Origin of the sequence: Chryseobacterium sp. C3, assembly GCF_014218905.1 — a bacterium.
GTDB classification, from domain to species: domain Bacteria; phylum Bacteroidota; class Bacteroidia; order Flavobacteriales; family Weeksellaceae; genus Chryseobacterium; species Chryseobacterium mucoviscidosis.
In genome coordinates this window covers 403,700-519,042 of the sequence record NZ_JACLCU010000003.1, presented here as the reverse complement: position 1 = coordinate 519,042, position 115,343 = coordinate 403,700, and the positions used below count along the sequence as shown (strand labels likewise).

At 36.1% G+C, this 115,343-nt stretch carries 108 protein-coding genes, 1 pseudogene and 1 riboswitch (2 of these 110 running past the window's edge); of the genes and pseudogenes, 50 read left to right on the top strand and 59 right to left on the bottom strand.

What is annotated here, in order from left to right; all coding sequences use genetic code 11:
• From H6W53_RS09500 to H6W53_RS09485, 4 genes and pseudogenes are all read right to left on the bottom strand, one after another.
• Window positions 1-922, bottom strand: partial view of a DUF6263 family protein gene (locus H6W53_RS09500; RefSeq protein WP_185206376.1) — the 5' portion only. It extends 131 nt beyond the left edge of the window; the window shows 922 of its 1,053 coding nt (coding positions 1-922); it begins with the start codon at window positions 920-922; its stop codon lies beyond the left edge, outside the window.
• 25 nt (window positions 923-947) lie between these two features.
• The gene (gene rlmB / locus H6W53_RS09495; RefSeq protein WP_076392298.1) at window positions 948-1,691 is read right to left on the bottom strand and encodes a 23S rRNA (guanosine(2251)-2'-O)-methyltransferase RlmB; all 744 of its coding nucleotides are present in this window, start codon (window positions 1,689-1,691) and stop codon (window positions 948-950) included.
• A gap of 98 nt (window positions 1,692-1,789) precedes the next feature.
• Window positions 1,790-2,183, bottom strand: a pseudogene (locus H6W53_RS09490) (four helix bundle protein).
• A 51-nt stretch (window positions 2,184-2,234) separates the two neighbouring features.
• Complete coding sequence (locus H6W53_RS09485) at window positions 2,235-2,705, bottom strand: DinB family protein (RefSeq protein WP_076392302.1); 471 nt, start codon at window positions 2,703-2,705, stop codon at window positions 2,235-2,237.
• A 251-nt stretch (window positions 2,706-2,956) separates the two neighbouring features.
• Between H6W53_RS09485 and H6W53_RS09480 the strand changes: the two genes are divergently transcribed.
• The 10 genes from H6W53_RS09480 to H6W53_RS09435 all read left to right on the top strand — a co-directional run bounded on the left by H6W53_RS09480 (window position 2,957) and on the right by H6W53_RS09435 (window position 11,787).
• A complete protein-coding gene (locus H6W53_RS09480) occupies window positions 2,957-3,961 on the top strand; it encodes an AAA family ATPase (RefSeq protein ID WP_076392594.1) in 1,005 nt (334 codons plus the stop codon).
• A complete protein-coding gene (locus tag H6W53_RS09475) occupies window positions 3,961-4,416 on the top strand; it encodes a GNAT family N-acetyltransferase (protein WP_185206373.1) in 456 nt (151 codons plus the stop codon). The genes H6W53_RS09480 and H6W53_RS09475 overlap by 1 nt, the downstream gene beginning before the upstream one ends.
• An 86-nt stretch (window positions 4,417-4,502) precedes the next feature.
• Entirely contained in the window at window positions 4,503-5,366 is an 864-nt protein-coding gene (locus tag H6W53_RS09470) for a DUF58 domain-containing protein (protein WP_185206370.1), read from the top strand.
• A 109-nt stretch (window positions 5,367-5,475) separates the two neighbouring features.
• Window positions 5,476-6,372 (top strand): BatD family protein, encoded by an 897-nt coding sequence (locus H6W53_RS09465; RefSeq protein ID WP_194304458.1) that lies wholly within the window; start codon window positions 5,476-5,478, stop codon window positions 6,370-6,372.
• Window positions 6,365-7,357 carry a vWA domain-containing protein gene (locus H6W53_RS09460; protein WP_185206368.1) on the top strand — a complete coding sequence of 331 codons (993 nt, stop codon included), beginning with the start codon at window positions 6,365-6,367 and terminating at the stop codon, window positions 7,355-7,357. Before H6W53_RS09465 ends, H6W53_RS09460 begins: the two co-directional genes overlap by 8 nt.
• The gene (locus H6W53_RS09455) at window positions 7,357-8,364 is read left to right on the top strand and encodes a vWA domain-containing protein (RefSeq protein ID WP_185206366.1); all 1,008 of its coding nucleotides are present in this window, start codon (window positions 7,357-7,359) and stop codon (window positions 8,362-8,364) included. The genes H6W53_RS09460 and H6W53_RS09455 overlap by 1 nt, the downstream gene beginning before the upstream one ends.
• Before the next feature lie 99 nt (window positions 8,365-8,463).
• Complete coding sequence (locus H6W53_RS09450; RefSeq protein WP_185206364.1) at window positions 8,464-9,201, top strand: tetratricopeptide repeat protein; 738 nt, start codon at window positions 8,464-8,466, stop codon at window positions 9,199-9,201.
• On the top strand, window positions 9,201-10,940 hold the full coding sequence (locus H6W53_RS09445) for a BatD family protein (protein WP_185206362.1): 1,740 nt from the start codon (window positions 9,201-9,203) through the stop codon (window positions 10,938-10,940). The genes H6W53_RS09450 and H6W53_RS09445 overlap by 1 nt, the downstream gene beginning before the upstream one ends.
• Window positions 10,941-10,984: 44 nt before the next feature.
• Window positions 10,985-11,587 carry a MarC family protein gene (locus tag H6W53_RS09440; RefSeq protein WP_087709463.1) on the top strand — a complete coding sequence of 201 codons (603 nt, stop codon included), beginning with the start codon at window positions 10,985-10,987 and terminating at the stop codon, window positions 11,585-11,587.
• 5 nt (window positions 11,588-11,592) lie between these two features.
• Window positions 11,593-11,787, top strand: a complete 195-nt coding sequence (locus H6W53_RS09435) for a hypothetical protein (protein ID WP_076392320.1) — start codon at window positions 11,593-11,595, stop codon at window positions 11,785-11,787.
• A 349-nt stretch (window positions 11,788-12,136) separates the two neighbouring features.
• On the opposite strand, the gene H6W53_RS09430 is transcribed toward H6W53_RS09435, so the two are convergent.
• The 8 genes from H6W53_RS09430 to H6W53_RS09395 all read right to left on the bottom strand — a co-directional run bounded on the left by H6W53_RS09430 (window position 12,137) and on the right by H6W53_RS09395 (window position 20,483).
• Window positions 12,137-13,108, bottom strand: a complete 972-nt coding sequence (locus H6W53_RS09430; RefSeq protein ID WP_185206360.1) for a chorismate-binding protein — start codon at window positions 13,106-13,108, stop codon at window positions 12,137-12,139.
• Between the two features lie 21 nt (window positions 13,109-13,129).
• On the bottom strand, window positions 13,130-14,023 hold the full coding sequence (locus H6W53_RS09425; protein WP_185206357.1) for an outer membrane beta-barrel protein: 894 nt from the start codon (window positions 14,021-14,023) through the stop codon (window positions 13,130-13,132).
• A 15-nt stretch (window positions 14,024-14,038) separates the two neighbouring features.
• Window positions 14,039-15,154 carry an RNA polymerase sigma factor gene (locus H6W53_RS09420; RefSeq protein WP_185206354.1) on the bottom strand — a complete coding sequence of 372 codons (1,116 nt, stop codon included), beginning with the start codon at window positions 15,152-15,154 and terminating at the stop codon, window positions 14,039-14,041.
• A gap of 236 nt (window positions 15,155-15,390) precedes the next feature.
• Window positions 15,391-15,825 carry a PaaI family thioesterase gene (locus H6W53_RS09415; protein WP_194304457.1) on the bottom strand — a complete coding sequence of 145 codons (435 nt, stop codon included), beginning with the start codon at window positions 15,823-15,825 and terminating at the stop codon, window positions 15,391-15,393.
• Window positions 15,826-15,954: 129 nt separating this feature from the next.
• Window positions 15,955-16,551, bottom strand: a complete 597-nt coding sequence (locus H6W53_RS09410; protein WP_185206352.1) for a 1-acyl-sn-glycerol-3-phosphate acyltransferase — start codon at window positions 16,549-16,551, stop codon at window positions 15,955-15,957.
• 317 nt (window positions 16,552-16,868) lie between these two features.
• Window positions 16,869-18,590 (bottom strand): PspC domain-containing protein, encoded by a 1,722-nt coding sequence (locus H6W53_RS09405; protein WP_185206350.1) that lies wholly within the window; start codon window positions 18,588-18,590, stop codon window positions 16,869-16,871.
• 10 nt (window positions 18,591-18,600) lie between these two features.
• A complete protein-coding gene (locus H6W53_RS09400) occupies window positions 18,601-18,930 on the bottom strand; it encodes a PadR family transcriptional regulator (protein ID WP_072952756.1) in 330 nt (109 codons plus the stop codon).
• Window positions 18,931-19,142: 212 nt separating this feature from the next.
• Window positions 19,143-20,483 (bottom strand): cytochrome P450, encoded by a 1,341-nt coding sequence (locus tag H6W53_RS09395; RefSeq protein WP_185206348.1) that lies wholly within the window; start codon window positions 20,481-20,483, stop codon window positions 19,143-19,145.
• A 302-nt stretch (window positions 20,484-20,785) separates the two neighbouring features.
• Here H6W53_RS09395 and H6W53_RS09390 point away from each other — a divergent pair, with 302 nt between their 5' ends.
• Window positions 20,786-21,376, top strand: a complete 591-nt coding sequence (locus H6W53_RS09390) for an HD domain-containing protein (protein ID WP_087709479.1) — start codon at window positions 20,786-20,788, stop codon at window positions 21,374-21,376.
• An 89-nt stretch (window positions 21,377-21,465) separates the two neighbouring features.
• Here H6W53_RS09390 and H6W53_RS09385 read toward each other — a convergent pair whose 3' ends face one another.
• The 3 genes from H6W53_RS09385 to H6W53_RS09375 form a co-directional block, all read right to left on the bottom strand.
• Window positions 21,466-21,849 (bottom strand): acyl-CoA thioesterase, encoded by a 384-nt coding sequence (locus H6W53_RS09385; RefSeq protein ID WP_076392338.1) that lies wholly within the window; start codon window positions 21,847-21,849, stop codon window positions 21,466-21,468.
• A gap of 108 nt (window positions 21,850-21,957) precedes the next feature.
• Window positions 21,958-22,138, bottom strand: a riboswitch (cobalamin riboswitch).
• 60 nt (window positions 22,139-22,198) lie between these two features.
• A complete protein-coding gene (locus H6W53_RS09380) occupies window positions 22,199-22,999 on the bottom strand; it encodes a hypothetical protein (RefSeq protein WP_116097875.1) in 801 nt (266 codons plus the stop codon).
• 93 nt (window positions 23,000-23,092) lie between these two features.
• Window positions 23,093-24,055, bottom strand: a complete 963-nt coding sequence (locus H6W53_RS09375; RefSeq protein ID WP_185206346.1) for a helix-turn-helix domain-containing protein — start codon at window positions 24,053-24,055, stop codon at window positions 23,093-23,095.
• 229 nt (window positions 24,056-24,284) lie between these two features.
• On the opposite strand from H6W53_RS09375, the gene H6W53_RS09370 reads away from it, so the two are divergent.
• Genes H6W53_RS09370 through H6W53_RS09360 form a run of 3 tightly spaced genes read left to right on the top strand, consistent with a single transcriptional unit; the run spans window position 24,285 to window position 26,426 of the window.
• The gene (locus tag H6W53_RS09370; RefSeq protein WP_185206344.1) at window positions 24,285-25,670 is read left to right on the top strand and encodes a hypothetical protein; all 1,386 of its coding nucleotides are present in this window, start codon (window positions 24,285-24,287) and stop codon (window positions 25,668-25,670) included.
• A gap of 25 nt (window positions 25,671-25,695) precedes the next feature.
• On the top strand, window positions 25,696-26,124 hold the full coding sequence (locus H6W53_RS09365) for a transposase (RefSeq protein WP_185206342.1): 429 nt from the start codon (window positions 25,696-25,698) through the stop codon (window positions 26,122-26,124).
• Window positions 26,100-26,426 (top strand): transposase, encoded by a 327-nt coding sequence (locus H6W53_RS09360; protein WP_087709489.1) that lies wholly within the window; start codon window positions 26,100-26,102, stop codon window positions 26,424-26,426. Before H6W53_RS09365 ends, H6W53_RS09360 begins: the two co-directional genes overlap by 25 nt.
• Window position 26,427: 1 nt before the next feature.
• On the opposite strand, the gene H6W53_RS09355 is transcribed toward H6W53_RS09360, so the two are convergent.
• From H6W53_RS09355 to H6W53_RS09335, 5 genes are all read right to left on the bottom strand, one after another.
• Window positions 26,428-27,096 (bottom strand): ATP-binding cassette domain-containing protein, encoded by a 669-nt coding sequence (locus H6W53_RS09355; RefSeq protein ID WP_185206340.1) that lies wholly within the window; start codon window positions 27,094-27,096, stop codon window positions 26,428-26,430.
• The gene (locus H6W53_RS09350) at window positions 27,093-27,371 is read right to left on the bottom strand and encodes a hypothetical protein (protein WP_185206339.1); all 279 of its coding nucleotides are present in this window, start codon (window positions 27,369-27,371) and stop codon (window positions 27,093-27,095) included. The genes H6W53_RS09355 and H6W53_RS09350 overlap by 4 nt, the downstream gene beginning before the upstream one ends.
• A 130-nt stretch (window positions 27,372-27,501) precedes the next feature.
• Window positions 27,502-28,113 (bottom strand): hypothetical protein, encoded by a 612-nt coding sequence (locus H6W53_RS09345; RefSeq protein WP_185206338.1) that lies wholly within the window; start codon window positions 28,111-28,113, stop codon window positions 27,502-27,504.
• 85 nt (window positions 28,114-28,198) lie between these two features.
• Window positions 28,199-28,690: a YcxB family protein gene (locus H6W53_RS09340; protein ID WP_185206337.1), complete on the bottom strand. Its 492-nt coding sequence runs from the start codon at window positions 28,688-28,690 to the stop codon at window positions 28,199-28,201.
• On the bottom strand, window positions 28,691-30,838 hold the full coding sequence (locus tag H6W53_RS09335) for an endonuclease MutS2 (protein WP_185206336.1): 2,148 nt from the start codon (window positions 30,836-30,838) through the stop codon (window positions 28,691-28,693).
• 366 nt (window positions 30,839-31,204) lie between these two features.
• Between H6W53_RS09335 and H6W53_RS09330 the strand changes: the two genes are divergently transcribed.
• Together H6W53_RS09330 and H6W53_RS09325 are read left to right on the top strand one after the other, a co-directional pair.
• A complete protein-coding gene (locus H6W53_RS09330; protein WP_185206335.1) occupies window positions 31,205-31,708 on the top strand; it encodes a GNAT family N-acetyltransferase in 504 nt (167 codons plus the stop codon).
• 155 nt (window positions 31,709-31,863) lie between these two features.
• Window positions 31,864-32,505: a uracil-DNA glycosylase gene (locus H6W53_RS09325; RefSeq protein ID WP_185206334.1), complete on the top strand. Its 642-nt coding sequence runs from the start codon at window positions 31,864-31,866 to the stop codon at window positions 32,503-32,505.
• Here H6W53_RS09325 and H6W53_RS09320 read toward each other — a convergent pair.
• The 3 genes from H6W53_RS09320 to H6W53_RS09310 all read right to left on the bottom strand — a co-directional run bounded on the left by H6W53_RS09320 (window position 32,492) and on the right by H6W53_RS09310 (window position 34,736).
• On the bottom strand, window positions 32,492-32,983 hold the full coding sequence (locus H6W53_RS09320) for a hypothetical protein (protein ID WP_185206332.1): 492 nt from the start codon (window positions 32,981-32,983) through the stop codon (window positions 32,492-32,494). The two genes, H6W53_RS09325 and H6W53_RS09320, sit on opposite strands and share 14 nt — an antisense overlap.
• A gap of 7 nt (window positions 32,984-32,990) precedes the next feature.
• The gene (locus H6W53_RS09315; RefSeq protein ID WP_185206330.1) at window positions 32,991-33,482 is read right to left on the bottom strand and encodes a DUF456 domain-containing protein; all 492 of its coding nucleotides are present in this window, start codon (window positions 33,480-33,482) and stop codon (window positions 32,991-32,993) included.
• A gap of 78 nt (window positions 33,483-33,560) precedes the next feature.
• Window positions 33,561-34,736 carry a carboxypeptidase-like regulatory domain-containing protein gene (locus H6W53_RS09310; RefSeq protein ID WP_185206328.1) on the bottom strand — a complete coding sequence of 392 codons (1,176 nt, stop codon included), beginning with the start codon at window positions 34,734-34,736 and terminating at the stop codon, window positions 33,561-33,563.
• Window positions 34,737-34,902: 166 nt separating this feature from the next.
• Here H6W53_RS09310 and H6W53_RS09305 point away from each other — a divergent pair, with 166 nt between their 5' ends.
• The 10 genes from H6W53_RS09305 to H6W53_RS09260 all read left to right on the top strand — a co-directional run bounded on the left by H6W53_RS09305 (window position 34,903) and on the right by H6W53_RS09260 (window position 44,842).
• Window positions 34,903-36,171 (top strand): mechanosensitive ion channel family protein, encoded by a 1,269-nt coding sequence (locus H6W53_RS09305; protein WP_185206326.1) that lies wholly within the window; start codon window positions 34,903-34,905, stop codon window positions 36,169-36,171.
• A gap of 77 nt (window positions 36,172-36,248) precedes the next feature.
• A complete protein-coding gene (locus H6W53_RS09300) occupies window positions 36,249-36,968 on the top strand; it encodes a pyridoxine 5'-phosphate synthase (RefSeq protein ID WP_185206324.1) in 720 nt (239 codons plus the stop codon).
• Window positions 36,969-37,060: 92 nt separating this feature from the next.
• Window positions 37,061-37,840, top strand: a complete 780-nt coding sequence (locus tag H6W53_RS09295; RefSeq protein ID WP_185206322.1) for an alpha/beta fold hydrolase — start codon at window positions 37,061-37,063, stop codon at window positions 37,838-37,840.
• A gap of 116 nt (window positions 37,841-37,956) precedes the next feature.
• Entirely contained in the window at window positions 37,957-38,175 is a 219-nt protein-coding gene (locus H6W53_RS09290; protein WP_087709515.1) for a microviridin/marinostatin family tricyclic proteinase inhibitor, read from the top strand.
• 27 nt (window positions 38,176-38,202) lie between these two features.
• A complete protein-coding gene (locus H6W53_RS09285) occupies window positions 38,203-38,421 on the top strand; it encodes a microviridin/marinostatin family tricyclic proteinase inhibitor (RefSeq protein ID WP_087709517.1) in 219 nt (72 codons plus the stop codon).
• Window positions 38,422-38,504: 83 nt separating this feature from the next.
• Window positions 38,505-39,461, top strand: a complete 957-nt coding sequence (locus H6W53_RS09280) for an MvdC/MvdD family ATP grasp protein (RefSeq protein WP_185206320.1) — start codon at window positions 38,505-38,507, stop codon at window positions 39,459-39,461.
• A complete protein-coding gene (locus H6W53_RS09275) occupies window positions 39,454-40,458 on the top strand; it encodes an MvdD family ATP-grasp ribosomal peptide maturase (protein WP_185206318.1) in 1,005 nt (334 codons plus the stop codon). The genes H6W53_RS09280 and H6W53_RS09275 overlap by 8 nt, the downstream gene beginning before the upstream one ends.
• 471 nt (window positions 40,459-40,929) lie before the next feature.
• Window positions 40,930-41,943, top strand: a complete 1,014-nt coding sequence (locus H6W53_RS09270) for an NAD-dependent epimerase/dehydratase family protein (RefSeq protein WP_185206316.1) — start codon at window positions 40,930-40,932, stop codon at window positions 41,941-41,943.
• Complete coding sequence (locus H6W53_RS09265) at window positions 41,940-43,709, top strand: AMP-dependent synthetase/ligase (RefSeq protein WP_185206314.1); 1,770 nt, start codon at window positions 41,940-41,942, stop codon at window positions 43,707-43,709. The genes H6W53_RS09270 and H6W53_RS09265 overlap by 4 nt, the downstream gene beginning before the upstream one ends.
• 77 nt (window positions 43,710-43,786) lie before the next feature.
• Window positions 43,787-44,842: a diphosphomevalonate/mevalonate 3,5-bisphosphate decarboxylase family protein gene (locus tag H6W53_RS09260; protein ID WP_185206312.1), complete on the top strand. Its 1,056-nt coding sequence runs from the start codon at window positions 43,787-43,789 to the stop codon at window positions 44,840-44,842.
• A gap of 58 nt (window positions 44,843-44,900) precedes the next feature.
• Here H6W53_RS09260 and H6W53_RS09255 read toward each other — a convergent pair whose 3' ends face one another.
• On the bottom strand, window positions 44,901-45,746 hold the full coding sequence (locus H6W53_RS09255; protein ID WP_185206310.1) for a prephenate dehydrogenase: 846 nt from the start codon (window positions 45,744-45,746) through the stop codon (window positions 44,901-44,903).
• Between the two features lie 264 nt (window positions 45,747-46,010).
• Here H6W53_RS09255 and H6W53_RS09250 point away from each other — a divergent pair, with 264 nt between their 5' ends.
• Complete coding sequence (locus H6W53_RS09250) at window positions 46,011-46,484, top strand: hypothetical protein (protein WP_185206308.1); 474 nt, start codon at window positions 46,011-46,013, stop codon at window positions 46,482-46,484.
• A gap of 101 nt (window positions 46,485-46,585) precedes the next feature.
• On the opposite strand, the gene H6W53_RS09245 is transcribed toward H6W53_RS09250, so the two are convergent.
• The 6 genes from H6W53_RS09245 to tsaE all read right to left on the bottom strand — a co-directional run bounded on the left by H6W53_RS09245 (window position 46,586) and on the right by tsaE (window position 52,643).
• Complete coding sequence (locus tag H6W53_RS09245; protein WP_185206306.1) at window positions 46,586-48,862, bottom strand: cation:proton antiporter; 2,277 nt, start codon at window positions 48,860-48,862, stop codon at window positions 46,586-46,588.
• A 95-nt stretch (window positions 48,863-48,957) separates the two neighbouring features.
• Complete coding sequence (locus H6W53_RS09240) at window positions 48,958-49,668, bottom strand: LytR/AlgR family response regulator transcription factor (protein WP_185206303.1); 711 nt, start codon at window positions 49,666-49,668, stop codon at window positions 48,958-48,960.
• Window positions 49,646-50,416: a histidine kinase gene (locus H6W53_RS09235; RefSeq protein WP_185206300.1), complete on the bottom strand. Its 771-nt coding sequence runs from the start codon at window positions 50,414-50,416 to the stop codon at window positions 49,646-49,648. The genes H6W53_RS09240 and H6W53_RS09235 overlap by 23 nt, the downstream gene beginning before the upstream one ends.
• A 184-nt stretch (window positions 50,417-50,600) precedes the next feature.
• Entirely contained in the window at window positions 50,601-50,972 is a 372-nt protein-coding gene (locus H6W53_RS09230; RefSeq protein WP_185206298.1) for a hypothetical protein, read from the bottom strand.
• A complete protein-coding gene (locus H6W53_RS09225) occupies window positions 50,972-52,165 on the bottom strand; it encodes an alanine dehydrogenase (RefSeq protein WP_185206296.1) in 1,194 nt (397 codons plus the stop codon). The genes H6W53_RS09230 and H6W53_RS09225 overlap by 1 nt, the downstream gene beginning before the upstream one ends.
• Before the next feature lie 70 nt (window positions 52,166-52,235).
• Window positions 52,236-52,643: a tRNA (adenosine(37)-N6)-threonylcarbamoyltransferase complex ATPase subunit type 1 TsaE gene (gene tsaE / locus H6W53_RS09220; RefSeq protein ID WP_185206294.1), complete on the bottom strand. Its 408-nt coding sequence runs from the start codon at window positions 52,641-52,643 to the stop codon at window positions 52,236-52,238.
• 187 nt (window positions 52,644-52,830) lie between these two features.
• On the opposite strand from tsaE, the gene dnaG reads away from it, so the two are divergent.
• The 3 genes from dnaG to H6W53_RS09205 all read left to right on the top strand — a co-directional run bounded on the left by dnaG (window position 52,831) and on the right by H6W53_RS09205 (window position 56,490).
• Complete coding sequence (gene dnaG / locus H6W53_RS09215) at window positions 52,831-54,810, top strand: DNA primase (RefSeq protein ID WP_185206291.1); 1,980 nt, start codon at window positions 52,831-52,833, stop codon at window positions 54,808-54,810.
• A gap of 110 nt (window positions 54,811-54,920) precedes the next feature.
• Window positions 54,921-55,607, top strand: coding sequence for an ATP-dependent Clp endopeptidase proteolytic subunit ClpP (gene clpP, locus H6W53_RS09210; protein ID WP_076392404.1), 687 nt, complete (start codon window positions 54,921-54,923; stop codon window positions 55,605-55,607).
• 334 nt (window positions 55,608-55,941) lie between these two features.
• Window positions 55,942-56,490 (top strand): type 1 glutamine amidotransferase domain-containing protein, encoded by a 549-nt coding sequence (locus tag H6W53_RS09205; RefSeq protein ID WP_185206289.1) that lies wholly within the window; start codon window positions 55,942-55,944, stop codon window positions 56,488-56,490.
• A gap of 383 nt (window positions 56,491-56,873) precedes the next feature.
• On the opposite strand, the gene tpiA is transcribed toward H6W53_RS09205, so the two are convergent.
• The 4 genes from tpiA to H6W53_RS09185 all read right to left on the bottom strand — a co-directional run bounded on the left by tpiA (window position 56,874) and on the right by H6W53_RS09185 (window position 59,760).
• Complete coding sequence (gene tpiA / locus H6W53_RS09200) at window positions 56,874-57,632, bottom strand: triose-phosphate isomerase (RefSeq protein ID WP_076392408.1); 759 nt, start codon at window positions 57,630-57,632, stop codon at window positions 56,874-56,876.
• Window positions 57,633-57,698: 66 nt separating this feature from the next.
• Complete coding sequence (locus tag H6W53_RS09195; RefSeq protein ID WP_076392410.1) at window positions 57,699-58,052, bottom strand: TerB family tellurite resistance protein; 354 nt, start codon at window positions 58,050-58,052, stop codon at window positions 57,699-57,701.
• A gap of 27 nt (window positions 58,053-58,079) precedes the next feature.
• Window positions 58,080-59,192: a BT_3928 family protein gene (locus tag H6W53_RS09190; protein WP_185206287.1), complete on the bottom strand. Its 1,113-nt coding sequence runs from the start codon at window positions 59,190-59,192 to the stop codon at window positions 58,080-58,082.
• Between the two features lie 13 nt (window positions 59,193-59,205).
• Entirely contained in the window at window positions 59,206-59,760 is a 555-nt protein-coding gene (locus H6W53_RS09185; protein WP_185206285.1) for a DUF1599 domain-containing protein, read from the bottom strand.
• A 333-nt stretch (window positions 59,761-60,093) separates the two neighbouring features.
• Between H6W53_RS09185 and folP the strand changes: the two genes are divergently transcribed.
• Entirely contained in the window at window positions 60,094-60,861 is a 768-nt protein-coding gene (folP, locus tag H6W53_RS09180; RefSeq protein WP_185206479.1) for a dihydropteroate synthase, read from the top strand.
• Window positions 60,862-60,959: 98 nt separating this feature from the next.
• Here folP and H6W53_RS09175 read toward each other — a convergent pair whose 3' ends face one another.
• The 5 genes from H6W53_RS09175 to alaS all read right to left on the bottom strand — a co-directional run bounded on the left by H6W53_RS09175 (window position 60,960) and on the right by alaS (window position 70,495).
• Window positions 60,960-62,426, bottom strand: a complete 1,467-nt coding sequence (locus H6W53_RS09175; RefSeq protein WP_185206283.1) for a M20/M25/M40 family metallo-hydrolase — start codon at window positions 62,424-62,426, stop codon at window positions 60,960-60,962.
• Between the two features lie 113 nt (window positions 62,427-62,539).
• Window positions 62,540-62,776, bottom strand: coding sequence for a hypothetical protein (locus H6W53_RS09170; protein WP_087711343.1), 237 nt, complete (start codon window positions 62,774-62,776; stop codon window positions 62,540-62,542).
• 29 nt (window positions 62,777-62,805) lie between these two features.
• Window positions 62,806-65,004, bottom strand: coding sequence for a hypothetical protein (locus H6W53_RS09165; protein WP_185206281.1), 2,199 nt, complete (start codon window positions 65,002-65,004; stop codon window positions 62,806-62,808).
• A 280-nt stretch (window positions 65,005-65,284) separates the two neighbouring features.
• Complete coding sequence (locus H6W53_RS09160) at window positions 65,285-67,741, bottom strand: DUF5686 family protein (RefSeq protein ID WP_185206279.1); 2,457 nt, start codon at window positions 67,739-67,741, stop codon at window positions 65,285-65,287.
• 150 nt (window positions 67,742-67,891) lie between these two features.
• Window positions 67,892-70,495, bottom strand: a complete 2,604-nt coding sequence (gene alaS, locus H6W53_RS09155; protein ID WP_185206277.1) for an alanine--tRNA ligase — start codon at window positions 70,493-70,495, stop codon at window positions 67,892-67,894.
• 491 nt (window positions 70,496-70,986) lie between these two features.
• On the opposite strand from alaS, the gene H6W53_RS09150 reads away from it, so the two are divergent.
• From H6W53_RS09150 to msrB, 4 genes are all read left to right on the top strand, one after another.
• Window positions 70,987-71,541 (top strand): RNA polymerase sigma factor, encoded by a 555-nt coding sequence (locus H6W53_RS09150; RefSeq protein WP_185206275.1) that lies wholly within the window; start codon window positions 70,987-70,989, stop codon window positions 71,539-71,541.
• A gap of 11 nt (window positions 71,542-71,552) precedes the next feature.
• Window positions 71,553-71,825, top strand: coding sequence for a hypothetical protein (locus H6W53_RS09145; protein WP_185206273.1), 273 nt, complete (start codon window positions 71,553-71,555; stop codon window positions 71,823-71,825).
• A 79-nt stretch (window positions 71,826-71,904) separates the two neighbouring features.
• On the top strand, window positions 71,905-72,354 hold the full coding sequence (locus H6W53_RS09140; RefSeq protein WP_116096435.1) for a DUF417 family protein: 450 nt from the start codon (window positions 71,905-71,907) through the stop codon (window positions 72,352-72,354).
• A gap of 14 nt (window positions 72,355-72,368) precedes the next feature.
• Window positions 72,369-73,484, top strand: coding sequence for a peptide-methionine (R)-S-oxide reductase MsrB (gene msrB / locus H6W53_RS09135; protein WP_185206271.1), 1,116 nt, complete (start codon window positions 72,369-72,371; stop codon window positions 73,482-73,484).
• A 120-nt stretch (window positions 73,485-73,604) separates the two neighbouring features.
• Here msrB and H6W53_RS09130 read toward each other — a convergent pair whose 3' ends face one another.
• The 4 genes from H6W53_RS09130 to H6W53_RS09115 form a co-directional block, all read right to left on the bottom strand.
• Window positions 73,605-74,264: a hypothetical protein gene (locus H6W53_RS09130; protein WP_185206269.1), complete on the bottom strand. Its 660-nt coding sequence runs from the start codon at window positions 74,262-74,264 to the stop codon at window positions 73,605-73,607.
• Window positions 74,261-74,875 (bottom strand): hypothetical protein, encoded by a 615-nt coding sequence (locus tag H6W53_RS09125; protein WP_185206267.1) that lies wholly within the window; start codon window positions 74,873-74,875, stop codon window positions 74,261-74,263. The genes H6W53_RS09130 and H6W53_RS09125 overlap by 4 nt, the downstream gene beginning before the upstream one ends.
• Window positions 74,876-74,994: 119 nt before the next feature.
• On the bottom strand, window positions 74,995-75,840 hold the full coding sequence (locus tag H6W53_RS09120; RefSeq protein ID WP_185206265.1) for an ABC transporter permease: 846 nt from the start codon (window positions 75,838-75,840) through the stop codon (window positions 74,995-74,997).
• Window positions 75,841-75,842: 2 nt separating this feature from the next.
• Window positions 75,843-76,745, bottom strand: a complete 903-nt coding sequence (locus H6W53_RS09115; protein ID WP_185206262.1) for an ABC transporter ATP-binding protein — start codon at window positions 76,743-76,745, stop codon at window positions 75,843-75,845.
• A gap of 117 nt (window positions 76,746-76,862) precedes the next feature.
• Here H6W53_RS09115 and H6W53_RS09110 point away from each other — a divergent pair, with 117 nt between their 5' ends.
• The 3 genes from H6W53_RS09110 (at window position 76,863) to H6W53_RS09100 (ending at window position 79,963) form a co-directional block, all read left to right on the top strand.
• On the top strand, window positions 76,863-78,221 hold the full coding sequence (locus tag H6W53_RS09110; protein WP_185206260.1) for an AAA family ATPase: 1,359 nt from the start codon (window positions 76,863-76,865) through the stop codon (window positions 78,219-78,221).
• A 136-nt stretch (window positions 78,222-78,357) separates the two neighbouring features.
• Window positions 78,358-79,464, top strand: a complete 1,107-nt coding sequence (locus H6W53_RS09105) for an NAD(P)/FAD-dependent oxidoreductase (protein ID WP_185206257.1) — start codon at window positions 78,358-78,360, stop codon at window positions 79,462-79,464.
• Window positions 79,465-79,477: 13 nt separating this feature from the next.
• Complete coding sequence (locus H6W53_RS09100) at window positions 79,478-79,963, top strand: hypothetical protein (protein WP_185206255.1); 486 nt, start codon at window positions 79,478-79,480, stop codon at window positions 79,961-79,963.
• 18 nt (window positions 79,964-79,981) lie between these two features.
• On the opposite strand, the gene H6W53_RS09095 is transcribed toward H6W53_RS09100, so the two are convergent.
• Window positions 79,982-80,149 (bottom strand): hypothetical protein, encoded by a 168-nt coding sequence (locus tag H6W53_RS09095; RefSeq protein ID WP_185206253.1) that lies wholly within the window; start codon window positions 80,147-80,149, stop codon window positions 79,982-79,984.
• A gap of 215 nt (window positions 80,150-80,364) precedes the next feature.
• Between H6W53_RS09095 and prfB the strand changes: the two genes are divergently transcribed.
• Window positions 80,365-81,477: a peptide chain release factor 2 gene (prfB, locus tag H6W53_RS09090; RefSeq protein ID WP_185206251.1), complete on the top strand. Its 1,113-nt coding sequence runs from the start codon at window positions 80,365-80,367 to the stop codon at window positions 81,475-81,477.
• 84 nt (window positions 81,478-81,561) lie between these two features.
• Window positions 81,562-82,269, top strand: coding sequence for a DedA family protein (locus H6W53_RS09085; RefSeq protein WP_116547670.1), 708 nt, complete (start codon window positions 81,562-81,564; stop codon window positions 82,267-82,269).
• A 133-nt stretch (window positions 82,270-82,402) separates the two neighbouring features.
• Here the strand turns inward: H6W53_RS09085 and H6W53_RS09080 are convergent, their stop codons facing one another.
• Window positions 82,403-83,275, bottom strand: a complete 873-nt coding sequence (locus H6W53_RS09080; RefSeq protein WP_185206249.1) for an alpha/beta hydrolase — start codon at window positions 83,273-83,275, stop codon at window positions 82,403-82,405.
• Window positions 83,276-83,349: 74 nt separating this feature from the next.
• Window positions 83,350-83,787 carry a hypothetical protein gene (locus tag H6W53_RS09075; protein ID WP_185206247.1) on the bottom strand — a complete coding sequence of 146 codons (438 nt, stop codon included), beginning with the start codon at window positions 83,785-83,787 and terminating at the stop codon, window positions 83,350-83,352.
• A 243-nt stretch (window positions 83,788-84,030) separates the two neighbouring features.
• Between H6W53_RS09075 and H6W53_RS09070 the strand changes: the two genes are divergently transcribed.
• Entirely contained in the window at window positions 84,031-84,930 is a 900-nt protein-coding gene (locus tag H6W53_RS09070; protein ID WP_116547672.1) for a DUF808 domain-containing protein, read from the top strand.
• Between the two features lie 76 nt (window positions 84,931-85,006).
• On the opposite strand, the gene H6W53_RS09065 is transcribed toward H6W53_RS09070, so the two are convergent.
• From H6W53_RS09065 to proS, 6 genes are all read right to left on the bottom strand, one after another.
• Window positions 85,007-85,357 (bottom strand): prevent-host-death protein, encoded by a 351-nt coding sequence (locus H6W53_RS09065; RefSeq protein ID WP_185206245.1) that lies wholly within the window; start codon window positions 85,355-85,357, stop codon window positions 85,007-85,009.
• A gap of 100 nt (window positions 85,358-85,457) precedes the next feature.
• A complete protein-coding gene (gene dnaJ / locus H6W53_RS09060) occupies window positions 85,458-86,576 on the bottom strand; it encodes a molecular chaperone DnaJ (protein ID WP_108410030.1) in 1,119 nt (372 codons plus the stop codon).
• Between the two features lie 100 nt (window positions 86,577-86,676).
• Window positions 86,677-87,213 carry a nucleotide exchange factor GrpE gene (locus tag H6W53_RS09055; RefSeq protein ID WP_076392462.1) on the bottom strand — a complete coding sequence of 179 codons (537 nt, stop codon included), beginning with the start codon at window positions 87,211-87,213 and terminating at the stop codon, window positions 86,677-86,679.
• A gap of 565 nt (window positions 87,214-87,778) precedes the next feature.
• Window positions 87,779-89,113, bottom strand: a complete 1,335-nt coding sequence (locus tag H6W53_RS09050; protein WP_185206243.1) for an Nramp family divalent metal transporter — start codon at window positions 89,111-89,113, stop codon at window positions 87,779-87,781.
• Between the two features lie 109 nt (window positions 89,114-89,222).
• Window positions 89,223-90,530 carry an OmpA family protein gene (locus H6W53_RS09045; RefSeq protein ID WP_185206241.1) on the bottom strand — a complete coding sequence of 436 codons (1,308 nt, stop codon included), beginning with the start codon at window positions 90,528-90,530 and terminating at the stop codon, window positions 89,223-89,225.
• 127 nt (window positions 90,531-90,657) lie between these two features.
• Window positions 90,658-92,133, bottom strand: coding sequence for a proline--tRNA ligase (proS, locus tag H6W53_RS09040; protein ID WP_087709552.1), 1,476 nt, complete (start codon window positions 92,131-92,133; stop codon window positions 90,658-90,660).
• 144 nt (window positions 92,134-92,277) lie between these two features.
• On the opposite strand from proS, the gene H6W53_RS09035 reads away from it, so the two are divergent.
• Complete coding sequence (locus H6W53_RS09035) at window positions 92,278-93,333, top strand: prolyl-tRNA synthetase (protein ID WP_185206239.1); 1,056 nt, start codon at window positions 92,278-92,280, stop codon at window positions 93,331-93,333.
• 54 nt (window positions 93,334-93,387) lie between these two features.
• Window positions 93,388-94,767: an OmpP1/FadL family transporter gene (locus H6W53_RS09030; RefSeq protein WP_228457777.1), complete on the top strand. Its 1,380-nt coding sequence runs from the start codon at window positions 93,388-93,390 to the stop codon at window positions 94,765-94,767.
• A gap of 84 nt (window positions 94,768-94,851) precedes the next feature.
• Here the strand turns inward: H6W53_RS09030 and H6W53_RS09025 are convergent, their stop codons facing one another.
• Together H6W53_RS09025 and H6W53_RS09020 are read right to left on the bottom strand one after the other, a co-directional pair.
• On the bottom strand, window positions 94,852-95,565 hold the full coding sequence (locus H6W53_RS09025) for a ZIP family metal transporter (protein WP_185206477.1): 714 nt from the start codon (window positions 95,563-95,565) through the stop codon (window positions 94,852-94,854).
• Between the two features lie 2 nt (window positions 95,566-95,567).
• Window positions 95,568-96,293, bottom strand: coding sequence for an SAM-dependent methyltransferase (locus H6W53_RS09020; protein WP_185206235.1), 726 nt, complete (start codon window positions 96,291-96,293; stop codon window positions 95,568-95,570).
• Window positions 96,294-96,415: 122 nt separating this feature from the next.
• Between H6W53_RS09020 and H6W53_RS09015 the strand changes: the two genes are divergently transcribed.
• The gene (locus H6W53_RS09015; RefSeq protein ID WP_185206233.1) at window positions 96,416-97,579 is read left to right on the top strand and encodes a class I SAM-dependent RNA methyltransferase; all 1,164 of its coding nucleotides are present in this window, start codon (window positions 96,416-96,418) and stop codon (window positions 97,577-97,579) included.
• 31 nt (window positions 97,580-97,610) lie between these two features.
• On the opposite strand, the gene H6W53_RS09010 is transcribed toward H6W53_RS09015, so the two are convergent.
• Entirely contained in the window at window positions 97,611-97,979 is a 369-nt protein-coding gene (locus tag H6W53_RS09010) for a helix-turn-helix transcriptional regulator (protein WP_185206231.1), read from the bottom strand.
• 150 nt (window positions 97,980-98,129) lie between these two features.
• Between H6W53_RS09010 and H6W53_RS09005 the strand changes: the two genes are divergently transcribed.
• The 3 genes from H6W53_RS09005 (at window position 98,130) to H6W53_RS08995 (ending at window position 100,535) form a co-directional block, all read left to right on the top strand.
• Complete coding sequence (locus H6W53_RS09005; RefSeq protein ID WP_185206229.1) at window positions 98,130-98,336, top strand: hypothetical protein; 207 nt, start codon at window positions 98,130-98,132, stop codon at window positions 98,334-98,336.
• A gap of 46 nt (window positions 98,337-98,382) precedes the next feature.
• Window positions 98,383-99,171 (top strand): GLPGLI family protein, encoded by a 789-nt coding sequence (locus H6W53_RS09000; RefSeq protein ID WP_185206227.1) that lies wholly within the window; start codon window positions 98,383-98,385, stop codon window positions 99,169-99,171.
• 359 nt (window positions 99,172-99,530) lie between these two features.
• On the top strand, window positions 99,531-100,535 hold the full coding sequence (locus H6W53_RS08995) for a glycosyltransferase (RefSeq protein ID WP_185206225.1): 1,005 nt from the start codon (window positions 99,531-99,533) through the stop codon (window positions 100,533-100,535).
• 377 nt (window positions 100,536-100,912) lie between these two features.
• Here the strand turns inward: H6W53_RS08995 and H6W53_RS08990 are convergent, their stop codons facing one another.
• A complete protein-coding gene (locus H6W53_RS08990; RefSeq protein ID WP_185206223.1) occupies window positions 100,913-102,139 on the bottom strand; it encodes an aminotransferase class I/II-fold pyridoxal phosphate-dependent enzyme in 1,227 nt (408 codons plus the stop codon).
• Between the two features lie 154 nt (window positions 102,140-102,293).
• Here H6W53_RS08990 and H6W53_RS08985 point away from each other — a divergent pair, with 154 nt between their 5' ends.
• Entirely contained in the window at window positions 102,294-102,752 is a 459-nt protein-coding gene (locus H6W53_RS08985; RefSeq protein WP_185206221.1) for an Lrp/AsnC family transcriptional regulator, read from the top strand.
• A gap of 169 nt (window positions 102,753-102,921) precedes the next feature.
• On the opposite strand, the gene H6W53_RS08980 is transcribed toward H6W53_RS08985, so the two are convergent.
• The 3 genes from H6W53_RS08980 to H6W53_RS08970 form a co-directional block, all read right to left on the bottom strand.
• The gene (locus tag H6W53_RS08980; protein ID WP_185206218.1) at window positions 102,922-103,953 is read right to left on the bottom strand and encodes a bestrophin family protein; all 1,032 of its coding nucleotides are present in this window, start codon (window positions 103,951-103,953) and stop codon (window positions 102,922-102,924) included.
• A gap of 166 nt (window positions 103,954-104,119) precedes the next feature.
• On the bottom strand, window positions 104,120-106,192 hold the full coding sequence (locus H6W53_RS08975) for a thiamine pyrophosphate-dependent enzyme (protein ID WP_185206216.1): 2,073 nt from the start codon (window positions 106,190-106,192) through the stop codon (window positions 104,120-104,122).
• 83 nt (window positions 106,193-106,275) lie between these two features.
• Window positions 106,276-108,381, bottom strand: coding sequence for a S8 family peptidase (locus H6W53_RS08970; RefSeq protein ID WP_185206214.1), 2,106 nt, complete (start codon window positions 108,379-108,381; stop codon window positions 106,276-106,278).
• Window positions 108,382-108,638: 257 nt separating this feature from the next.
• On the opposite strand from H6W53_RS08970, the gene dnaE reads away from it, so the two are divergent.
• Together dnaE and H6W53_RS08960 are read left to right on the top strand one after the other, a co-directional pair.
• On the top strand, window positions 108,639-113,318 hold the full coding sequence (gene dnaE / locus H6W53_RS08965) for a DNA polymerase III subunit alpha (protein WP_185206212.1): 4,680 nt from the start codon (window positions 108,639-108,641) through the stop codon (window positions 113,316-113,318).
• A 265-nt stretch (window positions 113,319-113,583) separates the two neighbouring features.
• Window positions 113,584-115,343: the 5' end (the start) of a GEVED domain-containing protein gene (locus tag H6W53_RS08960; RefSeq protein ID WP_185206210.1), read on the top strand. 1,897 nt of this gene lie beyond the right edge of the window; the window shows 1,760 of its 3,657 coding nt (coding positions 1-1,760); its start codon is at window positions 113,584-113,586; its stop codon lies off the right edge, out of view.

Below are 115,343 nucleotides of genomic sequence, written 5' to 3'. Positions count from 1 at the left end.
TATTCTGGTCAAACGTAATCGTTCCGTTTTGTGTAAGTTCCGTGCTTAAGCTGTGCGTAACATCACCCTGATTTTCCTTATTAACTTTCTTGGGAATCCCTCCGGTTACTGAAATTTCAGCCACTCCGTTTCCTACACTTTTCAGAATATAGTTAGACGTCACTTTAATTCTTCCCTGTGCATCAGCATTTTCGCTGTTCGTCCATTTTTCGCCGATTTTCGCACCTTTTTTAGGAATAATCGTTAAATTTTTATTGAACTGATCTCTAAGAACTTTTTCGTTGAAAGATTCCTTAAGACTTGCAACAACGCTTTCTTTCTGGTTTTTATCTTTAATCAGCGATCCTACAGAATTGGCAACTTTACTGTAAACAGCATCAAAACCTGTAATTGAAATTACATTTCCTTTGGTGTCCATCTTCATGTTCAGCTTATTTCCGGTCAATGCTCTGTTGATATTCCAAATCATCTTCAGATCATCCTCTTTCGGGATCGGCAATTTGGTATCTACTACGATTGTTTTTCCCTGTGCCGTCTGAGAGCTTCTTTTTGCGATTAGATTTAAGGTAATATCGTAAACATTCCCTTTAATATCATTTACCGTAAAAGACATTTCGTCAGTAGATTCACTCGTTCCGTTCAGAGTTTTCCCTTGAGGATCAGTCATGGTTTTCGTATCTCTCTGATATGTTGTTAAAGGATAAGTTTTTCCTTTTTCCAGTTTAAAAGTCTGTGTATACACTCCTGCTGAATCTTTAATGGCAGGATTTTCCTCTACTTTCGCTACGGAATCTGCCGGAACTTCCACCGTAATCGTTTTTCCGGTTTTAGGATCTACTTTTGTAATTTTTGCCGTTTCTTTTTTGTTGCACGAAATAATTGCTATGGTTGAGATGAGCGCTAAAGCTGCTATGTTTTTCATTGTAAATTTTTAAATATTAATGGAATTAATTGGCTTTCATAAATTTCTGTCTCACTGCTTCATATAAAATCGCTCCACACGCAACAGAAACATTTAAAGACTGTGTTTTTCCTTCGATCGGAAGTTTTATTTTTTCATCAGAATGGTGAAGAACCTCTTTGGAAATTCCTGTTTCTTCATTTCCCATAACGATTGCACAAGGTTCTGTAAAATCAATATCATAAATTAATTTTTCAGCCTTTTCGCTTGCCGCAAAAACAGAAATGCCGCTTTGCTGAAGAAAATCTACCACATGAGCCAGATTCGGAGCTTTACAGATTTTCACATTATAAAGAGCTCCTGCTGAAGTTTTTATCGCATCGGAATTAATCGGCGCTGCTCCTTTTTCGGGAATAATCACCGCATCTACTCCCACACATTCTGCAGTTCGGCAGATGGCTCCGAAGTTTCTAACGTCTGTTAATCTGTCCAGAATCAATAAAAAAGGAGTTTTTCCGTCCTCAAACAATTGAGGAACCACATCTTCCACTTTATGAAAAGGAACATCCGAAATAAAAGCAACCACTCCCTGATGATTTTTTCTCGTAAAACGATTCAGCTTTTCTACCGGAACGTAATTGGGACGGATTTTATTTTTTGCCAGAATGGCTTTAAGTTCAGCATAAATAGGTCCCTGCAATGCATTCTGCACAAAAACCTTATCAATTGTTTTTCCCGCTTCTATAGCTTCAATTACGGGACGCAGCCCGAAAATAAAATCGTCTTTCATTGAATAAATTTTATGTTAAAGGTTCAAAGTTCTATGTTTAAAGTTTTGAGTTCGGTGAAAGGCTAAAAACAATAAACCTTAAACTCAAAACCAGAATTTCATGTTTTGTACTTTGTTCCTTTTAAATCTGTTATATTTAAATATTTAATAAATGAGCCAATTTTTCGGCTTAATACTTCAGTCTGTTCTCTTAATGTTTCAAATTTTTCCTCAGAGATAAAATTTCTGTCAAAAACCCGTTATAACTGTGACCTTGTTTCGCCACAAGAAGCTTTTGCTATTGCAAAGAAACTGAATAAATTCTCTGTTCCCGTTTCTTTCAAAACCTTCAGCGATATTATCCATCACTGAACCCGAAGAACTATCAATCTGATTGCAGAGTTTAAAATTATTTTTAAGATTAGTAGATTCAATTACATCATAAATATCTTTGCATAAAGCACGAGACAACTGCCAAATTTCTAAATCTTCAAATCTTTTAACACTTGCCATAATTGCTCTTAATCTACGAATCTTAAACTCAAAACAAAAAACTTTGAACAACTAATATTTTTCCCCTAAAATAGCTCTCTTCTGCGCCAAAGCATAGCCATAATGCAGACCTTCGTGCATATTGTTAAAAATAATGGCATCCTGAATGCTTTTCAGATCCAGCCCAAAACTTGTGGTGTAAGGCGTATAATCTGAAAAGAAATCGCTGTCGTAATCTTTCATCAGGATTTTTGAAGTTTCGGTTAATAAAAACTCCAGATCTTCCACTTCAGATTTCTGCACATCCAGATTCGGAAGCGTTCCTTTTTTATAAGTTTCGATCCAGTATTTATCAATTCTGAAAGGATTTCCGCTTAGGTAATAATGCAGCAACTGCTGTGTAGCAACCGTATGAGCAATGTTCCAGTAAAGATTATTATTGAAACCGTCCGGAATCAGTAAAAGATCTTCGTGAGAAGTGTTTTGCAGAATATCCAGAAGGTTTTTTCTTACTTGTCTGTGTGCTTGAAAATGATAATTCATTTTGCAAAAATTTTAATCTCCAAAAATAGTTTAATAAACTGGAAATGACAATTTTTGAACGGCGGATTAAAGCAAAATTTATATATTTTTAAGAAAAATAATATTGATTGTATTGAGTTTTAAGCCTTCATCTATTCAGGATCCTGCATCAATGCCGGAATATTTAACAAACTTTAACTCAAAAATGGCATTTTTTGTGTTGATTAATGCAAGTATTTATTGGAAATTTACCCATTATTTTAAATCAAGATATGTCAGAGATCAATCAAGCTGAAGATATCCGTCAACTGACGGAGCAGGTAAAAGAAGCAAACTACTTTTTTTCTCTTTTGAGACAGGAAATCAACAAGGTTATTATTGGACAGGAATATATGATAGACCGTCTTCTGATCGGTCTTTTGGGCAATGGTCACGTTCTTTTGGAAGGTGTTCCGGGACTGGCAAAAACTCTTGCGATAAAAACTCTTGCTGAAGCGGTTCACGGAGAATTTTCCAGAATTCAGTTTACACCTGATCTTCTTCCTGCAGATGTTGTGGGAACAATGATCTACAATGTAAAAGACAATGATTTCTCCATAAAAAAAGGGCCTGTTTTCGCAAATTTCGTTTTGGCGGATGAGATCAACCGTGCACCAGCAAAAGTACAGTCGGCTCTTTTGGAGGTGATGCAGGAAAAGCAGGTAACCATCGGAGACGAAACCATGAAACTTCCAAAACCGTTTTTGGTATTGGCAACGCAAAACCCGATCGATCAGGAAGGTACTTATCTTTTACCGGAAGCACAAAGCGACCGTTTCATGCTGAAATGCACGATTGATTATCCAAAACTGGAAGACGAAAGAACCGTAATGAGAATGGTTTCCACTTCACATCAGCCAACTGTAAAACCTGTGATTTCACTTGAACATATTGTTGCGGCGAAAGAATTGATCAATCAGATCTATCTTGATGAAAAGATTGAAAAATATATTCTGGACATGGTTTTTGCCACCCGTTTCCCTGAAGATTACGGACTGTCTGAACTTAAAAATTACATCAGTTTCGGGGCTTCTCCGAGAGCATCAATAAATCTTGCGATTGCTTCCAGAGCGTATGCTTTCTTAAAAGGAAGAGCATTTGTAATTCCGGAAGATGTAAAATCGCTGGCAAAAGATGTTCTGAGGCACAGAATCGGATTAACTTTCGAGGCTGAAGCGGAAGAAATTTCTTCAGAAGAGATCATCAACAGAATCTTAGCGAAAATTCAGGCTCCGTAATGAGTGAGGTAGTTATTAGAAAGGCAGTTCAGGAAGATTGCGCACCAATGCTGGAACTGATTAAAGAACTGGCGGATTATGAAAAGGCTTTGCATGAAGTTACCTTAACTTTAGATCAGTTTATTGAAGACGGATTTGGAAAATCTCCAGTTTGGGGAGCTTTTGTAGCAGAATTCAATGGTGAAATTGTCGGGATCTCTTTGTATTACGACAGATATTCGACCTGGAAGGGAAGAAGATTGTATCTGGAAGATCTTGTGGTGACGGAAAACCTGAGAGGAAAACAGATCGGCAAGAAATTATTTGAAGCCACCATGGAATACGGAAAATCTAACCAATACAGCGGAATGGTTTTTCAGGTGCTCAACTGGAATGAACCTGCCATTAATTTCTACAAAAAATACAGCCCGAAATTTGATGACGAATGGTTTAATGTTTCGATTGAGTTTAAATAAAATAGGATGGAAGCTGGAGGCAAGATGATGGAAGTTTTAAAAAGTCACAAGAAACTCTCATACACTAACACTCTCAAACATAGAAAATGCAGATAAAAGATATTGTAAAAAAAGTAAAGCAGATAGAAATCCGGACCCGAAAGAAGACGGAAGCTACTTTAATGGGGCAATATCACAGTGCTTTTAAAGGACAGGGAATGACGTTTTCGGAAGTTCGTCCCTATCAGTTTGGAGATGAAATCCGCAGGATCGACTGGAACAAAACGGCACGTTTCCGCGAACCTTTCGTAAAAGTAATGGAGGAGGAGCGTGAACTGACGATGATGCTGGTTGTGGATATTTCCGCTTCGATGGATTACGGAACTAAAAATCAGCTGAAAAGAGAATACGTTGCAGAAATTGCAGCAAGTTTAGGTTTTTCAGCAGCCGGAAATAATGATAAGGTAGGTTTAATTCTGTTTGCGGATAAAGTGTACAAAGTCATTCCGCCTCAAAAAGGAAGAAAACATATTTTATCGATAATCAGTACCATTTTAACAGCAGATTATGTTCCTGCCATTTCAAAAATTGATAAAGCGATGGAATACATGATGGGAATTTTCAAACGAAAATCTTTGGTCTTTCTGTTTTCGGATTTTGAAGATGAATATGACTCTAAAATGCTGAGAGTAGCTTCCAAAAAACATCAGTTGTTGGGAATGAGAGTTTATGATGAAAAAGACAATGAAATTCCGGATGTGGGCTATACCTTATTATATGATGCGGAAACCGGAAAGCAAATTTGGGTAAATACCTCAAGTGCAAGATGGAGATACAATTTTGCCGAAGCCAAAAAGCAGAAGCTGAAATCTTTAGAAGAAGATTTTGCCAACAGTTCGGCGAGTTTTATGAATATTAGTACAGGTTCGGATTATTCGAGATTACTGTATAATTATTTTCAGAAGAAATAAAAATAGACACTTTTTGTCATTGCGAGGAGGAACGACGAAGCAATCTTTTTTAATACAGATTCTTCCTTCGTCAGAATGACAAAAACGACGTTAAAATTTAATAATAAAATTGAAAAAACTATTATTTATATTTTGTTTTTTAATCTGTGCAAATGCGTTTTCACAGATCCTTTCTTCCAGTGTTGAGAAGAAAACCATTGCTTTGGGAGAAGTGAACCACATTGTGATCACCATTAATAACCTGAACAATGAAAAAGTTTCTGCAGCTCGCGAAAATGAGTTGTTGCCTTTTCATTTCGAAGAAATTAAAGACAGTATCGCGCAGACCCAGGATGTTTATTACAGAAGAATTGAATTTGCTGTTTTTGATGAAGGAAAATTTACCATTCCCGAACTGGAATTCAAAGTCAACGGAAAAGTTCTGAAAACAATTCCTTACGAAATTGATGTTATTAATACGGCTCAGAAGACTGACCAGATTAATGACATTATGAACAACAAAGAAGTAAAACTTGAAGCCACCGATTACTGGGAACTGTATAAATTTTACATATTAGCCGCCATTGCGGTCATCTGTCTCATCATTGCGATTATCATGTTCATAAAATACGGACGAAAACCAAAAGATTCGCCGGTTGTCGCCACAAATCAGACCTTGAAGGAACTGGATTCTCTCAAAAAGAAAAAATATGTGGAAAGTGGAAATTATCGTTCATTTTATGTTGAACTGATCGATATTTCCCGAAAATTCATCGCAAAACAATACCGCGTTCCGGCAGATGTTTTACTAACGGATGACCTTATTGATGTGATGAAGAAGAACAATACCATTTCTCAGGAAAATGAAAAAATAGTGGAGGAAGTATTTTTAAGAGGTGATCTGGTGAAATTTGCGAAAACATTCCCGGATCAGACCACCATGGAAAAAGATTTTGCCGACATCAGAGATTTTGTAAAAAGATCATCAAAAGATCTTGAATTTGAAAACTTGAGAAAGGATGCCTGATTTTGAATTTTACAGTCCGTGGTTTCTGTTGCTTTTCGCGCTGTTTATCCCTTTGTTATTCAGGGATGCAAGCCGACAGAGAAGAAAAGGAATAAAAGTTCCTACGGTAAAAAATATGGGGGAAAGCGGCGGAATTCATTTCATTATGTTTATCCTGAGAATATCGAAGTATATTATTCTTTCTGCACTCATAATTGCCATGGCAAGACCGAGAACTTTTACGGTTTCTCAGGACAGAGACGACACCAAAGGAATCGATATCATGCTTTCTGTGGATGTTTCCCTGAGTATGCTGGCAAAAGATTTAACGCCCGACCGTTTAACGGCTTTAAAAGATATTGCGATTAAATTCGTTAATAAAAGACCGAATGACAGAATTGGTCTGGTTGCCTATTCCGGAGAAGCATTTACCAAAGTTCCGGTAACTTCCGATCATCAGGTTGTTGTGGATGAACTCAATAATCTGAATCCTTTGGAATTACAGCCGGGAACAGCCATCGGAGAAGGACTTTCCGTTGCGGTTAACCATTTGAAAAACAGCAAGGCAAAAAGTAAAATCATCATTCTGATGACGGATGGTGTGAATACCATTGAAAATGCAATGCCTCCTGCAATTGCTGCGGAACTGGCTAAAAATAATGGAATTAAAGTATATTCCATCGGAATCGGAACGAACGGATATGCTTTAATGCCTACACAGACCGATATTTTCGGAGATCTTGTCTTTACCGAAACCGAGGTGAAAATTGATGAGCCTGTTTTAAAAGAAGTCGCACAAATGACAGGCGGAAAATATTTCAGAGCTACATCAAACAGCAGTCTTGAAGAAGTGTATGACGAAATTAACCAACTGGAAAAATCTGATGTAAAAGTTGCCAAACTTTTCAATTATCAGGAATATTTTAAAATTTTCCTGTGGATTGCTTTGGGTATGCTGTTTTTAGACGCTTTACTGAGATGGGTGTTTTATAAAATTTTAAGTTAATGGATTGGTATTTAGGAAATTATTGGTTTTTATTATTGCTGTTGCTTTTGCCGCTGTTAGCTTCCTTTTTGATCCGTTTTCTGAAATGGAAAAAAAAGAAAAGAGAAATTTTTGCAGACAGCCAGTTTCATGAGCAGTTATTCGAGAAAAAATCCGGCTTTACCAAGTTTTTTCCAGCTCTGTATCTTCTTGGAACATTGTTTTTAATATTTTCGATTATCGATTTGTTAAGCGGTTCAGAAGAAATTAAAACCAGTCAGAAATTAAATAATGTCATTTTCATGCTGGATGTTTCCAACTCGATGAATGCTGAAGATATTAATCCGAGCCGTTTAACGGAAGCAAAAAATCTGATGCTTCAGACGATGCAGAAAATGAAAAGCGATAAAGTGGGAATGGTGATTTTTGCAGGACAGGCAACTTCCATTATGCCTTTAACCACAGATTATAATTCAGCAGAAACCTATATCAGCGGAATCGAAACAAACTCCATGCAGATTCAGGGGACAGATTTTCTGAACGGGATGAAAATTGCTGCCGAAAAATTCAAAAATGTAAGCAAAGACGGAAGAAAAGTTGTTTTGCTGAGTGATGGGGAAGATAACGAAGGAAATGACGAAGCAGCGATACGACTGGCTAAAAAAGAGGGAATAATGATTACGTCCGTCGGAATAGGAACAGAAGAGGGAGCTCCGGTTCCGGAATATGTTTTCGGACAGTTAATGGGGTATAAAAGTGACATCAACGGACAGACCGTTATCTCGAAAAGACAGACGGAAGCGCTGAAAAAAATGGCTGATGCAACCGGAGGAAGCTATATTGACGGAAATAACATCAATGAAGCACCGGACAGAATTTTAGATGCTCTGAAAAAGAAAACCGGTTCATCCGAAACCATGGTGAAATCACAAAATGCCAATCATTATTACCAGTATTTTCTGGCAGTTTCTCTGTTTTTCTTCTTTCTGATTTATTTATTCAATCCCAAAAGAGATTTTAATATTTGATAATCGAATACATTGTCTCATAACCAGACTATTACTTTAACCCAATTTTAACAAATAAGACACTGTTTATTAACATTTAAAGGAATAATTTTGCACATAATGAATACTAAAATCATTTTTTTATCGTTTATAATTGCTTTCATCTTCCCGGGAAATCTTTTCGGGCAGAAAAACTACAGGACTTTAGTCTATGAAGGCAATGAAAAATTCAACGGTAAAGATTATGATGGCGCGTCTGTAAAGTATCTGGAAGCGATAAGAACCAACAGCAAAGATTTTACAGCGCACTATAATTTAGGAAACGCATTATATAAAAGCAAAAAATACGAAGAGGCAAAAGCAGAATTCGAGACGGCTCAGAAACTTTCTCAGACAATTCCTGATAAAGCAGCCGCTCTTCATAATTTGGGGAATACATACATGCAGATGAACAAGCCTGAAAAGGCAGCGGAATTTTACAGACAGTCCCTGAAACAAAATCCGTACAGCGAAGTAACAAGAAAAAATTACGAAATTGCCAAGCTGAAGGATAAAGAAAACCAACAGAAAAAACAACAGCAAAATAACTCCGGTAAAGGAGGCGGTGGTAAAGACCAACAGCAAAATGATGATCAAAAAGGAAAAGATCAAAAGCAGGATCAGGGACAAGGTCAGCAGAATAAAGGAGACGGACAGGGAAATGATCCAAACCGGAACCAGAATAATGAAGGCAAAATCCCTAAAGGTCTCGAAAATCAAATACTCAACAAAGTAAGCGACAAGGAAAAAGAAACCGCCAGAAGAATTTTAAATAAAAATTCTTATTCGATGCCCGAGAGCAACGAGAAAGATTGGTGATGCAGAACAGAATTATCTACATATTACTCTTAATGTCTTCCGTAATTTCTTACGGACAGGTAAATCTTTCTGTAACTCCGGATAAAACGACTTACAGCTCCAAAGAAATTGTCAATCTCAGCATTGTTCTTGAGGTAGAAGGCGCTGAATACAATCAGCAGACAAAACTTCGTCTTCCTGATTTTTCCAAATTCAATCTTATCGGAACAGGCTCACTGAGCAATGGATTTATAGATCCTGAAAGTAATGTTGCGGTTTCCCAAACCATCACAAGACTTGCTCTTGAGCCCAAACAGAAAGGAAAAGTAAAGATCGGATCTTTCCTGATTACCATCAACAATAAAATTTATAAGACGGAACCTTTTGACATTTTTATTAAGGATGTAGAAAAGAAACCGGTTGCAGCCAATAATGCTTCAAAAGATGTTTATCTCAATATGGAGATTGACGACCGTGAAGTGTATCAGGATCAGCCTACCATTGCCGTTCTGAAAGTCTATTCAAAAAACATGGATAACTTCAGAAGGGTAAGAAATATTCATCTTCCCGAACAGGACAATCTGGATATTTTTCCGGTAAGCTTTACAAAATCTGAGATTGATCCTTCTGACGCAGGAAATATGGCGTCGCAGATTCTGGCTGTATTCATGGTTTTCCCGAATGAAGCCGGTTATGTAGATATTCCGGGAGTTTCGGCTTCGCTGAATTCCTACGCGCACAAAAACAAACTCGTTTCCAATAAAGTAAAAATTAACGTTAAAAAACTTCCTGAAGGTTCTCCGGAATGCTTTAAAAATGCAGTAGGAAACTTCAATGTAACGGTTGCCAATACTTCAAAAGAAAAAGTTGAGGTTAAAAAACCAATGAATGTTCTTATAAAAGTAAGCGGTGAAGGGAATCTTAAAAGCATGGAGCTTCCCAAAATTGCGGAGTCTCCGGATTATGAATTTTTTGCACCCAAAATTACTTCACGTGTAACGGTGGGAACGGAAGGAATGAAAGGGGAGGTTTTGGCAAATTATCTTGTGATTCCTAAAAAAGCGGGAGAAATTACGATTAAAACAGAGCATTTCGCATTTTTCGATCCTTCGAACAAGGAATATGTAGATCTTGGAGAACAGTCTTTAGCAGTAAATGCTTTTTCTCATGATCAGATCCTTGAATCCCGCACTGCGGTTGAGAAAGTGAATGAGTATACCAATACTTTTTTAGAAACGGTAAATACGCCGGTTTTAAAAACAACTTCATTTAAAGTAAAAGAAAAAAAGAAATTTCACTGGAATGTTCTTTTCATCAATATTGCGATTTTACTTTCGTTATTCGGGATGTATCTTCTGTTTAAAACGTGGCAGAAAAAAAACAGATTATCTAAAGAAACGAAGACTCCGATGGCTTTAGGTTCTGTTGCTGAGACAGAAAATGAAATCCGTGAAAAGTTTAAAACCGACATCAACGATTATTTTGGATATTTGGAAAATCTTAAGGATAATGAAGATTATCAAAAGTTTTTTCAAACCTTCTATGAGCTTGATGAGGAAGTGAAAAGCCAATATTCTGTAAATCCGGCTGATCATTTCGCTGAGCTGCTGGAAAAAGAAAAAGGCTCTTCAATTGCCGAAGAATACAGGAATCTTATTCAAAAAGTGCAGGTTGAAAAGTATGCCCCGATAAAAACTTCCGAAGGAATGGACGAACTTTTATCAGCAATCGTTAATTTGTATTCTAAGATTAGCAAATAATTAATTTATTTTCATATTTTTGCGAAATTATTAATTGCAAGGAAATGGAAATATTTAATGATTTTTCGATTAAAGAGATTGTTACCTGTTTTATGGTTCTTTTCGCAGTAATTGATATCATTGGCTCTATCCCAATCGTGGTAAGTCTGCAGCAAAAATTCGGACAGATAGAAGCTGAAAAAGCAACGATTACCGCAGGAGCGATTATGCTTGTTTTCCTTTTCGTGGGAAACAAAATTCTGAAATTTATTGGTGTAGACGTTAATTCCTTCGCAATCGCAGGAGCTTTTGTGATTTTTATCATAGCACTGGAAATGATTCTCGGAATTGAGATCAACAAAACGTCTGAAGCAAAGGCTGCATCCATCGTTCCCATCGCGTTTCCGCTGGTGGCAGGAGCCGGAACTCTAACAACTACACTGTCTCTGAAAGCCGAGTTTCATGATATTAACATTATTTTTGGAATTATTCTCAACACAATTTTCGTATATTTGGTGCTGAAATCTGCAACGTGGCTGGAGAAGAAAATGGGCGATGCAACACTCGCTATTTTACAGAAAGTTTTCGGAATTATCCTGTTGGCGATTTCAATTAAATTATTCACCGCGAATTTTGCGCAATTGGTGCAGAATTACATTAATTTTTAAGAGTTATGCAGAAGTTTTATAAAGTATTTTTGGTACTGTTCATCGTGTTTATCGCAATTAATCTTTATGCTTTAGACTGGCAATCGGATATTTTGTCTGAGGATAACCTGAAGTTTGTTTTCTCAATAGCTTCAGCGGCAATAGGTCTTATTTTGCTTTTTGTAATGAATACATGGAGCAAGATCGGAGTAAGAAAATAATTAAATTACAATTTTATATAAAGCCTCTTTCAGTCTGAAGGAGGCTTTTTTATTTCTGCTTCTTATTGCATTTTAGCTCTCAAATAATAAAAATCTAAAGTAAAGAGTTTTGCTCCTTTAGGAGCAGAATCTGTGTAGAAATAAGAATAAATCTATTAATCAATCCGTAGGATTGATATCTATGATACGATACATTTTATAAAGATAGCGTTCCTACGGAACGCCGAACGTACGGTTAATATGATTTCTACGCAGATAAAAACTCCATAGAGTTTTCTAACATTTTACTTTAGACAAATTGTTGAATCTTTTGCCTCTTTTGCGGTCAAATAAAATTTAAAGAAGTTTATTATTTTAAAATCGCCAGATTTTTCAGAACAGCTTCAGATTTAAGTTCAGTTTCTGTCCATTCTTTTTCGGGATTGCTTTGTGCGGTAATTCCGCCGCCTACAAATAAATGAACTGCATTTTTATACAGTTTTGAACAGCGAAGATTAACAAAATACTGTACCGTTTCATCAGTCTCAATTTTTATATATCCGGCGTAGAGTTCGCGAGGAAATTTTTCAATTTTCTGAATTTCTTCTTTACAAAAATCTTTCGGAATTCCGCAAACAGCAGGAGTGGGGTGTAATTCCTGAATAATCTGATCTAAGTTTTCAGGCTTAATTTGGGCTTTAAAATCGGTTCGAAGATGCTTGATATTTCCTGAAATATGATCGTAGGTTTCAGATTCCGTTACGTTTTCAGAATACTGATTTAAAATATTTCTGATGTAGGACGTTACAGGTTTCTGTTCCTCAATTTCCTTTTCCGACCAGTTTTCAGAAACGGGAAGCGTTCCTGCGAGACTCATTGTTTCAAATTCGTGCGTTTTTTTACTGAATTTTCCTAAAACTTCTGAAAAAGCACCCATCCATGAATTTTCGTCATCGATAAAAATATATCTGAATGAATTCGGATAGGATTGACAAAGATGATTAAAGCTTTCTTTCAGATTAATTTCTTCAAAATCTGTGAAAAATTTTCTTCTTGAATAGACCAGTTTCGGAAGCTGATGTTCTTTGATAACCGCAATTACTTTTTCAAGATTTTTTAAATATTCTTCCTTCGTTTCGGCAACAAATCCGCTTTTATCCTCAGGTAAAATCTCACTTGAAATTGCTGTCTGATTAAAATTTTCAGGGTTTAATTCAATAATTTTTCCTCCAAAATCCAATCGTTCCAATCCATCAAAAGAATAAAAACTGATATGGTTTTCGCCGGAATTTTCATCTGTGGAATACAGTTTTTCGTCGAATGGAAATTTGAAATAAATCATTGTTTGAAGCTTTTTAGAAAATCAGAGTCGGGAAATAATATAAGAAATTCCAACATTGATTTTTCTTTCTGCAAAGGTATTATTAGTCTTAAAAATCTCAAAATCAAAGTCAGGGTTTTTTAAGGAAATATTTTTGATGCTGTAATGCTGATATTCCGCAGAAATGATGAAACGTCGCAGCAATCTGTACTGAAGCCCCAAAGAAAATCCGAGATTGGTCTGTGTGCTTTTAAAATCCTCCAGTTTGGTTAAAGCGTCATTTTCAGGAGTCAGAAACTGCATTTTATAAGTCTGATTATTTAGCAAAATTCCTGCAAACGGACGGAAGTTTTTCCAGTTATACATCAGTTTAAGCTGAAGTGCAAACTCAAAATGTTCATTATTAAACTTCTGAAATAGAAGCGGCTGATTATCTTCGGTAAAATAATATCCGTTCAGAAAGGTGTCTTCTTTGTTGGCATCAAGATCGAAGGATGAATTCCAGTGATACGCATTGGCAGAAACCCAGACTAAAAACTGAGAATCAAAGAAACTTTTGGAAGCCCAGATTCCGAGATTTTCCCCGAACTGCGGTTTATTTTCTAAAGACCAGTTTGCACTTTTTATGCTAAATCCGCCTTCAATTCCGTACTGAAAGGTCACCGGTTTTCGTAATCTTGCTCTTCTTGAAGCCCTCTGTTTGTCTATTTCCTGTTTGTATACATCCGTCACAAATTTCGTTTCCTGAACGATCGGTGTTTTCATCACAACATCATTCAGCCTGAATTTTAAAGGTTTCATGAGATATACGGTATCATAAACGACTACTTTTTCGTAGACGTAAACCGTATCGATTTTCCTTTTCCTGATTTTCTGTGCAAACGAAAAGTTAACACAGGCGATGAGAAAAAGAAGTATTATTTTTTGGAAGGACATATTCTGCTTTTCAATTTATTTTTCAATAAATACGGTGTCTCTTTTAATGATTTTTTTAACGACAATTATTTTCTGCGGAGTTTCTTCAATGGTGTCGTTTGCAGCCGTTTTTTTTAAAACCGGTCTGCTTTTCAATCCTGTTTCATCGTCGTTTATTTTTGTTTTTGAAGTGTTTTTCTCTTCAATTATATTTGTTGCTGACTGATTTAGAGCATTATTGACTGATTTTTCTTTTGAATCAGAATTGGTATTTACGAAGTGTTTTTTTGTCTTTTTACCTACTGTTTCATTATTATCTGTAAGAATTGGTAAAGCTGAATTCTGATTCGTTGAGAAAAAAGAATTCTTCGGATTTAAGAAAAAAACAGACAGAACAATAATGATTAAAAATGTTCCTCCAATTATTGTTTTCCTTTTCAGGCTTTTACCGGATGATGAAAATGCAGCATTATCAATTTTAAGATCGGAAGGAATCTGCAATTTTTTTGATGGCTGAATGGTAAAATCAGCAAATTTGCTTTTAAAAGTCTGCGCCCAAAGCAATCCGCCAAGTCCGAAAACAACAAGCAGTTGAGCCATTTTTTTCTTCGGAGTATTTTGATTGACAAAATTCTTCATCAGATAATTCTGAACCGCTTTTTTCGCTCTCAAAAGGTGAGATTTTGAGGTGTTTACTGTAATTCCCAATAAACCGCAAATTTCTGCATGAGAATGATTTTCAATAAAATAAAGATTGAAAACAGATTTATGATGCGGTGGAAGACTGTCGATGGAAGACAGCAGTTCTTCACTGGTAAAGTCGTAAACGAAAACGTTTTTTTCTTCTGATAAATGATGGTCCATTTCTGAATAGGTATCTGGGATTTCCGAAGGTTCTGTAGTTACAAAAGTATCTTTGCTGTGTTTGCGGATGTGTTGCAGTGCATTATTTACCACAATTTTTTTCAGCCAGGCAAAGAGAGCCTTTTCGTCATTCAACTGATCGTTTTTCTGGATTGCGGTAATAAAGCTGTCCTGCACGATGTCTTCTGCCGTGTAAATATCATCAATATATCTTCTGCATATTCCCAGAAGTTTCGGGGAATAATCGAGATAGATTTTCTGCCAGTTGAAGTTGCTGTTTTGCTTCATAATTTAATTCGCGGCAAATAGTAGGTTTTTATTTACCGGAAGTTTTATTAAAATTTTGACCTTTTCAAGATAAAGTTAAATCTTTATATAAATGAACAGGGTCGGTAAAAAATAAAATTAAAGTTTTCATGGTTATTATTTACTTATAAGATGCAGAAAAAATAAAAGGTTGCAGTAAGAAAATAAAAAAAGCTCAAATTTTTTTGAGCTTGGTATTTTTCAGTGAAAATTAAATCTTATCGGTTGATGATATTGTTCGTCATCGTGGTATGATTGATGAGCTGACCTTTTTCATCGCGGATCTCAATTTCTGAAACATGCATTGTTTTTCCTTTTCGGATAAATCTTGCAACGGCTGTTACGATTCCGTCTTTTTTGCTTCTTAAATGGTTGGAATTGATGTTGGTTCCCACTCCGAAATATTTTGTACCATCAATAAAAATATTAGACAGGCTTGAACCCATGGTTTCTGCCAATACACAGCTTGCGCCACCGTGCATAATTCCGAAAGGCTGATGAATTTTTGGTGAAACAGGCATGGTTGCAGTCAGTGTTTCATTTTCAACATCAATATCTGTGAACTTAATATCCAGAGTTTTTGCAAATGTTTCTCCGCCCCAGTTATTGATGAATTCTAATATTTCTTCCTTGCTTTTATCTTTTATGAACATATTTTTTAATAATGAATAATAAGTAATTGGTAATGAGTAATTTTGATAGCTTATAGCTTATAGCTTATAGCTTATAGCTTCTAGCCTCTGGTTTCTAACTTCCATCTTCCAGCATCTAGCTTCCATCTCCTAAACTTTCGCCTCAGAATCATTCCCCATGATATTCGGATTCCAGTTTTCCGGGATTTTAGGAACAATATCATTTTTTACATAGTAATCCTGAATTTCCTGCATAATTTCTGTAAAGGGTGCAGATGCAATTCTTTCGTAGGGAATGGTATACCCAAGATAAATGATTTTTCTTTTAAAATCTCCCGCCGCGAGAACGATAGGAACTTTAGCCGCTAAAGCCATGTGATAAAAACCTTTTCTCCATTTCGGAACCCAGCTTCTTGTTCCTTCGGGAGTGATGACCAGACTGAAATCGTCTTTTTCAAACTGTTTGGCTACGAAATTCACCAGATCATTCTTCTGGCTTCTGTCGATCCCGATTCCGCCCAGACCTTTTACAACGCTTCCGTACCAAGCTTTGGTGTGTGCATCTTTGATGATGATTTTTAATGGTTTTTTCAGAGACCAGTAGGAAAGATTTCCTAAAATATATTCCATGTTGTGCGTGTGCGGAGCGACTACAAGAATACATCTGTTCAGAACGTTTTCGTCGCCCTGAAGAACGACTTTCCAGCCCATTAATTTTAGCAGCAGTTTGCCGATCAGCTTTCTCATATAGTTTTAGATTAAAAACAAAAAAGTATAACCAAAGTGGTTATACTTTACAAATATATTGAAATATTATCGCTCTTAAAACAGACTGCTGATTAAATCAACAATTTTCATTACAATTTCTAGTGCCAGTTGTACCATGATTATTGAATTTTTATTGAGTGTTTTGGTTTTAATTTTTTACTACACAAATGTAAAGATTTTTATTGAAACAGCGAACAAAATCTTTATATTTTTTTGTTTTCAGTGAGAGAAGAAGAGTGTGAATTTCAAACGGTTGTGTTATTCATTCACACCTTCTGCCACTCTCTGCAGTTTAGTTATTTGGTTTGTATGGAAATTTCGTTTTTACCTTCGTCTACCTTGAAGTCGATGTTGGCTCCTTTCATCTTTTTGATGCTGCTTTTCATGGAGTCGATTACCTGATCTGCCTTATTGCTCGGAACTTTTTTTCCGTTAACGATAATGCTGTCTTCATCATCAGAGTTGTATTCAATCGTAGAACCGTTTACCGTGATTTTATTTTTTTCGATTTTGATGTTTCCGTCTTCGTCTCTTTCCTGATCGTCATCATTAATTCCGTCTGCGTTAAGATCCCCGTCGAAGCTGATTCCGTCTTTTTTTACAGGGATCACTACGGTTTTTAAAGGAAGTACCAGTTCATAATCTATGCTGTAATCTCTGAAACGGTGTTCGTAAGGATATTTGATGTAGTTGGGAAGAACGATTTTATTGTTTACTACTTCTACAGGAACACTTACATTTAACGGAAGGTTATAGCCTTTAGCTTCTTTTTTAATGATTAAATAAGGCGTTTTGATGTCTGCTTTTCTTGTTACATCCACATGCATCCAGTCTCTTTCGTATACAGAAACTTTGTCTGAATAAAGATCATCATCGTATCCTTTAAAGTTCTGAGGAATGGAAACCTGTTTGAAATCTACATAGATACTGTCTGATTGGGTGTTGATCGCAATTTCTTCTGTATCTTCTTTATGACCTTTCAGGAACATTTCTCTTTTCGCCATGCTGAATCCGAAATAAGTACCTAAAGTGATCAGTGCAAGGAACAAAGCTCCGATTACCCAGCCTGTATTTCTCAGTTTTGTTTTAGGCGAAATTAATTTGATGCTTAATAATCCGAATAACATGGCAGGCAATAAACTTCCTAAAGTAATCAGTGCCATAAGAATGTATTTCATATTATCGTTATCGAAATAGAAATTCATCTGGCTTACCGGAGGGAAATCGCTGTCTGCTCCCATAAAACCGAATACTACAAATACTCCGATGAGACAAGACAAAGACATGAATCCGAAAATACCTCCTAAAATATATCGTAATACATTCCAAAGCCCGCTTCCTGCGTTGTTGATGTATGGTTTGTTTTCGATATAGATTTCTCCGACCCTCTGAGTAGATTCATTGGCAAACTGTACCAATTTATTAGACTCATTCTTAAGATTGTCGAAGTTCATAGGCTTTCCCTTCATTTTCAGGAAATCTGCTGCGGTTTCTGCTTTTGGCAAAACTGCCCAAAGAATAATATAAAGTAAGAAAACCAATGTTGAAGAAACGGCCGCCGTAAAGATTCCAAGGATGAAAACGCCAAGCCAGATCGCTCTCATGGCAGTAATGTCCATTCCTACGTAATGCGCTAAACCTGCACAAACACCGGCGATTTTTTGTCTTTCAGGATCACGGAACAGTTGCTTTTTATCAGAATATTCGGTTCCTGAAGTGTTTGTTCTTTTGGTATTTTTTTCAGAATAATAAGCTTCTTCCTGTTCTTCGATTTTTTCAGGGCTTCCGATCTGTGCAATTACTCTTTCTACATCCGAGTCGTTAATTACCTCACGTTTTGCCATAGAATCTTTGAAGATTTCTACCATTCTGATTTCTATGTCATGCATTACCTCATCTGCTTCCGAAGCATCCAGAGAGCTTCTCAGAGCATTCAGGTAATCGCTAAGTTTTATGTATGCGTGTTCTTCTATGGTAAAAGAAAAACCTGCGAGTCCTATTGAGAGTGTCTTGTTCATAGCTTTGTTTTTAATTTTTTTGAGTGATTTGGTTAACTGAATTGGTTAATTCGTTCCAGGTGTTTTGAAGTTCATCTAAAAATAATTTACCTTTTTCGGTAATCTGGTAATATTTTCTCGGAGGTCCTCCTGTAGATTCTTCCCATCTGTATGAAAGAAACTCTCCATTTTTTAATCTTGTTAAAAGAGGGTAGAGTGTTCCTTCTACGACATCCAGTTTTCCTTTTTTCAGTTCATCGATTAAGTCGGAAACGTACATTTCGCGATGATTGATGAGACTTAAAATACAGAATTCCAGAATCCCTTTTCGCATTTGCGCTTTGGTATTTTCAGTATTCATCTTTAATAAGTTTGTTAATTAGTTACATAATTTTCGAAATCCGGAACCTAGCTAGTTGTACCTGTTTCGATTTTACATTACAAAGATATGTAATTAAAATGGTATTATGCAATACAAAGTAGTGAAAAAACATAAATAAATAATTTAACTAATTGATAATCAGTTTAATTATTTTTAATAAGAAATTTTATATAATGAGAATTTTATGAAAATCAGATCATATTTTTAACAATTTTACCTTTTAGGCTCAATGTTCTTAAAGTAACCAAAGCTTTTTTCTTTAATTCTTTCTGATATGATACGAAGCTGTAGTTTTTGTAGAATCTACGGACGATAAGAGCCATTTCCATCATGGCAAAGTGTTCTCCTATGCAGAGTCTAGGTCCTGCTCCGAAAGGGTAGTAGGCGAAGTTCTTGGCATTTTCATGATCAAAACGTTCAGGAATAAAAGAATCGGGATCATTCCAATACTTCGGGTTTCTGTGCAGACCCGTAATATAAAGGATTATTAAAGTTCCTTTTTTCCATGAATAGTTTTTAAAACTGTCGTCTTCCATAGCCTGCCGGTCGATTGCCCATGCCGGAGAATGCAGTCTCATTGCTTCTTTAATGATATTTGTGGTGTAAGATTTTTTCATTAAGCTTTCTGTACCAAAAGCATTTTCACCTTCTGCTGCAATTTCAGCTCTTAGTTTTTCTTCGGCTTCAGGATTTTGGCTGATCTCGAAAAAGATAAAGCTTAATGCATTGGCAGTGGTTTCGTGTCCTGCAATGAAAAGAATGAGCATTTCATCAATTAGCTGTTCATCAGACATTGGAAGCTGTGTGTCTTCATAACGTGCCTGAATAAGCATATCCAGCAAATCATTTTTTTCTTCACCTGAGCTTCTTCTTTTATCCAGAACATTTTTAATGATATTTTTCCCTTCATTATTTTTTTTCATTATTTTATCCATTATTCCAAGACTTTTTATCACTTGCGTATACAAAGGTATTCTTACTTCTTTGGCAAAGACTTCCTGAACTTCGGTAATGATTTTTCCCAGCTCTTTCACACTTTCCTCATCAATATCCGAACTGAAAAGTGTTTTCGCAACAATGTTGAAAGCCAGTGTGTGGAAAAAATCATATAAATCAGTTTCCGGCTCCTGAGGAAAATTCTGAAATGCTTTATGAATTTCATTCTCCATAATGCCGATTAAACCGGAGATTTTGATCTTACTGAATCCCGGCTGGATGATGCGTCTCTGTTTCAGCCAGTCTTTTCCGTTATTGGTAAGAAGTCCTTTCCCGAGATATTTTCCTAACACAACCGATTGTATATCAGATTTAGAATAGTTTTTATGGTTTTGTTTTAGAACATATTCAATAAATTCTTTATCCTGAGAAAAGATAAAATCAGTATTTGTTACACTGGCTTTTAGATGGAAAGTGTCTCCGGCAATGTTATGATTTCCGCTGATGACTTTTAAGGGATTATTTACACCATAAAAAAGAGAGTACAGTTTTCTTTTTCCTTTAATTTCTGTAGGATAATTGTAATTTGGAGTCATGTAAAATATTTATAATAAAAGTAATACTAATCTGTGAATTAGAATAGGTTTAAAGCTAAAAGTCTTATTTTTGTATTGCCATTTTACTCGCTTTAATTTTATGCTTTTTAAATTTTAACCATAAAGCAGCCGAAAGATTTATCATAAACTCATTATCAAAATAAATAGTATTCTCATAAGCATAAAAGTCTGGGATCTTTTTAATTGATATTTTTTTAGAAATGTGAATCTTTTAAGTGAAAAATTGTCAAAACTTTTTTTAAGTGATTGAGAAATAAATGGTCTCAAAATAATTATATACAATGAAAATACAAAAAGAAATCGATTTTATTCTGGCTGTTGATGCCCTGAAAAACGTACAAAGAAGAAATTACAATGCAGACGATTCACGAAGAGAAAATACAGCGGAACATTCATGGCAGATTATTATTCTGGCGCAGATCCTTTTCCCATATGCAAAGAACAGAGCAGATATCGATTTATTAAGAGTAATCAGAATGTTGTCTATCCATGATCTGGTAGAAATTGAAGCAGGAGATACTTTCTTATTTGATGAAGCGGCAATGGCAGGAAAATTTGAAAGAGAGAAAGTTTCAGCTCAGAAAATCTTCGGAATTTTAGATGAGCCGCTGCGTTCTGAATTTTTTAATCTTTGGCTGGAATTTGAGGAAGAGCAGACTCCTGATGCAATTTTCGCCTGCGCGATCGACCGCATTATGCCTTTTATTTTAAATTCCCACACTTCAGGAAAGAGCTGGACAGAAGCCGGCGTTACAGAAAAGCAAATCAGAAATATGTTGGAAAATGCCATTGTAAGAGCTTCCGATGAACTGGGAGAGGCTTTTCAATTACTCTTGCTGAAAAATCTGGAAACTGAAAAGGTATTGAAATAGAAAGGTTTCGGCGGGCAAAGCCCGCCGAAACCGCTTTAAAGAACATTGAAAATATTGGATTCCGGCGACCGAAGGTCGCCGGAACCTTTTTATAATATTTGAATTGGCTTCTTGAATTCATCAATCGCTACAAAAGTAAAATCTCCTACGATTGCTCTTTCTCTTTCATACGAATACATCTGTTCCGTGAAAATTTCCACATTTACTTTCATACTCGTTTTTCCGACATGAACCACTTTTCCGATTAGCTCTACAATGGTTCCGGCAGGAATAGACCTTTTAAAATCAATTTTATCGCTGCTTACGGTTACCACGCGTTTTCTTGCAAATCTGGTGGCAGCAATAAAAGCCACTTCATCCATCAGTTGCATGGCTGTACCTCCGAAAAGCGTATCGTAATGATTGGTTGTGTTCGGGAAAACCGCTTTGAAAATTCGGGTTTCAGATGCTTCAATTCTTTCTTCTGTAGTCATATATCATTATTAATTAAAGCGAAATGAAAAATAGAAGAACAATAGAAAAAGCAGAGACAGAAATCTCTGAGTGTCCATTAGATCAACAAACTTCAAATCGCGAAAGTTTTTTGTTATTAAGAAAAAGGCAGGTCTCCTGACTTGTAACATCTTTATTCCCTTCCCATGAATTACACAGTGGATTTTTTTATAAAGACTTTAGTTACTTACAGTTGCGCGACAGTTCGTGATTTTCACACGATTCCCTTTTAATCTGCAGTTAAGCAAAACCAGTTTCCTGAAAAGTCACAGCCTGGAAAAGAGCCCATACTCATGCTTTTCGGGTACAAAAATAATGATAATTAATGAATTATTCGGGAGTTTTATAAATGATCTGGCTTTCAGCTTTTCCCTGTTTGATCGTCCAGATTGTTGTATAGCGGTTTTCACCGGAGCCATTTATCATATAAAGAAAAATATGATCGTTATCAATTGCAGTTACACCCACATTATTGAAATCCATCGTTGGCTGAAACATATTTTTAATAGCATCTCTTACAAAAACAGAACCTCTTCCCGGTTGCTGAACGCGTACAGATTTTATTTCGGTTAAACCTTCAGGCAATTCCTTTCCTACGCCCCAGGCTTTTACTTTGTCAACTTTAGTAATGTTTCCATTGGCGTCTTTTTCCTGTTTCTTAATGTGTGCATAAGAAGGGTAAACGTCAATAATAACCTTTGTTCTTTGGTTTCCGGGAATTTTAGGATTGGTGTCGTCTGTAAAGATCAGAGATTTTCCGTTTTTCGATTTTGAAGGGGTAAATTTTGGTAAATTATCAACAAAAACCACGCGGTTTTTATTTACCATTCCTTCTTTGGTGATGCTGTCGTATCGTACGAAAGGTTTTTCTGTATCCTCTTTTTCAGGATATTTTATCCAGATCCATTCTGTTTCTCCCGGAGCCGGTTTTTCATAAATAAAAACATCTCCTGTTTTCATACGGATCTTATCAACGATTTTTCGGTAATCGTCTTTATGAACACGCACCATGGCATAACCTTCCTCAGCTTTTACAACACCGAAAGGAACTTTATTCTGACCTTTCGCCAATGCAAAAGAAAAAACACTGAAAACTGAAAGATAAAATGCTTTACGTAGAGACATCATCATGAAATTTTTTGACGCTTCAAATATATAAATTAAAATTTGTTTAAACTTTTCAAAGTATAAAAGTAAACTGATTAATTTAAACTTAAAATGCCGTCATGAAACCTTTGTACTGGTTTTCTGTATATATTCACTTGGAGTTACCCCTTCTATTTTTTTAAATACTTTATTAAAAGTTGACTGATTTTTAAATCCTGCTTCAGAGTAGATATGCATCAAAGTCATCGTTTTCAGTTCATCACTATGAAGTTTATTCTTTACGTATACCACACGATGTGTGTTGATGTAATGATTAAAATTATCGAATCCGTTGATTTTTATGGCTTTGGAAATATAATTGTTATTCACTTTAATTGTACTGCTGAGCTCGGAAATCGTTAAATCTGCATTTCTGAATAACTTATTACCAATAACTTCCTGATCTATTTTCTCAAAAATATTTTCTGCAAGTTGCAAATCTTTATCGGCAACAGGAGCAGCAGGCTGAGAAACCTTTTTCTCAATAATTACCTCTTTACTCTTTATATTTTGAATCAGGCTTTTATAATATGTTCCTAAAAATATCTGTATAAGGTTAACAGTAAATATAAAAGCGTCTGTGAGGTTTCCTTTCTTAAGATCATTAAAAGGATACCCGAAATAGTCGTTTCCGGCAAATATGCAGCAAAAACTTATGAGAAAAATAGCATATACCGTGAAGATAACCACTTCTTTTTTCGAAAAAAAGATATTTGCCCAAAAGGGCAGGGCTACAATCCATATTAAACTGCAGACTGAAATATTCCAGAACCTGAATACTATAAACAAGTTGTAAAGAGGCATTACAAGAATGAAAACCTTCACGACTTTAAGAAGATCATAATGATTTCCCAATATGTAAAAAGGAAGGAGTAATGAAAAAAAACCTCCGATGAGGTAGTAAACCATTATCGGATCTTTCATGTAAAATGAAAAAATCAGGATGCATGTAATAAAAGTTACAGCCAGTACATAAATATATCGGTTAGCGAGTTCTCTTTTCAGATCCAGCACTTCAATTTCAGTATTTTTTTTCCCCATAATGTTCTAATATAATAAAATTCAGAAAATCATTTATTAAATACGTTGATTATCAGTTTTTTATATTAGTTGCAATGAAAAGTCATTTATCATTTATCTCTTGTTTTCTACTCAAAAATGTGACTCTATATTTGCAATGTGTTTTTCAGTTAGCAAAATTACAATAAAAATTTAATCTTTAAATATTGATAATATAAATATCTGATAACCCCCTTTAAAAACATATATTATGACGAACAAAAAAAAATTATTTCTTCTCATGGCTGTTTCTGTTTTGGGATTTAAATCTTTCGCTCAGGTTGGTATTAATACCACAAAACCGCAAGGTGTATTCCATGTAGACGGAAAATCTTCTTCTGCCACAACCAATGATCCGGATAACGCACCAACAGCTTTACAGTCTTCCGACGACTTTGTTGTTAAGAGCAATGGAAGTGTAGGTATTGGTACAGTAACTCCAGATGGTTCTGCTATACTGGATATGAATGTGGATCAACTTTCTTCAGGAAGTAAAAAAGGACTTCTTATTCCAAGAATGGCTTTAACATCCAGAACGGATATTACAACAATTCCGAATCCGGCAACAGGATTATTGGTGTATAATTTAGGAACAAATTCAGGATTTAGCTATTCCGGGTATGTTTACTGGAACGGAAGCGAGTGGCGTCTTATGGAAGACACTTCTCCGGTAGGTGCAGTTGCTGTTTTAAACTGTAATGCTGCTGCATTGGATCCATCGCAGTTAATTGATGGAAATACGCCTACTACAATTACTTCAGGAACCGTGATGAAAATTCCATACTCCGGAGCAAACGGCGGTCAGTATAGTGGAATTACATTATATTCAGTAGGAAATCCGGGAGTTACGGCAACCATTACCGGCGGAAAGCTTGAGGTTGGATCCGGTTCTTTAGCATTTGCAGTACAGGGAACTCCTATTGCTTCGCAAACGTCACCGGTGGGAATTACATTTGATCTGACTCCTTTTATTACCGCAAATTCCGGACTTACAGGCTGTAGCTCTGTTACTGTAGGAACTCAGGTGAATGCTGATATTAAAACAGTAGCGGTTATGGATTATATGAAATTTGTAACAGATCCGGACACGGGAGTAAAAGGATTTGTAGTAGAAGCAAAGACACCGGATGGTCTTTACACAGTAAAAGTTTTTATGAGACACTCTATTCAGAATGCTACCGCTACTGCTACCAATAACACAACTTCTACTGCAAGTGGAGCAGAAAACAACGTACTGTTGCGAAATAACTCCAGTACATCCAAAACCATTATGTGGAATTACTCTACATTTTATGGAGGACAGATTACTGATGCCGGAGGAAGTTTAGTAGTTCCGTCACAAACTCCGGGTGGTGGAGACGGAAATACATGGAGATCATTATCCACTTCTAATGCAGGCGCTTGGGGAAATCCGGGGATTTATAACGCATTTAATAGCGGACCGGAATATCGATACTATTCCTGGATTGATACTTCCACAACCTCCAAAGTAGCTTACACTGCAACTGTAATGGCAGGGATGGATCCTTCGGCTACTGCAACAGAGGTAACCAAACAAAAAGTTTTTATTAAAATCGAACAGATTACAGGACAATAGTAAATATAATACACATTGATGAAAAATGAATTTCAAGGACATCCATATTGGTAAGTTTATTGAAATTAAGGTTACAGAATGTGGGATGGAAATTTCCCACATCTGTAATTATTTTAATTTGAAAGAAGAAGATATATACAAAATGTTCAGCTCGTCGCATATAGACTGTACTGTTCTGCTGAACTGGAGTAAACTTCTTAATTATGACTTCTTTAGACTTTATACTCAGCATTTAATATTTTACTCGCCTCCGTCTTCAAATCTGAAACCGCAGTCACAGACTAAACATAAAGTATTTAAATCAAACTTCAGAAAAAATATTTATACTCAGGAAATTATTGATTTTATTCTCGAATTGATGGAAGAAAAAAAACTGTCAAGACATGAAATTTACGAAAAATATAAAATTCCAAGCACAACACTATACAAATGGATATCAAAGAGAAAAAAATAAAGAAAACAACTCCGGACTATAAACAGATATATCAGGATCTTATTACAATGAAATATCCTGAAAAACTTCAGCAGTGCGAACATATACTTAGAAAAAAAGAGCTGGGTTTTCTGGATGTTTTAGAAGTTAATAATATTTTAAAACCCAATAAGGCAGATCAGAATTTAAAATCATATGATAAATCTACTATTTTAAAAATTCTGGATTATCAGAAAAAATATAATTTAAACAATACTGAACTGGCTATTAAGTTTAAAATGAGCAGAAATACGGTAGGGAAATGGAAAAAAATATTCTTCTGAATTAATCTGAATAAGAGACCGGAAGATAACCGTGCCGTTGCAATTCTTTTAAATCTTTAATCTGCCTTAAATAAGAATCAGAAAGAAGATAAATTTCATCTGAAACTTCCAACACTTCCTTATAGCGATGATCTGAGAGGATAATTCCTTTCTGTTGTGATTGTTCTTTAATTATTCTCTGAATTTCAACAATCATTTTTGGAGATAAAGCATTAAAAGGTTCATCCAGAAGAATAAACTTTGAATCGGAATATAAAATTAAAAGAACCTTAACAATTTTCTTCTCACCGCCGGAAAGACTTCCAGAAGTTTCATTTAAAAAAGGTTTTAATAAATCTGATCCAATGAGCTGATCTGCATTTTCTTTATTACAGAAAAGTGAGATCAGTTTTTTAATTTTTACACCTCTCGGAAGAAAAGAATACTGCGGTAAATAAGCAATTCTTCCTTTCCTGTCCATCTGGTTTTGAAGAACTTTATCATCCACTCTGATGAATTGAGAATCGCCTTTTTCTGTTCCGAAAATAATTTGTAGAAGAGTAGATTTTCCAGTCCCGTTTCTTCCCAATAATCCGATAATTTTTCCTGTTTCACAACCAATATAGATATCTCTCAGAATTTTTTTTTCGTTGAAAGACTTTGTAACACTGTCAATATGCAGTCGGCTCATATGAATTTTGTAATCATATTAATAGTAATTCCCGATGAAAAAGTGAAGATCCAAAGAAAAACTCTTGAAAACCCGAAATTGGCAAAGAAAAAATATTCATTCTTCAATCTTAATTCATAAATCAGATAATGAAAAGCCGGAAAAAATACCAAAAAACACAATCCGAAATGGTCAGCCGTAAAACCAAGTAGGGCATTCATCAACAAAGAAAATAGAACAGCAGGAATCAATAATTTTACATAGAAAATCCAGAGAATCCTTATATTTTTAATCATATATCTGTTTAAACTAATTTTGAATTCAACCAAAGTTAAATCAATTGATTATAAAGCTTTTACTTAAATATCTTAAGCTCTCAAAAGAATAAAAATCTGAAATTTTTTAGAAACTGATCACCAAATATCGTTAAATTTTCTCTGGATCTTTTTTTGACAAAAACAGATAAGAATAGATTCCAAAGAAAACAAAAACAACTGAAAATACAGCGGCAGCAATATAAAAAGCATCTCCGAAACTGTACGCAATATTTATTTTTCCATCCATTCCCATTCCTGTGGTATGTTCCATATCTTCCATTTTAGCTTTAAAACTCAGATAAAATCCTAAAAACCCAAGAAGTCCGGTTACAGAAAACCCAAGATGATAAAGATACTTGTTTCGTATGGTTTTCATCAGTTGCACAGCAATTCCCGCAATCGCCATTAGAAAAGAAAGAATAACAAACGGATTTGGCGAAATATCACCTTTGTCACTTTCTTCTTGAGAATCATCTGATGAAGACGGATGATCTTCCTGATTGCTTACGGAAGATGCATAAGGAGAACTTTTTTTAATGCTTTCTCTCATTCTTTCGTCCATTTTTTGCTTAGAAACTCCCGTTATCAGATCAGTTCCCTTTACAGACATTAAAGTAACGTTACCGCATTTCACAAGGAAAAAGGGAAATAAAAAACAAAGGATAATTACAGTATAGCTCGGTATCGGCAGAAAGTCGGACAGCATTTTTAAGGTCTTCATAAATTATTGTTTGGGGTAAAAATATAAAATTTAAAATAAAAGAGCGTCCTGAACAGACGCTCTCATGAGATATTTTGTAAGTACATTACTCTTTTCTGAGTTTTGCTTTTACATTATTTTCTGTAATCATTCTTCGCAATCCGGTAATCTCATCCTTCGTAAAATACTTTTTCGGAACCATATTCATCGTCTGTGCGCTTTGGTAGATCAGAAACCATTCTTTATTTTCCTTCACTTTATAAACCGTATTCCATGCAAATTCTGCATCAAAAGTTTCTCCTTCCGTACGGATTTTCTCTTCCGTAAAAATATATGTAATATGTTCCTGAATCTTTTTATTGGAACTGAAAGCAAATTTCAGCCGTAAAAAAGACCTGATCACGATAAACAGAAACATAATTCCAAGCCACATTGAAGCTGAAAGCAAAATTTCCTGTTCAGAATTGCCATCTGCAAACAGTTTTACAATAAAGAAAAGCACAATCAGCAAAGGAAAAGCAATAAGCCTTATTAAAGAACTTTTGAGATGAAACATCAGAAAATCCTTAAAACTGATATGAGTTTTTACCGTTATCATTTAAATTCTTTCCAGTTCGTCTGCGTCAATCGTCGTTTTGAAAGTTCCGTAATTCACGATCACTTTATTCCGCGAAATTTTTTCAATCGTTCCCACACTCGTACTGCCGGAAATACGGACACGTTGCCCGACTTTCATCCAAAGAGCACGGTCGGTTTTGCGTTTTTCCTCCAGTTTTTCATTGGTTTCCGTAATTTTTTCAATCACTTCTTCCTTTTTAAGCTGTTGGGTAATCTTTCTTTTTACAATCTGAAGACGTTTAGATTCATCTTTATCCGCACCCAGTTTTCTGAATTTTTCCTGCTCAAGAATTTTTACAAAATCTTTTACCACATCTTTTCTGGATTTTCCTTTTACATAGCTGTCGATAAAAGCCTCAATTTTGTTCCCGAACTGCAGTTTACGGTGCTCTTCTTCATATAATTTCTGGAAATTGAATAACTTCTGCTGGAGCTGTTCATTCAGTTTCTGAAGGTTATCGCGCTTATCTTCTACAGATTCCTTTCTTTCGGCAAGATCGGTTTTAAGCTTTTCCACTTCATATTTTTCCTGCTGAAGCTTTACAATCGTTTTATCCAGATTTACAATATCATGTTCCACCTTTTTCTTGGCAGAATGAATAATGAATCTCGGTATTTTATTCTTTTCCGCCACCTCAAAAGTAAATGAACTTCCCGCTTGTCCCACTTCCAGTTTGTACATCGGTTCCAATGTTTCTTCATTGAATAACATTGCGGCATTCTGGGCATTCGGAAGCTGTTCTACAACAAGTTTAATGTTGGTGTAGTGCGTCGTAATGATCGCAAAACTTTTTTTGTCATAGAAAAACTCAAGGAAACTTTCTGCTAACGCACCTCCCAGTTCAGGATCGGAACCTGTACCGAATTCATCAATCAGTAAAAGCGTATTCGCTTCAGCTTCACGGATGATTCCCGACATTTTCTTCAATCTTGATGAATACGTTGAAAGGTGATTTTCAATCGACTGATTATCCCCAATATCGGTCATGATCTTATCAAAGAAAAACATTTCCGATTTTGGATGGGTTGGAACCAGAATTCCGCTCTGGATCATCAGTTGAAGCAATCCTACCGTTTTCAGCGTAATGGATTTTCCTCCCGCATTCGGTCCGGAAATACAGATGATTCTGTTGTGTTCCGTTAAACTCAGCGTTTGAGGATAGATCGTTTTATTTTCCGCTTTATTCCTTAAAAATAGTAAAGGATGAAATGCTTCTCTTAATCTTAATGTTTTATGGCGGTTGATTTTTGGTAAAACACCATTAATGAGTTCTGCAAATTTAGCCTTCGCTCTCGTTAAATCAAGGTCGAAAATATACTTCTGATATCTCCAGAGCTGAGGTTGGAATTCCGCCAGTTCTGCGGTAAGCTGTCTTAAAATCTTATCAATTTCTTTTTTCTCTTCCTCCTCACTTTCACGAAGCTTGAAATAATGCTTTACTACGGAATCCGGCTGAATATAAGTAATGGAACCCGTTTTCGAAAGTCCCAAAACCCTTCCCGGAACTCTTCTTTTGAATCCCGATTTTACCGCTAAAACTCTTTGGTCATCAATAATCGTTTCGCGGATATCATCCAGAAAATCACTCTGTCCGTAAGTCGTTAACGCACGGTTAAAGTTTTCCTGAATCGCTTTTTTCGCGTGCTGAATTTCACTTCTTAATCCTTTTAAAACAGGAGAAGCTTCACTTTTTACCTCACCGAAACGGTTGAATACCTTATCAACTTTATCAATAATCTCTTTTCTGAATTCCAGAACAGAAACATCTTCCATGAGAGTAGGGAAGGTTTCCGGCATGGTCGGGAAGAACTTCTGCAGTTTCCCGATTTGCTCCGTGATGGTTTTGATTTTGATGAAAGCGCTGTTTTCCAGGCGGTAATTTTCGATCAGCATAAGCTTCAGCTCACTTTCGATATCTTCATATTCATCAAACGGAATTGCATTTGAACTTTCAAAACTCGAAAGATACTCGGAAGTTTTTTTCAATGAAAGTTCTGCCTCGTCTATTTCCATCGGACGAAGTTGAAGAATTTTTTCTCTTGTTTTCGGAGAATACGCAAAGGGAGAAATTTCCGCGAGCAATTGCGGAAACTCTAATTCGTTTAAATCTTCTTTATTTATATACACAGTGCAAAGATAATTAATTTGAAAATGAAATAATTTGAGAATTTGAAAATGATTTATTGATTTGATCTCTTTTATTAATATAAGCTTCGGCAAGTCCAGTTTGATATTTTGTAACGCTTCGATTGTATTCAGGATGTTATCTTTTTGTAAAGTTTTTCTGAAATCATTAATGTGCTGTATAATTAGATAAATGTTTGATTTTAATTTTAAAACCTAACAGGTTTCTGAAACCTGTTAGGTTTACAACTGTTTAACAGTCTCCATTGAATTTTTGGACTTTGTTCTACACTTATTTCAATAAAATTTTTGTGATTTTTGTAGCAGAAATTAGTTAGTTTAATTACTAAATTTATGTAAGTTTGAACTATGAAGCTAGAAACCGAAAGATTAATTCTGAAACCCATCAACGAAAGTTATACGGAAGACATTCTAAAGATCAGAAGCAATGAAACCATCAACCAGTTCGTACACCGGAATCCTCCTAAAAACAATTATGATGCGCTTCAGTTTATTTTAACCATTAAAGAAAATACCCGAAATCAGACATCTTTTTATTGGGGAATTTCTTTAAAAGACCAACCAAATCTGATTGGAACCATTTGTCTCTGGAATTTTTCCGAAGACCGGAAAGAGGCAGAAGTCGGTTATGAATTATTACCGGAGTATCACAGAAAAGGAATCATTTCGGAAGCTTTGGCTGCAGTCGTGGATTTTGCATTTAAAAATTTACATTTGCAGGAAATTGTTGCGATGACGCATAAACTCAATGAAAATTCAAAAGGACTTCTTTTAAAACATGATTTTGTATTGCAGGAAGATAGAAAGGATGAAGATTTTCCGGAGAATCTGGTTTTTAGTTTGAAGAAATAATTTTCTTTGTCATTTCGACGAAGGAGAAATCTTTTTTATTTTAATCATTAAATTTGCGTTAGATTCTTCATTACGCTTTGCTTCATTCAGAATGACAGTTGGCGTAAAAATTGAATTTTCAAATTAATTCATTCTCAAATTTTCAAATTTAAAAAATGACCTGGACAGAAATATTAGCCCCGATAAAAAATACAGAATACTTTACCAATTTATGGGAAAAAGTAAAGCAGGAATATGCGACAACCAAAGTTTTTCCACCAAAAAATCAGATTTTCAGAGCGTTGGAAATTACGCCTTTTGAAGATATCGAAGTGGTCATTATCGGACAGGATCCTTATCATAATGATTATCAGGCAAATGGTTTATGTTTTTCCGTTTCCGAACAGGTTGCTGCACCGCCTTCTCTGAAAAATATTTTTATTGAATTAAAAGATGATTTGGGGGTTGAAAGAACTTCAAAAGAATTGGACGATTGGGGAAAACAAGGGGTTTTACTGTTGAATGCAACATTAACTGTTCGTGCGCATTCTCCGAATTCACACAAAGATTTGGGATGGGAAAAATTTACAGATTTCATCATCAAAGAAATTTCAGATAAAAAAGAAAACGTTGTTTTTGTTCTTTGGGGCGCTTTTGCACAAAAAAAAGCCGAACTCATCGATCCGGCTAAACATTTTATCTTAAAATCTGCGCATCCTTCTCCGTTTTCTGTTTACAGGGGATTTTTTGGAAGCAAACCTTTTTCAAAAATTAATGAATATCTGGTTTCAAAAGGGAAGAAGCCTATTTCATGGTAGGATTTTCTCCTCCTTTTTTAATGGTAATTCCTATTTTGTACTTTCCGTTCAAAGCCTTTGCTCCGTCTGCCGAAGCAGGATAAGGCTGAACATCCGTTAAAGAAATAGTATATCCGTTAAATGCAGCCGACTGATGATAGTTTCTGCCTTCATTGTCCATACTGGCTAAATTCAGAATCACCGGTCGGGTTGCAGTTCCCATTACTTCAACCTGTGCCACGGCAACACCTGCCCAAATGCAGTTTACATCTTTTGGGCAACGGCTGTCTTCAGAAATTCCTTTGAAAGTTACATTCATCTGATATTCTTCAAGGAATTTGTTTTCACCCTCGTTGAAATAGATCATTCCGCCATCTTTGCTGGTTACTTTGGTAACGCCTGTTTTATCCGTGTTCACTTTTAATTTATTTTCTTTTTGAGCATTACAGTTCATTAAAAACAATGAGCCTAAACTCAGGATAAGCATTTTATGTAGCATAATTTTTTTATATAATATTAAGCATATCTAATAATACTACCAAAAACATTGCCACGCCTACCACAAGACTGAAACCTGTTCCGTAAATAAATCCTATAAAAGCCCCTTTTGTCGATTTCAGGGCTTTATTCACATCCTTGCTGTCGTGAAGAAGTTCTCCGATAAACACTCCTGCAAACATTCCCACCAGAAAACCCAAAGGAATAGGTAAAAATATTCCGACAATGGTTCCGATAATCGAACCGATGCTTCCCCAACGCGTTCCTCCGTATTTCTGATTGGTTTTTGCCGGAATTACATAATTCAAAACTACAGAAGCTACCGTCAGAATTCCGAATGCCCAAACATAAATCATAGGAAGATCTGCATCTGTTCCGAATTTATAAATTAAAAATCCGCAGATACTCAGCAATAAACCCGGCAAAACAGGAAGAAACGTTCCTAAAATTCCCAGAAACAAAAGAATAAGACAAAGGATATTAATTAATGTCGTGTCCATAATTTGAAATTTATTTGCAATATATAACAAAAGTGACTCCAAAAAGAGCCACTTTATATAGTAATGAAAAAAATATGATTAAAGATTCAGGATCACGTACTGTAAAATCACACCTGCATTTCCGATGTTTCCTGCAGCATGATTATGGAAACTTGTATAATAGATATATCCGCTGTTTGAAGAACCGGAGCAAGGACCTACAGTTGCACCCAATGCAACAAGATAAGGAACCAAAGTCTGCGGAACCGAAATCGTGATCTGAATACTGCTTCCCGGAATAGTAATGCAAACCGGAACAAAAGTTGTGTTCGGAGCATTTCCGATTGGCGTTACCGGAATTCCTGTAGCCGTAAAATGATTCGTTCTCAACATCAATGCCTGATTAGCACCGTCTTTTACCAGAACTTCCCAGTAAGAAGGGTCATAATTGGTAATTTTTTGCCAGGATCCCAAATCAAAATCGATATTCAGATTATTGAAACCAAGTGCCGAAGACAATCCTGCGTTGCTTACCACAGCCGGAACAATTCCCGAGTTTCCGTTGTTCACAGAACATAGTTTTGAATCGGGAACAAATCCTCCCGCAGGAGCACAGCCTGAAGTATTTTCTGTTCCACCCACCAGATAAGAAACATCCCAATCTGAAGCATAGATACTTCCGCCATTAGCAACGAAGATCGCAAGGTTTGCATCGATTGCAGGGAAAAGTGCCTGATTGGTAGAGTATTTTCTGGAACCGCAGTTCAGGAAAATAATATCATACTGTGCAATGGTATTTAAATTTGTAAGATCATTATTCGTGATTTCCGTTGCAGTATATCCTAAAGAAAGAATAATATCTTCAATTTTATCATACGAACCTTTTACATAAGCAATTTTAGCTACCTGATTCAGTTTGGTCTGAGACAGATCCAGCGTTAAAGTTTCGTTATTTTTTACATTTGCCGCAACTTCTGTACGGAAATTGCTTCCATTCCCAGTCTGAATGTGAATGGTGTGATTGCCGACCGGAGCGTCCAGTGTAAAATTACCATCTGCATCGGAAGTAGTGTAGTAGATCTTATATTTGTCATCGAAAGTAAAAACGGATGCGCCACCAATGGCTTTGGCTCCGTTCTGTGACATTACTTTTCCGGAGATTTTTCCGGTTTTTACTGTATTATCAACCGTAGCTTCCGTAGATGGAGAATCCGAGCGACAGGAACCCACAGACAATAAGATAATAAAAATAAAAATGAGGTTTAGTTTTTTCATAAGTTTTAGCGTTTAATTACATCACTAAATTAACAATTTTATTATTGTAAATATCTTAATTTTAGAATAATTTTAAATAATCGTTAATTTAAATTGAAATATTTTATGAAAAATCCTTATTTAATCGATATTGAGTGAATTTAATTTTTTTACTAAATTTGTTAGAATGAATGATCAGTTACAGGAAACCAAAAATTTCATACAGGATTTAAGCGAACAGCTTTATTTATACATTACCAAAATTTCTCCGGCAGGTCTGGATTGGGTTTTTCATGCCTTTACAAAACTTGCGATTCTTGTTATTGTATTTTTGCTGGTAGACTTTCTTGTAAAACCTGTGATTAATCTTATCTTCCGTTTTTTTCATAACGAAGAAAAATATCCCGTAATAAAATCAATTTATCAGTCAAGAATAACAAATTCTGTTGCACATCTTTTTGCTTTGGCAATTGTACTGGGAATTCAGACCTCTATATTTCCGCCAAAAGCAATTCCCAGAACCAATATCTTTATTATACGTTCCATTAATTTAGGACTTGTATTAATCCTTGCCGGAATGCTCTATCGTGGTCTTACTGCTTTCAGAAATTATTTCGCCATTAAACAGGATTATTACAAAATCATGGCTTTGAATGCGATTTCTGAAACAATGAAAATTTTAGGAATCTTCATTTTCTCCATTGTAGGAATCTGTGTGATTTTCGGGATTAAAGGAGCTACGATTGTTGGAAGTTTAGGGGCAATTACTGCGGTTCTGGTACTGGTTTTCCGCGATACCATTCTTGGATTTGTAACCGGAATCCATGTTTCAACCTCTAAAAGTCTTAAAGTAGGGGACTGGATCAGTATTCCCAAATACAATATCGAAGGAAATATTTCAGACATCAGTCTTTTAACGACGAAGATCATGAATTTCGATAAAACCATTTCTTCGATTCCCACCTATGATCTTTTAACCACTGAGATTAAAAATCTTCAGGTGATGTCAGAATCCAACACCAGAAGAATTAAAAAATCAATCTACTTTAATATCAATTCCTTTAAATTTTTAACGGAAGAAGACATTGATCGCCTGAAAGACATTAATCTGATCTCAGAATATCTTGAAGGAAAAAGCATTGAGCTGAAAAAAGAAAAAGAGACTTTGAAGCACAGCGATAAAATAGTGAACGGAAGACAGCTTACTAATATTGGTGTTTTCAGATACTACGCAGAAAAGTACCTGCAGAATGATCCGGATGTGGATCAGGATGGTGCAATGATGGTTCGTCAGTTGGATATTACTCCTCAAGGTCTGCCTTTGGAAATCTACTGTTTCGCCAATGATTCGCGTTGGGAACATTTTGAGCAGATTCAGGCAGATATTTTTGATCATTTACTGGTTGCTTCTAAAGAATTTGATTTACAGGTGATGCAGATCAGTGTGAAGGTGTAACGAAACTTATTCTTCGAATGTAAAATTTCATGAAATAATAAACCCACTTTTAAGTTGGGTTTTTTTATTTTTGCATTATGACAAAACTAAGTGTAAACATTAATAAAATTGCGACGCTGAGAAATGCAAGAGGAGGAGAAACCCCAAGTGTAACGGAAGCAGCCGTAAAAATTCAGGAGTTTGGAGGACAGGGTATTACCATCCATCCAAGACCGGATGAAAGACACATCACAAGAAAAGATGTTTATGATCTGAAACCTTTGGTAACCACGGAATTCAATATCGAAGGAAATCCCCACCGTTCCTTTATCGATATGGTTCTTGAGGTGAAGCCGGAACAGGTAACGTTGGTTCCTGATGCAGATGATGCCATTACTTCAAATGCGGGCTGGGACACCAAAAAGCATCTGGATTTTCTTACGCAAGTGATCGCAGAATTTAAAAATGCGGGAATCCGTACTTCGATCTTCTTGGATCCGACTCCGGAATTGGTAGAATATGCTGCAAAAACAGGAACCGACAGAATTGAACTTTACACCGAAGCTTACGCTAAAAATTATACTTTAAATAAAGAATCTGCTATAAAACCTTACTACGATACGGCGGTTGTTGCCACAGATTTCGGATTGGGAATTAATGCAGGGCACGATTTAAGCTTGGAAAATTTAAAATATTTCGCCGATACCATTCCGAATTTGCTTGAAGTTTCGATTGGTCATGCTTTGGTTTCCGAAGCGTTATATATGGGAATGGAAAATACAGTTCAGGCTTATCTGAAGAGACTGGCAAAATGGTAAAAATCGGAAGTTATATGTGAAGCTAAAGGTTTGATAAATATTTTCTAAACTTCCTGCTTCCATCACCCCGCTTCTATCTAAAAACAAAACGTATGGAAATTTTAAATTCAAAAATATTTGGCGAAAATCTTTCGTCGACACCGCTTTTGGTATTTCACGGTTTATTTGGAATGCTTGATAACTGGGGAACTTTCGGAAAAGATTTCGGAGAATTTGTACCGACTCACCTTATTGATCTCCGTAATCACGGAAGAAGTTTTCATTCGGATGAGATGTCTCACGACGATTTAGCGGATGATATTCTTCGGTATATGGATCATTACGGCATACAGAAAACACATATTCTGGGGCATTCTTTAGGCGGAAAAGCAGTGATGCAGTTTGCTATTAAATATCCTGAAAAAGTGGAAAAGCTCATCGTTGTGGATATTTCTCCGAAAGCATATCCTCCACATCATCAAGGAATTATCAAAGCTTTGGAAACGGTAGACTTCAATACGGTAAATTCCAGAAATGATGTGGAAGCTGTTTTAAGTCAGTACATTCCTGAAAGATCAACCATACAATTCCTCACAAAAAATCTGTATTGGGACGATAATAAAAAACTCAACTGGAGATTTAACCTGAAAACTTTGTCTGAAAAATACAATCAGTTTGTTTCGAATGCCATTAAATTTGGCGTTTTTGAAGGTGAAACGTTGTTTATTGCGGGCGAAAAGTCAAACTATATTCTTCCTCAGGACGAATTTGCCATCAAACAGCAGTTCCCAAAAGCTCAGTTTTCAACGGTTAAAAACGCAGGACATTGGGTTCAGGCTGAAAATCCTGTAGATTTTGCTAAAATTATCAAAGAATTTTTGAATATTATGTAATATAAAGTGTTTATTTTGGTTGAATTGTTAAAGTTTTCTTAAATTTTAAATTTATTCTTCTTTGTGTGATATTTTTTAATATTTTAGTCGAAGCTAAATCACTAAATATTAACATCATGGAAAATAAGAAAAACAAAAAGCCGTTCTTCGCATCATTTTTAGAAAAACAAATCGCAGAACCGGAAAAAATCAAAGGAGGATCTGAAACTGTTGCCACAGCTCCGTTAAAAGATAATGTTACAACAGCACTTCAGGACAGCATTACAAAACCTTCCAATGATAATGTTACCATGAAATATCCTTCCGATGGCGATGAGGGAGGTACAGAAATCTAAAAACGAATAACCCAAAATAAAACAACTATGAAAAACAAAGATTCAAAGAAGAAGCCATTTTTCGCTTCATTTTTAGAGAAACAATTACAGGATCCTGAAAAAATTAAAGGAGGAGCAAATGTAACAATTGCTTCGCAGGATACGGTTACAAAACCTGCTGTAGATACTGTGACAAAGCCAATCTATGATATGGCGCAGACAATGAAATATCCTTCTGATGGGGATGATGATTCTCCATCGATTTAATGGATTTTTATCTTGATCACATTAAAAAAATCATACTAAAAGGAAACTTACACTCTAAGTTTCCTTTTTTAATAAACCGGCAGATGATTCTTTGCATTACACATTCTCAGGATTTTTACAATATTGATATCTTTTTTGAATATTTAAAATCTAAAAATATTCCTTTTTTCAGGCTGAATTCTGATAAAATAAATCATTATCAGAAAATAAGCATCAGCGAAAACTTTTTTGAATTAACCGATGAACTCGGAAATACCGTTAATTCAAATGAAATTAAAGCGGTGTGGCACAGAAAATCGTGGGGAATCTCTGTTCCTGAAGAACTGGATGAAACCTACACAAAAATTTTTCTGAAAGAATACGCTGCTCTCAGATACAATCTTTTCACCTTGGTGGAAGAAATTCCGTGGATTAATCCGTTTGAGAATGAAAATAAGATTGATGGCAATAAGATGTATCAATTAAAGATTGCCCAAAAAAACAATCTTACTATTCCTGAAACTATTTTTTCGAACAATTCAGAACAAATAACTGAGTTTTTCCATAAGAAATGCAATGGAAAAATGGTGGCAAAACTTCATGGTGCGCTTTCAAAAACAATGAGCGGCGAAAATTTCCTTTCCACCAACATCATCGATGAAAATTCTCTCGAAAATATAGAAGACATAGAATACTGTCCCATGATTTTTCAGCCCTACATCGAAAAAGAATATGAATTGAGAATACTGTATCTTGACGGAGAATTTTTTACCGGAAAAATCAATAACAGCGAAAACGCAGACTGGAGAATAGCCAACGAAAATTATTTTTGGTCAGAATACCATTTACCGGAACATATGAAGACCGGTCTTACCTCAATGATGAAAGATATGGGATTGTACATCGGAGCAATCGACATGATAAAAAGCAAAGATGGAAAATATTATTTCCTCGAAGTAAATCCGCAGGGAGAATGGGGAATGCTGCAAAAAGAACTCAATTTCCCGATTGCGGAAAAAATTGCCGATAACCTTATAAAAAGAATGAAACCCAATGAATAAAATTTTAATAATTACCCATACAGGAGATAATTTTTCCATAGAAAAAGTAACAGAATATATTGCTGAGAACAATTGTGAAGTCATCCGTTTCGACGTAGATTTATACCCTTTGCAAAATAAATTATCCACCCGTTTTGAAGACGGAAAATGGATCAGTATTTTAGAAACTCCTGAAAAAAAATATCGTTTGGACGATATTTCCGCAGTCTGGTATAGAAGAGCCTACAATATTGGATCTGGTCTGAAAGAAGAGCTGGATTCTAAATTTTACGGTGCTGCGATGGGAGAGATCAGAACGACACTATTTGGGTTTTTAGAGTCTATTGATGTTTATGCATTAGGGAAACCAAGTGTTTACAGAAGAGTAGACAGCAAGGAAGAACAATTGAAAATAGCTCATAAAATTGGACTTAAAATTCCGGAATCCTGCCTTACGAACAATCCGGAAGAAGCGAAACAGTTCATTGTAAAACATAAAAATGTGGTTGCCAAAATGCAGACAGGATTTGCCATTTATGAAGACGGTGTAGAAAGTGTGGTCTTCACCAATGTGGTAAAGGAAGATAAACTGGAAGAACTTGATACCCTTTTGTACTGTCCGATGCAGTTCCAGAAAAAAATTGAAAAGAAAAAAGAACTTAGAATTACCATTGTCGGAAGAGATGTTTATGCTTTCGAAATCGATTCTCAACAATCGGAAGCCGCAAAAATAGACTGGCGAAAAGACGGGGTAAATCTTATTGATAAATGGATTCCGACGGATCTTCCAACAGACATCGAAGCAAAATTGCTGGAACTTTTGGATGTTTACAATATCGATTACGGAGCAATAGATATGATCGTTTCACCCGAAGACGAATATTATTTCATTGAGATCAATTGTGCCGGAGAATTCTTCTGGCTGGATAATCTCACCGAAGGAAACCTTATTTCAAAAAGCATTGCTGATATTTTATGCGATAAAGCTCCAAGAAGAAACAATATGGTTTTGGTTTAAAATTCTTCCAACACAAGATAATACAGAAAACGGGCGAAAGTCCGTTTTTTTAATTTATCTTCAGTTCGGGATAAGAAATAAATTTAAGTATTTGATTTATAGTATTATATTAAATTACCGCAAAGCAAAACAAAAGATTTTTTTACTTATTGAAAGTTTGTAAGCTAAACAAAGGCACTTCGTTTATTCAAAAAACACAAAAATGGTATTACTTTAATAAGTTTTACGCCTTTGTATATCTTAAAAAATGAATTCCTGATAATTGAATCTCTTTGTTTTACCTTGCGTTTAAGAAGACTTATCCTGAACTCAGGTTGATTTAATGACCATCTTATTTATTGCTCAAAACAGAGACACAAAACTTTTGCTGTTTTTATCCATTTAAAAAACAGAAATCTCCCTTAAAAATCGCAAATTTGCATAACGTAGAATATTATCATAATTTAGTCAGCAATCAAGTAAAAAAAATTGATGGTTTTTGTAACGGGAGCAACCGGAATTTTAGGCAGAGTAATCGTTTTGGAACTTCTGAAAAAGGGAAAAAATGTTCGTGCAGCAAAAAGACCGACGAGCAATTTAAACAAAGTAAGGCATTCCTATACATTTTATACGGAAAATCCCGATGATTTCTTCAACAGAATTGAATGGGTTGATGTAGATTTTAATGATATATATTCTCTTCAGGAAGCTTTGAAAGACGTGGACGAAGTATATCACTGCGCTGCAAAAGTAAGCTTTCATCCTCATGACGAAAAAGAAATGTATCGTACCAATATAAAAGGTACAGAAAATCTCCTGTACGCCTGCGAAGGCTCCGGTGTGAAGAAATTTCTTCACGTAAGCTCAATTGCTGTCCTTGATAATTTCAACGAAAAAGGAGAACTGGACGAGGATTCCGATTTCAATCCTAAACTGGATCATTCTGCATACGCACTTTCCAAACACCTTTCCGAAATGGAAGTGTGGAGAGCTTCAGCAGAAGGTTTAAACGTTGTTATTGTAAATCCCGGAATCATTATCGGAAGCGGAAACTGGGGAAACAGCAGCGGAGATGTTTTTCCTACCTTCGAAAAAAACAGCTTTACATTTTCTGGCGGATCTAGTTATGTGGATGTAAGAGATGTTGCAGAAATTTCCATAGAATTAATGGAAAAAAACATTTTCGGAGAACGTTTTATTGTTATTGCTGAAAACAGAAAGTATGCAGAATTAGGAAAACAGATCAGATCAAAATTAAACTTAAAAGAAGCTAAAATTCTTTCAGATTTTCAGCTCAATATCGGAGTTTTGGCAAATACGTTATTCGGCTGGTTTATTCCGGCTTTAAGAATGGCGACAAAATCCAATGTGAAATCAATTTCCGAAATGAATACCGTTTCCAACGAAAAAATAAAAAGCAGATTGAATTATCAGTTTATTCCTCTTTCGGAAAGTATTGATTTTCATTTAAATAATTATATCAACGATAAAAAGATAAAGCAATGAATCTTGCAGAGGCAATTATCTTAAAAAATACAGAAAAGCATCCCATAAAATCTGCCATCGGATTTAAAAAGAAAGATGCAGGCTGGAAAGAACTGAGCTGGAAAAAATTCGGCGAAATTGTGTATAAAACAGCCAATGCGCTTAAAAATGTAGGAATTCAGGAGAATGATAAAGTCGCCATTTATTCGGATAACTCTTCCGAATGGATGATTTTTGATCTCGCGGTGTTGGCAATCGGAGCCATTACGGTTCCAATCTATTCCACCAATAATGCAGAACAGGCAGAATACATCATCAACGATTCAGAAGCGAAGGCAATTTTAGTGGGAGATCAGGCTCAGTACGATGCATGTCTGGAAATTTTAAAAAAAGAAGGTACAGGTCTGCAAACGATTATCATTTCTAAAAAAGCAGTCTGGATCAAGAAAGAATTCAGCAGTTTTTATCTTGAGGATTTCATTGCTAAAAGTTCTCCCAAATTAGAATTCTGCAAGAAAGAATATGAAGATATAGCCACGCTTATCTACACTTCCGGAACAACAGGAACACCGAAAGGAGTCATGCTTACGCACGGAAATTTTGTAAAAGCTTTTGATGCCCACTTTGAATTTTTTAAATTTAAAAACTTTGAAGAAGAGCTTTCTCTGGCATTTTTACCTTTAACCCACGTTTTCGAAAGAAGCTGGAGTTTATTATGTCTTTACGGAGGCGCAAGAGTGTATTTCCTCGAAGATCCGAAGAATATCGCCAATGCTTTGGAAGAGGTAAAACCGACCATGATGTGCGCGGTGCCGAGATTTTTCCAGAAAGTTTACGCTGGAGTTTTGGAAAAAGCAGAAGAAGGTTCGTCGCTGAAGAAAAAAATATTTAACTGGGCATTGGAAACCGGTTCGCAGACCGCAGAATTAAGAAGAAGAGAACAGCCGGTTCCGTTTGGATTAAAAATAAAAGAAAACATTGCCGAATCTTTAGTTTTTAGTAAAATTAAAGAAAAAATGGGCGGAAGATTATGGTTTCTGCCTTGTGGAGGAGCTTCATTATCTCCTGAAGTGACGAAGTTTTTTGAATCGGTTGGAATTCATGTGACGGTTGGCTACGGTTTAACGGAAACTACGGCTACTTTAACCGCTTTTCCTTTGACGAATTTTGAACATGGAAGCTGCGGAAAACCTCTTCCGGGCGTGGAAATCCGAATCGGGGAAAACGATGAAATTCAGGCAAAAGGAAACGGAATTATGAAGGGATATTATAAAAAGCCTGAAGAAACGCAGAAAGTTTTCACCGAAGACGGCTGGTTTAAAACCGGAGATGCAGGAACCATCGACAGCAAAGGAAATCTTACCATTACAGACCGATTGAAAGATCTGATGAAGACTTCCAACGGAAAATACATCGCGCCGCAGCAGATTGAAAATATCTTAACCAACAATAATTTCATTCAGCAGATTGTGCTGATTGCGGAAGGAAAACAGTTTGTTTCCGCGTTGGTTGTTCCGAACTTTGAATTTTTAAAAGAATATCTCAAAAAAAATAATATTTCTTTCACCAATTGGCAGGAAATTGTAAAAAACGAAAAGATACACGATTTTTACAAAGACAAAATTAAAGAACTGCAAAGCCATTTATCCGATTACGAAAAAGTGAAAAAATTCACTTTGATGCCTTCGGAATTTGATATCAATACAGGAGAAATTACTCCGACATTGAAGGTAAAAAGAAATGTAGTGCTTAAAAAATATGCAGATCTTATTGAGAAGATGTATTAAATTTTTAAGGCTGAGTTGAAGATAGAGCTGTAACAACTGTACATTAAGCCAGATCTCACCTTGCAAAAATTGAAATTATGACAACACAGGAATTTTTAGGAAAAAAAGATTTTACAATAAACAATCAGACGGTTTCGGAAAGCTGTCCTTCCAATATTGCCTTAATTAAATATTGGGGGAAATACGACAATCAGATTCCCGCCAATCCAAGCATCAGTTTTACATTAAATCATTGCAGAACCAATACTTCGATGGAGTTTTCTGCCAATGAACCTTTTTCTGTGCAGACTTTTCTTGCCGGAAATGAAGAAGTGAAATTTGCCGAAAAAATTGAAAAATATTTTCGAAATATCGAACAGTATCTTCCATGGATTTTACAGGGGAAATACGTCATCAGAACCGAAAATACTTTTCCTCACAGCTCAGGAATTGCAAGTTCTGCTTCCGGTTTCGGAGCGATAGCTAAATGTTTAATGAATCTGGATGAAACATTCTCGGGAAAAACTTCGGATGAAGAATCGTTGAGAAAAGCCTCTTTTTTAGCAAGATTAGGAAGCGGAAGCGCCTGCAGAAGTCTTTACAACGGATTGGTTGTGTGGGGCGAATCTCAGGTAAAAGGAAGTTCTGATCTTTTTGCAGTACAATACCCAAACGATGAAATTCATGAAATTTTTAAAGATTTTAACGACTGGGTTTTACTCATTCATGAAGGTCAGAAAAGCGTTTCTTCCACTGTTGGTCATGGTTTGATGAATACCAATCCTTACGCAGACAGAAGATTTCAGGAAGCAAGGGAAAACTTCGGTCCCATGAAAGAAATTTTAGCCAATGGAGATTTGCAGAGTTTCATCAAACTGGTAGAACACGAAGCATTAACACTTCATGCCATGATGATGATGAGTGATCCTGCATTTATTTTAATGAAAACAGGCACTTTGGAAGTCATCAATAAAATCTGGGATTTCAGAAGAGAAACCGGTTTGCCGCTGTTCTTCACATTAGATGCAGGAGCCAACGTTCATCTTCTCTTCCCGAACGACGGCTCAGAAGAAAAAATAAAATCTTTCATCGAAAACGAACTCTTGCAGCATACGCAGAACAATGGAGTGGTGAAAGATGTGATGAAGTTTTAATTTTGTGAAAAAATATAAGGGTTAAAGACATACTTAAAATCTTTAACCCTATTTTTATCTATTTATCCAAGATTCCTCTTATTTTATTCGCATTCGAAATCAGTTCTCCAAGATATTCGAAATTTTCTTTTTCCAGGGCGGCTTTAAACTTTCTTAACTGAGCAATATGCTCATTAAGAACATCCAGAACATTTTCTTTATTTTGTCTGAAAATCGGAACCCACATTTCAGGATGAGACTTTGCCAGACGAACAGTGCTGGAAAAACCGGAACTAGCCAATTGAAAAATAGTTTCTTCTTCTTTCTCCTTTTCTAAAACCGTATTTGCCAAAGCGTAAGAGGTGATGTGGGAAATATGCGAAATATAAGCGGTGTGAACATCATGATCTTCCGCATTCATGTAAATCAGATGCATATCAAGACTTTCTACAATTTTTTCAACCAGTTGTAAAGCATCTTCTGCGGATTCTTCCTTATCGCAGATAACTCCTGCTTTTCCGGAGAAACTTTCTGAAACTGCCGATTTCGGGCCGTTGTTTTCCGTTCCCCACATCGGATGGAAAGCCACAAATCTCGATCTTTTCGGATGATTTTTTACCGCATTTACAATTCCTGCTTTGGTAGATCCTGCATCCATTACTGTCTGATTTTCCGAAATCAGGTCTAAAATATTCGGAAGTAATTTTCTTGCGGCATCTACAGGAATGGAAAGAATCACCAGATCAGAGTTTTTAATTCCGTATTCCAGGTCTACTTTTGCATCGATTATTTTGAGCTCTAATGCTTCATTCAGATGCTCATTGCTGTTATCAATACCGTAGATGAAATCGGCAATTCCTTTTTGTCTTAATTTTAATGCAATCGAGCCCCCGATTAATCCTACACCAATTATACTTATTTTCATCGTTTAAATTTTAAAATAAAAAACCCCGCCCAAGGACGAGGTTTTGTTTTATCTATATGAAATCCTTATCCCAGATCTGAGTTAAAAATTCCGTAATAATATGTTCCGTTGTTTGTAATCACGAGACAAAGGTAAATAATTTTTTTTATTTAGAAATAAACGAAAGAAAAATTAAAAATCAAAATATAGATTCCGTAAAAATACGGTTTGATTGATTGGTTAAAATTTTTAGTTTTAATGAAAACTTTAAACCACATAATTTAAATGAAAAATTTTTTTATTGATTTTGGTTTTGATCCATTCAGTTCAGCTAATTATGAGGAAACCGTAATCAATATTCCTAAAGTTAAGAAGGATACAACTTGTACAGATTCTGAAGAGTCTAATAGTGATATTAAAATTGTTATAACAAATATCAATAGACAGATTAATCCAAATGTAAAAATTATTTGGACTATACTTATCTATATTTTTCTCTCATTAGGAATTTTTTTTCGTAGAACCGTTAATTTTCCTGAACCATTATCAGGAATTAATACATTTGTTTTTAAATGGGGAATAATAGGGGCTTCATTTATAATTGGCTTGGCAGTTCTTGCTCCATTGCTGAGAATAATAAGTAAGTTTCATAAAGGAAAATTATCATGGCAACATTGCTTAACTGCTTTTTCAATTGGCTTTTTTGGGGATCTTACTTTTGGACTTCTTATTAATGGTTTTGTAAATATTATCAAATAGATATAAGAAATCTTTTCTCAAAAAAGTGAATGTGAAATTAATTTTATTGTCGATTAAAATTATGTAATTCATCAGTACAGCAAAATTCATTATTCAAATCATTAAGGATTGCTGATAATCAACGTTGACGGAATATCCGATAACCATATGCTTTTCGTATCGATGAGGTTTTTCCAGCTTTTGCTGCTGATAAGCATTAAATCCTGCGAATTCAGAAATTCTTTCTCAATTTTTTTCTCATTGTATAAAGTGATGTGATTGGGCGCAACCTGTTCAATGCTTCGGATGAGTTCTTTCACTTCAATATTATTCCGGATCTGTCCTGCAACATCTAAGATAATAATCTGGGAATTGTTATTATTGATGAGTCTTTTGGCATATTCAAGCAGATAAAAATCGCTTAAATTAAAAATCGGGACAAAAACTTTGTCTGCGGAAGTAAATTCTTTTTCCACCAGAATACCAACAGGAATCTGGGTTTTATCCAGAATCTGTAATGTAAAATCGTCAAAAGGAGAGTTGTTGAAAATATTTCCTTTCCCTTTTACCGTATTTAAAAGTTTTTCAGGATTAATGATCTTCGTCGTAAAACCTAAAAGTCTCCCCAACAGACTTCCCTCATACATCGATTTTCCGAGCATAATCAGAAGAAGATCGTAATTTCCTTTGTTGGTAATATGGGTAAGATCGTTTTCAATATCATTGGAAGCTTTAAAAAGCGTTGTGACTTCAAGATTCAGATCGTTGGACGTTTCTATTACATTTTTAAACTGCTCATTTTCGTATTCATTAATATCGTAAGCGTGCATTTCGTTCACGGGAGCAATATTCATGGCGGTTATGCTTTTATTGCCGTTCATTTTATGGGTGAAATCATGAGCCAGTTTCAGCAGCGTGCTTCCGGATTCAGGATGGTCAAAAGATAATAATACCCTGTATTTCGCATCATTTACCGGAGATTCCTCATCATCTTTTTTAGATTTAAATAGAAAATTGATGAAATCCAGCGCAGGTCCCGTCATGAAAGTTGTAAACAGCGCCATAATTACCATCATAGCAAATATCTGAGGACTTAAAACGCCCAGATCATAACCGATATTCAGGACAATAAGTTCCATTAAACCTCTGGTGTTCATCAAGGCTCCGATCGTTAAACTTTCTTTCCAGTTGATGCCTAAAAATTTTGCGGTTAACGCACTTCCTGCAAATTTTCCGATCACTGCGGTTAAAATGATGAATCCTGCTGTAATCCACAGATGACTGTCATTCAGTAATCCGATCTGGGTACGAAGTCCTGTAAATACAAAGAAAAGGGGCAGAAGAAGAACCAATGCCACATCTTCAACTTTATCAATAAACAATGTTCTGAATTTTGCATTTTCAGGCATGATCGCTCCTGCCATAAAAGCTCCGAAAAGCGCATGAATCCCAATAACTTCCGTAGCATAAGCAGAAAGAATCAAGGTTAAAAAGAAAATCGCAACCATGGGTTTGTTGATGGTGCTTTTTCCTGCCTGTAAGTCTCCGATTCTTTTCAGGAACGGTCTTACAATTTTAATCATGAAAAATACATAGGCAATTGCCATCAGAATTACATAGAGTGAACTTTCGAACGATCCGGCTTTTACAATAGCAATTACGGCTGCCAAAATACACCATGCCGTAATGTCATCGGCTGCTGCACAAGTGATGACTACCGTTCCCAGTTTGGTTTTCTGAAGATTTCTTTCCTGAACGATTCTTGCTAAAACGGGAAAAGCGGTAATACTCATGGCAATAGCGATGAAAAGCGCGAATGAGGTAAACTGAATTCCTTCCGGTGCAAATTCTTTATAAATGAAATAAGACAGACCAATTCCCAAGGCAAAAGGGATAATAATACTTGCATGACTTATGACTACTGCATCGTGTGCTTTTTTTCTTAAAACACTTAGATCCAGTTCCATTCCCACAATGTACATGAAAAGAATAAGTCCGATCTGGCTTAAAAACTGAAGATTTCCTAAAGATTCTTTCGGGAAAAGAAATGCCGAAAATTCCGGAAAGTACATTCCTACAAGGGAAGGTCCCAGAACAATTCCCGCGATCATTTCACCGATCACGGAAGGCTGCTTGATCTTCATACAAATCCAGCCGAAAAGTCTTGCAACAAGAATAATCGTAACGATTTGCGCCAGTAATAAAGCTAAAGGATGGTGAAGATTGGTCTTGAATGATTCTAAAAAATTGTCCCAACTGGAACTGTTGTTTGTTTTTGTAATGATCTTTTCTCCGATTTCCAAAGTCTGTCCTTCAATGATGAAAAAGTACATCAGTGATGAAAAAACAATAATGGTGGAAATATAAAAGATAATGTTTCTGTATTTTCCCCAATTCATGATTCCAAATTTTAGACAAAATTGCTAAGAAAATCGGAAAAAAAAAGATGATTTTTAATCAAATGTAATGAAAAGAAAGAATTTTGCAGTGAAATCTAATGTCCCAATAAATCAGAAAGAGATTTCCTGTAGGTTTCCCCGATCTGAAGCTTTAAAAAGCGGTCATTTCCCAGAGAAACAGTAGTAATAATTTCGTTGGTGGAAAATACTTTTACAGCAGATAAAGCAACAACTTCTTTTTTGTTGACCTGCGCAAAATCTTTTGCGGGAAGCATTTCCAGAAGGTTTTTGAAATTCAGGTTTTTTAAAACAATAGCGGTTCCGTCCTTAAGAAGAATTTCTTTGTCCCGACTGTCGATTTCCGAAGTTTTGATGTAGGCAATCTGGTCGGTAAAAATTACGGTTTTGCCGATGTTGGTATTCCACTCGATAAAATCTTTTTTATTCGTCTTTTGGAGCAATTCCGCTGCTTTTTCAAAAGCCTGTACTAACCTTTCTTTTTTGATGGGTTTTCGGACGTAATCAACCACATTTAAATCAAATGCTTCTGCTGCATATTCTTTGTAAGCGGTGGTAAAGATGATTTTTTTTGAGCCTGAAATGGCTTCTGCAACCTGAAGTCCGTTCATTCCGGGCATTTCGATGTCTAAAATACAGACGTTGCAGTCGATGTTTACAATTTCGTTTAGAAAAATTTTAGGATCATTGAATGCTTTTACAACTTCTACATTTTCAATCTGTTCGCATAGAAGTTTTAAATAGCTGATTGCCAGTAATTCATCATCAAGAATAGCGCATTTTATCATAGAAATCTCCTAAATTGATTGTTAATTCTGCCGTGAAGATACCGTTTTTTGAACTTTTCTGAAGCGTGTAAAAATTATTGTAGATCATTTTCAGCCTTTGATCCAGAGACTGGCTTCCGAAGCCGCTTTTTTCCTTTTCGAGAACATTTTTCAGTGAAGCTTTATTGCTTACTTTCATCGTGAAAATTCTTTTTTCAAGTTCAAGCTGAATGGAAATAAAAGAGTCTGAAGCAAGGAAATCAGTGTGTTTAAAGGCATTTTCAATCAGATCTACCGAAAGAAGAGGGGCAAAAACTTTCTCTTCGTAAATTTCATCCGATTTATTGATTTTCGATTTAATTCTGAAATCAAAAAGCGGATTTACTTTAATTTTGTTGATCTCAATTAAACTTAAAGCAAAATTTAATTCTTCTTTCGGACTTACGAATTTGTTATTGCTTTCGTATAGAATATAGTCTAAAACATTCGCAAGTTTATCGAGCGACATATACGTCTGATAAGCATGAGACTGCACCGAATTAAGGATGTTTTTGAATAGATGCGGATTCAGTTTTGTTCCGATGTGTCCAAGCTGTACTTCATTCAGTCTTTCCTGAATCATTTTATTGGCAGTCGAAAGCTTGGCATTTTTTACTTTAAATTTCTGATTTTGGCTGAATAAATAAATGCTTACTGTTAAAAAAAAGAAAACCGCAAATACTCCGATGAATATCCAATAATCATGAATCATGTAGTAATTGCCTTCCATGGATTGAAAATTTATTTACTTCTTTTTATTTTCTATTTTAAACCAAACACTCGGTATTTGCGACATGTCATGCTGAGCTTGTCGAAGCATCTTTATTTTTTATTTAAACGCAAAGTTTTAATAAAGATAATTCTAAATTTAAAAGAAGCAAAGGCATAAATGCTTCGCAAAGCAGACTGATAATTTATTTCAATTTCTTCAAAGAATTCACCGTTACATTTTCCTCACATTTTTCGTAAGTAATTTCGAAAGTTGGTTTTTCTTCGGGATAGGTTAGAAGATAATCAGGACATGGTTTTTTCTGTGCATGGCTTCTGTCGAAATCAATCTTTCCTTTGGTGATGATACTGTCTTTCAGAAATTTTTCATCAACTTTTAATGTCGCCATTTCTGCTTTTGCTGTTTCAGAATATTTAAAATCTTTAGACAGGGTTTCTGCAATAACGCGGCTGTTGGGAAGATAACCGCTGCAGCTTGCGCCTTTTTTATTTAAGATAAAAAATACAATAATACATCCCGGTACAAGACCGATTGCATAGAATTTCAGTTTTTTCATTAGAAAATTAAAAGATTGATATCGTGATAGGTAAGTCCGAAACGGTCGCAGATGATTTTCTTCGTGTGTCTGCCTTTGTACATATAAAGACTCTGTTTCATTTCGTTTTTGCGAACCAGCATATTTTCGAAGCCGCCTTCTTCGTCGTAATTTAAAATATAGGAAAGGAAGAAATTGGAGATCGCTTTTGTTGTGGTTCTCGGCATTCTTGAGGTAAGGTTTGGAAGTCCGCAGTGGATTACGCCGTGCTTAATAATGTATGGATCTTCCATGGTGGTAAGTTCGGAAGTCTCGATTACTTTTCCGTTGTCGATGGTAATATCAATAATTACGCTTCCTTTTTTCATTTTCATTACCATATCTTCGGTAACGATGGGTGTCATATTCAGTCTTGGAAGGGCTCCGATCACAACATCGGCTCTTCTTAACGCTTTTTTCAGCTCTTTCGGATCGATAATGGAAGTCGGAACTCTACTGTCAACCAAAGTATGAAGCCGTCTTAATTTTGAAAGAGAGTTATCGAAAACTCTTACACTTGCGCCTAAACCGATGGCTGCTTTTGTTGCAAATTCTCCAACGATTCCTGCTCCCAAAATAACCACTTCAGCGGGTCTTACTCCTGTGATTCCGCCCAACATTAAACCATTGGATAAAGCTAGAAGCTCGGAAGCATAAAGAATGGAAACCGTTCCTGCAATTTCGCCGACCAATCTTACTAAAGCTAACTGTTTGTATTCGTCTACAATGAATTCGAATGCAATGGCATTTACTTTTTTCTCTGCAAGCTTTAAGAAATAATCCTTATCTCTCAAATTGATCTGAAGTGCCGATACAAGATAGGTATTAGGTTTCATATACTCAATTTCTTCTTCTGTCGGCGGATTGACTTTTAAAATTAAATCCTGTCCGAAAGCTTCTTTAGGATCGTTTGTAATTCTGGCTCCCGATTCAGAATATTGAAGATCTGTAAAGAACGAACCTTGTCCGGCTCCGGATTCTATGATAATTTCATGACCACTTTCTACCAAAACCTGTACCGCATCGGGCGTAATGCAGGTTCTTCTTTCATTCAGGGAAGTTTCCTTAGGAATTCCTATGCTGAATTGTTTTCCTTTTTTAATGACCTCCAGTTTTTCTTCTTTCGGCATCAGTTCCTCTTCGGTAAAAGGAGTAAAAATGTTTGTAGTACTCATCCTTTTAAATAATTAGGTTCTTACAGATCGTTATTTTACATTCAAATTCAGGAGCAAATATACATAATATTTACTCGAATGAAATTTCTCTGTTTTCTCCGGTATTAATGATGCTCATTTCGTGGTATTTGAGACCGTAAAGATCTTCTTCGTACACTTCCGGCCATTCGATAATGCAAAGAAATGAATGGTCTAAGTATTCTTCCATTCCGATATCATACACTTCTTCAATGTTTTTTAAACGGTATAAATCGAAATGATATACTTTTCCTTTTGGGGTATTGTATTCGTTAACAATGGAATAGGTGGGTGAGTTTACTTCATCTGTACTTCCAAGATTTTTAAGGAGAAATTGGGTGAAAGTTGTTTTTCCGGCGCCCAGATTTCCTTTTAAAAGTAAAATGTTATGCTCTAATTTTGAAATGACGGTTTCGGCAATATTCTGCCAGTCTTCCATATGTTGAATCGTGAATTGCATATTTTTAAACAAAGATAATGAATTACGGTAAAAAATTCAGGTGTAAAATTAGATCAAATAATTGTATTTTCAATTTTTGCGGTCATTCAAATCAATTAAATTTATAAAACTTTTCAGGATAATTTTAAGATGTTTTTATACTAAATTTATACTGTTCTCTATAGATTTTTTTGTATATTTTTGCAGCATGATTTCCAAACAGACCATAGATAAAATATTTTCCACGATTCGGGTAGAAGAAATCGTTGGAGAATATGTACAGCTCAAAAGAGCAGGGTCTAATTTCAAAGGGTTAAGTCCTTTTCATGACGAGAAAACACCGAGTTTCGTTGTTTCGGCAAGCAAACAGATCTGGAAAGATTTCTCTACCGGAAAAGGAGGAACAGCGATCTCTTTCTTAATGGAAATCGAAAATTTCACGTATCCTGAAGCACTTCGTCACGCGGCAAAAAAATACGGAATTGAAATTGAGGAAGATCAGAAGGATTTTTCCGAAGAAGCAAAAAATGCACAGTCGGAAAGAGATTTATTGTACAAAATCCATGAAGTAGCGAACGATTTTTTTCAGAATTTTCTTTGGGAAGTGGAGGAGGGGAGATCAATCGGTCTTTCTTATTTTAAAGAGCGTGAACTTCGTGATGATATCATTAAAAAATTCCAGCTCGGATATTCGCCTGAAAAAAAGAACGCTTTTACAGAATATGCTTTGGAAAAAGGCTATTCAAAAGAAATTCTGGAGAAATCGGGACTTTCGATTTTCCCTGAAAATTCTCCTGCCGGAATCGACCGTTTTCGTGAAAGAGTAATCTTTCCGATCCATAGTTTTTCGGGCAGGGTTTTAGGATTCGGAGCAAGAATTCTTAAAAATAACGTAAAAACAGCCAAATATCTCAACTCTCCGGAAACGGAAATTTATCATAAATCTAACGTTCTTTATGGTTTAAACCAAAGCAAACAGGCAATTTCGCGTAAGAATGTCTGTCTTTTGGTAGAAGGTTATATGGACGTTATTTCGCTTCACATGTCGGGAATCGAAAATGTGGTGGCAAGTTCCGGAACTTCTTTAACTACGGAGCAGATTAAGCTTATCAAAAGATTAACGGAGAATGTAACCATTCTTTTTGATGGGGACAATGCAGGAATTAAAGCCAGTTTCAGAAGTATCGATATGCTTTTGACGGAAGGGATGAATATTCGGGTGATGCTGTTTCCGGACGGAGACGATCCCGATTCTTTCGCCAGAAAACATCCGCAGGAATATGTGGAAAAATTCATCGAAAATGAAGCGATGGATTTTATTGATTTTAAAGCTGAAATTCTTTTCAAGGAAATTGGAGATGATCCGATTAAGAAAGCTGAAGCCATCAGAGACATTGTGAAGTCGGTTTCCTTTGTTCAGAATGCTTTGAAAAGGGAAGTGTATCTGAAGCAGGTTTCTACAAAATTCGGACTTTCTGAGCAAAGTCTGTTTAATGAGCTTGATGTTCAGAAGCAGATCACCCAAAATCAGACGCATAAAGCACAGATTAAAACGGAAGCGCAACAACCTGCAAAGCTTGAAGTAGTAAATGATCCGAGAGATTATATTGATCCGGTACTTTTTAATGTGACGAAACTTGAAAATGATCTTATCAATCATATGCTCAATTACGGAGATGTTGTTCTTCACAGAACCGCGCCGGATCAGCAGCAATATGATATTACGGTGATTGAAGAAATTCTCCACCATTTTGAAGAAGACGACTACGAATTTCAGGTGGAACTGAACAAACGAATCGTAGACTATATAAAAGAAGGAATTGAAAAAGAGGAACTCCGAAAAGGAAATTTCTTTTTCGGATTAATGGATGAGGAGCTGAGTAAAGCAGCCGTTAATTCCATGAATATTTACAGTGAGCTGAACGACTGGACCACAAGAAATATTTTTTCACCCAATTACGGAGATAAAATTCCGGAGCAGGTGGCAGGAGATATTCTGATTCATAAATTCAGATATGTTAATTTCCTGATATCAAAAGCAAAAGGAGAATTGGCAGAATATGCAGAATCCGATGAATCTAAATATTTTGAACAGCTTAAGAAAATTCAGATGCTCACGATGGTTTCCAAGGAATTGGCTAAAATTTTAAATTATTCTGCAATTACTGGTATTTATACTGACAGATAATAGGAAATAATCTGTTAATTATTGAAACTTTATGACAAAAAGTCTTATAAAATTTTAGGAATAAAAATTGTAAATTCAACCTCGTAAAATGTAATACACAAAACAAGCATATGGACATTAAAAAAGAATTCAGAGATTTCTCTGTAAAACATTTAGGAAATAACGGTTTGGCAACCGATCAGTATATGGGAATGTATGGTCCTACAGGTCTTACGCCGTACATTATGGAGGAAAGAAGATTAAACGTTGCACAAATGGACGTTTTCTCCCGTTTGATGATGGACAGAATTATTTTCTTAGGAACAGGAATTGACGATCAGGTGGCGAATATCGTAACCGCTCAGCTTCTTTTCTTAGAGAGTGCAGATCCTTCAAAAGATATTCAGATTTATATCAATTCTCCGGGTGGAAGTGTTTACGCCGGTTTAGGAATTTACGACACGATGCAGATCATTAAGCCTGATGTAGCAACAATCTGTACCGGTATTGCAGCTTCAATGGGAGCGGTTCTTTTGGTTGCCGGAGAAAGCGGAAAACGTTCTGCTCTAAAGCACTCAAGAGTAATGATTCACCAACCTTCAGGAGGTGCGCAAGGGGTGGCTTCTGATATGGAGATCAATTTAAGAGAGATGTTAAAGCTTAAAAAAGAGCTTTATGAAATTATTTCAGAGCACTCAGGACAGACTTATGACTGGGTAGAAAAAGCTTCCGACAGAGATTACTGGATGACTTCCGAAGAAGCAAAAGGATACGGAATGGTAGACGAAGTTTTACAGAGATCTAAAGACAAAAAATAATTTTTGTAAAAATAATAAGAAAACGCATCAATTGATTTTGGTGCGTTTTTTATTGAAATATATCAGGAGCTTTTTCCGGCTTTCCGCACTCGCTGTTTCTAATATTTAGGGTTGCGGCGGCGGAGCCGCCGCAACCCTAAATATTAGAAACGAGCTCAGACAATTGCTGCAATCCGGGCTAGGATAGAAGTCGGATTTATAAATTTTAACATCAATAGTAATAAAAGTAATTTTCAGTCCCAAAATAAATACTTTAACAAATTTTATAAAATGTAAGGATAAAAACGGTATCATTTTTTCAAGATAACCGGTACAACACTTAAATCATAAAATTATGTCAAAGAAAATTGCAATTTTAGCAACACATGGATTTGAAGAAAGCGAATTGAAATCTCCAAAAGAACATTTAGAACAGCAGGGTTGGACAGCCCACATCATCAGTCCGGAATCCGGAACCATCAAAGCATGGGTAGAAAAAGACTGGGGAAAGGAATACAATGTTGATAAAACTTTAGATGAAGCCAACGCTTCAGACTATGATGCATTGGTTTTACCGGGTGGCGTTATCAATCCGGATCAGTTAAGAACCAACGAAACTGCTTTATCTTTCGTAAGAGATTTTTTCCAACAGCATAAACCTGTTGCAGCCATTTGTCATGGACCACAGATTCTTATTAACGCCGAAGTAGTTGAAGGAAGAAAAATGACATCGGTAGATTCAATCAACAAAGATCTTAAAAATGCGGGAGCGAACTGGGAAGACAGCGAAGTTGTAGTAGATCATGGTTTGGTAACAAGCCGAACTCCGAAAGATCTTCCAGCCTTTAATGCAAAGATGGTCGAGGAGATCAAAGAAGGAAAGCATGAAGAGCAGACCATCTAAAATACAAAAGCACAAACTTTAATTTTACAAACTCTGATTATAAAAAATCCGGCGGCATCGAAGATGCCGCCGGATTTTATTTTTCATTTTCTGTAGATCTTCTCTTTTTAAAGAACATCCTGTAAATCAAAAATGTCTGTATGAAAACATTTCCTAAAAGTATCAGGAATACCTTATAAAAAGGAATTGGCGCATAAAAGGGCAGTAACGGATCAAACAATACTGCAGGTGAGCTCGCCAAAACTTTAATTATCGATAACGGATACTGTAAAAATTCAGGTTTTAACCGATGAAAAACTGGTCGTAGATAAATACATAAAGAATGTCAAATAATAATATTCCCAGAAACAGCAGTATAAATTTTTTCACAGCTTTACTTGCTATTAGTTGAAAGCCTCAATAATTTTAGAAAAATCTTCCAGTTTTAAAGCAGCTCCACCAATTAGACCACCATCGATATCAGGTTGAGAGAATATTTCCTTTGCATTATCCGGTTTTACAGAGCCTCCGTAAAGAATAGAAACTTCATCAGCAACTTCCTGTCCGTATTTTGCGGCGATAATGCTTCTGATGTGAGCGTGGATTTCCTGTGCCTGTTCCGGCGTCGCTGTTTCTCCGGTTCCGATTGCCCAAACTGGTTCGTAAGCGATCACTACTTTTTTAATTTCCTCTGCGGTAAGCGTGAAAAGAGCTACTTCAGTCTGATTTTTCACCACTTCAAAATGCTGTCCTGCTTTTCTCTGTTCCAATGTTTCCCCGTTACAGTAAACAGGAATCAAACCTTTATCCAAAGCTAATTTTACCTTTCTGTTGCAGTGAGAATCTGTTTCTCCGTGATATTGTCTTCTTTCAGAATGCCCGATTAAAGAACCTGTTGCATCAATAGATTCCAGCATATCTACAGAGATTTCTCCTGTGTACGCTCCGCTTTCATGTTCACTGATATCCTGTGCGAAAACGCCGATTTCATCCTTTTCAAAAACATCTTTTGCCATCATCAGATACAGAGACGGAGGAGCGATCCATACTTCGCAGTTCGTAGTATTATTGTTTTTATAGCTTAGTAACTGAACCATTAATTGTTGGGCATCAATTACATTTTTGTTCATTTTCCAGTTTCCTGCAACTATTTTTCTTCTCATAGTTTCTTTTATTTTAAAGTTAAAAACTAAAAGTCAGAAACGAATTTCTAACTTCTAATGACTCAATTATCGATTAATATTCCAAAGATTTTTCAAAAGCGTATAAAAAGTATGCTCTTCATCCGTCACTTTATTATCCGCCTTAATCAGCGTTTTCGCAAACTGGATGAAACTTGTTCTTTCCTCTTCTGTAGAATCGTCGTAGAAACAACGCGCGTGAAATTCAAAATGATCTTTCCATTCTTCCGGCTGAAGCAGGGCAATGGTTTCAAGCTCATTATCAAGATTCATTTTAAAAGGAAATTCATCGGCTAAATACTGCTGAACAAGCATTCCTTCTTCCGGAGCAAATTCTCCGTCTACAGAAGAAAGAATCATCAATAAATGATAACCGGCAATGGGTTTGTTAGACTTTTGCATTGATATAGTTTAAATTTTAGTGTTTTTTTATTTCAGATAATCTTTTGCAGGCTGTTTGTCAACAATTTTTCCGTTTTCCAGAACCAGTATAAAAGGATTGCTTCTTGCGATGGTTTTAATTGCTGTAGCATCCATCATCAAATTTTTAATGGTTTTAAAGGTATTCGGAAGCGTTGAAACTCCGTAAACAGCAGTTGTACCCCGAGTTTTTATTTTAGCTTCAAGCTGTCTGATCATTTCCGGAGAAACATTTTGAGGATAGTACGTGAAAATTAAAATAGCTTTCGGAGCATTGATAACTTCCTGAGTCATATCCATTCCCGTAGTATCTTCAAGCTTGAATTTTGCAATTTCAGATTTGTAGCCTTCTTTTACCAGAACAGATTCATTCTTTCCTTCCTCTATTTTCCAGGGCGATCCTTCTGCCCAATATTCTGTCTTTTTGATATAATCATCCTGATTCACTTTCAGAACTTCTCCGGTCTTAGAGTTTTTCAGGGAATAAAACGTTTTATACTGGGACGGATTTTTAGCAATTTTAGCTTTTTCAGCTCTCAGATCGGTTCCGATTTTATAATCGCGGAAATCGATAACAGGTTCATGAATAATTCCATAAGCACCCACTACAATCATGGCAACAGAAAAAATGCCCAGAAGAATATATTTGAATTTATTTCCTCTCTCTTTCTTTGCACTGTAGCTGTACGCATCTTTTTTCTTAAAATCTTTTCTGTAAAGAATAAAAACAGCAATTAATCCTACCAGAAGCACAATGTCTTTAATAAAACTCTGCCACGGTGTAAATTTAATGGCATCTCCAAAACATCCGCAATCTGTTACCACATTGTAATAGGCAGAATAAAAGGTAAGGAAACCAAAGAAAATACAAAGTGCAATTAATGCAGAAAGCGTGAATTTAAGTTTCAGTTTAATCAAAAGCATAAAGCCCAGAAGAAGTTCCAAAACCACTACAAATATGGAAAGCGGCAGTGCAAATTTCTCGAAAAACGGCATATTAAAAACATTCGGGGCAAAGTATTCTTCCATTTTAAAGGAAAAACCAACCAGATCAACCGCTTTTACAAATCCTGAAAGGATGAAAATAATCGCAAGTAGGAATCGTAATAAACCTTTTATCATAATTAATTTTTTTTTATTCTACACTGGCTGTTTTTTCAGAAAATTTTATCAGACAGAACACCGCATAATTCAGCATATCAAAATAATTGGCGTCCAATCCTTCAGAAACAAGAGTAACGCCTTGATTGTCTTCGATTTGCTTGGTTCTTAAAACTTTTTGATAAATAAGATCCGTAATCGAAGAAATTCTCATGTCTCTCCAGGCTTCACCGTAATCATGGTTTTTTCTTTCCATTAATTGCTGTGCTTCGGTCGCATAATGATTGTAAAGCTTTAAAATCTCTTCTTTATTTTCATTAAAATCGTTGGAAAAACCTTTTTCAAGCTGAATCAGTCCGATGATGGAGTAGTTCACAATGGCGATGAATTCATCCTCTTCGCTTTCGTCTACCATTTTTTTGTCAGTCATTTGTAACGTGCGGATTCTGTTGACTTTAATGTAAATCTGATCCGTAATTGAGCTTGGTCTTAAAACCCTCCAAGCTGCGCCGTAATCCTGTAATTTTTTGCTGAATAATTCGCGGCACTGACTGATAACTTTCCCGAACTGTACTGATGTTTGTGACATAAATTCTCTTAATCTTCCAAATATACGAATTTTTGTGTGTTGGAGGGGTTCGGAATAGGAGAGTTTGGGCGTTTTTGGGTGAGAGCGTTTATGAGTTTGAGGGAGGAGCGTTTATCTATGGTGTGGTTAATGGGCATTTAAATGATATTTTCAGATTTGTGCGTTTCTTTTTTATGTTATTTTTGTAGAATAAACTCAATTTGTAATTCCAAAATGTTTACTCATAAACCATCAGGCTTCCCAGCTCTGTCATTCTCCAACACTCAAACCGTTGAACACTTTCACTCCATCAACTGCAATGGAAGATTAATAGATTTATCAGCCCCGAAAATCATGGGAATTCTCAATCTCACTCCGGATTCTTTTTCAGACGGCGGAAAATTTAACAATGAAAAATCTGCGCTGGAACAGACTGAAAAAATGCTGAAAGATGGTGCTGAAATCATCGACATCGGACCGCAATCCACAAGACCGAATGCAGAATTTCTGACTTCTGAAGAGGAAATCCGAAGAATCGGAAATATCATTTCTCTCATTAAAAAAGAATTTCCGGAAGCTTTGATCTCTTTGGATACATTTTATTCCGGAACCGTAAAATTTGGTTTTAATGAGGGCATTGATCTGATCAATGATATTTCCGGCGGTCAGTATGATGATAAAATGTTTGAAACTGTTGCAGAAACAAAGCTGCCGTATATTCTGATGCACGTAAATCCTACGTATGAGACGATGCACGATAAGATACAATTTGAAGATATTATTCTTTCAGAAAATCGTTATTTCTCAGAAAAAACGGCAGAATTGCTCAAGTTAGGTGTGAAAGATCTGATCCTTGATCCCGGTTTCGGATTTGGTAAAACAGTGGAAGATCAAATGAAAATGATTGACGAAGTACAGTATTTAGGATTCGGAAAATTCCCTTTACTGATCGGTATTTCAAGAAAATCTTTCATTTATAAACCTTTAGGAAAATCTCCTCTGGACATTAATGAAGAAACTCAAAAACTCCATCTGAAAGTTTTGCAGCAGGGCGCAAAAATTTTGAGAGTTCATGATGTTTTGGAAGCTAAGAAAACTTTAAATAGATTTTTGAGAAATTAAATAGTCCGAATCGTCGGATTTTCATGATTAAAAAACAAAAAAGCTGTCTCAAAAGTCAAAAAACTGACTTTTGAGACAGCTTTTTTATAGTTCTAAATTTATCTTTCCAGTGTAAAATTAGAAATCACTTTCGGACGTTCGGTTTCATTGGCTGCTTTCCATGAAGTTCGGTACATCCATTCCGTCATTTTATACAGCTTTTTGTAATTAATGTTTTCCGATTCATCTTGCGGCGTATGATACTGATCGTGCAGAACACTCGTGAAAAATATTGCAGGAATTCCTGCTTTTGCGTAGGGTAAATGATCGCTTCTGAAATAAAAATATTCTGCATGCTTCGGCGAATCCCAATCTTTCAGATACCTGAATTTCGTACTCTCATTATTGGCATCTTCAGCCATTTTTACCAATTCTTCAGAATTTTTGTGAGGAGGGTTTCCTCCCAGAAGCGCAGCTTCATTATTATCATTTCTCCCGATCATATCCCCATTAAGAACGGCAACAATATTTTCTTTTGGCACTACAGGATGCGCTGCATGCCATCTCGAACCCAGCAAACCTCTTTCTTCAGCACCATGAAAAACAAAGAGAATACTGCGTTTTGAAGGCTGTTTTTTATAGGCTCTTGCCATTGCCAACATCGCAACACAGGTACTTGCGTTATCATCTGCGCCGTTGTAAATTGTATCGTTTTTTACAGGATGTCTTATTCCGTCGTGATCCTGATGTCCGCTGATTAAAACAAATTCGTTTTTAAGTTTAGGATCTGTACCGTCTATTTTTCCGATGATGTTTACGGAAGGATATTTATACGTTTCTGTGATGAGGTGCAGCGAAATTTTAGGATTGTTTTTTACCCAGTCAGAATTTTCTCTTTTAATCCATAAAACCGGAATATTATTCGTCACACTTTCTCTTAAACCTTCTACTCCGTAAGAACCTCTGGTCATTTGCGGTAAAACTTCAACCCAGCTTTTATCCGATGTTTCGTCTGTAATGAAGATGATTCCTTTTGCTCCCAGTTCAGATGCTTTGTTATAGTATTTTGTTCTTACAAAACCGGGATATCTTCTTACGAAAAGCGTCATTTCCTTTTCAATATTCTTGTCAGATGCATTTACGGCGAGAATTTTCCCTTTAATATTTAATTTTGATAAATCTTCAGGTTCGGCATTTCTGGCATAAACAATTTCAGAATCGATGTTTGCATTTACGGGTTCCGCAACAAGAAAATCTTTCCATAATTTTAAAGAATTGTCACCAATTTTCAGACTGCTCTGCGGAATTACCTGATGTCTGTACATATCGAAAAACTGAAAGAAAGTTCCGTTATCTCCGGCTGGTTTCATTCCTGCTTCCTTGGCTCTGTCAGCAAGCCACATTGATACTTTAAGTTCGTCTAAAGTTCCTGCTTCACGACCCAGAAACTGATCGGCTGCAAGATCATACATATCCTTGCGAAGATCGACTTCTTTAATAGCAGAAACCAAAGGTTTTTGATAGGATTGAGCGCTAAAAGTACCAAAAATAAATACACTGAGTGCAGATAATAGGTAATTTTTCATCTTGAATTTTTTAATGATTTGATTACACTTTTAAAATTTAACACAAAATAAACAAAAAATGAAGTTTAAGTTAAGGTTAAACTTTAAATAAGAAGAAATACGTTTCTAAAAGTTTAATTCAGATTCGCAAGCTTATCTGCAAACTGTTTTGAAAATTCTTTTCGGTCTTCCTCCATTTTCTCCGGTGTGGAAGGAAGAATATAATTGAAGAGGATTTTATCTTCGTTATCCAGAAAGATGATTTCCTTTTCGTTGCCATCGATCATTTGGGCAAAAATTTCCCACATTGAAGTATCTTTTAATTTCAGCAATTCAAAAAACTGCTCTGCTTTTATTTCGATTTTCTGCATTTATCTTTTATTTTTAGCTGTTTTATTTTTTAAAAATCCAGAATTTTTAATTTAAACTGAACTGCAAAATTTTGTTTAAAATTAGGAGTGGTGTAATATCCAACCCTGTAAAATAATCCCAGATTAAAGTAGGTTGATAGGAAATTATTCCATTCCAGACCGACTTCCTGATAAAGATGATCCAAAGGACGGAATCTGAACTGGTGGTAATCGGGATGCTTCATATTTCCCGTTGTTCCTCTTAACACAAAGTCGAAGCTTGAAATATTCTGCCCGAAGCTTTTAAAATACCAAGGAATTTTATGCGTGAAATAATACGCAATAAACCGGTCATTGTAATATTTCCCCCCTTCCAGAGTGGCAAATCCTAAGAAAGAAGTTAGGTTAAAATTAAAATCTTTCCTTGAAGAAGCAAGCCCGTTCATGGTGAAATTTTTCCAGATCGGAGCCTCTCCGAAAACCATTCCGCCGTAGAGTCTGAAGCCGGTGGTTCCAAACATGGTTTTAAAGTTATGAATTAAAAGCGCATCAAATCGGGTATAATCGAAATCTCCGCCAAATATTTTGTAGCTCTGTTCGTAATTAAAGTACAATTCGGGATATTTCTGATCGATCAGTGATTTTCCCTGCGGCGTCATAATATTCGTAGAATTTGGGGAATATTTTAACGTAAACAGGGTATTAAAATTATCAAAAGAAGGACCTCTTCCACGGAAAGAATAATCAAACATTGCTTCTTCCAGATTTCTTCGGGCAGCAAAAACCAGTGTTAATCCATTGGTAACATCATTCAGGTAAGACACAGAAGCTCCTTTGTAACGGTAATATCGGTCGTTGTTCAGGTTATTTCCATAGTTTGCCGTTCTCATTTTAAAGCTCCAGAGTCTTCTGTAAAATTCACCGGAAGCTGTTACATCATCATAATAATCCAGCCGGAAATAAGAGTCTTTTTCCAGCGTTGTTTTGATATCAAGACCAATCCTGTATTTCCATTTATCATCCTTAAAACCGTAAGCAAAAAGGTAATCCGGAGAAAAATACGGATTGAAATTTTCATTAAGTTTTGCTTTTAATCCAACTCTGAAGCCTTCGTAAAGATTGTAATTGACGATTTCGTCCACTGCAAAATCTACCACCCCCACTTTAATCTGTCCGTTTAGGAACAAACCGCCCAAAACTCTTGCTTTACGGTCGATATTGTAGATTTTTCCGAGACTGTCGATCGTTTTATAGGTGTTTTTTTCTCTTTCGGTAAGAGGATCGGTTCGGTATTGATCTAAGGTTTTTCCGTCGATATTTTTTACTGAAAAAGTGTAGCCTTTAAAGTCATTTTGATTATTTTCCGCAGGGGAATGATAATCGAAATACCGCGATGTAAGAAACGCATAGGTTCCGAAAGTTTTTTTGCTTTTCTTATCGGTTTTTTCTTCAGCATTTTCGTTTTCCATCTGCATATCGCTCATTTTCAGCTTTACGGTTTCATATGCCAGAAACCATTTGTCGTTGAAAAAAATCCACGAACTGGTAATAATTCCGTCGTTTTTATTCTTGCTGAAATTTTCAATTTTTTTTACGCCGTAGGTTTCGGTATCTACATAAATAGCACCGTTGTATTTTCTTTTTTTATCGGGTTTTTTGTAATTCACTTCCCTGAAACGGATAACGAAATTTTTTCTTCCGTCCATTTCAATGGTATCGGTGAGAAAGAAACGGTACAGTCCTCGGTTTTCTTTTTTAATCTGATCCGGGATTTTGTCTCTGTTGCTTTGCTGAAGCGCGATCATTTCATAAATAGGCTGTTTGAGACCGGAAATTCTGTTATCCAGAATATTGATCTTCTCGCCGTATTTTTTAGAATACAGAAATTCCTGTGCTCTTTCCCAGAGAAACAGTTTGCTTTTCGAGAATATTTTTCGCGCGGTAATGTTGTTTAAAGAATCTTTTTCCCGCTTTTTTTTGAACATTCCGGTTTCTTCGAAGAATTTTTTGTATTGCGAGATGCTGTCTTCGTCGATATCGAGAGAAATTTTTTCGTAAGATTTGTAATAATAGGAATCCAGCGTTTTGGGAGAGTTCTCATGGAAATACTGATTCACTTTATTAAGGATTTCCAGTGCTCTCGGATCACTTTTGTCTTCAATGATAACGGTTTCAATAGGAGTAACTTTCGATTGTGAAAAACCAAAAATACAGATTGAAAAACATAGAAACAGTAAAATCCTTTTCATAGAAAACCTTGCCAAAATTACTAATATTTATTGTCCCGCAAAAGTTTTGTTAATTGATATTAATGGGATCATTCATTGGAAATATCTTTTAAAAAATAAGGCTCAAACTCCCCATCTTCAATCAAAGGACGGGATTCTTTTTGTATTAGAAGAAATTAATATTGCAGAGAAACACTCAGTAAGCATATGTTTCATGGTTATTTTTTAAGAAAGATAATAAAAAAACAGAAACCCGAAAGCTTCTGTTTCTATTTTGCAGATAATTATTTTGAAATAGGTCTTAGTTTAAAAGATTAAATCTGAACTTAAGAGCAAAATTATCTTTAAATTCTGAGGTCTGATAATATCCTAAACGGTAAGAAAATCCTACCCCAAAGTTTCTTCCCAGAAAACGGTTCCAGATAACTCCGGCTTCCTGATAATAATGATCCAGCACCTGAAACTGAAACTGATGATCCTGTCTGTTTTTCATGTTTCCGATCGCCGCCTGATATTCGAGTTCGATACTGGAATATCTTGATCCGAAAGTTTTAAACCTGAAAGGAAGAGACTGTGATATCTTGAAGGCTGCAAATTTATCGGTGAAAAATGTTCCCGAAGGCATGGTTGCAAATCCCAGATTGGAAGGTGTCGTAATGCTCGAAGTCCATTTGTCTTTGTTTGCATCGGTTTGTCCGGCGATTTCAAAGTTTTTCCAGATCGGTGCATTTCCTGAAGAAATTCCTCCGAAAAGTTTAATGTTGGTGGTGCCCAGTTTTGATCTGAACTGATGAATAATTAGCGCATCCACTCTGTGATAATCCAGATCTCCGCCTAACGTTTCAAATCCTTTTTCGTAATTCATGAAGATTTGCGGATATCCTTTTTCATAAGTAAACTTTCCGCTTGGCGTCATGATATTTTTGTCATTCGGCGAGAATTTTAGGGATAAAGTGGCGCTTGTATTATCGAAACTGCTTCCCAGATTTTTATACTGATAATCAAAAAGAGCCTGTTGCTTCTCTTTATTCACCGCAATTTTCACGCTTAAAGAATTCGAAATATCATAAAGGAAAGAAGCTCCCCATTTCTGGTTTTTGTAAAAAGTTGAGTTGTGAAGATCCAGATTGATGTCTGAAAATTTCATCATCATGTCCCACATATTGTTGCTGAATCTTCCGGCTGCGAACACATCATCCAAATAATCGATCCTGAAAACAGACGTTCTTTTGTCTGATAATCTTACATCAAGCCCTAAACCGTATTTCCAGGTATGGTCTTTAAATCCGTAACCGAAATAACCGTCCGGAGAAAATGTTTTGTTGAATTTTTCATTCAGCTTAATTCCTGCTCCCAGACGAATACCTTGGTATTTATCGTAACTGAAGAACTTTGTAAGATCAAAATCGATGAATTTATACCGCAGATTTCCTCTTAAAAGCTGTGTTAATGTATTCAGCTTTTTTTCAAAATCATGCTTTTCCACAAAACTGTCTATTTTGGTATAGGTTGCACTTTCTCTCGCGGTAAGACTGTCCGTTCTGTACTGGGAAAGAAGACTTCCGTCCGAGTTTTTCATTTCAAGAGAGTAGCCTTTGAAGTCGGATGCTTTTTGTTCTTTATTGATTTCAAAATCGAAGAAACGGTTTTTGACATATAGATAATTTCCGAAATTCTTTTTGTTGTATTTCGTTTTTTCTCCGGGTTTCAGACTGTCTTTTTTAGAAGTCTCGAAACTCTGGCTTCCCATTTTTACTTTCATGTTTTCGTAGTCTAAGAACCACTTTCCGTCAATAGGTTTCCAAACCGAAACAATATCTCCTTCATTTTGTTTCTTGCTCTGGCTTTCAAATTTTTTCAAAGCATAAGTTTCGGAATCAATATAGATTTTCCCGTTGAATTTTCTCGGATTTTGCTTCTTTTTATCGGTGATTTCCTTGAATTTAATCACAAAAGTTTTTCTTCCTTCAAGCTGTAAAGTATCGGAAAGATAAAAATTGAATAACTTTCTGTTTTCGGGTCTAAGCTGTCTTGGTGTTCTGTCAAGATTAGAAATATTGATGGCTAAAGCCTCATAAATCGGATTTTTGAACCCCGACATTCTGTTATCAATGATATTGGTTTTTTCCCCGAAACTTTTAGAATATTTGTATTCTGCAGCTTTCTCCCAAAGAAACAACTGGCTTTCGGTGGTCGCCTCAATAAGATCTTCTCCAATCAAAGAATCTTTTTTCTCTTTTTCCGTTTGCTTAAGGTCTTTTTTATCAACCTTAGAAAGCGAGTCTTTTCTTACTGCCAAAAAGTTTTTATACGTATCTACAGAATCTTTATCTACATCAATAGAAAACTTGGAATACGATTTAAAATTGTAGGAGTCCAATGATTTGGGTGAATTTTCCTTGGCTCTTTTATTCACTTCATCCAAAATTTTCAACGCTCTCGGATCACTTTTATCCTGAATAACGATTTTATCAATATTGCCCATTTTTTCAGACAAAGGCTGCATAGAAACGTCCATAGAAGGTTTTACTTCCGCCATCACATCCTGAAAATTGCTGGCAAGAATTTCTACCTTTTTACATTTTGTTTTGAAGGATAGATTGCCGTTAAAATCGGTTTTCCCAAGAAGTGCGTCATCACAGTAAACTGCTGCATTGTGAACAGGCTTTTTGTCCGCTTTACTGATAACTTTCAGCTGATTTTGTGCGAAAAACACTACCGAAACAAACAAAAACAGGGAAGATAGATATTTTGTCATTAGTCTTTTTTATAGATAAGACAAAACTAAAAATAAGAAGGTTACAAAACGGTACGAAAAAATATAATCTTTTGTTAAAAATAAAATCAGCTGTACGCAAAGATGGTACAACTGATTTTTATAATAACTTTATTGACGTTTTAAGTTTGTCTAAATATTCAAAGCTTTCTGATAGGCATTCTCCAATCCGTCAAGATTTTTTCCTCCTGCCGTTGCAAAACCCGGATTTCCGCCGCCGCCGCCTTGGATTTCCTTTGCTAAATCTTTTACGATAGCTCCTGCCTGATAATTTGCAGCCAGATCATCTGAAACACCCACTGTAATCATTGGTTTTCCGTCTGCATCAGAAAGGATAATCGTTACTGAAGTCGGGATTTCTCTCTTCAACTGGAATACGATATCTTTTACAGAACCTGCATCAAGAGACGTTTTCTTTACCAAAAGCTGCTTGTCTCCTTTTTGTTCATAAGCATTTTTCCAGTCGCCGATTTCTCCTTTTGCTTTTTCTTTCTTGAAAGCTTCCACTTCCGATTTTAAAGAAGCATTTTCTTCCATCAGCTTTTCAATCGAACGGATGATGTCTTTGGATTTTAACAACTGAGAAAGTTCAGCAACCTGCTTTTCAAGATTTTTGAAATATTTTTCAGATTCGTCTCCGGAGATCGCTTCAATTCTTCTGATTCCCGCAGCTGCAGAACTTTCGGAAAGAATTTTAAAATGACCGATTTCGCTGGTGTTTTTTACATGAGTTCCACCACAAAGTTCTTTCGAGCTTCCAAACTGGATCATTCTTACACTGTCTCCGTATTTTTCGCCAAACAAAGCCATTGCACCTTTGTCTAAAGCCTCCTGAATCGGGATGCTTCTGAACTCCTGTAACGCAATACTTTCTTTGATTTTTGCATTCACTTTATTTTCTACCAAAGCCAGTTCTTCTTCCGTCATTTTGTTGAAATGAGAGAAGTCGAAACGCAGATAATCGGGACCTACGTAAGAACCTTTCTGTTCCACATGCGTTCCCAGAACTTCTCTTAGCGCTTCATGCAGTAAGTGCGTTACAGAGTGGTTTGCCTGAGAATTTTTTCTTTCCGCTGTATTTACTTTAGCATAGAAAACTGCTCCTGCATCTTTAGGAAGACCGTTAATTAACGAAATAATCAGCCCGTTTTCTTTTTTGGTTTCCAGAACCTCAAAACTTTCCGTGGCATTTTCAAGAAGACCTTTATCTCCAACCTGTCCGCCGCCATCCGGATAGAAAGGCGTTTCACTTAGAACCACCTGATAAAATTCTCCGTCTTTATTTTCTATTTTTCGGTATCTTGTAATGTAAGTTTCAGATTCTAATTGGTCGTAGCCTACAAAATTTTCTGCTTTTTCCTCAAGAATTACCCAGTCGTGGACTTTTTGTTCAGCACCGCCTCTTGAACGATCCTGTTGCTCTTTCTTTCTCGCTTCAAAACCTGCTTCATCAATCGTTAAGCCTTTTTCTTCAGCAATAATTCTCGTTAAATCATCCGGAAAGCCGTAAGTGTCATATAATTCAAAAACTTCATTGCTTGGAAGTACCTTCAAATTGCTTTCAATGGTCTGCTGAATTAATTTTTCAACTCTTATCAATCCATTTTCAATGGTTCTTAAGAAAGATTCTTCTTCGCTTTTGATCACTTCTGTAACCAAAGCTCCCTGTTTTTCAAGTTCAGGGAAGAATTTACCCATTTGTTCCTGAAGAACGGCAACCAATTTATAAAGGAAAGGTTCTTTCATGTCTAAGAATCTGTAAGAATAGGAAACCCCTCTTCTTAAAATTCTTCGGATAACGTAACCTGCACCTCCGCTTGAAGGCAATTGTCCGTCCGCAATGGCAAAAGAAACTGCTCTGATATGGTCTACCACAACACGAATCGCAATATCCTTTTCGTCTTTTAAAATTCCGGTATATTTTTTTCCTGAAAGTTCTTCCACTTTAGCAATTAAAGGGGTAAAAACATCGGTGTCATAATTGGAGGATTTTCCCTGAAGCGCCATACAAAGACGTTCGAAGCCCATTCCGGTATCAACATGTTGTGCAGGAAGTTTTTCCAAAGAACCATCAGCTTTTCTGTTGAATTCCATAAAAACGAGATTCCAGACTTCCACCACTTGAGGATGGTCATTGTTCACCAATTCAAGACCGGAAACTTTAGCTTTTTCTTCCGGAGTTCTCAAGTCAACGTGAATTTCAGAACACGGTCCACAAGGTCCGCTTGCGCCCATTTCCCAGAAATTGTCCTTCTTGTTTCCGTTAATGATTCTATCTTCAGAAATGTGGGATTTCCAGAAATTATAAGCATCCTGATCTCTTTCCAGATTTTCGGAAGCATCTCCTTCGAAAATGGTTACGTAAAGATTCTCTTTAGGAATTCCGTACACTTCCGTCAGCAATTCCCAGGCAAAAGCAATAGCATGTTTTTTAAAATAATCACCAAAAGACCAGTTCCCCAACATTTCAAACATGGTGTGGTGATAGGTATCTCTACCTACATCATCCAGATCATTGTGCTTTCCGGAAACTCTTAAACATTTCTGGGTATCGGCAATTCTTGGGGCTTTAGGCTCTTTATAACCTAAAAAATAATCTTTAAACTGCGTCATTCCCGAGTTGGAAAACATTAGGGTAGGATCGTCTTTCAGCACAATAGGAGCCGAAGGAACGATAAGGTGTTCTTTACTTTTAAAATAATCTAAAAATTTTTGACGAATCTCTTGTGATGTCATAATACTATATATTGCTTTGCTTTTTACAATTTTGATAAGATGCAAATTTAATGTTTTTGAGTGATTTAGTTTTAAATATTTGATACTTTTGCTAAGATTTGTATAATAATCTGAAACATTTTCAGGAGCTTTTTCCCGCTTTCCATTGCAATTCCTCATTGCGCGGCTCCGCTTTGCTCCGCCGCTTCACTGCGGGATTTTCATTGCAATCGGGGCTAAATTACGGTCATAATTTTCACCATTTATCATAATAAACCATCATTTGTCATGATGAAAGCATGTAAATTGCACAACACGAGATATAATTTTATCAGAATCGGGTTATTGGTGTCAGGATTTGTAGCTATGTTTGATAGTATTGCTTAGATGCTTTCAGCAGGACAAATACAACGTTCAGATAAGTTTGATGAAAACTTTGCAGTTTACCATTTAACTTTCTATATTCGTTTTTAACTGTAAAAATGTGCTGATTTTTTTATAAATTTAAATCAATGACAAAAAATGAAACCATTAAGAACTGGATCGATCGGTATTCCGGGCAGTTGCTGAGAAGAGCAGTTTATCTGCTGTCGGATAGAGTGGAGGCGGAAGATGTCGTTCAGGAGGTTTTTATCTCTGCTTTTTCGTCATACGAATCTTTTGAAGGGAAAAGTCAGCCTTTAACGTGGTTAATGACGATTCTAAACAGAAAGGTTGCCGATTTTTACCGCAGAAAATACAAATCGGAACCACAGATAAGACTGGATCATTTTTTTGATGAAACCGGATCGTGGAAAAATGACGATGTGCTGAATGACTGGAATGCTGAAAATAAAGGAACAGAACTTTTAGATGATACAGAATTTAATACAACATTGGAGGATTGCCTGGAAGAATTGCCCATTCGGTGGAAACTTCCGATGAAAATGTATTATCTTCAAGAAAAAAAAGCACCCGAAGTAAGTCAGGAACTGAATATTTCTACGACTAATCTTTGGAAGATTCTGCAGAGAGGCAGAATGCAGCTCAGAGAATGTCTGGAATTTAACTGGTTTGCTCAATTATAAATGCTTTTAAAATGTTAAAAAAACTAATCCATATCCTATTTTTACCATGCAGTGAAGCGACCATGCTCATGGAAAAAAGAAACGCAGGCAATATTTCTTCAAAAGAGAATCGAAAACTTTCCATGCATCTGAAAATCTGTAAATGGTGCAGAGCTTATAAAGAAAAGCTGGAAATTTTAGATGAAATTTTAAAAAGAAAACTTTTTAATGAAGAAAAAAGTAAAATTCAGGATTCTGAAATTCAGGATTTTAAAGATAAAATGATTAAAAAATTAGATATTTAAGAAATTTTTTGTCAGGATTTTGAAAACGTTCCGACTATACTTTTGAAAATAACAAAGTATTAACTCAAAATCTTAAAAAATGAACGGAACTACACTTAAAATCGATAACAGAAACCTTGCCGGAAAAGCAGGGTATTACATCTCACTTTTCGGAGCTGCCATTATTCTGCTCTGGATCGGAATTTTCAAATTCACACCCACAGAAGCGAACGCGATAAAACCTTTGGTAGAAAACCATTTCCTTACTTTTTTCGTATATGATATTGTAAGCATTCAGGCAGTGTCTAATGCTATCGGAGTGATAGAAATTATCATTGCATTACTTTTAATTTTTAGTGTGAAATTTGCATCACTCAGAAAGTACGCCGCCATCGGAATGATCGTTACCTTCCTTACTACTTTGAGCTATTTATTTACAACTCCCGGAGTTTGGAAAATGGTAGACGGAATTCCTGTAACAGATTTTTTTATCGTAAAAGATCTGATGCTTTTAGGATTTGGTTTAATGATTTTAAATGTGAAAAAATGAATAATAAAATAAAAATGAAGAACATACTAATTCTGCTCAGTGTAGTACTGGGAATAGCAGTTTTTGCGACAAGCTGTGGAGATGCCAAGCAAAAATCCACAGAGAATAAAAAAGAAAATGAGACCATTATGGACAACAAAAATGTAAAAGAAGTTTATTTTGCAGGAGGATGTTTCTGGGGAACCGAGCACTTTTTTCAGCAGGTTCGCGGAGTAGTAGGAACAGAAGTAGGCTATGCCAACGGAAATACAAAAAATCCTACATATGAGGAAGTGGTAAGCCACACCACAGGTTTTGCCGAAACCGTAAAAGTAAAATATGATCCTGAAGTAGTAGATTTAAAACTATTAATTGATCTGTATTTTAAAACCATAGATCCTACAAGCATTGATAAACAGGGGAATGACAGAGGAAACCAATACAGAACAGGAATTTATTCCACAGACAAAGAAACGGAAGCGATCGTAAAAGCTGAAGTGGCAAAACTGGCTAAAAATTACAGCAAACCTGTCGTGGTGGAAACCATTCCTTTGAAGAATTTCTATAAAGCGGAAGATTATCATCAGGATTATCTGGATAAAAATCCGGGAGGATACTGCCACATCGAACCGGGATTGTTTGAAATGGCAAGAAACGCCAATCCGCCAAAAAAAGAAACAAAGGGAACTAACGAAACCAAATATCAGAAGCAGGATAAAAAAGCTTTAAAAGAAAAACTGACTGCCGAACAGTATAACGTTACTCAGGAAAACGGTACGGAAAGAGCTTTCGAGAACGAATACTGGGATGAAACGAGAGAGGGAATTTACGTAGATATTACCACAGGAGAACCTTTGTTTATCTCAACAGATAAATTCGAATCCGGTTGTGGTTGGCCAAGTTTTTCTAAGCCTATTACCAAAAAATTAATCGAAGAGAAGTTAGACCGTTCTCACGGAATGACGAGAGTGGAGGTGAGAAGTAAAACAGGAGATGCGCATTTGGGACACGTTTTCAATGATGGTCCTGCAGACAAAGGCGGACTTCGTTACTGCATCAATTCTGCTTCTCTGAAGTTTATTCCGAAAGCAGAAATGCAGGAAAAAGGTTACGGAGAATATATTTCTTTACTCGATAAAGATAAAAAGTAAGTGTTAAGTGAAGAGGTGATTGAAGGGGCTGCCGAAAGGCAGCCTTTTTATGTTTACCCTTTAAATTTAATACTCTGTCATTCAGAAAGGAGCAGAACGAAGTGGAGCGCATTGAAGAATCTATCGGAGTTTTAGCAGAAATCGTTCTTTAATGCTTAACATGGAAATATTCAGAAACAATAGAAAAGCAAATAAAATATAGTAAGCTCCTTTTGGAAGTTCAGATACATTTTCAAAAACTGTTTGGAAATGTTGATTAAAGGCTAAAAACTTATCCATAAAAGTAGGTTCTTCAACTTCGCAAATCAAGTCATTGCACAAAAGATATTCGGATTCTTTTTCTTTAGTTGGTTCAACATAATAATGAACTGCAAAAATATTTCCGGTTTTCTCTGTATCTATAGCATACATATCATTTTTCGAAATGTGCATATCATTTAAAATGGAAATGAGATCTGCATAAGTATTTTTGTCAGAAAGAATAAATTCAATTCCGGAATTTTTCTCATTTCTTTTCTGCATTGCTTTGATTTCGGAAACAAAAAAATCCGAATTATTTTTGGCTTCATTTGGTGGAACGGCAATTTTCTTGTAATTCCAGTTTCTTAGTGGTTCAAAGGTAGCATTCTGATTATAATTGTCTTTTCTAAGTTTCGCAGGGAGTCCAATGTCAACTACATTGTAAACTGTTTTATCAATATATGGATGAATGTAATACCAGAACAAAACAGGAATCAGTAAAGCACTGATCAGTCCCGGAAAATAATAGATCTTTTTCATGCAAACGTTCTTTTAGTTTGAAGATTTTCCTTAATGCTGAACATGGAAATATTTAAAAACAGTAGAAATCCAAAAATAATGAAAAAAGCTTCTTTTGGAAGTTTGAAAAATTTATCTTTAAAAGTTGGTTCTGCATAAGTATAAATGGCATCATTACAAAGAAGGCATTCAACTTCTTTTGCGTTTGGATCCTTATAATAATGAACTGCAAATACATGTCCTGTTTTTTCTATATCAAAAGCATAAGTGTCCTGTTTTGCAATTTCCATATCATTTAGTAAAGAAGCAAAGTCTCCGTAAGTATTATTTTTATCAAGAATGAACTCAATTCCTGTTTCTTTTTGATTTCTTTTCTGAAGAGCTTTCATTTCCGAAACATACAAGTTAGAATTTTCTTTAGCTGTATTAGGATTAACTTTTATCTGTTTATAGTCCCAGTTTCTTAAAGGTTCAAAGCTATATAGATAATTATTACCTGTAAGCTTCGCTGGAATTCCTATATCCATAACACGCAGATTAGCTTCTTCAAGTTTCATATTCCCATAGTACCAAAACAAAACAGGAATCAGCAAAGCACTGATCAGTCCCGGAAAATAATAGATCTTTTTCATGGTTATAATTTAATTTCATCTGAATGAAAATTTTAAGCCAAAAAACAAAAAAGTGATCCGTAAAAACGAACCACTAAAAAAAATAATCTGAATATATTGTGTTGAATGTTTCAAATCAATTACCAATCCTTCTTTCTGAGAATCCAGTACGACCCGAAAATAAAAATCGCACACCAAACCAGACACGCAATTAAGCTTTCGGTAGGATAGTGGAATTCATATTTTCCGCCAAAGATTTGCGCTGCTTTTAAACGCATCATCGGATTGGGAATAAGACTGGACATACTTTCCAGAGGAAAAAGATGACTAATGAAGAAATCGTCTTTCATAATCTTTAATCGTTCCGCTTCCTGTGTTCCTCTTACTTTTGAAAAAACTTCTATGGTCGACAAAATGCTTTCTGCAATCCACAAAACAAAGAATGCAAGAAAAACAAAGACCGATTTTCTCAGCAAAACCGAAAGAAACATCAGAAAACAGAAGAAGGTAAACAGCTTCACAAAATAATTGCCAATAAAGAAAACCTCTTCAAAAACTTTTCCTGAATCTGTCGTATCGGAATACTGATATCCCAAAAACAAAGTAAGTGCAAATACAATAACCGTGGAAATAATAGTGAAAATGCTTATCGTTAACAATTTAGAGCTGATGAATTCCTTTCTGCTTAAACCGTCAATCGTATTCTGCTTAAACATCCGGTTGCTGAATTCCTGTGAAATCGAAAAAACAATGATTAATCCTAAGAAAATCTTCAGCAAAGCAACAATCCATGTTGTAAAATTCCAGATTCCCGGAAAATTATAAATTCCCTGTTCCTTTAAATTAATTGTTCCTCCGAAAGCATCAAAATCCACCAGTCCGACGAAAAGCAAAGTAATAAGAATCGCAAAATATAAGATCGTAAAAACCTTAAACGGTCTGTAGTTCAGGTTTTTGTAATATTCTAGTTTTAGTAATTTCAGCATGATTATTTTGTGTTTTTTACAAGTTCAAGGAATTGAGATTCAAGAGACAGTTTTTTCTTCGTTAAATGAGACAGGAAAATCCCTTTTTCAGCCAGTTTCTGGTTCAGCGCCGAAGCCGAAATAGAAGCGTCATCACGGATCTGTGCTTTCAGAATATTGCCTTCCGGATTTACCGCAGTAAACCACTGCAGCTCATTCAGTGCATTTAAAAGTAATGTATTGTTGTCTGCTTTCAATTCAAAATAACCATTATTGGCGGTCATCTCATCCACCCTTCCGCAATAGATGGAATTTCCCTCCTTCAAAACAATTACATGACTGCATATTTTTTCAATTTCATCAAGAAGGTGACTCGCAATAATAATCGTAATGCCCTGTTTTGCAATATTATTGATGATATCTCTGATCTGGATAATTCCTTCAGGATCAAGACCGTTTGTAGGCTCATCCAGAATAAGAACCTCCGGATTGTTCAGCATCGCCGAAGCAATCGCAAGACGCTGTTTCATTCCCAGAGAATACGTTCGGAAAGGATCCTTTTTTCTTTCCAGAAGATTAACCGTTTTCAGCACTTCATCAATTCTGGAATACCGCGTTCCTTTAATTTCGGCAACAATTTTAAGATTCGTCTCCGCATTCAGATAAGGATAAAAATTAGGCTGTTCTATAATCGCCCCGATTTTTTTCAGCGTATCCGGATCAGTTCCTTTTTTTCCAAACCAGTACCATTCTCCGCTTGTCGGGTTAATCGTAGAAAGCAGCATCCCGAAAGTGGTGGATTTTCCGCTTCCATTCGGTCCTAAAAGTCCGTAAACATTCCCCTTTTCCACATCAAAGGAGATATTGTTTACCACGATTCTCTTGAATTTTTTAGTCAGATTCTTTACTGATAAAATTTTTTCCATGTAATTTGTTTTACATAGTAGTAGTGTATATAATTCACGTTTTGTTACAAATTATATCATCAATCCGTAAAATTTAATTTCTAAAAACATTAAATTTGATAGAATTAATAGGGAATTATGAAGTTAATTGAACTGGCAAAAGAACTTAACGTTTCAGCAGAAGCGATCAAACAGTTTATTCAGGATTTTGATCTTGAGCTTGTAGAATGCATAAGCACAAATTTTGAAGTAAAAGAAGATTTTGAAAAGTTTGCGCGCGAAAACATCGAATTTTTAAAACTTTACGAAAAAGATTTAGACAAAACAAAAACACTGGAACAGATTGCGGAAACCATCAATCAGCCCAAAGAAAAAATAGAAAAAGCCATTAAAGAAGCCGATCCGAATATTTTTGACAACGGTTTCTTCAAATCTTCCATTTCAAGCTACGGAATCGATAACAAACTGGGCGGAAATTATCAGTTTGTATACGATTATTTCGGGCATAAAATCAGCCTTCAAAAAAGAGATTTCATCGGCTACAGAGATCTTTTCTTCTATATTTCAGGCGCTCTGGAACCGTTTTTAAATCCGCAGCAGATTAAAGACTGGGGAATCAATAAACCCGCCGGAATTATTCTGTACGGTCCTCCCGGAAGCGGCAAGATTTTCTGGGCAAATAAAATTGCGGAAATTATCGGCTATCAATTTAAAGAAGTTAAAAAACATTACCTCGGAACCTCTTTTGTAGACGGAATTCAGACCAATTTCAATGATTTTCTGGTAAGCATTTTGAAAGAAGATAAAATTCTGCTGTTTCTGGAAGACTTTGATGAAATTATGATGGCAAGGAAAGCAGACAATAATGTCGCTTCCTGTAATCTGGAAACGCAGGAGCTTATTCTGCATTATATTTCGAAATTTGAGCAGGAAAATCTTCTGATGGTAGGTTCGGCAAACTCGGTTTCCGACATCAATGAAGAAATTCTGGCTCCCGGAAGATTCGATGTCGTGATTCCGGTTTTTCCGCCTAATCTTGCGGAAAGATCTGAAATCATTTTATATGCGATGACAAAAAATCTTGAAAAAGATTCTCTGCTGTTTAAGATTTTAAAAAACAACAAAGCCGATAAAATTCCTTTCTGGAATGAGGTTTCTTCACAGATGAAAGTATTCAGCAATACGATGCTGATTGATTTTACCCAAAGTCTGAAGAAGAGAATTAAAAACGAATATCAGAAAACACGAAATGAAAATTTAAAGATCGATCAGAAACTTTTAAAAGGGGCTTTAAGAGATGCGGCGGCGAAACTGACGGAAGAATATCTGGATCAGATTGCGAGATTTTTAGCAGATGCGATCATCAATAATTTTGATCAGTTCCAGCAGAGAATTCAGAATCTTAAAAAAGAACTGGATACTTATAAAGCAGTTGAAGAACCAAGAAGAATCATCGGATTTCATCATAACGGCGAAGAAGAGGGAAGTCAGGGATAAAAAGGGTGAATTTCTTCGTTTTTGAATTTTGCGTTGCAAGTCAACTGTCAATTTTTATAATATTATGACTCAGAATGGAAAAAAAATTCACAAGCGAAGAGAATTGGCTATTCACAATTTACCATAAAAATAACTTATGAACAGCATCTGGGAACTTGAAACTTTTTATAGAAAACGTGAAATTATTATCATTGGAGCCGGTTTTACGGGACTTTGGACCGCAATTTCCATTAAAGAAAAATATCCCGAAAAATCTGTTTTGATTATTGAGCGAAATGCTGTTCCGATGGGTGCTTCCACGAGAAATGCAGGATTTGCCTGCTTCGGAAGTTTAACGGAAGTGATTGCTGATTCTGAAAAAATGGGCTGGAAAAAAACACTAGACCTTGTAAAGATGAGGTTTGACGGTTTGCAGAAAATTCAGTATAATTTTAAAAATTCCGAGATAGATTTTGATCTGAATGGCGGTTTTGAAATTCTTAACCATGATGAACCTTTACAAAAGCTGGATGAAGTAAATCAAAAGCTGAAATCCATTACCAATGTTGAAGAAACCTATTTTTTAAGCCAACATAAAATTCAGGAATTCGGTTTGGGAAAATCTCAATATCTGATTGAAAATCCGTGTGAAGGAAGCCTTCATTCCGGGAAACTCCTTCAAAAATTACTGGAAAAGTGTCACGAATTAAAGGTTGAATTTCTTTTCGGAACAGAAGCTGAAAATATCACGGAACATTCAGATGAAATTGAAGTTCATCTTTCAAAAAATCTTTCTGTGAAGGCAGATCAGTTAATTCACTGTACGAATGCTTTTGCTTCAAGATTTTTAGACAAGGAAGAAATTATTCCGGCTCGAGGACAGATTATTTTAACGGAACCGATTGAACATCTGAAATTAAAAGGGACATTTCATTATGATGAAGGTTTTTATTATTTCAGAAATCTCGGAAACCGGATTTTACTCGGAGGCGGAAGAAATCAGGATTTTAAAACAGAAGAAACCACATCTTTTGAAACCACAGAATTTTTGCAGAATCATCTTGAAAATTTTTTGAAAGAAGTCATTTTACCCAATCAGCATGTTGAAATCGCTCATCGCTGGTCAGGAATTATGGCAATGGGAACCGAAAAAACACCGATTGTAAAACAACTTTCAGAAAGGCAGTTTTGTGCAGTCCGTCTTTCAGGAATGGGTGTTGCGCTGGCTCCGAAAATCGGGGAGATTGTAGCGGAAATGATTTAAATAAAAGTATTTAATGAAATATTTACCTTTCGAACATTTAATTTATCAAACTAATCTATCAGAAAAAGAGGTTATTGTGAAACTTTCTGATTATATGCACACAAAGAGAAACCGTTTTAAATTTAATGGCAATCCAACGAAAGAATACGAAGGTTTTATCAACGGAAATAGTTTTGAAATTAACCGAATTATAAAAAACAGAAATTCTTTTCTTCCGCAAATAACAGGAACAATTCAAAGAAATAATAATGAAACTCAAATTGAAGTTAAAATGCGGTTGGATTGGGCTGTGTTTGGATTTTTATTGTTTTGGTGCTCGTTTGTACTATTTTTTTTAATTATGACTCTTACACAGAGTGAAATTTCTACAGATATTTTGCTTCCTTTTTTCATGTTGTTATTTGCATATCTTTTAACAATGTTAGGTTTCAAGATTGAAAGTAAAAGATCTAAGAAAGATCTGGAAAAAATGCTCGGAGCCAAAATAATTAAGAAATAATAGTTTTCTGAATTAATGTTAAAGATTTTCCCACCAATCAAAAACATCATGGGTTATTTTTTCTGAATTGAATTCATCTAAAGACAGACCATAACTTACACAGAGTTCCCATTCTATAATTGCTTTCAGCTTATCATATTCAGCTTCTTTTTCCAATTGTTGTAATAACTTTTCTGCAAAGTGCATAAGAGAGTTTTTAGAAGCACTGGCAATTAAATTCATCGAGTAAAGAAATTTGTTTAATAGAATCAACCTGCTATTATGCTCGGTGATTATGAAATTCATTTCATTTTTATCCATATAATATCATCTGGAGTAAATATAACTAAAAACGAGCGTCGTTTATGACTAATTTTCTTTACTCATAATTTTATCCGTATTTTTGCAAAAAATAAACAATCGTGATTAACAGCGACCAGATAAAAGAAATTCAGTCAAGAATTGATGATTTACATAAATATCTTCAGATCGATAAAAAGAAGATAGAAATTTCTAATGATGATGAAAAAACAGCAGCTCCAGAATTTTGGGACAACCCGAAAGAAGCGGAAGGATTTCTGAAACAGCTCCGTTCCAAAAAGAAATGGGTGGAAGCTTATGATGAAATCAATACTCAGTTTGAAGATCTACAGGTTTTAGTGGAATTTGCGAAGGAAGATCCAGATTCTGAAAAAGAACTGGACGAAACTTTCCCTCAACTGGTTGAAAAAATCGAAGATCTTGAGTTCAAGAATATGCTTTCCAATGAAGGGGACGAACTTTCTGCGGTTTTACAGATCACAGCGGGAGCGGGGGGAACAGAAAGCTGCGACTGGGCTTCAATGCTGATGAGAATGTACACCATGTGGGCGGAAAAACAAGGGTATAAAATCCGTGAACTAAACTTTCAGGAAGGGGATGTAGCCGGAGTAAAAACCGTAACACTGGAAATTGAAGGAGAGTTTGCATTCGGCTATCTAAGAGGAGAAAACGGAGTTCACCGTCTGGTAAGAATTTCGCCTTTCGATTCCAATGCGAAGCGTCATACGAGTTTCGTTTCGGTGTATGTGTATCCTTTGGTAGATGATACCATTGAAATCAACATCAATCCTGCCGATATTTCATTCGAAACCATGAGATCTTCCGGAGCAGGAGGTCAGAACGTAAACAAGGTAGAAACGGCGGTTCGTCTTCGTCACGCGCCTACAGGAATCATCATTGAAAACTCAGAGTCGCGTTCCCAGCTTCAGAATAAGGAAAAAGCAATGCAGTTGCTTCGTTCGCGATTATACGAAATGGAACTGGAAGAGCGTATGAAAGCCCGTAACGAGATCGAAGCCAATAAAATGAAGATCGAGTGGGGAAGCCAGATCCGAAACTACGTTATGCATCCTTATAAACTGGTAAAAGATGTGCGTTCCGGATACGAAACTTCGGATGTGGATTCTGTGATGAACGGAAACATCACTCCGTTCCTGAAAGCTTTCCTGATGGCGGATGGAACGGCGGTTTCAGATGATGATATGGAATTGTAACACGATGTTTAAATTTCGTTAAAATCTGATAATAAATTTCCGATTGACGTTTATTAATCCTATTTTTGCTACTTATCAAAATGTATGGAAGATTTCAATAGCTGGAAAGATTTATTAAATCCGGAGTTTTATATCAAGCTTGGGGGATTTTGGCTCATTCTGTTTATCATTTTCGCCGAAACAGGTCTTTTTGTAGGATTTTTTTTACCGGGCGATTCATTGCTTTTCGTTTCGGGAATTTATTCAATTGATATCATCAGAGAGACTTTCGGCTCCACAGGGAGCGATTTTCTTGATACATTTATTTTAGCGGCTTCTGTAGCTTTAGCGGCAATTGTTGGAAATGAAGTAGGCTATTATTTCGGAAGAAAAACAGGTTCTGCTCTGTATAAAAAGCAGGATACATGGTTGTTTAAAAAGAAATATCTTTATCAGGCTCACGATTTTTTTGAGAAAAACGGAGCTTTGGCAATTATCATGGCGAGATTTTTACCAGTGGTAAGAACATTCACCCCGATTGTTGCAGGAATCGTAAAGATGGATAAAAAGGCATTCTTAAGAGATAATATCATCGGAGCGGTTCTCTGGTCGTTTTTATTGATTTTTGCAGGACATTATCTGGACAAATTATTCATCGATCAGTTTGGAATCGATCTTAAGAAAAAATTAGAACTGATTATTATTGTGATTGTTCTGATAACAACAGTTCCGGTTATTATCAAATTTTTATTCGGAAAGAAACAGGATTTCTCCAAGTATGAAAATCATAATTTTGATGAAGACGAAAAATAAAAAAGTACTTTTAAAATAGATCTAACCCGTTCGTTTGAGCGGGTTGTTTTTTGCGATATATTTAAGATTCATCCTTCTGCAAATACAGAAGCACGAAAAGCCAACCTCAAAATACAAATTCTAATTTCAGAAACTAATCCTTAATCCATTCTAAAATATTGGGATAAATAATGCTGTCTCTTTTCTTTCTGCTAAAAAATCTCGGCACATGACCCGTATTTTCCATAAAAATAAACTTATGAGGGATATTTTGAGCCGTTAAAGCAGAATCTAAAGCAATACCCTGTTTCGGGCTGACTAAGAAATCCTGATTTCCCTGAAAATGAAGGGTCGGAACATTCGAAATATGGGCAATCGGACTGGCTTTTTTAAATTCTTCCGATAAATTTTTTCGCAGAAATTTCGTTCCCACCACTTTTTGGATGGTTGGTGAAGAATATTTGGAGTAAAATGAATTGAGGTATTCCGGAGAATAAAAATCTGTCGGTCCGCTTAAGGAGATGATTTTTTTAATTTTATCAGGATTTTGATAGCCATACAGCAAAGCAAGATGACCTCCCGCACTTTCTCCCAAAAGGATATAATTGTTGGGTTGAAGCTCCGCTTTCTGCGCCAGTTCGTTGAATTTGGCAATCACCGAGTTGATGTCTTCAAGCTGTTCCCGGTACGTGATTTTTTTTGATTTTGAAACCAGCCGGTAATTCATATTAATACTCGGAATATTATTTTTAAAGAGCATTTTCTGAATCTGGATCATGTGTTCTTTTTTGCCCAAAGTCCATGCTCCGCCATGAATTAATAAGACAACCGGAGAATTTTCAGGATAATCTGAAGGAAGAAAAATGTCTGCTTTCTGCCTTTTATGTTCGCCATATTTCAGATTGTAAATTTTCTGTTCGTTATTCGTTCCCACCCAGACTTTAAATTTTCTCGTATTGCATGAAGTCAGAATAAAGCCAATTAACCCTAAAACAAAGAAATGATAACGAAGAATCAGCTTTTTCATAGAATAAATGTACAGAAAATTAAAATTTAAAAATTAATAATACCAGAAATTTTTATTTTTTGTGGTGTACTTTGTTATGAGTTCCATTCCATATACCCGAAAAGAAAATGGTTGTTTTCACACAATAAAGTTTTTCCTCCCGAAGCAAATAAACTTTCTCCCCGAGACCATGTTTCGTAAATAATTTCTTCAGGAGAATATTCTTTGCTGCATTTTTTACAAAAAATTGAATGAAAATCTTTACGAATCATTACTTTAATTGAAAAAGATTGTACATATTGATTTTTTTCTGCAAAATCAATATCTGTTTTTGCTTCCGAAAGTAATTTCCGTAAACGGGTGATATTTTGATATTCAATATGTCTTGGAGCATCATGAGGTAGTTTTTTGCCATACTTATGATAGATTTCCATTTCGTCATCATAAACTTCTATCAGCTTTTCAGTTTCAATCTTCACTTTTGAAACAACTTCATTGCTGGTGTTTTTTACATCGAATGTATAGTATATCATTGTAATATTTTGATTTTAAAGGCTGAAATTAGAATTCGCCTGTAAGTTTCATGGTTTTTTTTGATGATTATTACGAATATACAAATTATGAGGAATACAATTTGATATACAGATTTTAAAATAATTAATCTTGATTAGCTAAGCGATAAATAAGTTTAAATAAAGCTCGGTCAGTCATGTGAAAAACCGAATTAAATAATTATTTTTGCCCTTTAACAAACATTAAAAAAATATTAAAATTTTATGGCATCTGGTTTTTTTGCGATCTTGGATGATATTGCTGCATTAATGGATGATGTGGCGGTTACAAGTAAAATAGCAACTCAGAAAACAGCTGGAATCTTAGGCGACGATCTTGCTGTAAACGCTGAAAAAGCGACTGGTTTTCTTTCGTCCAGAGAACTTCCTGTTTTGTGGGCAATCACAAAAGGATCATTCATTAATAAGCTCATCATTCTTCCGATTGTTTTCGTACTGAACTGGCTGTATCCACCTGCGATTAATTATGTTTTAATTTTAGGAGGTTTATATCTTGCTTTTGAAGGCGTGGAAAAGATTATAGAGTTTCTGTTTCACAGAGATAAAAAAGGGCATGAAGTCGTAGAGGAAGTGGAGGAGAAGAATACCAATTCTGAAGAAACGGAAAAAGCAAAGATCAAGTCTGCAATTACTACGGATTTTATTCTGTCTATTGAAATTGTAATTATTGCTTTGGGAACAGTGCTGGAAGAAAGCCATCCCTTTATTACCCAGATTTTGGTAACCTCATTGGTAGCTTTTATTGCAACAGTAGGTGTTTACGGAATTGTAGCTTTAATTGTAAGAATGGATGATGCAGGCTTTAAACTGATCAGAAAAAGTAACGATAAAGGAATTATCGGAAAACTGGGACATCTTCTTGTAAAAGCACTTCCAATAGTCATTAAAGCTTTGGGAGTGATCGGAACCATTGCCCTGATTATGGTTGCGGGCGGAATTTTTGCTCACCGAATAGAATATTTCCACCATATTTTACCATCATGGTCTTCAGATAAAATACTTACTGTTCTTAAAGAAGTGATTCTGGGACTTGCAGGAGGATTGCTTGCCGTGGCTGTTTTCACCATTGGAAAAGCTTTGTTTTCTTTAGTAAAACGCGCATAGAAATTGATCGATAATAGTAAAAATTCGCGACTTCTACGAAGCCGCGAATTTTTTATTTCGAAGATAATTTAATTACCTAGTTCAGATCATAGTTCATAATTACCAGTCGCAGAATAAAGTGTACATAATCCTGGTCTGCATTTTTTCTGTTAATCAGATGATTTTTATACTCATAGGATTTTAATACAGAAAGAAGTTGTCTGTAAGTCTCAAGATCTTCATTCTTGATCTTTACCCTCATATTTCCGTCTCTTCTTTCTACGAGTTTGTCATCCAGCGTTCTTACTTTAAATAAAACCTCGCATGATTTTTTAGCAGGTCCGAAATATCTCTCAACAATATTAATTTTGAATGCATCAAAAGTAATCGTATTGAAAATAAGATTCGCCGTAGATTCTGGTGTATGGAGTTGAAGCTTGTAGTTCATGAGAAATTTTTACAATAAGTACAATATGTACAGGTTTTTAATTTAAAGTAGTTTTAAAATTCAAAAAGAGACTTTTCAAAGAAAGCCTCTATAAATATAGTTAATTGAAAAGATCTTTCACCTTATCGAAGAAAGTTTTTTCTTTACCGGATGGTTCCGCAACCATTTCTCCGCTGTTCATTTGCTTTTCGAAGAAGTCTTTTTGATCTTTTGTCAGCTTTTGCGGAGTCCATACATTGATGTGGATAAACATATCTCCTTTTCCGTAGCTGTCGATACTTGGAAGACCTTTTCCTGCTAATCTCAGAATTTTTCCGGATTGCGTTCCTGCATCCACCGTAATTTTCACTTTTCCGCCAACGGTAGGAACCTCTTTTTTCGTTCCCAAAGCTGCTTCAGCAAATGAAATATACAATTCCTGATGAAGATTATCTCCTTCTCTTTTAATTACTTTATCAATTTCCTCTTCGATAATCACCAGTAAATCTCCCGGAATACCTCCAAAAGGAGCATCATTACCTTTTCCTCTTACATTTAACTGGATACCATCTCTTGCACCGGCTGGAATATTGATCGTTACTTCCTCTTCATCTTTAATCAATCCCTGAGCATTGGCTCCCGCAGGAATTTTATCTGCTACTTTTCCGATTCCCTGACACGTTCCGCAGGTTGTCTGGGTCTGCATCTGTCCGAACATCGTATTCATTACCTTAAGCTGCACACCGGAACCGTTACAGGTAGGGCAGGTTTTTGAAGTGGCACCTTCTGCCATCTTCATTTTCTTTACTTTAATGGTTTTCTGCGTTCCGTTCACCATTTCATCAAGATTCAGCTTAATTCTGATTCTTAAATTAGAACCTTTTACCTGTTGACGACCACCGCCGCCACCGCCAAATCCTCCGAAACCGCCACCGAAAATATCTCCAAACTGGCTGAAAATATCTTCCATGTTCATTCCGCCACCGAAACCGCCTCCTCCGAAGCCTCCGTTTCCGCCCATTCCTGCGTGTCCGAACTGGTCGTATCGCGCACGCTTCTGTTCGTCGCTCAGAACTTCGTATGCTTCTGCAGCTTCTTTAAATTTTTCTTCGGCTTCCTTATCGCCCGGATTTTTATCAGGGTGATATTTAATGGCCATTTTACGGTATGCTTTCTTTATTTCGTCGGCTGATGCAGATTTGCTGATCTCAAGAACCTCGTAATAATCTCTTTTTGACATGATATATTATAATTGATTATTGATAAATGATAAAAGATATAATAGTTTGTTAATAAGTGAAAATTCATCATTTATCACTCATCATTTATCATTTATTAATTTAGTTGCCCGTAACTACTTTTGCAAAACGGATCACTTTTTCTCCTAAAGTGTATCCTGTTTCAATAACATCCACGATTTTTCCTTTTAAATCTTCTGAAGGAGCAGGAATCTGAGTGATCGCTTCGTGGAAATCCACATTAAAGCTGTCTCCCGCTTTTACTTCCATTGCTTTCAGTCCTTTTTCTGTCAGTTTATTTTTGAATTTGTTGTAAATTAATTCAACACCTTGCAGATCAGCAGGATTTCCGTTCTTCGCAATTTCTTTAATTGCTCTTTCAAAATCGTCCAATACGCCAAGCATAGAAATCATCATATCCTGATTTGCATACTGGAAAAACTCCATTTTTTCTTTGCTCGTTCTTTTTTTATAATTTTCGAATTCTGCGTACAGTCTGATGTAACGATCCTTTTCTTCTGCCAAAAGTTCCTCTGCCGTAGGTTTTGCTGTCACATTTTCCTCAGTTGCCGCTTCGTTCTGAATATTCGTATCTTCTTGATTATTGATGCTTTCTTCGTTAATATCCTGATTTACCATAATTCAATCTTTATTTTCCTTTTTATTCACAAACATTCTGCCAAAGAAAAAAGCGTGACATTTCGTCAGATTTTGAGTTTTTTGCAATTTAATATGGAGTGCAAGAAAATTCCCTTCTCTTTAGATTCGGCAAAATTTTGTAAAAATTTTAGATGGGATGGTTCTAAATATTACTTAAAAAAAAGCTGTTTTTCTTGTTTTTAAGAAGCTGTTTCCCGCTTTCTGTTACAATTCCTCATTACGCGGCTCCGCTTCGCTCCGCCGCTCCATTGCGGGATTTTCTCTTCAATCGGGGCTAGAATTGAAGTCGTGTTTTAATTATTGGGAAATCTGTTATTTGAAAAATTTAACATCATTACAAACATCAGATTTGAAAAAATTAATAATTGAAAAGCTTTAAGTTCTTTGCTAAGTAGAACGGCTTTGTGAACTTAAAAATATACATGAGTTCTTTAAAAAAAAACTTTTAGGACTTTGCGTCAAAAAATAAGCACGATCATTAATGAAGTATGTATAAAAAAATTACAGTTACTTAATATAAAAAGAAAATAATTTTGGGACAGAACTATTTCCCGAAAAATGTCTGATACAGAAGATAAACATTCAGAATAATAATAATAAACGAAATAATCCAGACACAGATTTTCAGGAAAGGTTTGTTGACAAATTCGCCCATTTTACCTTTATCACTCGTAAACATAACAAGCGGAACCACTGCAAAACTCAACTGCATCGAAAGGATAACCTGACTTAAAACCAATAGATCGGTAGTTCCTTCTTCGCCATAAAGAATAGCCACAATAAGAGCGGGAATTACAGCAATTAGTCTTGTGATTAATCGTCTCAACCACGGTTTTAATCTGATGTTCAGAAAACCTTCCATTACAATCTGTCCGGCAAGCGTTCCGGTAAGTGTAGAATTTTGTCCCGAAGCGAGAAGAGCAATCGCAAAAGCAATGCTTGCCATTGAAGCTCCTAAAATCGGAGTCAGCATCTTATAGGCATCATGAATGTCGGCAACATTTTTATTCCCTGTAATATGGAAAGTTGCCGCTGCCAGAATAAGAATTGCAGCATTAATGAAAAACGCAAGCATTAAAGAAACCGTACTGTCTAAAGTTGCAAATTTTATTGCCTCTTTTTTACCTTCTCGTGTACGCTCGTAATCCCGTGTCTGCACAATGCTGCTGTGCAAGTACAGATTGTGAGGCATCACGGTAGCTCCCAAAATCCCGATCGCAATGTAAAGCATGGCGGGGTTCTGAATGATTTCCTTTTGAGGAATCAGACCACCTAAAAGTTCATTAACAGCAGGTTTAGAAATAACCAATTCATACACAAAACAGGCGAGAATAATAAAAATCAGTCCGCCGACAATACTTTCGATCCATCGGAAACCTTTCGACTGAAGGAGAAGAATGAAAAGAACATCAATGGTGGTGATGACAATTCCCCAGGTAAGAGGAATATGAAAAAGTAAATTTAATGCAATCGCAGAACCTATTACTTCCGCAAGATCACAGGCTGCAATGGCAATTTCACAGAATATCCAAAGAATAAAATTGGTAGTGGGACTGAAATGGTCTCTGCAAGCCTGTGCCAAATCTCTTTCCGCAACCACTCCTAATTTCACAGACAGATGCTGCAAAACCATTGCAAAAATATTCGAAATTAAAATTACAGAAAGCAGAGTGTAGCCAAATTGTGCACCTCCTGCAATGTCTGTAGCCCAGTTTCCGGGATCCATATATCCTACGGCAACCATTAATCCGGGACCTGCAAACGCAAGATATTTTCTCCAGAAACTTGCATTTTTAGGAACTTTCACCGAAGAATATACTTCGGATAGTGAATGAGATGTTTTATCTTTTCGCCACGCGGCTTTTAATTTCAGATTCATAAATGTTAGAAATGACTAACAAATATAATTAAATAAATGAAAACAGAGAATACCGGAAAACAAAAAATCCCGAAAAATAATTTCGGGATTATGATTTATGTTTTAAATATTATTTTGTAAATCGTACAGACATTTTTCTGTCAACCGCTCTTTCTTCATTAGATGCAGATGCAGGTACTGTTGCAAACTCGCTTCCATATCCGTCTGCTCCCGTAACCTGTGGCCCAACTCCCTGTTTTTCCAGCCATGTCTTAATGTAGTTGGCTCTGTCTGCAGAAAGCTTAAGATTTTTGGCTTCGTCTCCGGTTTTATCTGTATAACCGCCGATTTTTATTTTTGCATCAGGATAAGCTTTTAATATAGCTACCAAATTCTGCAACTGTCCTTCAGAACCCGCTTCTAAGGCTGTAGCACTTCCCAATTTAAAGTTTACATGATCAAAATTATACCATGTTGTTTTTAAAGCAGCATCATCTTTGGCATTTTTATAACCTCCGGATTTTAAGAATGCAATCATATTGTCTTCCATTCCTCCTTTATATCCTTTTAAAGCAACACCGTTTAAGTCGATATTCTCATCAACTTTAGCACTTTCAGACTTCATTGAAGCTGTATCGGATGTTTTAGCATTTACGGTGTCTGTAACTACTTTACCCGAGTCCGTCATAGTAGTCGTTGTAGTCGTTTCTTTTTTCTCACATTGTTTCCAGATGAAATATGCTGCTGCTATTAAAAGCAATAATGGAAGCAGCCATTTCCAGATAGATCCGCCTTCGTCATTATTATTTCTTTCCGGAAAAGTTCCGTTAGGCGCTGTACTTCTTGTTACCTCAATTTTCGGCTCTTCGGAAACAGGATTTTTAATGGTATCCTTATCATTGTCGAATTTGTATCCTTTAGCCCAGTCCCAATCACCCATATTTAAAGATGCCAGAGAAAGTCCTGCAGGTAAAAGTGTAGAAATAATACCTTTCTGATCACTAAGTAAACTTGAGATTCCACTTCTGTCAAGATTATTATCGGCGGCATATTTTCCTACAGAACCGATAGTTGCACCAGTAACCAGATTTAGTAATGAACTTGACGAATTGTTGCTGATTCCTGCGTAGGTTGCAATTCCGTTTACAATTCCGCTTAACTTATCACCAAATATTAGTGATAAAAGACTGGAAATAATAGAATTGTTGGAAGAACCTCCCATCAGATTGTCCAAAATTCCATTGGAAGAAGCTCCTGAAATTGCATCTAAAACGGCAGGATTGTCTGAATTGTTTGCTAAACCTCCCACAACAGCAGGTAATAAACCTCCGATTGCTTTTGAAATAGCGGACTCGCTTTCCCCAAACTGTGATGCAGCCTGAGACACTAAAGCAGGACCTAATTGTCCTTTAATTAAATCAATAACATTTAAAGACATAATAAATTTATTTTAAAGATTAATGTTAAGATAAATTTAAACAAAAAATAGTCCAAATGTTGATTTTAAAAAAAAATCTGCAAAAATTTCAGGAATTTTTGCAGATTTAATAATTTTATGTTAAGTTCTAATAAGCTTTTGCAAATAAAACTCTTCTTTTTGATGGTTTACCGGAAATTAACGAAATTCCTTCTTCAATATCATCATCCAAAGGAATACATCTGATGGTCGCTTTGGTTTCATCCTTAATCTGCTCTTCTTCTTCGGCAGTTCCGTCCCAATGCGCATAAATGAATCCTCCTTTTTCTTCCAAAACCTTCTTGAATTCTTCATAAGTATCCACTTTCGTGATGTTATTTTTTCTGAATTCAAATGCTTTATTGTAAATATCCTGCTGAATGGTTTTCAGTAATTCTTCAATATAAGAATCTAAACCATCAATAGAACGGACTTCTTTCGTTAAGTTGTCTCTTCTGGCAATTTCCACAGATCTGTTTTCAAGATCTCTTGGTCCCATTGCAATTCTTACAGGAACCCCTTTTAGTTCATATTCTGCGAATTTCCACCCCGGTTTATTCTGTGTATCATTATCAAATTTCACAGAAATTCCTTTAGCTTTAAGTTTTGCCTGAATATCTAAAGCCACTTCGCTGATCTGCGCCAATTGCTCTTCACCTTTAAAGATCGGAACAATCACCACCTGAATCGGAGCCAGAGTAGGAGGAAGTACCAATCCGAAATCATCGGAGTGCGTCATAATCAAAGCGCCCATCAAACGCGTTGAAGTTCCCCATGATGTTGCCCATGCGTGTTCGATTTTACCTTCCTTATTCGTGAATTTTACATCAAAAGCTTTTGCGAAATTCTGTCCTAAAAAGTGAGATGTTCCTGCCTGTAAAGCTTTTCCGTCCTGCATCAATGCTTCAATACAATAGGTTTCGTCTGCTCCTGCAAATCTTTCGGAAGGCGTTTTCAACCCCTGAATTACCGGAATTGCCATAAAGTTCTCTGCAAAATCAGCATATACTTTATTCATTTTTTCAGCTTCTTCAATTGCTTCATCTTTTGTAGCATGAGCAGTATGCCCTTCCTGCCATAAAAATTCTGCCGTTCTCAGGAAAAGACGTGTTCTCATTTCCCAACGGACAACATTCGCCCATTGGTTAATTAATATAGGTAGATCTCTGTAAGACTGAATCCAGTTTTTATAAGTATTCCAAATAATTGCTTCAGAAGTAGGACGTACGATAAGTTCTTCTTCCAGTTTTGCATCCGGATCTACAATAAGTTTTGAAGGATTGTCCGGATCTGTTTTCAATCTGTAATGGGTTACAACTGCACATTCTTTAGCAAAACCTTCTGCGTTTTTTTCTTCAGCCTCAAATAAGCTTTTGGGCACAAAAAGCGGGAAATAAGCATTAACGTGACCTGTCTCTTTGAATTTTTTGTCCATTTCGTCACGCATTTTTTCCCAGATCGCATAGCCGTATGGTTTAATCACCATGCATCCTCGTACTCCTGAGTTTTCAGCTAAGTCGGCTTTTACCACCAACTCATTATACCATTTGCTGTAATCTTCGCTTCTTGAGGTTAATTTTGCCATTATTTTTTAAAATTTTTTTAACTTTTTTATGTTATTGTTATCTAAAAATAAAAATCTATTTTTGATAGATTTTTGTAACCGTATTTTGGTACATTTTTAGTACAGATTGCAAATATAATTTAATTTAAAAATTTTTACGTTATCATGAAAAGAAATATACATAAAAATTTGCTCGGAATGTTAAAATCCAAAGGGATTCTGGCAATATCAAGCGGATTATTACTTGTGTCTTGCGGCGCTCAGATGGGTGGCTACAGCGAGACAGATGGCGTTTATTACGACCCTAATAAAGATACACTACCTGAAGGCGTAATCATCAACGACAGAGGAAACAGAGTCGGAGAAGATTACAATTATTATCAGGATGATTCCAACGTGATTCAAAATGCTGAAGCCAATGCTAAAGAAGGAAGATACAACGACTGGAATAATTATAACTGGAATACTACAGCTACAGATTCAGACTGGGGAAGCTACGCAGGAAGCCAGACCAACTATTACGACAATTCATGGGGATGGGGTTCTCCTTGGGGTTGGGGCGGATGGTATGGCGGCTATAATCCTTATTGGGGTTGGGGCGGCTACGGCGGCTGGAATCTTGGACTTTCCTGGGGATGGGGAGGCTCATGGGGATGGGGCTCAGGCTGGAACATGGGATGGGGATATTCTCCATACTGGGGCTACAATCCATATTGGGGTTGGGGCGGATACTATGGTAATCCTTATTGGGGCTACGGCGGATATTACGCACCAATTTACAGAAGAAGTGGCTCTAACGGAAGAGGTTTCAATACTTATAACGGCGGATTTGCAAGCAAGTATGGCGTAAATTCCGGTGGATTCAGAAGAAGCAACAGCAGCGTGGGCGGATTCAGAGATTCAGGTTCAAATAATGGAGGATTCAGAAATTCTGGTAACGCAGGAGGTTTCAGACAAGGAAATACGAATGGAGGTTTCAGAAATCCAAACCAGAGCGGAACAAGACCTCAGGGAGGCTTCAGAAATCCAAATCAGAGCCAGCCTAGACAAAGCTACAATTACCCACAACAATCTCAGCCAAGATATAATGACGGAGGCTTCAGAAATAACGGAGGCTTTAATAATTCCAACAGCGGTGGCGGCTTCAGATCAGGAGGCGGTGGCTTTAGCGGAGGAAGCAGCGGCGGTGGCGGCGGAGGCGGTTTCCGTGGTGGCAGATAATTTTAAAAAGTAATAACTATTCAAAAAATAATGTTAAAAAAATCTTTAGCAATAATGAGCATTTCTGCTGCATTTTTTGCGCAGGCTCAAGATGTTTCTGTGATTAGAAATACGGTGGATGTTTATTCTAATGCTCCAAATATAGGTTCCGCTAAGTTTAATGCGATGGGAGGTTCCAATGGTGCTTTAGGAGGTGATGCGAATTCGCTGCTTACCAATCCTGCGGGGTTAGGGGTGGCAATTTCGGGGGAAATTTCCGGAACATTATCTATTACAAATAATAAGAATACTTCTACTTATGCAGGTTCTTCTTACGGATACAGTATCAATAAAGGAGATCTTGGAAACTTAGGAGCTGTAATGACGTTTCAGTTGTTAAGTGAAAGTGCATGGAAATTCATCAATATCGGGGTGAACTATTCTAACCAATCAATTGAGAATTATATTGAAACTCCGGGAAACAGCAATTTAGTGTATGATTTTCCTGATGGAAAAAGTTCTTCATTTGGAAGACATGCCTATGACAGATACGGATATTTATCAAAAACAAGTATTGGGGTAGGAGCTAACTATAATAATAATTTGTATTTAGGAGCAGGATTAAATTTCTTTAATTCTTCAATAGATCAGTCGGATACAGCAATGTTTAATTCTTTGGCTGATGGAAGCTCTGAATATTTCAGTAAGCAGAATACTCCTTTCTACGAAAAAGGAAACGGTTTTTCAGCTTCATTGGGGGTAATTGGAAAATTAAGTCCTAATTTCAGATTGGGAGCCGCTTTAGAAACTCCGACTTTCTGGGATATCGACAGAAGCTACAGTTTCTACAATGATCCTATTTACGGAGATGATACTGCTATTGAAAACAGAAAACTAACCACTCCTTTAAAAGCGACAGTAAGTGCTGCGTTTATTGCTAGTAAAAGTTTTGCTCTGAATGTAGATTATACTTTAGGTTTAACAAAGCCTAAATACAAGGTGTACGGAGACGCTGAAACTGAGCTGAACGACTTCTTTAAAGAAAATTACAAAAATTTATCTGAAGTAAAGATCGGTGCAGAGTACAGAGTTAAGCAATTCAGACTGAGAGGAGGGTATTCTTACGCTTCAAGCCCGTTTGATGCTTTAACGGTGAACAGATATTCCAACAGCGGAGGAGTGGATGAAAATCAATCGTACAGCAATCTTATTCTAAATGACAGAAATGCTTTATCTGTAGGTTTGGGATATGATTTCAAATCATTCTACATTGATGCTTCTTATCAGAACATTACCTCAAAATACACCAATCCGTTCTTGTACGGTAATGTAGACGGTAATTACGAAGCAGGATATTATTCGCCAAGCCGTTTAATTTCGAGTGATGCCTTTGCTGTATCAGATGTAAAAAATGTTAGAAACAACTTTTTTATTACATTAGGATGGAAATTCTAATCTAAAGTAATAAAACCTATAAAAAAGCTCCGAACGTAAATTCGGAGCTTTTTATTTAATATATTCAACAGTCTTTTGTTATCATTAATGAGCATGACTGTGAAAAAGATGCATAACCAACGCCAATGAAACCCCTAAAATCACAAGCCCTATTTTTAGCCAGTCGATGTTATGGTTTTTATTACTTTCAAAAATAATTACCGAAGAAATATGCAGGAAAATTCCTCCTACGATCGCCAGAAAGTAAGGCTGAAGATCGGGATTGAAATAATTTCCGAGCAGCATTCCCATTGGAGAAGCCAAAGCAAAAAGGGCAACAATAAGGAGCGAAGGATAAGAAGGATTGGATTTTGATTCATCTTTTCGGTTAAATAAAAATGCTCCCAAAATAAAGGATATCGGAAGATTATGAAAAACAATTCCCAAAAGATAAGGCGATAATTCCTGTTCTTCGTTCGCTAAAGGAATTCCCTCAATAAAAGCATGGATAAAAAGTCCCACCATTAAAGCAACAGGCAGAATATTATGTTCGCTGTGATGATGAAAATGCCCATGTTCGAAACCTTTGGTTAGAGCTTCAAGAATCATTTGCAGTAAAACTCCGGCAATCACGAAAATTCCAAGACTGCTTCCTGTTTCTGAGGTATAAACCTGTGGAAATACTTCATTCAGACAAATGGTAATCAGAAATCCGGCACTTAAAATCAACAGATTTTTTGCCAGTTTTTCTTTTTTACCAAAATGTTTTCCAAGAAATACTCCTGTAATAACGCTTAAAACCAGTAAAAGTACGGTAATCATTATTTTTTCTTGAATAAATTAATGCAACGCGGAGAAGTATCCTTATTAAAATCGTTCAGTTGGTAATCTCCCCAGATTTTTATTCTCTCAAAACCACATTCAGTTGCATAGGAATTAATGGCGTCCAACGTATGAAGTTTTACTTTTTCGAAGAAATGATACGGCTTTCCGTCTGCTTCAAATTGAATGTCTTTTACAATATGTTTTCCCTCAATTTTCTTTTTTATTTTAAATTCAATATCTCCGCGAATGATAGTAGATTCCGGAACAATGCTTTTTCTTACATATTTCTCATTCAGATAATCCAAAACAAAATATCCTTCCGGTTTTAATGCATTATAAACCGACTGGAATACTTTTTTGTCATCACTCTCATTATCAAAATATCCGAAACTCGTAAAAAGATTGAAAACAGCGTCCATCGGTTCTGCATCAATCGGGTTTCTCATGTCGTGAACATCAAAAAGCAAGGTCTGATTCTCAAACTGCTTATCAAATTCTATACTCTGTCTCGAAAGGTCAAGTCCCAAAACATCATACCCGAGTTTATTAAGAAAAACCGAATGTCTTCCTTTACCGCAAGCTAAATCAATAATTTTTGAGTTCGGCGGAAGCTGCAGTTCGGCAGTAAGTTTTGTGATGAAATTTTCCGCTTCTGTATAGTCTCTGTTGCTGTACAGTACATGATAATAAGGGGTATCAAACCAAGATTCAAACCATTCCATTTTGCAAAAATAGTGTTTTTTGGGCGATTGTCTGTTGTTGCAAACCCATGGTTTTTGTAGTTGCAGTGATTTGTATAAACTATAAACTGACAACCAACCACTAAAATTGCTATTTTTGCAGAATGAATAAAGAAAATATACAGATTCAGATAAAAACATTTTTCGGACTGGAGCAGATCTTGGCAGAAGAGATTAAAAAACTTGGCGGAAGGAATGTTGAGGTTAAAAACCGTGCGGTAAACTGTGAAGGAGATTTAGGATTTTTATACAAGATCAATTACTCTGCGAGAACAGCTCTAAAAATTTTGGTTCCGATTCATGAATTTAAGGCTTTCAATCAGCACCAGTTTTACGACAGGCTTTTTAAATTCAACTGGGAAGAATTTATGGATGTGGATCAGTCTTTTGCAATTGATTCTACGGTAAATTCCGAAACATTTAAGCATTCTCAGTTTGTAACGCTGAAAATGAAAGATGCCATTGTGGATTATTTTCAGGAAAAATTCAAAAAACGCCCGAATGTAGAAACCAAAAATCCGGATATTAAATTCCACCTTCATATTGACAGGGAGTTAATTACCATTTCTCTGGATTCTTCGGGAGATCCTTTATTTAAGAGAGGATACAGAAGAGAGCAGGGAGAAGCTCCGATTAATGAAGTTCTGGCAAGCGGAATGCTGCAACTGGCAGGGTGGGACGGAAAAGGTAATTTCCTTGATCCGATGTGCGGTTCGGGAACGCTTTTAATTGAAGCGGCAATGATTGCTTTGGATCTTCCGGCGCAGATTTTCAGAAGGAGATTTGCTTTCCAGAACTGGAAAAATTATGATGCAGATCTTTTTACCAAGATTAAAGAATTCAGAATCAGCAGGGTGAAAGAATTTACCGGAAAGATCGTTGGCTACGATATTGATGCAAGAATGCTGAATGCGGCAAGAATGAACATCGAAGCAGCAGAAATGGAAGATGTAATTGAAGTGAAGAAACAGAATTTCTTTGATTCCAAAAAAGAACTTTTCCCTTTGTTAATGGTTTTCAATCCGCCTTACGACGAAAGAATTTCTATTAATGATGACGATTTTTACAAGAAAATAGGCGATACTTTCAAAACCCATTATCCGAATACATTAGCATGGCTGATTTCTTCTGATCTGGAAGCGGTAAAGAAAATCGGTCTTCGTCCGTCAAGAAAAATCAAGCTTTTCAACGGAAAACTGGAAACCAGATTTTTGCAGTATGAAATGTATGAAGGAACAAAGAAAGTTCATAAACTTGAAGAAAAATAATATTAAAACCTTCCGGAAATGGAAGGTTTTATTATTTCTGTTCCAGCTTTGCAATTCTATCTTTTAACTCCTGAATTTCTTTTTTCAGTAAGGAAATATATTCCTGTTGGTTTTCAAGCAGGTATTCCGGAACATTACAATATATATTATTGCTTCCAATATAGTTGCCGGAATTATTTTCAAAGTTTTGATGAATCGAATTCTCTTTTTCAGATTGTTTAATATCATCTACTTCTACATCCAGTAATTTTGCGATGCGTTCCCACTCTTCATCTTTAATCTCAACTTCACCTTTTTCTTTACGGAGATAATGAGTTTGGCTGATTTTAAGATGTTCGGCAATATCCTGTTGAGAGAAATTTCTTTCTTTTCTTGCCTTGATTAATTTTTCTTTCACCATCGGAATTTTTTCATAAATATAAAATAAAATTATGCGAATAAATTCGAATAATTTAAATTTGGTTTTTATTAGTTAGGGATATAGATTTGTATGAAAGTTTTCCGGAAGAACTTTAAAGGAAATTTTTATCAACAATTAAAAAAAACAATTATGAAAAAAGCACTTATGTTTGGTATGGTATTTTTAGGAATATCAACTGTATTTGCCTTCCCATTCCGTCCATCTTGTGGAAAAACAACAGTAGAAGTTATCGGAACCGGAGGAATGACTAATCAACAATTAGCAAATTATCTAGCGCAAATGAATTATGATTTATATGATGTTTGGCCATCTCATATTATAATTTACTCACATTAATAAATAAGGCAGTCCGTTAATAGGTATTGCCTTTTAAAATAAACCAATGAAACAAGTACTTTTTTTCTGCGTCATTTTTGTTTCGATTATCGGTAAATCTCAAACGCCTTTTAATGTGGAATATGAAGCAGATTATAAATTAGTTTATAAAGACCAGAATATACCCAATGCACCTACTCAGGATGCGGCATTTGCTTTATTGATGAACAGGGAAGAATCTTACTTTAAAAATTTAAATAAATACGTCAGTGATTCTTTAAAATATGAAAGAAAATTAAATGATAAAAGTAGTTATAATGACTATTTGAGATATTTTACTCCTTTTGATGAAAATATAGGCATTACCTCAGCTAAGATATATGTTACCGTACCCATTTCAGGGAAGAACTATAAATATGAAGAAAGTAATGATGTAAATTGGAAGTTGGAAAATGAATATAAAAAAATCGGAAAATATAAATGTCAAAAAGCTACGGCTAAAAAATATGGCAGAACGTGGACCGCGTATTTCACAAATGAAATATCTTTTCCTTATGGTCCTTACAAATTCAGTAAATTGCCTGGATTGATTTTAGAAGTTTTCGATGACAAAAAAGATTATGTTTTTACACTGTATAAATTTGGAAAAAGAAAATATCTCTGCAAGTCCGCAAACATGAATTCAAAAGCAGAAGCCATACAGAAACAAAAAATTTTTGATTACAAAAGAAAAGAAATGGGTAATCCTAATAAATATTTAGAACATATAGGCGATGAGGAAACAAGACAATTATTAATAAAGAAAAGTTCAGAAAAAGCGAAGAGATATAATCCTATTGAACTCAGTATTTATTGATATGTAAACTTTATAATTAGATATTTCATAAAATCAGGTAGAAGTATGATAATAAAACCTTTCATTATTCGGAAGGTTTTTTATTTTTGTTAAAATTAAATATTATGTCTTGGAATGCCTTTGATTTTATAGAACTTATTTTAGATCTTTTACAGTGGATATTTTCTGTAGGATCAGGTAGAAAAAAAGATGAATAAAGACTTATTCAAATTTGTCGGAAATTTCAGGGAATTATTTAATCAAATTATAAAATATATTTTTAGTTCTAAATATTGTTTTCATTGTGTATTCCGTTTAATTATAGTAAAACAAGTTTGCGCATTCATCCGTTAATAAGTAATTTTGAAAAATTTTCAGATTTGAAGCCTACCATTTCCATTATCGTTGCAATTTTTAACCGTAAAGACGAACTTTTTGAACTCCTGAATTCTCTTACTGCGCAGACAGACAAAGAGTTTGAGATTATTATCGTGGATGACGGCTCACTAATCGATTTAAAACCAACAATTGCAAAATTCGAAAGTTTTTTAACCATTAAATATTTCCGGAAAGATAATTCAGGTCCCGGTTTATCCAGAAATTACGGAGCAAGAAGAGCGGAAAACGAATGGCTTGTTTTTGTAGACAGCGACGTGATTGTAGAGAACGATTACATCGAAAACATCAAAAAAGATATTCTTGAAATTCCCTGTGATGCTTTTGGAGGAGCAGATAAGGCGCATAAAGGTTTTAATTTAATGCAGAAAGCCATTTCCTATTCCATGACTTCTGTTTTTACAACCGGAGGAATCAGAGGAAGTAAAAAAGCCGTTTCAAAATTTCAGCCGAGAAGTTTTAATATGGGCGTGAAAAAGGAAGTTTTTGAAAAAGTAGGAGGTTTTTCAGAAATGAGAATAGGAGAGGATCCGGATCTTTCCATGACGCTTTGGGAAAATGTTTTTACGACTGCTTTTTTCGATGATATTGCAGTCTATCACAAACGAAGGGTAGATTTCGGAAAATTTTCGAAACAGGTATATCAGTTTGGCTGTGCAAGACCTATTCTTAACCAAAGACATCCGAATTATGTGAAAATTTCGTTCGCATTTCCTACCTTATTTATGTTGGGCTACATCATGGGCTTTGTAGAATATTTCATTTTGGGGAAAGGCGTTATTCTTGCGTTTTATGGGTTATATACTTTTATGGTTCTTTTCCATGCTTTATGGGTGACCAAAAACATCAGCATTGCCGGAATGGCAGTAATTTCCACCTACATCCAGATGTTTTCTTACGGGTATGGCTTCTTAAAATCGTGGATTTTACTGAATATTTTCAGGATGAAACCCGAAGATGCTTTCCCGAAACATTTTCATAAAGTTTGATTTTACCACTAAAATTTTTGATGCATTACTTTTTAGCGTAAATTTTTTGACGCAAAGATTTTTTAGCAAAGCTTTAATTTTAGTCAGCAAAGGCAAATAAATTTGCTACGCAAAGCTTGAAACATACACTTCATCAAATCAACTTGTTGATTCTTCTTTGCTCCCTTAAATAATGGGTATTTAAAATTAAACTTTGCGTTAAAAAAAACTATGATATTCGATTACAGAAATATTGCTTTTTAGGTGCGGAACTTATCTAAAAAAATATATTTTGTTAGCTTTTAAAATGCTGCAAAATAGCATACAAAATATCTTTTATAACATTTTCGGTTAAAAAAACAAAAGCTGTCGAATGAACAACAGCTTTTTTACAATAATTAGGATATGGAGATGGTTTCATGGCTGAGAACGCCTGTTTTGAGCATGCATTCTCTCATCTTTTCATAAGTTCGTTCGATGTCGTGATCCAGACCTATTGAGAATCTGATCAGTCCATCGGAAATTCCCATCGCAGCACGTTCTTCCTCCGGAATTTCAGAAGAAGTGGAGCTTCCTGAACATGAGAATAAAGTTTTATAAAAGCCTAAACTTACCGCAAGATAACCTAAGTTTTCCTGCTGCATCAGTTCCATCAGTTCATTGGCTTTATCTGTGGTTCCCGCGTCTAAAGTCAGCAAACCACCGAATCCGTACTCTTCGTGCATCATCGTTTTCATCAGTTCGTGGTTTTTATGAGATTTTAATCCGGGATAAGAGACACGCAATCCGTCTTCTTCAAATCTTTGAGCAAGATACATTGCGTTATAACTGTGCTGTTTCATTCTGATGTGCAGCGTTCTGAGGTTTTTAAGAATACTTGCAGAACGAAGACTGTCCATCGTAGGTCCCAACAGCATACATGCTCCGTTATTCACGTTTTTCGTATCGTTAATGAACTCCTGAGTTCCACAGTACACTCCACCTACGGTATCGCTGCTTCCGTTGATAAATTTCGTTAAAGAATGGATCACGATATCTGCGCCCAAAAGCTTTGGCGAAATAGAGAGAGGAGAGAACGTATTGTCTACGATCAGTTTCAGATTATGTCTTTTACAGATTTCAGAGAGTTTTCTCAGGTCAGCAACTTCCAGAAGCGGATTGCTTACACTTTCACAGTAAATGATTTTTGTGTTTTCAGTAATTGAATTTTCAACAGATTCAAAATTATTGATGTCTACAAACGTCGTCTGAATATTAAATGGCGGAAGAAAATTTTTCATAAAAGCATACGTTCCGCCGTAGATTGTTCTGCTTGAGATAATATGATCTCCGCTTTTGCAGACCTGCATCAGAACCGAAGTAATCGCTCCCATTCCCGATGCGGTAACGTTGGCCGCTTCTGTATTTTCTAGTTTTGCCAAAGCCTGTGCAAGATACAGATTCATCGGAGAAGAATGTCTTGAATACAAATAGCATCCTTCCGCATTTCCTTCGAAAGTATCGAACATCGTTTTCGCAGAAAGAAAAGTATAAGTAGAACTGTCGGAAATCGATGGGTTTACTCCGCCAAATTCACCGAAATATTGCAAATCCTGTATTTCGTTGGCTGCGTTAAAGTCGTTCATATCGTTTAAGTTTTTATGCTATAAATATGAATAACCTCCAGAACTATTACAACAGAAATTTAAATTATCAGATTATAAATCTATCATATTTTTAAATGATAGAAAAAAAGTTTATTATATTTGAATTTAATAAACATTTAACTAAAATTTATCTATGACTTTTGACGATACCGATAAAAAACTGCTTCTTTTTCTGCAGGAAGACGCCAAACAAACCACCAAAGAACTGTCTCACAAGCTTGGTTTGTCTGTTACGGCTGTTTACGAACGCATTCGGAAACTCGAAAATACAGGAGTGATTTCAAAATACGTTGCCATTCTGGACAGGAACAAAATCCACCGAAATTTCATTGTGCTCTGTCATATCAAACTCGCTCAGCACAGAAAAGAATACGTCCTGCAGTTCGAAAAAGAAGTGATGAATTTAGAAGAGGTTACAGAATGCTTCCATGTAAGTGGTGATTACGATTATATCTTAAAAATCGGGGTAAAAGATATGGAAGACTACCGCAATTTTATGCTCACAAAACTTACCACATTGCAGCATATTGCAAGTACCCACAGCTCTTTCATGATCTCTGAGGTAAAAAATACAACGGCAATTGTTTTATAGAGAAAAAAGTGTTTTTCAGGAGCTTTTTCCCGCTTTCCGCACTCGCTATTTTCAAGGATTTGGGGTTGCGGCGGCTTCGCCGCCGCAACCCCAAATCCTTGAAAATGAGCTCAGACAAAGCTGCAATCGGGGCTAAACTGCGGTCTTACGATCAATTGAAAAGAATCAATTAAACCAAAACCCCATTCTTAGAAGCAATAGGATCAGGCAAATCCGTTTCTCCTGTCATTTGCAGAAGATCAATCTCAATCGTCCGGCAGATCGAAAGCATGGGAATATCAAACATCAGACCTTCAAAAGGATTTTCAGAATAATCTCCAACCAGCTCCATAATAATATAAATCCAGCCAATCGTAATACAGAACGGAATCGAGACCCAGATTCCCCAGTCTCCCAATTTGGCAAATTCACTCACCAAACCTAACGGAAGAAGCATAATGAAAATGATATTAAAAATAAAAGCAGTACTTGCAAACTGTCTTGGCAAAGGAAACTTTTTTATTCTTTCCGCCTGTCCCTGCAATGTATAGAATTCATTAAGACAATCCTGCAATTGCTTTTGATTAAAATCAGAAATCGCACTCATATTTTTAAGCTCATTTACATCTTTCGACTGCTGAGCGATAAGGTAAGTCGCAAAATTTTTATACTGAGACTGCAATTCAGTTTCCTCTTCAGATAAATATTTATTCAGGAAAATTGGCGTTCTTCCGTAATCCGGAAAACCTGCTTTTATCAGTCGGTTACGCTTATGGTCTACATTTTTAAGCTGGTCTTCTTCCACTTTAATATGTTCCCACTCAGTAGGAATCAGGAGTTGTTCCCTTAACTGATACAGCCATGCAATATGACGGAAAACAATCTTTTTTCTTCGGTCTTCCAGATCAGACTTTTCCGCTTCTTCATTGGAAGTATGAAAAGCATATACCATCGATCCGAGCATTCTGCTGGAATTAACGATTCCGCCCCAAATTTTTCTTGCCTCCCACAACCTGTCATACGCCTGGTTGTTTTTAAAACCAACTAAAAACGCTTCCGCAGTACCAATCAATGCTACCGGAACCCAGGGAATAATCATCCAGTCCCAATGGAAAAAGTGAAAAAGCACAGCAATTAAAGTGCACCAGATTGAAATCAGAATCACATGAAATCCTGATAAATTGAGAACCTGTCTGTAATTGACGTATTTTGTTGTAATCATATTTGTGCAATTTAATTTCGAATCAGCAAAAGACTAAGCAAAACAGATACCATATTTTTGAAACAGAATTTAAAAAACCTTTTGCTAACAGTACATAAATATAAGAAATTAAGCCACAAAAAAACCTCTAAAAAATTAGAGGCTTACATTTTTATTTTAAACTGAATTAATATTTCAGCATATCTTCAATTTTATTGGATAGCTTTTCCGCATTCGGAAGCATTTCCTTTTCAAGCACCAAATTAATTGGAACCGCAGGAACATCCAGAGAACCCATCGTTTCTACCGGTGCATCAAGATATTTAAAGCAGTTTTTCGAAATTCTGTGTGCAAAAGCTTCCGCAAAAGAATTATTCAATTGCTCTTCCGTTAAAACGATACATTTTCCATGCGCTTTTACTCTCTCAAAAACCAGTTCTTCATCCAGAGGAATCAGGGTTCTTAAATCGATAACCTCAACTCTTCCGTTGAAATTTTTCGCTGCTTCTTTTGCCCAGTAAACGCCCATTCCGTATGTGACAATCAATAAAGTTCTGCCTTTTTCGGTTTCTTCCTTATCCGCTTCAATAATTACTTTTCCTTTTCCGAAAGGCAATATATAATCTTCCGCAGGTTCAATGGTTTTTGCATCTTCCGTTCCCGGAACCTTGCTCCAGTACAATCCTTTATGTTCAAGCATAACCACAGGATTCGGATCGTAATAAGCTGCTTTTAATAAACCTTTGAAATCTGCCGCATTGCTCGGATAAGCAATTTTAATCCCTTTGATATTCGCTAAAATACTTTCAATACTTCCGCTGTGATAAGGACCGCCACCTCCGTAAGCTCCGATTGGAACACGGATGATATTGCTTACAGGATATTTTCCCTGACTTAAATAACTCGATTTTGAAATTTCTGTAATTAACTGATTGATTCCCGGATAAATATAATCAGCAAACTGAACTTCAACAATCGGTTTTAATCCTACTGCGCTCATTCCCGCTGTAGAACCGATAATATAAGCTTCCTGAATCGCGGTATTGAAAACCCTTTTGCTTCCGAATTTTTTTCCTAACGTTACCGTCTCACGGAAAACCCCTCCGATTCTTTCCCCAACATCCTGTCCGTACAGCAAAGCTTCCGGATGTTTCCACATTAGCTCCTGAATCGCGTGAATTGCAGCGTCAACCATCACAATTTTTTCTCCGCCTTCAGGTTCTCTGGTTCCGACCTCTTCCGTAATCGGAGTTGGTGCGAAAACATGATTCATTACACTTTCAGGCTTCGGATCTTCTGCGTTTTTAGCCTTTTCAAAAGCTTCTTCCGCTTCAAGACGGGCTTTTTTCGTAATCTGTTTTAATAATTCTTCATCAACTCCGGATTCAATCAAATGATTTCTTAGAATATTTCCCGGATCCTTCGCTCTGTGTTTGGTTAAATCTTCCTCGTCTCTGTAAAACTCTCTTCGTACTCCGGATGTGTGGTGACCAATTAAAACTGTTTTTGCGCAAACCACTAAAGGTTTTCTTTCAGTTCTTACAAAATCCACCGCTTTTTTCATTACTTCAAAGCTTTCCACGAAATCAGTTCCGTCCACTCTCATTCTGCTTAAACCTGTAAAACCGGCTACAAAATCATAGGCATCACACGTCCTTGCTTCCTCCTTGGTTACGGAAATTCCCCACTCATTATCCTGAACAAGGAAAATAATAGGCAACTGATGTAAAGCAGCAAACTGTAAAGCCTCGCTTACTTCACCTTCCGTTACAGAATTGTCGCCCAGACTGCAGATTACAACCGGATTGTTTTCAAACTGCTGTAATTCAAAATCCTGAATATATTTAATTCCCTGCGCAACTCCTGTTGTAGGAATGGTCTGCATTCCTGTCGCGGAACTCTGGTGAATAATTTTAGGTTTATTTTCGTCTCTGCTGGAAGGGTGAGAGTAGTAAGATCTACCTCCGGAAAAAGGATCGTCGGCTTTTGCCAGTAACTGAAGCATCAACTGATAAGGTTCAAAACCAATCCCGAGAAGTATACTTTCGTCCCGGTAATAAGGAGAAACCCAGTCTTCTTTTTTTAACTGATAAGCTGTTGCCAACTGAATGGCTTCATGACCTCTTGATGTACTATGAACATATTTACAGACATTTCTGTTTTCTTCATAAATATCCGCCATTGCTTTGGCAAGCATCATATGGTTATAAGCCTTGAGTAATATATCTTGAGAAACCTTTTCGTGAAGTGTATTTTCCATAGAAAGCAAAGATAAACAAAAAAACAAAACACTAACAAGCGTTAGTGTTTTGAAGATTTTTTATTATTGAAATAACATCGTGGTTATTCTTTAATTACTTTTTTAGAAACAGTATCCTTGTCTGTTTTAACCTCTATGATATATATTCCTTTGATGTAAGAAGTCAGATCAATGCTTTCTTCCTCATTTTTAATGGTTCCACTCTTAAGTTTTTTCCCGGAAAGATCGTATACATTATATGTTGATCTCTTAGGAGACTTTATTACTTTTACATAATCTTTTGTAAGAGTCGGAGCTATTATTATTCCATTATCTTTTATAATATCGCTTGTTGATAATGAGGACTGTGTTTGTCCTGTTACCATGATGGAATAGTTCTGTGGAGCCGCAACTCCCGAATCATTAACTAGTGTTCCTTTATTTGTAATCTCAATTTTGTAGCTTCTGCCAGAAATAGGATTGTCTATTACAACCTGCTCAACATTATCAACAGTATTATCTGCTTTTATTGCAGGGGTCAAAGGACTGTTAGCATCAAGTTTCCACGGATAATACACCGTATTGGTAGTAAGATCTATAATTCTCAGATCAAGATCGTTAATCAGTTTAGATGTTCTGTTATTGAAAACATCAGATACAAATTGGTAATTAGGAGTATATTTAGGGTCGATCCAGCTGATGGTAACCTTTAAGGGTTCGCTTCCGGTTGCAGTAAGTGTTTTACTATTTTTAACTCCGCTGTTCAGCGTTTCATCTGCAAAGAAAACAGTATTGTTAGATTTGCCTACCAATAATTCCGCTCCTTTTTTAGCATTAATAAAGCCCCATCCGAACCATGGATCAGGTCCGATATTTCCGGCCTCAGATGCAGAATGAATGGTAAGTACTTTTGCTGAAGCCGCGTTTAGTAAAGCGTTATTGAATAATTGTTTATATATCTGAGTCCATAGTCCGATAATTCCCGTTACAATAGGGGCGGAAAATGATGTGCCGCTTCCTGCTGCCCATGTGTTACTACCGGTTGCGGATGTGGCTGCATATAAAACATCTGTTCCAACTGTGGAGATGTCCGGTTTTATTCCGCCGTCATCTCTTGGACCAGCACTGCTATAGTCGGAATGTACAACATCAGTTGCGCTTGTGTATCGGAAATTATTGGTACTAATTATATCTGTAGCACCTACTACAATAATATTTTTTGCCAAAGATCCTGTTCCTATGCAATCATATCCTTGAGAACAATTGTTAGGCGGGATTGTATCACTGGAACTGAATGCTAATGGACCGCTTGAGGAGGAATAATATTTTGGAATGGCTGAGGAAGCACTACCTGGTCCCATATTAAAATAGTTCCCCGAGGATTTTACAATTATAAGAGAAGGGTTATTGTTTACCAGCATATCATAATTATAATCATTGGTATTATAAGTACCCTGAAGATCATAGAATGTATTTCCTGCTTTAGAACCATTGTAAACATAAGAACTGATATTGCCATTATTATCGTAATTTTCTGTCCATCCTGAATTTACCCCATATGAGTGGTTAGAAATGTTAGGTTGAGAAACCAATATTTTTTGAAAAACATTGCTTGTTGAAGTATCACCGGGTAAAGTGGTTGTACTAAACATATAGCTATCCATTGTTGAATTTACAGCAACTCCCTTAGTATTCCCTACAGCAACACCTCCGCTGGACAAATTAACACTTTTCCCGCCGATGAAACTTCCTACGCCTGTAGAATGGTCAGAATAGCTTTGTGTGCTGGCCTCTTTATTGGTAATTCTTCCTGTTGCATTATTGAAAGCTGTATGAGATTCGTATATTCTTCCGCCGTCAAATACTGTATACTTTATATTTTCTCCGTTAAAAGCACCAGTAAGGCCAGCAACTCCTCCAGACAAATTCAACTGGTCGGAATTGGAATTCATTAATTGTCTTGTATCCTGTTCCTGCAAAAAAAAAGGAATATCAAAGTTAAATCCTCCAAGATGGGATTTTAAAGAATCAATTTTTTCCTTCGTTTTTGCGTCAGGATTTTTCCCATATACCCTTTCAGCATAGGCATCGAACTTTTTTTCGTTCTCAACTTTTTGCTGTTCAAATTCTCTTTTTAAATTGTCATTGTTTTTTTGCGCATACGTTGAAAGATAAAGCAACGTACTAATCAAGATTAGATTTCTCTTCATGCCACTTAATGATTACAAATAATTAGTTGACAAATATATGTAAAACTCATTAAGTCACATAATTAATTGATAATATTTTGTATGATTATGTATAATTTTAATGAATCTTAAAATTATATAATAAATATGTTTTTTTTCTTTTTAAATGTAAATAGCCTGAAAATACAAACTCTCTTAAAATGGCTCTAAAACACACACTCCTTCAAAAAAATAAAGTAACTTTACATTCTCTTTTTAATAAAAGCTAGAAAAATTACATGTATTTAGTTTTTGACACAGAAACCACAGGTTTACCGAAGAATTTCAACGCTCCGCTTTCAGATTCAGATAACTGGCCAAGAATGGTGCAGATTGCGTGGCAGTTGCATGAAGATGACGGAACATTAATTGAAAATCAGGATTATATTATAAAACCGGAAGGGTATGATATTCCCTTCAATGCCGCGAGAATTCACGGGATCACTACAAAAATCGCCAATGAGGAAGGTCGTGATCTCGAAGAAATTTTAAATGAATTTTCTAAAGTTTTAGAAAAAGTAAGAGTAGTCTCCGGACACAATGTGGAGTTCGATTACAACATTGTGGGAGCCGAATTTTACCGTAAAAATATTAAAGACAACCTTCAGGAAAAGCCAAAAGCCGATACGATGATTCTGGGAACAGATTTCTGTCAGTTGGGAGGCGGAAAAGGAGGAAGGTACAAAGCTCCGAAGCTGGAAGAACTTTACGAAAAATTATACGGTCATAAATTTGATGAAGCGCACAACGCCGCTGCCGACGTAAATGCAACAGCGCAGGTTTTCTTCGAAATGATGAGAATCGGGGTGATTCCTGCTGAAGTACTGAAAACTTCGGAAGATCAGCTTGCGTATTTTAAAACGCTGTATCCGGATCCGATAAAACCTTTCAATATTGTTATCAGAAGGCAGGTTGCGGATTTTCACAACAAGAAGAAACAGCAGGACTTCGGAAGTATTGATGAGATCGATCTTGGAAAATATTTCAACTTTGATAACCACAGTGTTTTCTCTACTTTAACGGCTACCACAAGCATTAACGATTTAATTAAAAAAGCAACTGATGATAATTTCCCCGCCGTCGGAATGGTGGATCTGGGAAATATGATGGGTGCTTTTAAATTTGTTACGGCGGTAGAAGGCGCCAATGGCGACCGTGCGAAAAAGCATAAAGAATATCTGGCTAAAAAACAGGAAGCGGAAGAAAAAGGTGAAGAATTTAATGAGCCGGAACCTGTTTCAGAACCTCTGATTCCTGTGGTGGGATGTGAATTTTATATTTCAGACCGTTATGAGCAGAAGCAGTTTACCAAAGATGATCCCGACCGAAGAACGCAGGTTGTTTTACTGGCAAAAGATTTTAACGGATATAAAAATTTAGCCAAACTATCCAGTATCGGATTTCTTAAAGGATTTTATTTTGGAGTTCCGAGGATCAGCCGGGAATTGATTGCCGAATATAAAGAGGGAGTTATTGCTTTAACTTCAGGAATTCATGGAGATATTCCCGATGCCATTTTAAATACGGGGGAACAGAAAGGGGAGGAGCTTTTCAGATGGTGGAAAGATACTTTCGGAGACGATTTTTATGTTCAGATCCAGAACCATAAACTGCCGGAAGAAGAGCATTTAAATGACGTGTTATTGCATTTTGCCGATAAATATAATGTTAAAATTTTAGCGCAGAATGAAACGTTCTATACCAATAAAGACGATTCTAATATTCAGGATATTGTAAGCTGCATCAAAGACGGTGAAAAGCTTTCAACGCCTGTAGGAAAAGGTTTTGGAAAAAGAAGAGGACTTGCAACCGGAGAATATTACATGAAAACGGCGGATGAAATCAAGGAAGCGTTTTTAACGTATCCCGATGCATTCGAAGCATATGAAGAATTTTTCGCAAAGTTCAAACCTTACACACTGAAAAGAGATGTTCTCCTTCCTAAATTTGATATTCCGGAAGAATTTATTCATCCCGAAGACGATATTGATGGCGGAAAACGTGGTGAGATGGCTTATCTTACCTATTTGACGTATGAAGGGGCAAAAAGAAGATATGTAGAAACAGGAATTACAGATGAGATAAAAGAACGTCTGGATTTCGAACTGGAAGTTATTGCCAATACAGGATATCCCGGTTACTTCCTGATTGTTCAGGATTTCTGTAACGAAGCCCGTAAAATGGGCGTTTGGGTAGGTCCCGGTCGTGGTTCTGCGGCAGGTTCTGCAGTAGCGTACTGTATCGGAATTACGAATGTTGATCCTATTAAATACGATCTCCTTTTCGAGAGATTCCTGAATCCGGAAAGGGTTTCCATGCCCGATATCGATATCGACTTTGATGATGAAGGACGAGATAAAATCATCAAGTGGGTAGTTGATAAATACGGAAAGACGCAGGTTGCCCAGATTATTACCTACTCGGTTCTGGGAGGGAAATCTGCGATTAAAGATGCGGGAAGGGTTTTGGATGTTCCGATTCCGGACACGAATAATATTGCAAAATTAATTCCTTCCACACCGGGAATGAATATTGCGAAAGCTTTAGCAAAATACGATAAATTAAAACCTGAAGAACAACAGCTTGTTGACGAAATGCGCTACGTTCTCGACAGCCCGAATGACGCGCGTCACGGTGTTTTGGCGAGTGCTAAAAAAATGGAGGGCTGCATCAGAAATACAGGGATTCACGCTTGTGGGGTTATCATTACACCGGAAGATGTAAGTAATCTGGTTCCGGTAACTATTGCGGCAAAAGATGCCGATATTCTGGTTTCGCAGTTCGATAACTCGGTGGCGGAAAGTGCAGGACTTCTGAAAATGGACTTTTTAGGGCTTAGAACTTTAACCATCATCAAGGATGCTTTAAAACTTGTAAAAGCAAGGCATGGAGTGGATATTGATCCCGATCTCATCCCGCTTGATGATACAAAAACCTATCAGTTATTTAAAGAGGGGAGAACAGTCGGGATTTTCCAGTACGAAAGTCCCGGAATGCAAAAGTACATGAGAGAGCTGAAACCTACGGTTTTTGCCGATCTTATTGCCATGAATGCATTGTACCGTCCCGGTCCGATAAAATACATCCCGAATTTTATCAACAGGAAACACGGAATTGAAGAAATCGTCTACGATTTACCGGAAACAGAGGAATATTTAAAGGAAACCTACGGAATTACCGTATACCAGGAACAGGTAATGCTTTTATCCCAGAAACTGGCAAATTTCACTAAAGGTGAAGCAGATACGCTGAGAAAAGCGATGGGTAAAAAGCAGATCGATGTTCTTAATAAAATGTACCCGAAATTCATCGAAGGCGGAAGAAAAAATAACCTCAACGAAGAACGTTTAGAGAAAATCTGGAACGACTGGAAAGCCTTTGCAGAATATGCCTTCAACAAGTCTCACTCTACGTGTTATGCATTTATTGCGTATCAGACCGCTTATCTGAAAGCCAATTATCCGGCAGAATATATGGCGAGTGTGATGAGTAACAACATTAACAACACCGATTCCATCACCATGTTCATGGAAGACTGTAAAAGTATGGGGGTTGATGTTTTGGGACCGGATGTGAACGAATCTCAGTATAAATTCTCGGTAAACGAAAAAGGACAGATCCGTTTTGGTCTGGGAGCCATTAAAGGAATTGGTGAAGGTCCGAGTGAAGCCATTACAAGAGAAAGACAGAACGGCAGATTTAAAAATATCTATGATTTCTTTGAAAGAATTCTGCCTTCACAGATGAATAAAAGAGTAGCGGAAAGTTTGGTTTTGGCAGGAGCTTTTGATGAACTCGACAATTTCCACAGAGGCCAGTATTTCGATATTGATATGGCGGGAAGAACCAATCTCGAAAGACTGATCCGTTACGGACAGAGCTTTCAGGAAAGTAAAAATGAAATGGAACATTCTCTTTTTGCGGATTTTGCAGAGGAAGTTCAGATTGAACAGCCCAAACTGGCTCCTTGTCCGGAATGGCCGAATATGCATAAGCTGAATAAGGAAAAAGAAACCATAGGATTCTATCTTTCTGCGCATCCTTTGGACGAATTCAAATACCAGTTTCAGTTTATACAGGGAAGTCTTTCCAAAAAATCTGTTCTGGAAAAAGAAGACGAATCGAAAATTGTAATTGATGAGGTTCCGATTTTAGAGCAGGACGTTCCTGAAGATGTATCTGAACTTGCGGAAATTGTTTCCGATGATGTCATTGCGGGTGAAGAAGAGGAACTCATTGAAGAAGTCACCAAAAAAGCAGAACCAAAAGGTGTTTTCCACTTCCTGAATCTTGATGAGGTAGATGCTTATAAAGAACAGGCTTTTGCAAATAAGCAGGAAGAATTATTCGAAGAGAAGAAAAAAGACTGGAAAACATTACAGAAAGAAAGAGAAAACGGTGGCGGCGGAAAAGAATACACTGTTGCCGGTCTGATTACTGAATATGTGGTAAAAGATGGCTTCAGAAGCGGAGAAAAAGTGGCTTTTGTAACACTGGAAGATTATTCCGGTTCCTATTCTTTCCGACTGGGAGACCGTGATTATATGAAGCTGAAAGAAAAACTGGAGGTTCAGCGGTTTGTAATTTTCAAGATTAAATTTGCTCAGGTAAAAGACGGAAGAGTTTTTGTGAATGTTACAGACGTCATAGAGCTTCAGGAAGCTTTTGAGAGATTTGCAAAAAGTATTTCCTTAGTGATGGATGTCATGGATTTCCGACCGGAAGATCTTAACTTTTTCAGAAAAGTTTTAGAAAGAAATCAGGGAACGCAGAAGCTGAAATTTTATCTGAAAAATGTGGAAGAAGATTCTAAGGTAGAACATCTCGAAGTACAGTCGATGAAGCATTCTGTAAATCTCAGCGGTGAACTGATTAAAGAAATTCAGCTTTTAAATAAATATGAATTTTATCTGAATTAAGTTTAAAACTCCGTTGATATAAATTTAAAGTGGCTATGAATCTATTGATCAGATTTTTAGCCATTTTTATTTTGGTGATCTTTTAAACCCATAACATAAATCCACTTTAAAAACCTACTTTTTATTTCTCTGTTAAAATCAAATGAATGTTTAATTTTTATTAAAATATTTTAGCTTTTTAACATTAAATAATGATGAATTTCTGAATTTTAATAGGTTTAATGAATAATTTTTATATTTTTACCGCCCTTAATTTTATTGATATATGAAAAAAATTCTACTCACGTGTCTTCTTGCCTTGGGATCGGCAACGTTTGCACAGGTGGGACCGCCTCAGGCGACCAATCCGAATACCAACAACGGCTACGGATTTACGCAGACTACAGGAACCTACACACCGCTTTCAGCCTCCAGAACAGTTTGGCAGTCGGGAGCCACCTTAGGAACGGATGCTGTTTCTGCTGCAATTAGTTTACCATCAGCTTTTAAATTCAATGGTAAATCTTATAATGCTGTTTACCTTAGCAATAATGGTTTTGTAACCCTTGGAACACCAGCTTTGGCGGCCACTTACACAGGGCTTTCTACAGATACCACGACTCCTTACGAAGGTGCATTTGCCGGTTTTGCAGTCAATCTTAAAAATGCCAATACTACAACTTCTGAAATTTCCTACGAAACAGTTGGTTCTAAATTTATAGTCCAGTTTAAAGATCTTCAGGGAAGTACAGCATCTGCTGCGCAGTTGCTTAATTTCCAGATTCAGTTGGATTTAACTTCTAATAATGTAAGCATTGTCTACGGAAATTGTGTTTCCGGTACTGCAGTATTAACGGGACAGGTCGGAATAAGAGGATCAGAAGCTTCTGATACCAACAACAGAGTTGGAACAGACTGGACGGCAACTTCTATAGGAACCGGAAGTACAGATTCGGTTACTTTAGGAACTACCAATTCTACAACTGTACCTGCTTCCGGTCTTACGTTTACTTATTCTCCGGGAACATGGATTGCAGCTCCTGTAAATTATGCTTCTATTCCTTTTACCGAAAGTTTCAGTACGTGGGAAAACGGAAATTCAATTGGAGATCTTCCTAATGCCGGTTATTGGAGAACCTGGCCTTCAAGAGGAGATAATTCATGGAGAGCAAGTGACATTACAGTAAGTGGTTACGCAAGTACAACAGGATGGACAAGTTTAGGAGGAAACGTTGCTGTTGCAGCACCGGGTGTAGCTCCGGCAGCAAGATTCCATTCGTACAATACGATCAATGCTTCAGGATATATGGATTTGTATATCAATTTATCCTCAGGAACAGGATCGAGGCTGTTGTCTTACGATTATCAGAATACTTCAGGAACTGATGTTTTAAAAGTTTTGGTTTCTACGGATGGCGGAAACACTTTCAATCAGGTAGGTTCTACTCAGGGTATTTCTGCTTCATGGGCTACCAAATATGCAGATTTGGGAACGAGCAGTCCGACCGCGATTGTAAGATTTATGGCTATAGGAGACAATGGAAGCAATGATATTTATATTGATAATGTAAATATTTCTGTCATTCCTTGTATGTTCCCGGATTCTGTAACTCCCGGAACAACTACGTCTACAACAGCTCCGGTAAACTGGGCAATGGCAAATCCTGCACCGGCATTTGATATTTATTACAGCACGACGAATACAGCGCCTACCGCTGCTGCAACGCCCAATGTTGTGGGAGCAACAGGCTTAACGTATACAATAACCAATTTAACGCCGAGTACAACTTATTATGTTTGGGTAAGATCCCGTTGTTCTGCCTCAGAGCAGAGTTCTTGGGTTTCAGGATCTTCTTTTACGACGAAAACCTTCTGTCCTACAGTTTCTGCGCCTTCTTCGGCGGCAACAGGAGTTTCTGTAACGCCTGCATTTACATGGACGGCAAATCCGGAAGCTACAGGATACAGATTATCTGTGGGAACCACTTCAGGAGGAACTGATGTTTTAAATAATTTGAATGTAGGAAATGTATCGACATATACTTT

Bases quoted from the DNA above. Each gene is read 5' to 3' on its own strand.
- rlmB (WP_076392298.1), bottom strand. From the start codon at position 1,691: ATGAAAGACGATTTTATTTTCGGGCTGCGTCCCGTAATTGAAGCTATA.
- H6W53_RS09485 (WP_076392302.1), bottom strand. From the start codon at position 2,705: ATGAATTATCATTTTCAAGCACACAGACAAGTAAGAAAAAACCTTCTG.
- H6W53_RS09480 (WP_076392594.1), top strand. From the start codon at position 2,957: ATGTCAGAGATCAATCAAGCTGAAGATATCCGTCAACTGACGGAGCAG.
- H6W53_RS09475 (WP_185206373.1), top strand. From the start codon at position 3,961: ATGAGTGAGGTAGTTATTAGAAAGGCAGTTCAGGAAGATTGCGCACCA.
- H6W53_RS09470 (WP_185206370.1), top strand. From the start codon at position 4,503: ATGCAGATAAAAGATATTGTAAAAAAAGTAAAGCAGATAGAAATCCGG.
- H6W53_RS09460 (WP_185206368.1), top strand. From the start codon at position 6,365: ATGCCTGATTTTGAATTTTACAGTCCGTGGTTTCTGTTGCTTTTCGCG.
- H6W53_RS09455 (WP_185206366.1), top strand. From the start codon at position 7,357: ATGGATTGGTATTTAGGAAATTATTGGTTTTTATTATTGCTGTTGCTT.
- H6W53_RS09450 (WP_185206364.1), top strand. From the start codon at position 8,464: ATGAATACTAAAATCATTTTTTTATCGTTTATAATTGCTTTCATCTTC.
- H6W53_RS09445 (WP_185206362.1), top strand. From the start codon at position 9,201: ATGCAGAACAGAATTATCTACATATTACTCTTAATGTCTTCCGTAATT.
- H6W53_RS09440 (WP_087709463.1), top strand. From the start codon at position 10,985: ATGGAAATATTTAATGATTTTTCGATTAAAGAGATTGTTACCTGTTTT.
- H6W53_RS09435 (WP_076392320.1), top strand. From the start codon at position 11,593: ATGCAGAAGTTTTATAAAGTATTTTTGGTACTGTTCATCGTGTTTATC.
- H6W53_RS09430 (WP_185206360.1), bottom strand. From the start codon at position 13,108: ATGATTTATTTCAAATTTCCATTCGACGAAAAACTGTATTCCACAGAT.
- H6W53_RS09425 (WP_185206357.1), bottom strand. From the start codon at position 14,023: ATGTCCTTCCAAAAAATAATACTTCTTTTTCTCATCGCCTGTGTTAAC.
- H6W53_RS09420 (WP_185206354.1), bottom strand. From the start codon at position 15,154: ATGAAGCAAAACAGCAACTTCAACTGGCAGAAAATCTATCTCGATTAT.
- H6W53_RS09415 (WP_194304457.1), bottom strand. From the start codon at position 15,825: ATGTTCATAAAAGATAAAAGCAAGGAAGAAATATTAGAATTCATCAAT.
- H6W53_RS09410 (WP_185206352.1), bottom strand. From the start codon at position 16,551: ATGAGAAAGCTGATCGGCAAACTGCTGCTAAAATTAATGGGCTGGAAA.
- H6W53_RS09405 (WP_185206350.1), bottom strand. From the start codon at position 18,590: ATGAACAAGACACTCTCAATAGGACTCGCAGGTTTTTCTTTTACCATA.
- H6W53_RS09400 (WP_072952756.1), bottom strand. From the start codon at position 18,930: ATGAATACTGAAAATACCAAAGCGCAAATGCGAAAAGGGATTCTGGAA.
- H6W53_RS09395 (WP_185206348.1), bottom strand. From the start codon at position 20,483: ATGACTCCAAATTACAATTATCCTACAGAAATTAAAGGAAAAAGAAAA.
- H6W53_RS09390 (WP_087709479.1), top strand. From the start codon at position 20,786: ATGAAAATACAAAAAGAAATCGATTTTATTCTGGCTGTTGATGCCCTG.
- H6W53_RS09385 (WP_076392338.1), bottom strand. From the start codon at position 21,849: ATGACTACAGAAGAAAGAATTGAAGCATCTGAAACCCGAATTTTCAAA.
- H6W53_RS09380 (WP_116097875.1), bottom strand. From the start codon at position 22,999: ATGATGATGTCTCTACGTAAAGCATTTTATCTTTCAGTTTTCAGTGTT.
- H6W53_RS09375 (WP_185206346.1), bottom strand. From the start codon at position 24,055: ATGGGGAAAAAAAATACTGAAATTGAAGTGCTGGATCTGAAAAGAGAA.
- H6W53_RS09370 (WP_185206344.1), top strand. From the start codon at position 24,285: ATGACGAACAAAAAAAAATTATTTCTTCTCATGGCTGTTTCTGTTTTG.
- H6W53_RS09365 (WP_185206342.1), top strand. From the start codon at position 25,696: ATGAATTTCAAGGACATCCATATTGGTAAGTTTATTGAAATTAAGGTT.
- H6W53_RS09360 (WP_087709489.1), top strand. From the start codon at position 26,100: ATGGATATCAAAGAGAAAAAAATAAAGAAAACAACTCCGGACTATAAA.
- H6W53_RS09355 (WP_185206340.1), bottom strand. From the start codon at position 27,096: ATGAGCCGACTGCATATTGACAGTGTTACAAAGTCTTTCAACGAAAAA.
- H6W53_RS09350 (WP_185206339.1), bottom strand. From the start codon at position 27,371: ATGATTAAAAATATAAGGATTCTCTGGATTTTCTATGTAAAATTATTG.
- H6W53_RS09345 (WP_185206338.1), bottom strand. From the start codon at position 28,113: ATGAAGACCTTAAAAATGCTGTCCGACTTTCTGCCGATACCGAGCTAT.
- H6W53_RS09340 (WP_185206337.1), bottom strand. From the start codon at position 28,690: ATGATAACGGTAAAAACTCATATCAGTTTTAAGGATTTTCTGATGTTT.
- H6W53_RS09330 (WP_185206335.1), top strand. From the start codon at position 31,205: ATGAAGCTAGAAACCGAAAGATTAATTCTGAAACCCATCAACGAAAGT.
- H6W53_RS09325 (WP_185206334.1), top strand. From the start codon at position 31,864: ATGACCTGGACAGAAATATTAGCCCCGATAAAAAATACAGAATACTTT.
- H6W53_RS09320 (WP_185206332.1), bottom strand. From the start codon at position 32,983: ATGCTACATAAAATGCTTATCCTGAGTTTAGGCTCATTGTTTTTAATG.
- H6W53_RS09315 (WP_185206330.1), bottom strand. From the start codon at position 33,482: ATGGACACGACATTAATTAATATCCTTTGTCTTATTCTTTTGTTTCTG.
- H6W53_RS09310 (WP_185206328.1), bottom strand. From the start codon at position 34,736: ATGAAAAAACTAAACCTCATTTTTATTTTTATTATCTTATTGTCTGTG.
- H6W53_RS09305 (WP_185206326.1), top strand. From the start codon at position 34,903: ATGAATGATCAGTTACAGGAAACCAAAAATTTCATACAGGATTTAAGC.
- H6W53_RS09300 (WP_185206324.1), top strand. From the start codon at position 36,249: ATGACAAAACTAAGTGTAAACATTAATAAAATTGCGACGCTGAGAAAT.
- H6W53_RS09295 (WP_185206322.1), top strand. From the start codon at position 37,061: ATGGAAATTTTAAATTCAAAAATATTTGGCGAAAATCTTTCGTCGACA.
- H6W53_RS09290 (WP_087709515.1), top strand. From the start codon at position 37,957: ATGGAAAATAAGAAAAACAAAAAGCCGTTCTTCGCATCATTTTTAGAA.
- H6W53_RS09285 (WP_087709517.1), top strand. From the start codon at position 38,203: ATGAAAAACAAAGATTCAAAGAAGAAGCCATTTTTCGCTTCATTTTTA.
- H6W53_RS09280 (WP_185206320.1), top strand. From the start codon at position 38,505: ATGATTCTTTGCATTACACATTCTCAGGATTTTTACAATATTGATATC.
- H6W53_RS09275 (WP_185206318.1), top strand. From the start codon at position 39,454: ATGAATAAAATTTTAATAATTACCCATACAGGAGATAATTTTTCCATA.
- H6W53_RS09270 (WP_185206316.1), top strand. From the start codon at position 40,930: ATGGTTTTTGTAACGGGAGCAACCGGAATTTTAGGCAGAGTAATCGTT.
- H6W53_RS09265 (WP_185206314.1), top strand. From the start codon at position 41,940: ATGAATCTTGCAGAGGCAATTATCTTAAAAAATACAGAAAAGCATCCC.
- H6W53_RS09260 (WP_185206312.1), top strand. From the start codon at position 43,787: ATGACAACACAGGAATTTTTAGGAAAAAAAGATTTTACAATAAACAAT.
- H6W53_RS09255 (WP_185206310.1), bottom strand. From the start codon at position 45,746: ATGAAAATAAGTATAATTGGTGTAGGATTAATCGGGGGCTCGATTGCA.
- H6W53_RS09250 (WP_185206308.1), top strand. From the start codon at position 46,011: ATGAAAAATTTTTTTATTGATTTTGGTTTTGATCCATTCAGTTCAGCT.
- H6W53_RS09245 (WP_185206306.1), bottom strand. From the start codon at position 48,862: ATGAATTGGGGAAAATACAGAAACATTATCTTTTATATTTCCACCATT.
- H6W53_RS09240 (WP_185206303.1), bottom strand. From the start codon at position 49,668: ATGATAAAATGCGCTATTCTTGATGATGAATTACTGGCAATCAGCTAT.
- H6W53_RS09235 (WP_185206300.1), bottom strand. From the start codon at position 50,416: ATGGAAGGCAATTACTACATGATTCATGATTATTGGATATTCATCGGA.
- H6W53_RS09230 (WP_185206298.1), bottom strand. From the start codon at position 50,972: ATGAAAAAACTGAAATTCTATGCAATCGGTCTTGTACCGGGATGTATT.
- H6W53_RS09225 (WP_185206296.1), bottom strand. From the start codon at position 52,165: ATGAGTACTACAAACATTTTTACTCCTTTTACCGAAGAGGAACTGATG.
- tsaE (WP_185206294.1), bottom strand. From the start codon at position 52,643: ATGCAATTCACGATTCAACATATGGAAGACTGGCAGAATATTGCCGAA.
- dnaG (WP_185206291.1), top strand. From the start codon at position 52,831: ATGATTTCCAAACAGACCATAGATAAAATATTTTCCACGATTCGGGTA.
- clpP (WP_076392404.1), top strand. From the start codon at position 54,921: ATGGACATTAAAAAAGAATTCAGAGATTTCTCTGTAAAACATTTAGGA.
- H6W53_RS09205 (WP_185206289.1), top strand. From the start codon at position 55,942: ATGTCAAAGAAAATTGCAATTTTAGCAACACATGGATTTGAAGAAAGC.
- tpiA (WP_076392408.1), bottom strand. From the start codon at position 57,632: ATGAGAAGAAAAATAGTTGCAGGAAACTGGAAAATGAACAAAAATGTA.
- H6W53_RS09195 (WP_076392410.1), bottom strand. From the start codon at position 58,052: ATGCAAAAGTCTAACAAACCCATTGCCGGTTATCATTTATTGATGATT.
- H6W53_RS09190 (WP_185206287.1), bottom strand. From the start codon at position 59,192: ATGATAAAAGGTTTATTACGATTCCTACTTGCGATTATTTTCATCCTT.
- H6W53_RS09185 (WP_185206285.1), bottom strand. From the start codon at position 59,760: ATGTCACAAACATCAGTACAGTTCGGGAAAGTTATCAGTCAGTGCCGC.
- folP (WP_185206479.1), top strand. From the start codon at position 60,094: ATGGGAATTCTCAATCTCACTCCGGATTCTTTTTCAGACGGCGGAAAA.
- H6W53_RS09175 (WP_185206283.1), bottom strand. From the start codon at position 62,426: ATGAAAAATTACCTATTATCTGCACTCAGTGTATTTATTTTTGGTACT.
- H6W53_RS09170 (WP_087711343.1), bottom strand. From the start codon at position 62,776: ATGCAGAAAATCGAAATAAAAGCAGAGCAGTTTTTTGAATTGCTGAAA.
- H6W53_RS09165 (WP_185206281.1), bottom strand. From the start codon at position 65,004: ATGAAAAGGATTTTACTGTTTCTATGTTTTTCAATCTGTATTTTTGGT.
- H6W53_RS09160 (WP_185206279.1), bottom strand. From the start codon at position 67,741: ATGACAAAATATCTATCTTCCCTGTTTTTGTTTGTTTCGGTAGTGTTT.
- alaS (WP_185206277.1), bottom strand. From the start codon at position 70,495: ATGACATCACAAGAGATTCGTCAAAAATTTTTAGATTATTTTAAAAGT.
- H6W53_RS09150 (WP_185206275.1), top strand. From the start codon at position 70,987: ATGACAAAAAATGAAACCATTAAGAACTGGATCGATCGGTATTCCGGG.
- H6W53_RS09145 (WP_185206273.1), top strand. From the start codon at position 71,553: ATGTTAAAAAAACTAATCCATATCCTATTTTTACCATGCAGTGAAGCG.
- H6W53_RS09140 (WP_116096435.1), top strand. From the start codon at position 71,905: ATGAACGGAACTACACTTAAAATCGATAACAGAAACCTTGCCGGAAAA.
- msrB (WP_185206271.1), top strand. From the start codon at position 72,369: ATGAAGAACATACTAATTCTGCTCAGTGTAGTACTGGGAATAGCAGTT.
- H6W53_RS09130 (WP_185206269.1), bottom strand. From the start codon at position 74,264: ATGAAAAAGATCTATTATTTTCCGGGACTGATCAGTGCTTTACTGATT.
- H6W53_RS09125 (WP_185206267.1), bottom strand. From the start codon at position 74,875: ATGAAAAAGATCTATTATTTTCCGGGACTGATCAGTGCTTTGCTGATT.
- H6W53_RS09120 (WP_185206265.1), bottom strand. From the start codon at position 75,840: ATGCTGAAATTACTAAAACTAGAATATTACAAAAACCTGAACTACAGA.
- H6W53_RS09115 (WP_185206262.1), bottom strand. From the start codon at position 76,745: ATGGAAAAAATTTTATCAGTAAAGAATCTGACTAAAAAATTCAAGAGA.
- H6W53_RS09110 (WP_185206260.1), top strand. From the start codon at position 76,863: ATGAAGTTAATTGAACTGGCAAAAGAACTTAACGTTTCAGCAGAAGCG.
- H6W53_RS09105 (WP_185206257.1), top strand. From the start codon at position 78,358: ATGAACAGCATCTGGGAACTTGAAACTTTTTATAGAAAACGTGAAATT.
- H6W53_RS09100 (WP_185206255.1), top strand. From the start codon at position 79,478: ATGAAATATTTACCTTTCGAACATTTAATTTATCAAACTAATCTATCA.
- H6W53_RS09095 (WP_185206253.1), bottom strand. From the start codon at position 80,149: ATGCACTTTGCAGAAAAGTTATTACAACAATTGGAAAAAGAAGCTGAA.
- H6W53_RS09085 (WP_116547670.1), top strand. From the start codon at position 81,562: ATGGAAGATTTCAATAGCTGGAAAGATTTATTAAATCCGGAGTTTTAT.
- H6W53_RS09080 (WP_185206249.1), bottom strand. From the start codon at position 83,275: ATGAAAAAGCTGATTCTTCGTTATCATTTCTTTGTTTTAGGGTTAATT.
- H6W53_RS09075 (WP_185206247.1), bottom strand. From the start codon at position 83,787: ATGATATACTATACATTCGATGTAAAAAACACCAGCAATGAAGTTGTT.
- H6W53_RS09070 (WP_116547672.1), top strand. From the start codon at position 84,031: ATGGCATCTGGTTTTTTTGCGATCTTGGATGATATTGCTGCATTAATG.
- H6W53_RS09065 (WP_185206245.1), bottom strand. From the start codon at position 85,357: ATGAACTACAAGCTTCAACTCCATACACCAGAATCTACGGCGAATCTT.
- dnaJ (WP_108410030.1), bottom strand. From the start codon at position 86,576: ATGTCAAAAAGAGATTATTACGAGGTTCTTGAGATCAGCAAATCTGCA.
- H6W53_RS09055 (WP_076392462.1), bottom strand. From the start codon at position 87,213: ATGGTAAATCAGGATATTAACGAAGAAAGCATCAATAATCAAGAAGAT.
- H6W53_RS09050 (WP_185206243.1), bottom strand. From the start codon at position 89,113: ATGAATCTGAAATTAAAAGCCGCGTGGCGAAAAGATAAAACATCTCAT.
- H6W53_RS09045 (WP_185206241.1), bottom strand. From the start codon at position 90,530: ATGTCTTTAAATGTTATTGATTTAATTAAAGGACAATTAGGTCCTGCT.
- proS (WP_087709552.1), bottom strand. From the start codon at position 92,133: ATGGCAAAATTAACCTCAAGAAGCGAAGATTACAGCAAATGGTATAAT.
- H6W53_RS09035 (WP_185206239.1), top strand. From the start codon at position 92,278: ATGAAAAGAAATATACATAAAAATTTGCTCGGAATGTTAAAATCCAAA.
- H6W53_RS09030 (WP_228457777.1), top strand. From the start codon at position 93,388: ATGAGCATTTCTGCTGCATTTTTTGCGCAGGCTCAAGATGTTTCTGTG.
- H6W53_RS09020 (WP_185206235.1), bottom strand. From the start codon at position 96,293: ATGGAATGGTTTGAATCTTGGTTTGATACCCCTTATTATCATGTACTG.
- H6W53_RS09015 (WP_185206233.1), top strand. From the start codon at position 96,416: ATGAATAAAGAAAATATACAGATTCAGATAAAAACATTTTTCGGACTG.
- H6W53_RS09010 (WP_185206231.1), bottom strand. From the start codon at position 97,979: ATGGTGAAAGAAAAATTAATCAAGGCAAGAAAAGAAAGAAATTTCTCT.
- H6W53_RS09005 (WP_185206229.1), top strand. From the start codon at position 98,130: ATGAAAAAAGCACTTATGTTTGGTATGGTATTTTTAGGAATATCAACT.
- H6W53_RS09000 (WP_185206227.1), top strand. From the start codon at position 98,383: ATGAAACAAGTACTTTTTTTCTGCGTCATTTTTGTTTCGATTATCGGT.
- H6W53_RS08990 (WP_185206223.1), bottom strand. From the start codon at position 102,139: ATGAACGACTTTAACGCAGCCAACGAAATACAGGATTTGCAATATTTC.
- H6W53_RS08985 (WP_185206221.1), top strand. From the start codon at position 102,294: ATGACTTTTGACGATACCGATAAAAAACTGCTTCTTTTTCTGCAGGAA.
- H6W53_RS08980 (WP_185206218.1), bottom strand. From the start codon at position 103,953: ATGATTACAACAAAATACGTCAATTACAGACAGGTTCTCAATTTATCA.
- H6W53_RS08975 (WP_185206216.1), bottom strand. From the start codon at position 106,192: ATGGAAAATACACTTCACGAAAAGGTTTCTCAAGATATATTACTCAAG.
- H6W53_RS08970 (WP_185206214.1), bottom strand. From the start codon at position 108,381: ATGAAGAGAAATCTAATCTTGATTAGTACGTTGCTTTATCTTTCAACG.
- dnaE (WP_185206212.1), top strand. From the start codon at position 108,639: ATGTATTTAGTTTTTGACACAGAAACCACAGGTTTACCGAAGAATTTC.